Source organism: Syntrophomonas wolfei subsp. methylbutyratica (assembly GCF_001570625.1).
In the GTDB taxonomy this organism is placed as follows: domain Bacteria; phylum Bacillota; class Syntrophomonadia; order Syntrophomonadales; family Syntrophomonadaceae; genus Syntrophomonas; species Syntrophomonas methylbutyratica.
This window is the reverse complement of the sequence record NZ_BBQT01000007.1, coordinates 1-115,343: the sequence shown is the minus strand read 5'-3', so window position 1 is coordinate 115,343 and position 115,343 is coordinate 1. Positions and strand designations below refer to the sequence as shown.

Here is a 115,343-nt window from a genome sequence, read left to right as displayed (position 1 = left end):
GCTCTTTTTTTCACCACCGTATTACTAAAGAACTCGTTGAAATGGGTTATGATACCTACTATGTTGGCAACTGGTCGAGGAAATCTACTCTAGCTGATACTGGTTCTATTAAAGCTGACAAGAAAATTAACCGTTTGTGCAAAATCAACTACCCGTAGCAAAACTCATTAGCCACTTGAAGTACAAAGCTGAATTAAAAGCAATCAGATAGAAAAAGCCAATGAGGCGAGAAATACTAAAACTTGTAACTGTTGTGGTTATGTCAACCCGAAGTTAAAACCGTCAATTCGTTATTTTTAAGGATAAATGTTGTCCGAATTTATCCTCATCTGGCATGCATTGTCGTAAGGGAAACGTTGAATTGACAATCTTTCATGATAAACAGACAGAGGCAAAAGAACCGTACCCATGCTGTATATCATCTTCTATACATTCACTTCCATATCCCCCTGAATACACGGCCACTTCTAGCATATTTACGGTTGTACCACAATACGTAATTGGTTCCTATCCTACTCATAATTCGTGAAATCTTATCGGTTTTTCCCGTATCAACACAGACATAATCTCCTTCCCATACAAAAAATATAATGCTAGATAAACCACCGAATCGGGTATGAGGTGATTGGCATTGACGAAAAAAACGTTTAAGGTTAAAATTACAACATTATAACAGTGTAGGATATAATATATTACTAATAGTTATTATGCATTTCTCCGATTATGTTGGAAAGAGTGAATTATGGCTTAATTGAGAGAGGTGTTTGTGGGGCTATGTATCGTTGTGTGTCCATTTGGTAAAAGATTGGGCTCCCGACAGCAGAGCTGAGGCTATGAAGAGAGACTTCAAACAACTGTACGGCACCGCAGACTGTGTTTATGGAAGGGAGAATTTTGTTTTATGTTAGACAAATATATACAAGGATTCGCCAGTGCCAGAGAAGTGAACCTAATGCGAATAAAAGAGGCCAAGGAGAACGGTGCCAAAGTGGTAGGCATTTATTGCACTTATTGCCCCCAGGAACTAATTTTGGCGGCAGGAGCAATTCCAGTGGGGCTTTGCGGGATGAGTGAGAACCCTATAGCTGCTGCGGAGGAAACTTTGCCGCGCAATCTCTGCCCTTTAGTAAAATCCTCTTACGGATTTGCGGCCACTGATACTTGCCCATTCTTTCATTTTTCCGACTTAATCGTTGGCGAAACCACCTGCGATGGTAAAAAGAAGATGTTCGAAATTATGCAGGTTCTGAAACCGGTACATGTTATGCAGCTTCCCCACGTTAATAACACTAAGGCATCATTTGAGCTGTGGGTGGAAGAACTACGGTGTCTGAAAAAACGCCTGGAAAAAGAATTGCAGGTTACCATAAGTGACCAAGATATATGGAGGGCCGTAGAGGTTATCAACCAGGAAAAGCAGGCAATTAAAGCCATGTTCGATCTTAACCGAGCCGATCCGCCGCCTCTAAGCGGAATGGAGATGCTCACTGTTGCCTGGTCCCGCAGCTTCAGCAGCGATAAAGGAGAGATGATCGAAAACCTGAATTTAGTGGTCCGGGAGGTTGCCAATCAACCTGAGGACCGGCGAGTAAAGGCACCACGGGTGCTGTTGACCGGCTGCCCGGTGGGTCTGGGTACTGAAAAAGTTATCCGCCTGACCGAAGAACTGGGAGCTTATATCGTTGCCATGGAGAACTGTTCCGGTTACAAGACCCTGGAACTGCAGACCGATACTAATAGCGCGGACCCTATTGTGGCTCTGGCAGAAAAATATATGGCTATACCCTGTTCCTGCATGAGCCCTAATCCCTACCGGCTGAAGTTAATAGAGAACATGATCAATGAATTCCGGGTGGATGCGGTCATCGATCTAACCTGGCAGGCTTGCCATACCTATAACATTGAAGCTTTTGAAGTAGGCAAATTGGTGAAGTCCAAGGGGCTTCCATACCTACACCTGGAAAGTGACTACTCCAATTCAGATTTGGAGAGTCTCAAGGTTCGCATAGAAGCAATGCTGGAGATGGTAGAGAAATGATAGTAATAGGCATCGATATAGGTTCGGTGGCTGCTAAAGGTTATATTATCAGCAATGGCAGCCATCACCGAGCCATGATTCCTAGCGGATGGAGCCCCCGTGAGGCAGGACAGGCGTTAATCGACCAACTCCTTGATGCATCGGGATTAGAGCGAGATCAGGTAGAACGGATATATGTCACAGGTTATGGCCGGGTAGCTTTTGAGCATGCAGATAAAACTGTCACGGAGATCAAGTGCCATGCCCGGGGGGTCGCTGAACTCTATCCTGAGGTCCGCACCATCATCGATATCGGCGGCCAGGACAGTAAGGTGATCAGCACCGGGGAAAAGGGCCAGGTGTTGGATTTTGCCATGAATGACAAATGTGCTGCGGGAACCGGACGCTTCCTACAGGTTATGGCCACCGCCCTGGGGCTGGATGTCAGTGAACTGGGGGATGCTGAGGATCCTCGACAAATGCAAACAATAAGCAGTATGTGTACGGTATTTGCTGAATCGGAAATAATCGGATCGCTGGCTCGGGGTAATCCCAAAGGCGGGATTATCGCCGGGCTGCACCAATCGGTGGGAAAAAGAGTAGCGGCTATGGTCCGGCGTATGGGGATAAAGGAACAGGTAGCTTTCACCGGTGGGGTGGCAATCAACCCGGGAGTCAGGCGTGCGCTGGAGGAAGAGATCGGAACTAAAATTATTGTACCCGGAGCTTGTCAGTACACTGGTGCTCTTGGCGCAGCTTTATTGGCATTGGAAACTCTTAGACGGGATTGAAGATTACCACGGCAACTAAGTTGTTTTCGGAAAGTAATATGCGGTATAGAAGAGGAGGAATTGTAAATGGCTGATTACAAGCAAATGTGGGCCAATCTGGGTATGGACCTGGAGAAACATGACGTTCTGTGCGAGGTTTTACCTGAGGCTTTTGGAGGGGTTTACCTCACCCAGCAAGATCGTCCCAAGGGCATGGACTTCTACGATTTTGTGGTATCCGAGATTCACGGGGTCAGACCGGCAGAGATGCTTCAACATCAAAAAGAGGGCGGGAAGGTGTTCGGAACCTTCTGCGTATATGTCCCAGATGAGGTGGTCTTTGCCGCCGGCGGAATTGCAGCAGGGCTTTGCGGGGGATCACAGTTCTGGGTATCCGGCGGAGAAAAAGTTCTGCCGGCCAATACCTGTCCGCTCATTAAAGCTTCCGTAGGAGCGAGACTGGATAAAACCTGTCCCTTCTTTCTAATTCCCGACATGTACGTGGCTGAGAATACCTGCGATGGCAAGAAGAAAGCCTGGGAGATACTGGCTGGTGAAGTACCTATGCACATCATCGATATCCCGCAGATGAAACGAGACCGGGATGTTGCTGCCTTTGAAGCTGAAATAAGGGATTTCGTCGGAGTGGTAGAAAAGGTCACCGGCAAGAAGATTACCGCCGAATCTCTGGGAGAGGCCATTAAACTGATAAACAACAAGCGCAGGGCTTTGCAGCGGGTTTACAATGCCCGAAAAGCCTCACCGGTGCCTATCAGCGGTAAAGACGCTCTCCTGCTTACCCAGATCAACTTCTACGATGATCCCGCGCGGGCGGCGCAGATGGCCAATAACCTGGCTGATGAACTGGAGCAACGGATTAATAACGGAACCGGTGTTTTCCCGGCTAACACCCTGCGCATCATGATAAGCGGGACGCCAATGGCCATACCCAATTGGAAGCTGCATCATATTGTAGAGAGTCTTGGTGCGGCAGTCGTAGTCGAAGAATCATGTACCGGCACCCGCTATTTCGAAAACCTGGTTGATGAGACAGCAACTACTTTGGATGGGCAGATTCGGGCACTGGCCGAAAGATATATGAAGACTAATTGTGCTTGTTTCACGCCGAATTCCGCCAGGATAGACGATATAATCCGCCTGGCCGACGAATACAAGGTGGATGGCATAATTGATACCAATCTGCAGTTCTGCAACCTTTACTCTACTGAGAGTTACCTGATCAAACAGCTTATGACCGAGCGCAATCTACCCATAATGCACATTGAGACGGATTACAGCGAGCAGGATTTTGAACAGCTCCGGACCAGAGTAGAAGCTTTTCTGGAGATGCTGAGGAAGTAGGTTTTTAAGCTGGATAGTGGCAACTATGATTGGTATGTATTATTCCCCAATCATCATGTGGGGTTGCGTCTTAAGAAAGAACTTGACGGGCGAGACATCAAAGCCAGAATTTCTCCAACTCCGCGAGAGGCCAGTAAGAGCTGCGGTATTTCCTTGATCGTGGATGAAGGCGATCTTCCGATGATAAATCAGATCATTGCGGAAAATGATATTGAGATCCTCAAGATCGTTTCTCTAGCCAGGAAAGAGTGGAAATATCGCAGCACTTGAGCATTTAGGCTTATTAACCTCCACGCAGTTCCGTTGAACTTTTTCCTTAACCGGATTGGCCGAACAGGCGGGTGTAACCAGGGGTACTTGCTCTATTTCACCATCGTTCATGCCCTGCGTCCTTATCTAAGAGTTCTTGCAGCAACATATCAGAAGGAATTGCCGGAAGCTGAAAAAAAGACATCAGAATATTATTGAGCCAGAAAAGAGTCAAACGTATGAAAGCTGGAGTTCGCAACTCTTTTACAGAAACGACCCTTCCGGCGGTCACATCAGCCAGCCCTTTCTCAACCTCCGCATTAAATTGCTCCTCGGTAAGCATACTTACTGATAGTGGTTTGCTTGGCGGGAGCTTAAGCGTTTTTTCTCCTCATAGTCAATCAAGGCATGTTAACTGCAGTTCTTCGTCCCCAGGGAAACCATAATGTGAACTAAAACTAGAGAAACACCTTGCCGATAATAGCCCGTCTAAAGCTTCCGGAATTTATACCCAAATCAACATTTTTTCCTACATCTGCTATTGCTTCTTTAAAATGCGAAACATATAATTTGTTCTGTACAGAACGATTTTGTCCCCATGGTCAACCCAGAAAATAAATTCAGAGGTGTTCAAATTGTCGGAGAAACATGAACTGCTGGTTGAATTGCTGCGGGAAGTAAACCGGGGCGTGGGCAAATATGTAAAGAATGTACTGGCAGAACACGATATTTCTGTTCCTGCCGTGATTATATGCAAACAGCTTAAAGGCGAAGCAGGTATTACTATCAGCGAACTGGCTCGCCGAACCGGTATGGCCAAATCGCATATATCCAATATAATCCGGGAACTTGAGCAGAAAGGCTGGGTTCGGAAAAAAACAGACAGCAGCGACCATCGGGTTTTGCGTCTCTATCTCAATGAAGCGGCCAGTGCGCATCTGGAGCTGCTGAGAATAGACATCCGGCAGAATATTAATGCCCTGGTGGCCGATATTACCGAGCAAAAGGCCGAAGACCTGATTCAGGGTTTAAGAGAGATAATTGAAGCATTGGATAAAGTCCGTACAGAGGAAAACGGCTGTGAAGGCAAGAGGAGACAATAAGCAATGATTAAGCTATATCGGTTCATTAAACCATTTACAGTTTCGATACTGGCGATTCTCTTGCTGGTATTTTTACAAACCCTGGCGGAATTGTATCTGCCCACCCTGATGTCAGATATCGTTGATATCGGTATAGTCAACGGTGATACCGGCTATATCATGAAAATCGGGGGGCTGATGCTGCTCATTACTGCGCTGGGTACGGTCTGCGCGATTACGGCCAGCTTTTTATCCGCCCGAACCTCGGTTGGATTTGGCAGAATACTGCGCAGTAAAGTTTTTTCCCGGGTTGAAGACTTCTCATTGCAGGAGTTTAATGAAATCGGTACAGCTACATTGATTACCCGTACTACCAATGACATCAACCAAATACAGACCGTAACCTTCATGATATTGCGCATGATGGTCAGTGCCCCGATGATGTGTATTGGCGGTATTATCATGGCTGTTTCCAAAGACAGGCCGCTGTCTTTATGTATTGTTGTTGTTATTCCGGTAATTATTGCCCTTATCGCCATTATCATCAGTAAAGCCATGCCCCTCTTTAAACTGATGCAAATCAAACTGGATAAAATCAACCTGGTCCTGCGCGAGAATCTTACCGGCATCAGAGTAATTCGCGCTTTTAACCGTATCGAGCGGGAACAGCAGCGCTTTGCCGAGGCCAACTACGATCTCTGTCAGAATGCTATCCGGGTCAACAAATTGATGGCTTCTTTAATGCCCTCCATGATGCTGGTTATGAACTTTACTATTATCGCCATTATCTGGTTTGGCAGCATCCGCATTAATAATGGTGATATGCAGGTGGGGTCGTTAATGGCTTTTATTCAATATGCCATGCAGATTATGATGTCACTGGTCATGGTGGCTATGATGTTTATTATGCTACCCCGCGCCTCAGCTTCCGCCATAAGAATCAATGAAGTGCTGGAAACGAATCCGCAAATCAAGGACCCGGAAGAGACGCTTAGCGCTGATAAGGCCCAGGGTATTCTGGAGTTTAAAAATGTCAGCTTCAGTTTTCCGGGCGCAGAAAAGCCGGCTATCAGTAATATTTCCTTTACTGCCCGGCCTGGTGAAACAACTGCTCTCATCGGCGGCACCGGTTCCGGCAAAACATCTTTGATAAACCTTATCCCGCGTTTCTATGACGTTGACGAGGGCAGCGTTTTGGTTGACGGAGTGGATGTCAGGGAAATGTCGCAAAAAAGCCTGCGGGCCAAAATAGCCCTGGTTCCTCAAAAATCGGTTCTTTTTTCCGGCAGCATCAGTGATAACATCCGCTACGGCAAGCAAGATGCCAGTGATGAAGAAGTCCGGCGGGCGGCAGAAATATCCCAGGCCATAGAGTTTATCTCCGGCATGCCGGGCGGCTTTGATGCCGTGATTGAACAGGGGGGAAGCAATGTATCGGGGGGACAGAAACAACGCCTGTCCATTGCCCGTGCTCTGGTCAGAAGGCCGGAAATATACATTTTTGATGATAGTTTTTCCGCCCTGGATTTCAAAACCGATGCCAGGCTGCGGTTGGCACTTAAAAAAGAGACGGCTGATGCCACGGTGATTGTTATTGCTCAGCGGGTTACTACGCTTATGGACGCCGGCCAGATTATTGTTCTGGAGGATGGCCGGATAGTGGGCATGGGCACCCATAAAGAACTACTGAATTCCTGTGACGTATACCGTGAGATAGTCTATTCCCAGCTTTCCGAGGAGGAATTGGCATGAGTACAGAACGTAAAACGCAAACATCACCCATGGGTGCTCATGGTGGTGGTCCTCGCGGAGGCCCGCTGGGTCCGATGGGAAGACCGGCAGAAAAGGCTAAAGATTTTAAAGGCAGCTTCAAAAGGCTGCTGGGCTATTTAAAACCGCGCCGCTTCCGGCTGCTGGTCGTGCTTCTCTTTGCCGTCCTGAGCACTGTTTTCAGCATTGCCAGTCCTAAAATTATGGGCAAGGCCACAACCAAATTATTTGAAGGCCTTATGATGAAACTAAAACACGTGCCGGAAGCAACAGTAGATTTTAATTATATATTAAACATATTGTTTATCCTGGCCGGGCTATATATTATCAGTGCAATTTTCATGTATATCCAGCAATACATTATGGCTGGCGTCGCTCAGCAAACCGTCTACGATATGCGGCGGGATGTCAACCTGAAGCTCTCCCGGTTGCCTTTGAAATTTTTTGATTCCCGTACTCACGGTGATATCTTGAGCCGGGTCAGCAACGACATTGATAATATTGCCACTACCCTGCAGCAGAGTCTTACTCAGCTTATTACAGCTGTAGTAACCCTGCTGGGTATTCTCATTATGATGCTGGCTATAAGCCCCTGGCTTACGCTTATATTCCTGGCGGTCCTGCCCCTTTCTGCTCTGGTAACCAAAGCAGTAGCCTCCCGTTCGCAGAAATTTTTCGCCGGGCAACAAAAAGTTCTGGGGGAACTTAACGGCCATGTCGAGGAGATGTACACCGGGCATCAAATAATAAAAGCCTTTGGACGGGAAGAAGAATCCATCGCCAGGTTTAAGCAAATTAATGAGGAGCTGTATGAAGTCGGCTGGAAGGCCCAGTTTATGTCCGGCATTATTGTTCCGCTTTTGAGCCTGATCAACAATATCGGCTATGTGCTGGTCACTGTCGTGGGGGGTATCTTTGTAATCAACCGGACTATTACTATCGGTGATGTTCAGGCATTCATCCAATACTCCCGGCAGTTTACCCAGCCCATAGTACAGACCGCCAATATAGTTAACATCATTCAGTCTACTATTGCCTCGGCGGAGAGAGTTTTCGAAATCCTGGACGAGACTGAAGAAGTCGCGGATAGTGATGATGCTCAGCTTATCGCCTTCCCCCGGGGGAATGTAAATCTGCAAAACGTTAAGTTTAGATATCAGGAAAATGTTCCTCTGATCGAGGACTTGAGCATTGAAGTCAAGGCGGGGCAGACCGTCGCTGTTGTAGGGCCGACCGGAGCGGGTAAAACCACCCTGGTAAACCTGTTGATGCGTTTTTATGAAATAGACGGCGGAAAAATCACGGTCGATGGGGTTGATATCAGGGATATAAAACGGACAGCATTACGCAGCATTTTCGGGATGGTACTGCAGGATACCTGGCTTTTTAACGGCAGCATACGGGATAATATCGCCTATGGCCGTGAGGGTGCCAGCGAAGCTGAAATTATCCGGGCAGCCAAAACCGCCCATGCCGACCATTTTATCAGAACCCTGCCCGAAGGTTACAACACCATACTCAATGAAGAGGCCTCCAATATCTCGCAGGGCCAAAAACAGCTATTGACTATTGCCCGGGCGATACTGGCCGACCCGGCCATACTCATCCTGGATGAAGCTACCAGCAGTGTTGATAGCAGAACCGAGGTTTATATCCAAAAGGCCATGATTGCCCTGATGAAAAAGCGAACCAGCTTCGTTATCGCCCACAGGTTATCCACCATTCGCGATGCTGACCTGATACTGGTCATGGATAACGGCAGTGTTATTGAAAAAGGTACTCATAACGAACTCCTGGCTCAGGGCGGCTTCTATGCAGATCTCTACAAGAGCCAGTTTAGCGGCGGGAATATCGACGAGCAGGCGGTCTGAGACTCCGGCCTTACACCGGGATGTTCTTTAAAATATGATCTCAATAAGGATAGAAAAAGATGAAGCAAACTCGTTAAAAATTAGTCCGGAAACCAGTGCTTGGCTACAATTTGAAATACAGATTATCAAATTTTGCTTGAAAAAATAATATTTCCCTTGTGAAGGCTATTGCTTTCAAACTTGAGCTATGATAAACTACCTTAAAAGAATATATATCTCCGAGCTGGGGAGTCTAAGGCGCAGCTATGATTCACCAAGCCTGTAGGTGTAAACTGGAAACGGTTACGCCTTCCCGTATTGTGAAAAGGAGTAAGTATCAACTGTTCGAAATGCAGACAGATGTTGTGTGCTCTAATTCACATACATCTGTTTTATTGTTTTAACTGAATATTTGTTTCCAAGCCTTTGAACCTAAGGTTTAAAACTATGGTTCCCGGGCCGATGGGTATAGATTGGAAACAGCTATGCCTCCCCGTATTGTGGAAAGGAGACGACGAGAGCTTATTTTATATAGGTTTAAATGGTCGTGTTCTTTTCCGGGACACGACCTTCTTGTTCAAGAAGGAAAAAAGCGGGATTCGTTCTGGTTCTCCCTATAAAAAAGGTTTTGGGAAGCAAACGGGTACAGGTAGGCATAAAAGCAAAAGTCTCAATTTTAATCAGGTAATATGCTGCAAGGCTATTACATACAATCCCAATCTTTTTCTCCCCGCTTGCAAACAAGCGGGTTTTTTTTTAAAATCAACCCATGAAGGTTTAATATTTTTTCATTGTCTTGCGATAGAACCATCCATAGTTGCTTAAGTGCTGGAGAGATTTTTAAGCATCGGAAGAAACTGCTTAAGCAGTTTCAACCCACCACTGCAACGAGGCGAGGGATTAGAACCCGCCGCCTGTTTTGTGAATAGGCTACCGCTTAGCACCCTGCGGGCACCACTGATGTTCGCTTCGCTCACTATTATGGATGCGGGGGACATATTTTACCTCGCTATAGGAGAATAACTTCAAATGGCTCTATAACCTTGTTCATGAAGAATAAGGGTTTTTATACCTGGTCCAGTTTTACTTTCTAATATTATCCATGAAGGATATCGCTTATCCCCTGTATTGTTCGATTTCAGGATTGGATTTTATTAGAAGGAGGTGGGCCATTTTTTTATAAGGTTTATCCAGTTTAAAAGGAGGGAAAAGATTTGAGTACGGTTTTAAGTGAGGGAGTAATTCATGTAAGTAACGACTGCAAAGCCTGCGACCATTGTACCTTTATTTGTCCAACCGGAGCTATTTCGGGGGAACTCGGGCAAAAGCACCATATCAGTCCTAAAAAATGCATAAACTGTGGGCAATGTTTAATAAACTGCCCTTTTAATGCTATCCATGATCTGTCCAGAATTGAGGAACTGAAAAAGGCCCTGGCTGATCCCCAGAAGTTTGTAGTAGTTCAGGAGGCACCAGCAGTCAGGGTAGCTCTGGGCGAAGAATTCGGGCAAGCTGCGGGAACTAATGTAAAGAACAAAATGTATGCGTCTTTGCGTAAACTGGGCTTTGACAAGGTATATGACACCGAATTTACCGCTGACCTCACCATTATGGAGGAGGGTACAGAGCTCATTCATAGGGTTTACGGCGCTTTGGGCGTACCCGGTTTTGAAGAAGTGGGTCCTCTGCCCCAGTTTACCTCCTGTTGTCCGGCCTGGATCAAATATGCGGAGGACAACTATCCCCTGGTATTGCCTCATATTTCCTCGGCCAAATCACCCCAACAAATGTGGGGAGCAGTAGCCAAGACCTACCTGGCGGAAAAGCTTAATGTGGATCCGGCCAATATGTTCTCGGTATCAGTTATGCCTTGTACGGCCAAAAAATACGAATGTGAACGCCCTGAGTTTATTTCCAGCGGATATCAAGATGTGGATCTGGTAATAACCACCCGCGAATTGGCGCAAATGATCAAAGATGCCGGAATTGATTTCATGGCACTGCCCGATGAAGAGGCGGATCGTTTTGTGGGCCTTTCCACCGGTGCCGCTACCATATTCGGTGCCACCGGAGGGGTTATGGAAGCAGCTCTGCGTACCGCCTATGAGATCCTCAGCGGGGAAAGCCTGGGCAAGGTAGAATTTGACGCGGTCAGAGGATTAGACCCAGTTAGAGAAGCAACCGTAGAAGTCCCGGTGAAAGCTCTGGGCACAAGCTTGCCCGTCAGTGTTTGCATAGTAACCGGAACCAAGCATGTAGCCTCCGTAATTGAAGATGTCCTGGCCGGGCGCAGTAAATATCATTTCATAGAAGTTATGAATTGCCCGGGTGGCTGTATCAATGGTGGGGGCCAACCCATCCGCAGAGATACCTACTAGAAAGGAGGGCATTAATTTATGAAGTTATTCCATGAAAGCGAAGGCATCACCAGAAGACAGTTTTTTAAGGGCGCAGGTATGCTTACGGTTGCTGCTGTAATCAGCGGCGTTTTTGCCAAATTCGGCTTTGACGTCTTTGCTGCCAGCGATGATTACATTACTCAAAGAGTGGCTGGCCTCTATACCCTGGATGAGTCCATGGCGATAAGAAAGTCGCATGAAAACCCGGAAATAATCCAAATATACAAAGACTTCCTCTCCCCGGGCAAGGTGGAGTGCGTCAGCCCCAAGGCTCACCACTTGCTGCATACCAAATACGGCAAAGATATTCCCGGATTTATAGCTGAACTAAAGAATCCCCATCATGTGCCTGAAGTGGAATCGGCTGCTAATGAAGAGACCAGCACCGAAGAACCCGCAGCCTAGCTAGAAGGGAGGAAAAATAATGAGTAATGAAAATGGAAAAGTATTAAAACATGGTACCCAGACCAGAACCATGCACTGGATTCACTTGCTGGCCTTCATTATCCTGGGCTTGACTGGAGTTGGTTTTTACTGGGACATAGGCGGGATTGCCAGTATCTTCGGCGGGGAAGCCAACGCCTCTCTGGTTCATCGCTGGACCGGCGTGGTCTTCGTTGTAGGACCACTTCTCTATACCTTATTGAATTTTGACCGGTTTTCCCGTTTTATGGATACCATTTCTCATTTCAGCAAAGATGATTTTGCCTGGCTGAAGGTGATGGGGGGATACCTTCCCTTTATCAAAGCAGATGATGTTCCTCCGCAAGACAAATACAATGCGGGCCAAAAGATTCTGGGCTGGTTGATAATTATCGGTTGCCTTCTTATAATACTCACTGGCTTCCCCATGTGGTTATGGCGTCATTCTGTGCCTGCAGTATTTCTTTCTTTCTGTTATGATGTTCATTTTTGGACCGCCATGGTTCTGATATTACTGGTAGCGGGCCATTTCTTCCTGGCCGCTATTCACCCCAAATCTCGGGTTGAATTCTCCTCCATGATGCTTGATGGCTATATCGATGCAGAGATTACAGCCCATCATAACGCCAAGTGGTTTGCAGAACTAAAAGAATCATCTTAAAAGCTTCTCCTTAATATATTGTTTTAACCCGCCTGCGGGCGGGTTTTTTTTACCTCAAGTTTTTATCAAACCTTGCATTATATTTTCTTTTAAATTACCATATTCTATAGGTAATTTTGATTCCGCTGCAAAAAGTAATAATTATGCATTTGCTTGCATAAATATTCCGCTCCAGCGTCCTTAATAGCGACCGCAGGGAGCATCAGTTGTGCCCGACAGGGCGCTACGCTCGCTTTGCATATTTATGCAACCCTTATGCAACAAAAAGGGGTTTTTGCAGTAGAACCAATTTTGATTTATGAAAAGAATTACTATGGCTTTATCCTTGGGGAACGGAGGTTTTTATTATGACTTTTGATGCGGCCATAATTACCGAAAATGGTGTTACTTTTGTGATAATAATTGTAAAACCAGAAATATTGAAGCATGATTTCACCATCAACGAAGCCAGGAAGATTTTTTCCAAGTTTTTTCCCACTTTGCCCATAATTCTAATGGCACAGGAATCAGCTACCACCCCTACTTATCAAGGTAGGCAGGACTTGGTCAAGTTTCTAAACACTGTAGATTATATGCTGCTTCCCTGGAAGAGCTATACAGTAAAGGAAGGATAGATCTTTTGATTAGCTAAAACATTAAGATATAACGAGGTGAAATATGTCCCCTGCTTCTTTATGCGATCGGGTTCCTATTAACAAAACAGGCCGCGGTTTCTAATCCCCCGCCTCGTTGCAGCGCTGCGTTGAAACTGCTCTGCAGTTTCTTCCGATGCTTAAATATTTAAAAACAACTCAAGACAAGGAGAAAATATGATTTACAGACTTACTTTATTAAGAAATTTGCCGGAAGCAGAGGCCGGATTTAGTTTTTATCTGAAAGGCGGACTTGCTTCCGTAGATGGAGAAGACTGGTTTTCCTGGATTACCCGGGATAGTATTTATACCCGTATGTATCATCTTTTTTTGGAAGAGCGCCATGACTGGGTGCTGGTAGAAGACAGCAGTATTCCGGATAACAGCTATGACTTGCAAGATTGTTTCCCCGACCACCGGCTCCTTGGTTTCAAGGAAGCCCTGGACAGTCAGGGCTTTATTTATGATGAAAGTTCGTATGGTATAAATAATATCCGTTGCTGTGGTGAACAGCTTAAAATGCTGGGAGCTACCAAAGCCGACTGTATTTATTGTTCTAATTGCGGTAAAGGGGTTCAGGATGCGGTAAATTACCTGGTGTGGGGCTTAAAGGATGTCCCCCCTCCACGCACCTATCTCTATGAGTTTCGTTACGATCCTTTCAAGAAATACCTGGCAGGAATCATTAAAGACGAAAACTTGAAAAAAGACTAAAAGCTACATCAATTAGAAAAACCGGCGATTCATAACGTAATCACTCCGATTTATTTATGACTTATTTTGTCGATTCATTATTGTATCGGGCGTTTTTTTATTAACTTTTCAATATCCTCAAACTATCCTCAAACTCTTCTAAGACCTGGCTTCTGGTTGTTTTTGCAATTTTCTTTTTCATTTTCCTGGTTTTTTGGCATGCAATTTGCAACATGATAAGTGCAGAGGAATAAATCCTGTAAAAATATTATTTTCGACCCCGCAACGATTTTGCACAAGTCCTCCGTTGGATGAAAATACACAGGGTGTCAGGCCCTGGAATTAAAGGAGGTAATTTTATGAATAAGAATGATGAAAGAGTGAGAGAAGAGTGGGTCAACTCCTACCTTGACATCATGGAACAGCTTCAGGGACCTGTTATGCAACAGGAAGCCATGAACTACGAGGAAATGAACGAGGTCTTGAGGCAAAACTGTATGCAGGAGGAGGAAGTGGGAGAATACTCCATGATTGACCGCTGGGTACAGCTTTACCTGGGTTTAATGGATCTACTGCACGGGCTATTCAAGCAGCCAAGCCTGGATATTGAAGCCATTAACCAGGAGTGGATCCGCTGTTTTCAGCCAGCTGCAATCCCTGTGGGTGAACAGTTAACTGCCAAATGGGTCAACACTTACCTGGATTTTGTGGAGCAGTATCAAGGTTGGTCAGAACCAGAGAAAACTGCGGCTATCGAGGACATTAACCGGGAATGGATTCGCTGTTTCCTCCCCCAGGAAGCAGAGCAAGATGGTCAGTTGATAAAAAAATGGGAGGCCGTTTTCTTGCAGCTTAACCATGAACTGCGAGGAATAAGCGAGAAGAAAGCTGATTTCACTATCGAAGAAATCAACGATGAATGGCGTCGCCTGTTCTTGCAAGGTGAAGTTAAGGCTGTAGCCCTTAAAAAGAAGGTAGCTTAAGCTTAAGCCACTTTAGAAGAATATCAAGCATTATACAAGCCGATACTTGTTTTACTGGATACTGGCCAAGTTCTAAACCCTAGCCTGGACTTCTAATGACAGTTGCTTAACCGCAATAACATCATTGTACCCGATCAGTACATTACTGGTTGGGTACTTGTTTTTCTCAAATAATGCCTTCATCTCCTGTAGCTCTACTTGTGATATAATATGGTCGACAGGAGGATGAAATTGGATGAATTCCAAAAAAACAAGTGTTAACCCTTATTTAGTCCGATATGATACCAGTCTCCAAGATATATCCTTGATTTTTGAACAGGATGATGATATTGAATTCCTGCTGGTATGTGATGCAGAAAAGCAGATTATCGGCAGAATTTTGCCGCAAAATATTGTAGAAGCGAACGAGATCGGGCTGGCACCCGATACCCCGGTGCAGCAGGTTATACCTTTTGAGCAACAATTTATTGATTTTATCAACAATTTGCAGTTTGTATTGGGGGATTCCATGTCCAGTCTTCATTCTATGATAACAAATGAAACTGTGGCAGAATATTATTTCCGGTTGATCTGGAGGTTATGCCGAATATGGCATAAAAACGCAACGGAATGGGAAGCCTGTTTTGATTCCGTTTACAATCCGGTTATTTCTATAGATGAAGATGGGAGAATCAACCTTTTTAACCGCGCCCTGGAAAGAGTCTCTGGAATCGCTGCCTCCGAAGCCCGCGGGCAAAAAATAACCGATATCTTTAGCAACAGCAAATTGATCGAGGTCTTGACCACGGGTCAAACTCAGCCCACCCGCAAGATTCAGTATCAGGACAAGATTCTTCTCACTAACCGCACTCCCCTGTACAAGAACGGAAAGATTGCCGGGGCGGTAGCCGTCTTGCAGGATATCTCCGAACTGGAGCATATTGCCGAGCAACTGGCCCGCACTCGGGAACTTAACCGGCAACTGGATGCTATTTTCGAATCTTCTTTCGATGGTCTTTATTTAACTGATGGAGAAGGAAACACTTTGCGCCTCAACCAGGGATTTGTGCGTATAACCGGAATCAGTATGGAAGAATGCGTTGGTTCTAATATGCGTGAATTAGTTGATACCGGGGTCTTTTCCGATTCCGGCACCTTGCTGGCCCTGGAGAAACAGGAGCGAGCCACTATTACTCTGGTAGCCAGAACCGGCAAGGAGGTTCTGGTCACCAGCACACCCATTTTCGATGAGCAAGGCAATATTGCTTTTATTATTACCAATGTTCGCGATATTACCGAACTTAACGAGTTGGAGCGCAGGCTTAAACATATAGGATTGCGCGATCGTGAACTGGATACTATTCTGGATTCCTCTTTTGATGGTATTTTTATTACCGATGGTGAAGCCAACACCCTGCGCCTTAATCAGGCCTTCGAACGTATTACCGGGGTAACAGCGCAAGAGTGTGTCGGGCGCAATATGAAAGAACTGGTGGACGAAGGTTATTTCTCCGGTTCAGGAACGTTGCTAGTCCTGGAAAAGGGAGAAAGAGCCACCATTACTCTTGTGACCAGAACCGGCAAGGAGGTTCTGGTTACCAGCACACCCATTTTCGATGAGCAAGGTAATATTATGCTGGTAGTTACCAATGTTCGCGATATAACAGAATTAAATAAGCTGGAGCGGGAATTCAAAAAGATGGTAGGCCTGCGGGAGCGTGAATTGGATGCGGTTTTCGAATCCTCCTATGATGGGCTTTATATTACGGATGGCGAAGCCAATACCCTGAGGCTTAACGAGGCTTTTGAACGCATACTCGGAGTAAAAGCCGAGGAATGTATAGGTCGCAATATGAGAGAACTGGTGGCTGAAGGTGTCTACTCCCGCAGCGGCACCCTGCTGGCTTTAGAGAAACAGGATCAGGTAACTATTACTTTGCAGGCAAAAACCGGGAAAACCGCCCTGGTAACCAGTACACCCATACGCGATGAACATGGCAACATTATCCTGGTGGTAACCAATGTTCGGGACATCAGCGAGTTGAACGAACTGCAGGAGAAATTGGGACACGCTGAAGGGCTTAGCCGTTTCTTCCAGAGTGAATTGCAGGAAATGAAACTTCGTACCCAGTGTGTAATTCACTCCAGTAAAATGCGGGAATTAATCAGTATGGTAGTCCGAATAGCAGCAGTGGATTCTACTGTCCTCATACAAGGCGAATCCGGGGTGGGCAAGGAACTGGTGGCCAATACCATACACAGCAACAGCAACCGCGGAGAGCAACCGATGATAAAGATAAACTGCGGGGCTATTCCCGAAAATTTACTGGAATCTGAGCTTTTTGGCTATGAACCGGGAGCCTTTACGGGAGCCAGCAAGCAAGGCAAGGTCGGCATGTTTGAAGTGGCCGATCAAGGCATCTTGTTTCTGGATGAAATCGGTGACCTCCCTCTAGGCCTGCAGGTTAAACTGCTGAGAGTATTGCAGGATAAAGAAATTTTGCGGGTAGGAGGCACCAAACCCATAAAGGTGGATGTGCGAATAATCGCTGGCACCAATTATAATCTCAAGGAAATGGTGGAGAAAAAGCTATTCCGCAAAGACCTTTTTTATCGCTTGAATGTTATACCCATTACTGTCCCACCTCTGCGCGAGCGCCGGGAAGATATCCCTATTCTGGCCAATCATTTTCTGGATAATTTTAACCAGAAGCATGGAATGAACAAGAAGCTATCCGGCAGCATCCTGGCTTATTTCATGGAATACGACTGGCCGGGCAACGTAAGGGAGTTGGAAAACCTGGTCGAGCGCCTGGTGGTAACCAGCCTCAACCAAACTATTACCGCTCACGATCTCTCTGCCTGGTCGGAACTGAAACCCGAAAACAAATCTGATAATGAACATGGAATCGTTCGACTGCAGGATGCCTTGGAGAATACGGAAAGAAGAATACTGGAAAATGCCTTTTCGGTCTGCAAGTCTACCTATGAGGTGGCCAGAGCATTGGGTATTAGCCAGCCTACAGTAGTTAGGAAAGCGGCAAAATATGGAATAAGAGGGTAAAAGGCATCACAGCTTTTTCCCCTTGGAATGATTTTCGCTCTGTTGCCTTCATTCTTATGATAAAACTTGGATATTATTGATGATGCCGGGGCGGCAGGGTAAATCTAGCTGCCACTAGCCCCCCTGCCGCCTCAGGCTATCCCTAACCTATCTTGTTGCTCTTTCTCCAAATATTCATCTTTTGGGCTTCTTTAACCAGTTCATCCTGGAAATCAGGATGAGCTATTTTAATCAATTCTTCAGCCCGTTCCCAGGTGCTTCTGCCTTTCAATGTAGCAATACCAAATTCGGTTACCATCATATGAGTGGCAGTCCTTGGATCGGTAACTATGGCTCCAGGAGTAAGGATTGGCTTGATTCTTGATGTTACCTCACCTTTAATTTCAATAGTGGAAGGAAGACATATAAAACTCTGCCCATTCTTGGACTTGTAAGCTCCTTCAACAAAATCCAACTGCCCACCGGTTCCGCTAATATGCCTGGTGCCAACACTTTCTGCACATACCTGGCCATACAAATCAACTTCGATGCAGGCATTGATGGAAACAAAGTCGTCTATCTGGGCCACCACCCAGGGATTGTTGGTGTAATCCACCGAATAAGAAGCCAGGCCCGGGTTGTCATCTATATAGTCATATAATTCTTGACTTCCCATGGCAAAGGAATATACTTGTTTGTATTTGTCGATGCTTTTCCTGGCGCCGGTAATTTTGCCGGCCTTGGCCATTAAGAGATAGGCATCAACATACATTTCGGTGTGTACTCCCAGATCCTTTAAATCAGAAGCAGCCACCATGCTGCCGACTGCATTTGGAGTACCACCTATTCCCAGCTGAATGCAGTTGCCATCGTATAAACGTTCAATAATATGCTGAGCCATAGCAATCTCCACCGGGCTAGGTTCAGCTGAACCAATAGTCGCAATCGGCTCGTTTTTACTTTGGATAATATAGTCAACCTGCGAAATATGAAGACATTCCTGATTACCACCCAGGCATCGTGGCATCTTTTCATTTACTTCCAGAATGGTAACCCGGGCAGTTTCCATCATTGCACAACAGTTGACCGAACTCCCCCCAAAATTAAAATATCCGTGTTTATCCATAGCTGTACACTGAATAACCGCAACATTAGTAGGAACACAGTCTTTTCGGGTCATCATGGGGTTTTCGTGAAACTTCATAGGAATATAAAAAAGGTTCTTATTTATAAACTTTCGGTCATGTCCGGCAACATGCCAGCTATTCCAGGTAAAATGCTTATTGTCAGGGTCAACTTCAGCCGTAAAGTGCTGGTAAGCTCCTAGATCACAACGTATTTTAACATCTTCGAGTTCATCTTTGCGTTTGGCCAGGGCTTCATCAAAATCCCGAGCACAGTTAATCCCAAAGCCATATTCCACCCAATCACCGGATTTTACCTGTTTGGCTGCCTCATCAGCTGTTACTAACTTGCTTTTATATTCTTCTAATAACTTTTGATACATTTAACCGCCTCCTCTTGTTTCATATCTTCCACAATTTTCATGTATTCTCTTTCTATTTATAACTAGCGCGGAATTCTTAGAATTCCGCACTCATTATTAAGATCAGCTCTTTTAATCTTTCTGTATCCGAGGATTTTAGTTATCGCCCTTCCTCATTCATTTTCGTATTTATAAAACCCTGGTATTTCATCAACATCCGCAATGCACCCTGACTGTTTAATATGAGCTTTTGCTCAAATAAGCTCTTTAACAGCCATGTAGCCCGGGTCTCCCGTAATCCACTTGGATTCCGGGAGACGGGGCTAGCAATAATCGGATCGTTAATTATGGCTGCCCTATTGGGCATTATCCATCTTAATTAAATTACATAAACGCTTCTTCGGGCATGTCAATAGCGCTGGTGTCGGCAACTTTCATAGCTTTCAAGGTTCCGAAGACGCCGGGAACAACATTCATTATATAGAACTTGGCGGTGGCAATTTTGCCCTTATAGAACATGGCATCGAAGTGGTCTTCACCCAGTTCCGCGAGCTTTTTGGCAGCCAGCAGGGCCTGGTCGAGCATCAGCTTGCCGCAGATCATCATCGAAGCCGCATGCAGCATCCGGGTCGCAAAGAGCTGAACCAGTTGCGGATTGCTGGCCCTCCAGGCTTCTTTGGTGCTTAGGATTTCATTGTAAGCACTGAAGGCATCATCCATCATAGCAAATTCATCGGCGAACGCGGGATCCTTTTTCGTAGCCAGGAAATCGGCGATTTGCGCAACCCATTTCTTCATCGGCTCGCCCTTCTTCATGGTGGTCTTGCGGTTGTTGAAGTCTTGCGCCTGAATGAAGTTGGTGCCTTCCCACAGGGAGTAGATCTTGCAGTCACGAGCCAACTCAGCCGGGGCATACTCTTCGATGAAGCCGTAGCCGCCGAGGCACTGAATCGCTTGCTCGGTGCTAATCCACGCCATATCCGAAACGTAGGCCTTGCACAGCGGGATTTGGATCATGGTCATGTCATCATAGTATTCCCTCTCTGCCGGATCGGCAGCATCATGGGACAGATCCTGATAGAAATAAGTGGTGTAGAGCAGCGCCCGGCAGGCTTCCATTATAGACTTCTGGAACAACAGCATACGGCGGACGTCTTCGTGCTCGATGATCCGGACACTTGGGCCCTTCGGATCGGTGAACTTGGGGCTCTGCACGCGCATCTTGCAATAATCCAGAGCTGCGTAGTAGGCTGAGCCGATGCAGCCCTGGGCGAAGGTTCCGGTGTTCAGACGCTCTTCGTTCATCATCTGGAACATCTGCGCCATCCCTTTGCCGCGGCCGTCTACCGGTCCATCACCGATCATCCAGCCATAGCAATTGTCGTTTTCACCAAAGGATAGGGACAGGGTGGAAGAACCGTGGATTCCCATTTTGTGCTCAATACCGGTGGAGGTAACATCATTCCATGCTCCCTGGGTTCCATCTTCGTTTACCCAGAACTTGGGAACTATTAAGCAGTTAATGCCAGAGGTCCCTGGTTTTGCATCCGGGGTCTTGGCCAGCACGAGGTGGATAATGTTCGAAGCGAGGTCATGGTCACCGGAAGTAATAAAGCACTTCTGGCCTTTAATCTTGTACAGACCCGGGGTGTCGGTGGGGAAGCATTTAGTGGCAACCGCGCCGACTTCGGAACCCGCACCCGGCTCGGTCAGACCCATGGTACCGCCCCATTCACCCGAGTACATCTTGGGCAGGAAACGTTCCTTCAGCACTTCCGAGGCGTTATGCTGGATTACGGTGCAAGCACCTGCGGTCAGACACCAAAACATTACTATCCCCGGGGATGCGCCGGACTGCATTTCCAGAATCGGAGCCTCCCAGACCAGGGGCATGCGGCCTTCCGCTGAACGGTCGGAGAATTGGGGTCCAAGGCCGGCTTCGCAAACCGTATTGTAGGCATTCTTGAAGACTTCAGGAGTTATAACCGCCTGGGTGTCGCCACCGACAAACTTGCAACCGGGGTCATCGGCTTCTTTGTTAGCCGGGCAAAGCACATCACGGCAAACTTTGAAGTTAACATCGAGAAAGGCATCAATGTCATCAATGCCGTAGTAATCTTTGTAAGCATCACAGGATAAGAGCTTGTTCATGTCCAGCCATTCTTTTACCGCGAACTTAATGTCTCGCATCTGATAAAGATAATTTTCGTGAGCCAAAAATATTCCCTCCTCATTTTTTATTGGTAATGATTTTTATTACAGGGCTTCAACAATCAGGGCCGTACCCATGCCGCCACCGATGCAGAGGGTAGCCAGTCCCTTCTTGGAGCCGCGTTTTTGCATTTCATATAATAGAGTTACAAGAATTCTGGCCCCGGACGATCCAATAGGATGTCCAATAGCTATGGCGCCACCGTTGACATTGACTTTTTCCATCTTATCAGCCCAGCCCAGGTCACGAGCTACGGCTATGGATTGTGCGGCAAAAGCTTCGTTAGCTTCAATCAAATCTATATCGTCAATGGTCAGGCCGGCTTTTTCCAGAGCTTTGCGGCTGGCCGGTATCGGTCCCAATCCCATTACCGAGGGGTCCACTCCACCGGAGGCATAGCTAACTACTTTGGCCATAGGCTTGATTCCTAACTCATCGGCTTTTTCCTTGGACATTACTATAATTGCAGCCGCAGCATCATTTATTCCGGAAGCATTGCCAGCGGTTACGCTGCCGCCCTTCTTGAAAGCCGGAGCCAGCTTGGCCATAGCTTCAGGTGAGCTCTTGCGGGGATGTTCATCGGTATCAAATACGATGTCACCCTTTTTACCTTTTATAACCACGGGTACTATTTCGTCTTTGAAACGACCGGATTCAATCGCCTCTGCAGCCAGGGTCTGGCTGCGGAAACCGAAGGCATCCTGCTCTTCCCGGGTAATTCCATACATATCGTTTATATTCTCAGCGGTTATTCCCATGTGGTAGCCGTTGAAAACATCAGTTAAGCCGCCCCAAACCATTTCGTCAATCAAGTCTCCCTTGGGCATGCTCATTCTGTATCCCCAGCGGGCATTGGGCAGTATAAAGGGGGCTTTGTCCATGTTCTCGGTTCCGCCAGCCAGAATAATGTCGGCATCCCCGGCTTTAATTACCTGGGCGGCCAGGCTGACCGCTCTTAAACCAGAACCGCAAACCTTATTGATAGTAAAGGCGGTTACTTCCTTGGGGATGCCAGCATGAATCATAGACTGCCGGGCCACATTCTGTCCCAGTCCCGCCTGCAATACACAACCAAATATTACTTCATCGATCTGTTCGGGCTTGATTCCAGCCCTTTTAATCGCTTCTCCCATGACTATTGCACCTAATTGTGCAGCTCCAACATCCTTAAGGGTTCCTCCAAAGGTGCCAACCGGGGTACGGCAAGCGCCTACCAGTACAACTTCTCTCGTCATTTTAATATTTCCCCTTTCTATATATTTCTTATATACTTTTTCGGCCTTCTGCTCTCTTTAGTAGACAAAGAAACCTTCGCCGGTTTTGCGTCCCAGTTTATTGGCCCGCACCATTTTTGCCAGCAAGGGACAAGGACGATATTTGGGATCGCCAAATTCTTTGTAGAGGGTCTCCATAATCTTCAGGCAGATATCCAAACCAATCATGTCAGCCAGGGCCAGAGGTCCCATAGGATGTCCGGCGCCAAATCTCATGGAAGTATCGATATCGGCGGCATTGGCTACGCCTTCCATCAAACAATACATACCTTCATTCAGCATGGGAATCAACAGGCGGTTTACCACAAAACCAGGGGCTTCATTGATTTCTACCGGAGACTTGCCCATTTTTACGGAAAGGTCTTTTATAGCATCATAAGTAGCCTGGCTGGTGGATGCGCCCCGAATGACTTCAACCAACTTCATAGCCGGTACGGGGTTGAAGAAGTGCATGCCGATAACCTTGTCGGCTCTGCCCGTGGCGGCAGCAATCTCAGTAACACTCAAAGCTGAAGTATTGGAGGCCAGAATGCACTCGGGCTTGCAGATAGAATCCAATTCTTTAAAGATGGCTTTCTTGATATCCATAACTTCCAGCGCAGCTTCGATTACCAGATCACAGTCCGCCGCAGCACCCATGTCAACGGTTCCGGAAATTCGGCCCATAACCGCGGCTTTATCCTCAGCCGTCATTCTGCCTTTATCCACATTCTTGCTCAGCAGCTTGTCAATTCCGGCAATACCCCGGTCCACAAATTCCTGCTTGATATCGCGTACAACTACCTCGAAGCCTGCCTGCGCCGCAGTCTGCACAATGCCTGCTCCCATGGTACCTGCACCAAGCACCATTATCTTCATAGTAGTTACCTCCTAAATTCTTTATAAATAATTTGCTTGTCGCAAAACTACTTACTAATAAAATTAGCTTTTCTCTTCTCAAGAAAAGCCGTCATTCCTTCCTTCTGATCCTGTGTTGCAAAACAAAGACCAAAAGCATCCGCTTCTATACTCATAGCCCGGTCAATATCGGTCTGCATGCCTTCATTGGCCGCTGCTTTGGATAAGCGAACAGCGAGCTGACCTTTGCTTAAAATACGCCCGGCTATTTTTTTTACTTCAGGTAATAATTCTTCCGGTTGCACTACTTTATTAACCAGGCCAATGCGGAAAGCTTCATCAGCATTAATTACATCGGCTGTATACAATAATTGTTTGGCCATTCCCGGGCCAACTAACCTGGGTAGACGCTGAGTGCCGCCAAAACCAGGAGTGATTCCCAGCCCGACTTCCGGTTGCCCAAACTTGGCATTGCTGGCAGCAATGCGAAAATCGCAGCACATTGCTAATTCGCATCCGCCCCCCAGGGCAAATCCATTAACTGCTGCGATAACCGGTTTTTCCACCGCTTCTATCAAGCGAAACACCTTTTGCCCCAGAGCTCCGAATTCCCGAGCTTCCATTGCGCTCAGGTTCTGCATAAAAGCTATATCGGCACCGGCGACAAAAGACTTGTCTCCGCTTCCAGTAATAATTAACAATTCAACCGCCGGATCTTCATTAACTGCTGTAACGGCATCTTTGATTTCCAAAAGTGTGTCTTTATTAAGCGCGTTCATGGCTTTAGGCCGGTTGATGTATAGTACCGCCAGTTTCTCTTCTCTTTCCAGAATAATATTTTCGTAAGCCATTTAATTCCCCCCTTCTCTAATTATTTTCTGGTAAAGCTTTTCCTAAAGTATCATTTACTTTTTCAAGGAAAAGTATGTAGTTATACCGAACTATCCCTCCTTTTTTGCCAAATAATTTATTTAAAGTAAGTTTGCTTGTTAATCGAAATACTTAAGTGCTATATATCAAATGCCGGTAAAGCATGAAATACGATGTTAAACGATGTTATGAAAAAAAGGGGACTACTGTTCTATGATGTTACAGGGCTTAGATATTCCGTTCGCAGAAGGTTTTTATCCTTAAGCAATCCTGCCCTAAGCATCACAGAGCAGTAGTATTATAAAAAAAAATATAAGGGGGTTACAAACATGACTGTTTGCGTAACGCCCTTATACTTTTGCAATTTGCGTGCCAATTTTATTGTTTTAAGAAAATACACTAGATTTTGCCGTTATTTCGGGCTTTCTGGAGCTAAAAAGTATTAGCAGAAAGAATAGCAAGCGATACATAGGTGAATTATTGATTCAACATTGTATCGCTTTTCGCGTTATTTTACGAATATTTTATGTCCTACTTTATAGAGGAATGTACCCGTATGTTTCATCCCCCATATACTTGTTATTTTCTTTTTAGCAGCAGGCTCTCTAGTTCGTCCAGCCGCAGGTCCTTCTGCCCGGCAGCCAGCATATCGAGCAGTACCTCAATAACTGTTCTAACCGGGTAACTATCTTCAGGATAATTCTCCTCTTCCGCTTCATAGACGCAAAAATACTCGTTCTCCAGGCTCCGTATATACTCACATGCCTGGCAATCATTGCCTAGTAATGGTATTTGTTGCAGAGAACAAAAAATAAAGTTGCCCAACAATATTGGTTTATCCATTTTACTCATCCTTTTCTTCTACTTCAAGCAAGAACCCGGCCAGCTCCTCCTCAGCTGCCAAAGGTTTCAGCCTAACCCGGGCAGGGTACAAGGCATCATCCTGCCGCAAAAAAGAAAAGCTTTTACTGTACTATTCGGAACCGGGAACTTGAAACCGTAGACAGCAAAAATTAAAAAAGAAGCAGCCGTTTTTCAGCTGCTCTTGGAAACCTTAAATAGTTATTTTTTTATCAAATCATTTAAAGCTTTTAACATCGCATCAACATCAATACCGTGAGCCAATGCCCCTTGTTCAAGTGTTTCAAAAAGTGCCCCGCTGCATCCCAGGCAACCCATATTGAACTGTCCGAAAACCGGAAGGGTCTGAGGATACTTGGTCACAATTTCCTGTATTACCATGTCCTTGGTAATCAAATCTTCACCTCCAATTTTAATTAAGCAGGACTTTGCGGGATATTATTTCCCGATTTTTAAACTTGGAACCCTGCTATAATAATATCAACCCCTTTACAACAGGGGTTGATATTTTCTCATAATTATACACAGCATCCTGGCTCCATGCAATAGTAAGGCCCCGGCCAGGTGTCTGATCCATATTTACCCAGGCCACTCTAAGCTATATGGAAATCCCCAAAAAGACAGGGGATCTCCTATAAACGTACACCTTTTCTTACCCGGATACGGCTGGAAAACGGCTGCTTCCCAGTGCTAAGCTGAGCTCCTGACCAATCGCGGCATATCTCCTCTATGGCGATTTTTAAATCCAGGGCTCTCCTGCCGGTATAATGGTGGGTTCGCACCATCTCATATCCTTGTTCGGCTATTTGCAACCGTTCCTCCTCATGCTGCAAGTAGTATTCCGCCTTTTCCTCAAAATCGTATTCATTGATATCAACAAAATGTACCCCAGGCAAAAAACCCAGGTCGGCAAGTTCCTGGGATGCGGGTGCCAGAAGCAGGGTTTTACAAGCCAGAACTTCATAATACTTGGCTAGCGGATAACGAAAAATAGAGTCACAGCTAAAAAATATCTTAGCCCGGTTGATCTCCCAGGCATAGCGTGTTCCCACCAAAGCCCCGTCTTCTCCAGAGAAGTTCCGGTATCCCGGATGTTCATGATAAACAAAACCCGGTTTATCGCTCATTTTCTCCAAGATCCGGCAACGCAAGGGATAAATGCTTTCATGTACCGCTCCCAGCATCAGATAATCTATATCCCGGTTCAAAGCATAATCATAAAAAACATCAGTATTGGCATGGTGAGGAAGCCACCTGAATTTCGGCCAGAACTCCGGATACCATTCGGAAAACCTATCCCGGTAAATAGAAAATATCCCGGGGGCGTTTATCTCTCTTAACATCCTTGTACGAGCCTCAATTTGGTAATGCAGGTCATGCAATAAAACGGCCCATGGTAAGCTCAACCCCGCAAGGCCGGTGATTATGGGGGAATTGGTCTCCGCAAATTCATTAATAAAAACAAAATCCGGCTTTGCATCCAGGCTGCGAATAATTTCATTGATATCTCCCGGCCAGTGCCAGAGCTGTAGATCCACCATCTTCCCTAATTCCGTAAGCAGGTAGTGGAAATTGGGCGAGAGATAGTGGCTGAAATCTCCAGTCGTTACCAGTACTCTCATTTCTTTCACTCCTAAAAGTTGACTCTACTGAAAACTCCTTTTATCCCGTAAGGATTGCATAAATATCCTGGCTAGCGTTGCCCGGCACTCAGAGAAGACAAACGAAACGCCCTCCTTCTCGGGTTCAGGCATCTACATCTGCAGCAGGCGGTCAAGACCAATGACCTCATTAATAAAAGAATCCGTCACAATCTTCCCCGTAATTAAGCTTTCCATACCTGAACCCAGGTCTACAGCCACCTTGCCTAAATGGCGAGCAATGTACGAAGACAAAATTACGGCATTTACCCCTGCCCCTAATAAACAAAGGTCAAAATTATAGCGGGCAATCTGTTCTTTTACCCAGGGTATCTCTTCAAATTCATAGAGAGGGATGGCTGCCGCTATTTCAAAACCCAAGCGGCGTTTTAGTTTGGTATTTAATACCAGAGACACTTGTGGCGCCAGTGCTCCGATTAACAGTATTCTCCTGCCTGCCAGTATCCGCTCAAACCTTTCCTTCTGAGAGAACATAAAGACCCGGCGCAGGTGAGCTTCGAAGTAAAAACTGGGATGGATTTGATGCAGAGCAAAAACCCTTTCCGTTAAATCCCGGGCTACCGGTTCAATGGTATTGTATCCTACAATATCAGCTTTTCTCACTGCTTCTACAGCTTCATCCCGGGCTGCTACATTGGGAAAGCGAATACCCCGATGCATAAAACCTTCCCGGCTACCCTGGTTGGCTATCTCGGCCTCCCGGTGACTTAAAAATTCTTCTTCGGAGAACAGAACATACTGGGCCATTACAAAAGCCTCTGTCTGGCCGATGGAAACTACTGACAGTCCCTGCTTTTTTTCCAAAGCCAACCATATCTTATGCATTAATTGTGCTGAGTTAAGCCAGGGAGTTTGGAAAGAAACGATAGGGGCTTCTCTAATGGAATAGGGGGAAGAGCCAGGAATCAAGGATACACGGCTGCTCCTTCCCACCCTTATTCTAACTGTTGCGCTATCTCCCATCAGAATCACCTCCAAATAACTTTATTATCAAAATATGTTAAAATCCCGCAGGTGTTACTTTTTTCCTTCATAACTTCTCATGACCGCGTCCTTAATGGCAACCGCAGGGAGCATCAGTAGTACCCGCAACCCTAATAGTGACATCCGAAGGATGGAACACCAGGAGTACCCGCAGGGCGAGGGCCACAATCACCGATAAAAGTGAGTTAGTAGGCACTTGTATAGTAAGATGTAGTTTCCCAATACCCTTCTAATCACCGATGTCTGGCGACCATTCCGCCCTCCGTCTTCCGTCTTCCGCCTTCTGTCTTCCGTCTTCCGTCTTAAGACATATACTCAATAGTTTTACGCAGTCCATCTTGCAATGGATAAGAGGCCTCCCAATCCAGAAGCTTAGCGGCCTTACGCTGGTCAAAATAACTATGCATTATATCTCCCGGTCGTTCCGGTACATATACCGGCTGCAGTTGACTGCACAAAAGTGCTTCTATGCCAGCATATAGCTGGTTAATGTTTAGTTCTATTCCTGTTCCCAGGTTGAGAACTTCATTTTCTGCCCGCGTCAAAGCCTGGATATTAGCCTCAACTATATCAGCCACATAAATAAAATCCCGGCTCTGCTTTCCCTGCCCAAAAATCATGGGGGCTTCGCCTTTTAAAAGGGAAGAGAGGAAAATAGCTATTACTCCCCCCTCCCCGTCACTACGCTGCCGCGGACCATAGACATTGGCATAGCGCAGGATGGTAAATTTGAGGCCGAATAGCCCGGCATAATATTTTAGATAGATTTCCGCCAGGTATTTAGAAAGTCCATAAAAAGAAAGAGGTTTAACCGGGTGTTCTTCATCAATACCCAGGTATAAAGGCTCACCATATATGGCGGCTGAAGAAGCATAGATTATCTTTTTCACTTTGTATTGCCGGCAGTTTTCATAAAGGTTAAGCGAACCAACGACATTAACCGCAGCGTCCAGCACCGGATTTTCCCAGGAGTTGTTGACACTGACCTGAGCCGCGTGGTGTATTACCAACTCGGGTTTTTCAATCTGGAATACCAGGGCAATAGCCGGGTCACAGAGATCAAGTTGGTAAAAATAAGCCCGGGGGTTTAAGAACTCCAGTCTCCCTGTTGAGAGATTGTCGATTACTGCAACTTCGTGCCCTTCACTGATAAGCCGGTCGCATATATGAGAAGCAATGAAACCAGCACCACCGGTAAGCAAGATCTTCACATTAATTCTCCCTTTCACCTTAACAGGGGAAAAAATTAGGACTAATGCATAATATGACTAGAGAAGCACTTTACCTTTCATATAATATGCATATGCCGGCTATAGTGATAAATGTTCAGGGAGAAAGCCTGGTCGTAAGGGAATAATTCTTTGGTAGATCCAATCAATAGGAGGGGTTCGGTGGACAGCTTTATTATCTACAAGGACGATTTTGCTGAAATATCGGAAATAATCAGTCGGGTCAATTATTGTTTGCGCAACCAGCTAGGCTTCTCTCTGGTGCGGGTAGGGGATGCTGAAAATCAAGTTATGGCCCAGGGAACCATCATAGCGGAAGATAAAATTGCGGAGATATGGTGGGCAGAAGATGAAAACTGGACGGGGGTGACCTTGCCCAATTATTCAGCCCGTGATCGTTTGCTGGATGCGGTTCAGAAGGCAGATATTGTGGGAGTGCTCCATCAGGATGAGGTTTTTATATGGAAACCCCTTACAGAAGCGGTTTTCTCACACTATAAGATAAAACCCCGTCAACTCTGTTATGCCTTTATCAATACCTATTTACCCAAATCAGATCAATTTATCAGCCTGCTGCAATACTACCGCCTCTTGCTGATAGGCAAAGCGGCCAGCAGCCTGGCTTTGCTCTTGCAGGAGAGATACGGAATAGAGGTGGCCGGAACTATTTCTATAAGCAATTACTCTGAACTGGAGCGGGTAATGGAGGAAAGCAGCAAGCTTGATTTCGATCTGGCCCTTATTTCCGCTGGTTCCAATGCCGTAATATTGGCGGTAGAACTGGCGGCACAAGGCAAAGTGGCCATTGATTTAGGCCGGGGAATGCATCTAGAGTTTTGGGAGTGATTTTTTCGCTTGGTATATTTATGCAACCCTTCTGCAATTAATGGATTTTTGCAGTAAAGTGAACTTTACATCTGTAACAGCATCTCCAGGCCGATTATGTTTCCCAGCCAGGGGTCGACAAATATTTCTCCACTGATCATGGTTTCCATGCACCAGCCGATGTCAAAAGCTACTTTACCCAAATATCCGGCTATATGAGTTGCCAGGATGATGGCGTTCACGCCTGCGGCTAACAGGCAGAGGTCAAAGTCATAATGATCGAGCTGTCTCTTTACTTCCGGGATTTCTCCATAATCATAAATACTAAGCGCAGCGACCAAATCGCAGTCCAATCGGTCTTTGTATTCCTGCTGCCGCAATACTTTGAGCCGGGGGGCCAGGGAACTGATAAGCAACACCTTCCGGCCTCTTAACATAGCCTCGAACTTCTCTCTCTGCGAGAACAACAAGACTCTCCTTATATTAGCCTCGAACAAGTAGCGGGGTTGAATAGCATAAGCCTCCAGAACCCTCTCCGCCATTTCCCGGGCCGGTTCAACCAGGCTGTTATAACCCACTATATGAGCCATTCTAACTGCCTCCACTGTATCGTCCCGCGCCCGGAGATTAGGGAAAGAAATTCCCCGGTGTCCGTGTCCCCCCCGGGCACCCCGGTTAGCCACCAGGGCCTCCGGGTGATGCATAAACTCTTCCTCGGTAAGGAGGGTATATTGGGCCATAACAAAAGCTTCCGTCGCACCCAGCGAAACAATGGAACAGGGCCTTCTCTTTTCCAGGGATTTTAAGACCTCATCCATTAACTGGGAGCTGTTCAGCCACAGCGGGCTGGAATCCACCCGGGAGATATTAGCATTTTTTTCTTTACCCGGTTCCACCCTTATTCTTCTTGGCCGGTTAAAGCTTATACTCTCCATAACCCCACTCCCCTTTTCGGGTATATATCATAATTATGGGGTTTTATTAATTCTTAGTACCCTTTCAAGACAACTGCATATTTAATTCACTGGCAGATAAAGTATTATCAAGAGAGCCGTCTCCTTGAGCTGATTGCAGATTCTTGAAGGCCACGGTGAGCATCAGCTTGATACGGTTCAACTGGTTTACTTCACTGGCTCCCGGATCATAATCAACCGCTACAATATTGGCCTGCGGGTAGTTCCTTCTCAATTCCTTTATCATAGCCTTGCCGGTAACATGGTTGGGCAAACAAGCAAAGGGCTGCACACAGACAATATTGGGGACTTCGCTTTCAATCAACTCTACCATCTCTGCGGTTAAAAACCATCCTTCTCCGGTATGATGCCCTAACGAGAGAATCTTACGGGCTGATTTCGCCATATGATAGATAGACTGGGGTGCTGAAAAGCGTGCGCTCTCATCCAGGCAGCTTATCATTTCCGAGCGTTGCTTTTCCAGGTAGTTTATCATCATCCTCCCGGAAAGCTCCTGTCTCTTCTTCCCTGACAGGTACTGGTAATCGAAAATATCATCATAGGCACAATAGAGGAAAAAGTTCAACATATCCGGCACTATTACCTCCGCACCTTCCCTTTCCAAGACATTAATTATATTGTTGTTGGCTTCGGGATGATACTTGACCAGTATTTCCCCTACCACGCCTACCCGTGGTTTCACGATATCAGCTATTTCGATATGATCGAACTCCCGGACTATGCCCCGGATATTTTCGCTGAAAGCCCCTCTATCCCCCCGGGCAATCTGCTCCCGGCAACGCTTATTCCATTTACGATAGAGCATATTTGCTGAACCCGGAATTTTTTCATAGGGCCTTACCCGGTGCAACACCCGCATTAAGAGGTCCCCGTAAACCAGGCTCCAGGCCAGCTTTTGCATCAACCGGCGGTTTATTTTAAAACCCGGGTTTTTTTCCATCCCGGCCAGGTTTAAAGAAATAACTGGTATATGGCCCAGGCCGGCGTCTCTCAAAGCCTTGCGCAACAAGCCTATGTAATTGGTAGCCCGGCAGCCTCCACCGGTCTGGGAAATCATTAGCGAAGTATGCTTAAGGTCGTATTTTCCTGACTGAAGGGCCTGCAACAACTGGCCAATGACCATAATGGAGGGATAACAGGCATCATTGTTGACATATTTTAAACCCTCATCCACCGTAATCTGATCCACCTCGGGAAGCACCTCAAAATTATAGCCTTCAGCCCGCAGTGCCTCTTCAAAGAACTCGAAGTGAATAGGGGACATCTGCGGGCAGAGGATATGGTGTTTCTTCTTCATCCGGCGGGTAAACGCTATCCTGGGTGTTGCCGGGCTGATTCTGTCCGGTATAAAACCGTTCTTGTCCCTTTCCTCCAGAGCTGCCAGCAAAGAGCGTATCCTAATCCTGGCCGCCCCCAGGTTATTTACTTCATCAATTTTTAGTAAAGTATAAATCTTGCCTGACGCCTGGAGAATTTCCTGCACCTGGTCGGTAGTAATGGCATCCAGGCCACAGCCAAAGGAATTGAGCTGCACCAGTTCCAGATTTCGTTGTTCGGCCACAAAACTGGCCGCAGCATAGAGGCGCGAATGATACATCCACTGATCCACCACTCGCAGCGGTCGCTGTACTGAGCCCAGATGAGCTACAGCATCCTCGCTCAGCACCGCGATGCCGAAGGAGGTAATCATATTGGGCAGGCCATGGTTGATTTCCGGGTCTAAATGATAAGGTCTGCCGACTAATACTATTCCCCGGCCACCCGTTTGCTCCAGGTAAGCCAGAACCTCTTCCCCTTTTTTCCTGATATCCTCCTTGAAGCATTCGTCCTCCTTCCAGGCGGCCCGAACCGCCCGGGCTATTTCCCTTTTGCTAATGCCAAAATCACCTAGCTCTTCAAAAAGTCTGGTAATTAAGCGGTCCTGGTCATCATAGGGCAAAAATGGATTCATAAAACGGACATGCTTTTCTCTCAATACATCCATATTATTCTTAATAGCATCAGGATAGGAGATAACCATAGGACAATTAAAATGATTGTCGGCTTCTCCCTTTTCCGGGCGTTCCCGGCTGATACAAGGGTAAAAGATATTCTTTATTCCCTGCTTTACCAGAGCCGCAATATGGCCATGCACCAGCTTGGCCGGATAACAGGCTGACTCCGATGGTATAGTATCAATTCCCAGCTCATATATTCCCCGTGAGGACAGGGGTGACAGTTCGACCCTAAAACCCAATTGGGTAAAAAAAGTAAACCAGAAGGGGTAGTTTTCATATATATTCAAAACCCGGGGTAAACCGATAGTACCCCTTTTCGCCTGCTCCTCAGCCAATGGTTCATAATGGAAAAGTCTCTGTAATTTATAGTCGTAGAGATTGGGGATGTCCTTATTTTTCTTATTATCCAGCATTTTTTCACAGCGATTACCGGAAATAAAGCGTTTTCCATCTTGAAAGCGGTTAATAGTAAGCAGGCACTGGTTTTCACAGCCCGAGCAACGGCGGGTAGAGGTTCGGATGGAAAAGTCCAACAATTTATCCCGGTTCAAGAGGGTAGTGGCATAAGCCTTGTGGTACTTGTTGCGAGCGATAAGGGCCGCCCCGAAGGCTCCCATTAATCCTGCTATATCGGGCCGGACAACTTCCCTTCCCGTTACCAGTTCCAGGCTGCGCAGAACCGCTTCATTGTAAAAGGTTCCTCCCTGAACCACTATTTTTTCACCGAGCTCAGCGGAGTTCTTTATTTTAATAACCTTGAACAGAGCGTTTTTTATTACCGAATAGGAAAGACCGGCGGAAATATCCCCCACCGTTGCTCCCTCTTTCTGCGCCTGTTTTACCCGCGAATTCATAAATACCGTGCAGCGGGAACCCAGGTCTACCGGAGATTCGGCCCGCAGAGCCTGAACAGCAAAATCCTCCACCCCCATATTCAAGGAATGGGCAAAGGTTTCAATAAAAGAGCCGCAACCGGAAGAACAAGCTTCGTTAAGCATAATGCTCTCAATAACCCCGTTTTCAATGTGCAGGCATTTCATATCCTGCCCCCCGATATCCAGGATAAAGTTGACCCCCGGCTGAAAGAACTCGGCCGCGGTGAAATGGGCTATTGTTTCCACTTCTCCCAGATCAACCGAAAAGGCGGCTTTTATTAAGCCTTCCCCATAACCGGTAACGGCAGAAATTACAATATTGGCGCCAGCCGGTAAGCGCCGGTAGAGATCCTCCAGTATTTTTACCGTCGATTGCACCGGGCTGCCCTGGTTGCCTCCATAATAGGAATAGAGCAAATTTCCCTCATTATCAATCAAGGCCGCCTTGGTGGTGGTGGATCCCGCATCTATACCCAGGAAGCAATCACCCCGGAAATATTCCAGTTCCTGGCGGGAAGCCCGGTAGCGGGCATGCCTTTGCCGGAAAGCCTGGAGTTCCCCTTCGCTGGCAAACAAAGGCTCCAGCCTCCATATTTCCTGAGCCTGAGCCTGCTCCAAACCCGGCAGCCTTTCCAGCAATTCACTAAAATAGATTTCCGTTTCCTTCTTAGAGGCCAGTGCTGCACCTTTCGCCACAAAGAATTGGGCCTCATCCGGAAAGATAATATCCTCATCCTTAAGCTGCAGGGTTTCTTGAAATCTCTTCCTCAACTCCGGCAGAAAATACAGCGGTCCCCCCAGCAAGGCCACCCTTCCCCGGATGGATTTGCCACAGGCTAAACCGCTGATGGTCTGGTTAACTACCGATTGAAATACGGATACAGCAATATCCTCCCGAGCGGCACCTTGATTGAGCAAGGGCTGAATATCACTCTTGGCGAAGACACCACAACGGGCAGCGATGGGATAGATAACTTTATGGCGAGAGGCCAGATCGTTCAAGCCGGCCGCATCCGTTTCCAGCAAAACCGCCATCTGGTCGATAAAAGAACCTGTCCCCCCGGCGCAGGTGCCGTTCATCCTCTGTTCAAGCCCGCCGGTTAAAAAGGTGATCTTGGCATCTTCCCCACCTAATTCTATAGCGACATCGCTTTCCGGAATGAATCTTTCAATGGCCTGGTGGCAGGCTATCACCTCTTGCAAAAAACCCAGTTCCAACCACCTGGCCAGGGAGATTCCGGCCGAACCGGTAACCATCACAGTCAAAGGCCTGTTCCCCACCCGCTTATATGCATCTCTAATCAAATTGCTGATAGTAGTTTTTACCCGAGCATAGTGCCTTCTATAGCAAGCGTATACCATCCGGTCCTTATCATCCAGTATTACGACTTTTACCGTAGTTGAACCGATGTCCAATCCCATATGTAGTACCGCATTCATCTGAGCCACAACAATAGTCGTGATTCCTCCCCCCGTATGATACTTCGCGTTTTAATAAAAACCGTCTTTAAGCTGCAACGATTAACGATATAATAGCTTATAACTCAATAATAGCAAATTTGGCAGCATGGCAAAAAGTCATTTTTCAATTAGCTAGTCCTAAATATATTGAGCAAAGCACAGATAAGCTCTGCCTAATCGGCTAAGTAATACCAAAAGAGGTTTTGCCAGGCAATCAATAATAATATATGCCAAAAAGGATGGTGAAAGACAAAAGATGAAGTTTTATCCTTCAGTCAAAAAACTATTTTCTTACTGATTCGAAGCATTTTATATAAAAAAGGGCATTCCTTGAAGGAATACCCTTTTCGCATAGCATCTTCACTTTTCCAGGCGTTTTTCTTAGATGGATGCCCCTATCTGTAGCTATAATTGTTGCGGCTCTGTCTTGCCTGGAAGCATTCCCGGCAATAAACCGGTCTATCACCGCTAGGTTCAAAAGGAACAGTAGTCTGTTGCCCACAGGCTGCACATACGGTTTTGAACATGGGACGGTCTTCCCGGGAACGGGAGCGTCCGAAATCGTTGCGCTGTTGTTTGCGTGCCCTTCGGCAATCAGGGCAGCGGCCCGGTTCATTCTCGAACCCTTTTTCGGCATAAAACTCTTGTTCTGACGCAGAGAACAAAAACTCGCTACCACAGTCTTTACATACCAGATATTTGTCTTCGAACATTTCATTTCCCCTTTTCGGAAAATACTCTTGGACTTAGCTTCCCCCAAAAAGGAGATATATAAGAACAAGGCTTAATAATTGTATCCTATGGTACTTAAATTGTCAAATTCAAGCAAAAATATTTTAAAGCGCAATTGGTAAAAACACCCAGCTCCACGAGCATTTTTTGCACTTTTAAGCCACCGCATTTAGTCAGATTTCGGCTGGATCAGTTGACTATTTTTTTCTTAATTAGAGCTTCCAGTTATAAAATCGCTAATAGTAAAACAATGGAGATTACTCCCATGGCAATAAGATCTCTCTGAGCAAAATGCAACTTGTACACCCTGCTGTAAATCTGACCATCGCTAGTATAACACCTGCTTTCCATAGCCCAAGCCAGGTCGGTGGCTCTCTGCAAAGAAGCAGCTAGAAGGGGAATTAACAGTGCCATTACGGTTCGCAAGCGGATGGATAATGAGCCAGAATCAAACTGGGCCCCTCTGGATTTTTGGGCTCGAACTATATGCTCCGCCTCTTCGGTGATGGTGGGAATAAAACGCAGGGCAATGTTTATTATCATGGCAAACTGCTGTACCGGAAAACGCAAGTATTTTAATGGGGAAAGCAAGGATTCGAGCCCAGCTGAAATTTTGAGGGTAGAGGTAGTCATGGTTAAGAGACTGGCGCTCAAGAATAATATTAGCAATCGCAAAAAAGTGTTTATGCCCAGGTCGATACCCTGCCTGGTAATTACTATACTTCCCCAGCTCCAAAGGGGATCTCCCCGAGTAAGAAAAACCTGACAAATAAACGTAAGTAGGAATATAAGCTTTAATGACCGGAGACCGCGCAATACTCTGCCAACTCCTACCTCAGCAAAATATATGACTATAATAATAAAAGCCAGGTTAAACAGCAGTATCGTAATTGTCTGCCGGGGCCAGACAGCAACGACAATCACTACCAGACAGCCAATTAGTTTAGTACGCGGATCCAGGCAGTGAATGATAGAGTCCCCCATAATATATTGACCTGTAATCATCTCTCGCACCTGGCCCACTCCTCCATCACTCTGCTTATTTCCGCAGCAGCCTCTTCCAGGGTTAATATTTCGGTGTTCACCGGTAGCCCGTAAGCTGCCAGGCGATGCATTAATTTTAAATGTTCCGGAAGAATTAGATCATTCACATCCCATTGAGCCATATCTCTAAAAACCGTCTTCTTGTCTCCATAGCTCAGTAGCCTGCCCTCTTTGAGAAAAGCCAGTTTATCAGCCAGGAAAATCAAATCGTTAACATAATGAGAAACCATAACTACCGTAGCTTGCTGTTCCCGCTGCATTTTTTTGATAGCCTTTAAGATATGTTCGCTAGCAGAGGGGTCAACACCAGCGGTCGGTTCATCCAGAACCAGGATGGTCGGGCGCATGGCCAGGATACAGGCTAAAGCTACCTGACGACGGGCACCCCCACTTAATCCCAGCGGCGGTACCTTAATAACCTCCTTTGGGTTCAAGCCAACTTGAAGCAGGGCCTCCTCAACCCTGTTCTCTATCTCCCAACCCTCCAAACCCATATTCTTAAGCCCAAAAGCCAGCTCGTCAAAAACTGTACTGGCAAAAAGCTGTTGTTCGGGAAACTGAAACATCAGACCAACTTTTTTCCATAACTCATTGCGGCAGGATCTATTTGCTGTATCCTTTCCATACACTCGTACAGTGCCGCAACTAGGAGTCAACAAGCCGTTGAAATGCTGAATAAGGGTGGATTTACCCGAACCATTGGCTCCAATGATTCCAAACAACTCACCTTTATTTATAGATAGAGATACTTGATTTAAAGCTTTTTTTTCATAGGGGGTTCCCGCTAAATAGATATGGGTCAATTCCTTCGTCTCAATTACCGGCATAAGAATTCCACCATTTGCTCTAAAGTAACAATTCTGTCATCAATCGGATGCCCCTGCCGGAGCAAACTGTTGGTTAGCCTGGCGATAGGCGGGGGCTTCAAGCCAGCCAGCGCAAATCTCGGGGAGCGGAAGACCTCCGCAGGAGGACCGTCCAGGTACACAGTCCCCTGATGAAGAACGATTATCCGTTCTGCCGGAGCTACTTCTTCCATACGATGTGATATCATAATAATGCTTAGCCGTTGTTGCCGGTTCAGATCTTGCAGTGTTTTTATTAGTTCGTACCTCCCGTCCTCATCCAGCATAGAGGTCGGTTCATCCAGCACCAGGTAGGAAGGCTGCATAACCAAAACGGCAGCTACTGCCAGCCTTTGCTTCTGTCCCCCGGAAAGCATTTGGGGAGCATGATGGCGCAAATCCGCCAATCCTGATACTTCTAACGCCCAGTCAACCCTTCTGCGTACTTCGGCCGGAGATAAATTAAGATTCTCCGCAGCAAATGCCACCTCTTCCTCAACAATAGGGTTAATAATCTGGTTATCAGGATTCTGAAAAACCATTCCCACCAGCCGTCGAATCTCTTTCTTCTGAGCAAGATCAGCAGTATCCAGCCCATTTACCAGAACCTTACCCCTGCTGGGTAAAATTAGCCCATTCAACATCCGGGCCAGAGTTGTTTTTCCCGAAGCGTTTAAGCCAACCATCCCCACAAATTCACCTTGCCGGATGCTCAGGTTAACACAGTTCAATGCACTTACCGGAGGACTTCCAGCATGCTTGTATTCTTTCGTTGCATCTATTAGTTCTATCCTTCCATCCATTTTCACTACTTACCTCATTCATAACATTGTGCTGCTTATGCCAAAAATAATAGGAGGTCAAACCTCCAAATGCCGCCAAGCATAATAATGCTTTTAGCCAATGTAGCGCATTATAAGGATGAAAGTAACGAGCAGGGAAAGCAGTATTACTACATAGTCAACCCTCTGCAAATTGAGTTGTCTAAGATAAGTGCGTTGGGGGTAAGCCCTGAAAGCTCGAGCTTCCATCGCTATCGCCAATTGTTCTGCTTTCAGCATATTTCTATATACCACAGGAAAAGTCAAACGTCGATACATCACCATCTTTTTTCCCCAGGGCACCTTTTTTAAATCAACTCCCCTTAATTGTATGGCTGTAAGCACATTTTTCAATTCATCCCGAAAAAGCGGTAAAAAACGCAGGGCGGTGGATACCATAAAGGCTATTTCATAAGGAACTTTCCACTGAACCAACCCCAGGATAAAGTCCCGGGAACTAAAAGTAGTGAAAAGCATGGCAGCGGCTGTAATAACAAGCAAGCGTAAAACTACAGTGGCTCCTGCAAGAACACCTTCGATGCTTATCAGGGATACTGGTCCCAAGGCTAGAATTACCCTATCCCCTGGCGAGAAAATACTCTGTACTACAAAAAGAAAAAACATCAAGAATACAAAAGGTTTAAGGTAACCGGCAATTACCCTCAGATTAAAACTAAAAATAAATAATAGTACTAGCGTAACCAGAAGAAGCTGAAGAAGTCGAGCCGGGGTATTATAGATCAAAGCTAGACTGGAAATACATATAACCATTATCATTTTGCTTCGGGGATCTAATAGCATAGATAGCCTTCTCCCCTCTGATTGCTATCCGATTGAATTTGTCCATTTGCCAGAGCTATAATCCGTTCTGCCATCCTATCAACAAAAGCGATATCATGACTAACTAACAGTATTCCCCGCCCCAGCTCAGCTACCTTATGCAAATATTCTTCCAGAAGTCTTTTGCGGTAAGCATCCAATCCGTTAGTAGGCTCATCCAAAATTAAGTATTCAGGTTCATTGGCTAAAACAGCCGCTATGGCCAATCGCTGTTTTTCTCCCTGGCTTAAGTGTAATGGGAAGCTTTTCCGGTAAGCAGCCAGTTCAAAATAATCCAGGTAAAAGTTGACTCTTTCCTCCAATGTTGCCACATCGCAACCCTGGTTGACCAGTCCGAAAGCTATTTCTTCCGCCACACTAGCACAAAAAAGCTGCAGGTCGGGATTCTGAGAAACATAACCGATGCGACGGCCGGCTTCTGCCAACGAATATTCCGTTATATTACGCCCTTCCAGATAGATCTGCCCCTCGCTAGCTGGTAAAATCCCTAACATTAACTTGGTCAGGGTGCTTTTGCCGCTGCCATTAGGACCGACAATAGCAGTTATGCCACTCTTTTTTAAGCTCAGGTTAATCCCTATTACGGCAGGACTGGTTTTTTGAGGATAAGAAAAGCCTACCTGTCTCAGTTCTAAAAACACCACTTACTCCTCACTTTTCAGACTAACCTTCTGGTCATTAAAAAATCTTGATCCGCCAATATTTTTTCCGTTCGGTCAAAGCGGATTAATTTTCCGGCCTCAAGCACCATAAAGCGATCGGCAAAAGCAAGCGCTTCCAAATTATGCTCTACGGCAATAATAGTCTTTCCCTTATCACGCAATATTTCCAGGGTCGCAATCACCCTTTTTTTCCCCAGGCTATCTAGCTGGGACAGGACTTCATCCAGAATCAAGACCGGCGGATCCAGGGCTAAGACTGCCGCCAGAGCCACCAGATGTTTCTCCCCGCCTGACAAATAATAGGGATTGGCATGTCTTAAGGCGGCCAGCCCCAAGGTATCAATCACATTATTTACCCTCTCCTGTATCTGCTCTGGTGGCAGGCACAGGTTCTCCGGAGCAAAAGCAATCTCATCCTCCACCGCAGGTGAAAAAAGCTGGGTATCAGGGTCCTGGAAAACCATGCCTACTTCCAAAGCCAGAGCCGGTCCCCTCATTCCCCTTGTATCCTTGCCATTCAGGATTATTTTCCCGCTTATTACCCCATTACGATGGTGATGAATAAGCCCACTTATGCAAAGACACAAGGTGCTCTTGCCGCAGCCGCTCAAACCTGTAATCACTACGACTTCGCCTCGGTCTATCCGGAAGCCTATATCTCTAAGAATGAAGGGTCCACTTGCGTGGTATTGATAAGTCAGAGCCTGAACCACTACCGCTTCATTGCACGATTCCACCCCAATTAGCACCTCAGTTCCCTATTGATTAGAGCCGACATTCTGGTCCCGATTTTGAAATGTTCTTATCTGTTCCAAAATTTTGTATGCCAGCATTCCACCTAAGCCACCGGACAGAGCAGCTATACTCAAGCTCAAGACCAACGGAATTAAAGGAAGACGGAAATATACCAAATTAACCATAATAGTGCCGGTAATATTGCATAGAAGGCCTGCAAGAAAGGAACAAGGCAGGCAACAAACCCGGTGGCCAATCAAAAACAACCCCAGGTCAGCCAAAATTCCAGGCATAGTATAGGTCAGCAAACTGATAACTCCGTGAGAACCAACTATACCGGTAGCTATTACCAGGATAGCCTGCACCAGACCCATAAGGGTCATAGTACCCCTTCTCCCGGTAATGCCAAAGCCCAGAACCAGCCACATCATATAAAAGCCGCCAGCCACAGTCCCGGAGGGGATGAAGAAGGGACCGGTAATAATATGGGCCAGGGGAACAATTATCGATTTGGTGGCAATCCCCAAAGCTGCCAACAAAGCTATGATAATTAAATCATAAAGAGAAAACCTATCGAGAAATTTTTGCATAAGGCTCACGATTATTCACCCTTTGTTACCGCTATTCCCCATCTTGCTGTTTTCCGGGTATACCCTTATAATTGCTTGACATAAAACTAAATAGTCTGCTATACCTTATTAGGCGATTTTGGTGTTGCATTCTCTTTCTTGTCAATAATTAAGCAAATTACTAAAATGAGAATATTAGACTCAATTCGGAGAAAAGGAATTTACCATGAATAAAGCTAATAAAATTCTTATTGCTGTAGTACTGGCTCTGGTTCTGTTCAGCTATTGGGGTTTTTTTCCGGCTTACCGGGAAAATGTCCCATTGACAGCAGTTATTTCGGTTAACGGAGATATCGTTGTCCAGCTAAAGCTTGATGAATCCATCAGCAAACACTTTATTAAAGTTCCCGGCCCCCTGGGTACCAGTGTAGTGGAAGTAAAGCCTGGCGCTATCCGTATGAAATCTTCCCCTTGCCCGGAGCATTATTGCACGAAAACCGGTTGGATTGATCGGCCTGGGCAGGTAGTTGCCTGTATCCCTAATCGGGTTATTATTAAAATATCACCGGATAAAGAATCGCTTGACGCCATTTCACATTAAGGAGAGGAAATTCTGTTGTCCTTAAGAAAGCAAACTATTATTGCAGTTTTGTTGTCCCTGGCCATAATTCTCCACCTATTTGAAGCCCTTATTCCCATACCCTTTCCAATTCCCGGCGTTAAGTTGGGTCTGGCGAATATTATCACCTTATTGGCTTTAGTTCTGTTTGATTTCAAAACTGCATTCTTAATTGCATTTCTACGAACCATGCTTGGTTCCCTGCTAAGTGGCACTATATTTAATATAGCCTTCTTTTTGAGTTTTGCCGGGGCTATAAGCTCCACTTGTTTTATGGCTATCTTATTATTTCTGCTTCCCCCCATATTTCACCATGATGACCGTGGTTTTAGCCTCGTGGGAATCAGTATAGGTGGGGCTGCTGCTCATAATCTGGGACAATTGGCTATGGCCGCACTGCTAATTAAACACAGCGGTATTTTCTACTATCTTCCTATTATGCTGCTTTCGTCTATACCTACCGGTTTCCTTACCGGACTTATATTAAGAGAACTAATAAAATACATGAAATTATCAGGCCAGCTGGAAATTCAGCAGTGGAATCAACTTTAAATATTGCCTAAAACTTGATATCCTGTATCTTCTATAAATTCAATCTGCTCAGCCAGTTCTGTACTGCAATTAATAACTCCCGAAGCGTCTACCAATACTGCACTGGTATTGGGCATTTCCTCTATTAATTTCTTCCCTTCGCTGGAACCGAGAACAAATATAGCGGTAGAGAGCAGATCGGCATCTGTAGCCTGAGGAGCTACAATGGTACTACTGATTAGCTTTCGGGCCGGTTGACCTGTAACTGGGTCCAGAATATGATGATAACGTACTCCATCTCTGATGAAATAGCGTTCATAATCTCCGGAACTTACCACCGCCGCATCTCTAACCTCTAAAACAGCAATAATCTTATCTACATCACGAGGATCTCGAATACCGGTTCGCCAGGGTGAGCCATCTGGTTTTAAGCCCAGGGCATATATACTGCCTCCAGCGTTTATTATGGCTGACTTAATGCCTATTTGCCGGAGCTTTTGCACCGCCATATCAGTAGCATATCCTTTAGCAACGCCACCCAAATCGATTTCCATACCCTTTTCTCTTAGAAATACCGTCTTTTCTGTTTCATTGATCAAGATCCGCTTATATCCGACTAATGCTAACGCGGATTCCAATTGCGTTGCCGAGGGAACCTGATAGCGCTCCTTTCCAAAACCCCAGAGATCCATCAATGGCCCCACCGTAACATCAAAGGCTCCCTCTGATAAGCCGGCAAAATACTGGCTTCTATCGAGCATAGCCAGAGTATCGTTACTAACCTTTACCGGCTTTAAACCTGCATTCTTATTTACCCGGTAAACATCACTGAGCTCTGGATGAGGCAGGTTTTTTTCTGCAAAGCGGTTAGATAATTTATCTATCCTTTGAAATTCGGCAAAAGCCTCTGCCAAAGCCCTTTTCCCCAGTGCTGGATCAGAGGAATAAACCCGTATGGTGACCAGGGTATTCATAATGAAATTCTCCCGGCTATATTCTCGTAGATCGGACTGTTCGGGTGGGAGTGAGCTATCCTCACAGCCAAGCATACTTAAGCAAATTAATAGTAGTAAAATTACTCCCAGCCTGGTGTAAAGCTGATAAATCAATGGAAACTCTCCCATCATATAAAGATACAACTACCAGCGCCTTCATTTCTTTATCTTAACCAGACTAAAATTTGACGAAAAATCATTATCTGCCGGAGTCTTTAAAGTTAAGCCCATGTCCGGCGGAAATATTCCTTTTTCTGCAAGTTTTAACTTGCAGAGCCTGGGAGGGACAAAGCAAACAATCGTTACAACGCATACACTCTCTATGATTGGGAATCTGGTGGACGGGGATTTTGAATTTGCATGCTGCCTGGCATTGCTTACAGTCTATACACTTATCTGCATCAACCTCCAGGCGATACAAGCTAAAAGAATTAAAGCAGGAATAAATAGCACCCAGAGGGCAAAGATATCGACAAAAAGGCTTGAACATGAATAGAGCTAATATCAGTAATATTATTAGCAATAATAACTTCCACTGAAACCAGGGTCCTACAGTCGACATAAGAGATGGCCGAACCATCATAATAGGAATATGGGCTTCTAAAACCTCAACCGGGCAAAGGTACTTGCAAAAGGCCGTACTCATCCCGTAAGTCCCAAACCCGGGAAGTATAAGAACAAAAATCACCAGTACCACATACTTTAAGGATTCCAGCCGTTTAAGCCTTTCTTCCCAAGAAATCTTAGGCAAAGGTATTTTGAAAAGTAATTCCTGTATAAGACCGAAAGGGCAGAACCACCCACAGATAAACCGTCCCAGGGTTACGCCCACTAGAAGTAGAAAGCCTAAGATAAAAAAACTGTAATGGGCTGTTCCTATTCCGGCTATACTGGTTTGTAGCAAAGCTAAAGGGCATGAGAGCAGTGCCCCCGGGCAAGAACTACAATTAAGCCCCGGACAACAAATCTTTTTAAGATTCCCCAAATAAATGCTACCCTTAAAAAAGCCGATATAGTAACTATTAATCCCAATTGCGCTTATAAGCTGGACAACTCTTCTGATTTTACGCAAATAATAACCCTCCGTATTTTTGCGGCAAAGGCTAGTTCGGTTTTATTCCAGCTCTATCTCTGCCAAATAATTGGTAAAGCGCTGCCCGTATGGGTCATTCAGTATAATAATCCTCATGGTACCCTCTCTGCCACTTTTGCTTTTTAGGGCTTTGCCATTATCTGCATAAACCAGAAAAACATTGTTGCTTTCTAATACTTCCTCCATATTAAGGCCCGAAACATAGTTATCTACACCTCTAGTAATAACCCTGTTATAATTCTTAACAATAGCCGGGTCCATCTGGTTAAATACCTCGTAGAGAGCTACTCCAGTAAAATTATGTTTGCTCAGTCCGGCGGTTGAGTTTATTACCAGTTTTTTATTAACTGCTGGCAGTTTTTTCACCTCATCAATAGTTATTTCCCCAATGATATGGTCTCCAGCCTTTACCCTGATTCTGCCTTCTTCCAGTTTTTCTCCTTGCAAGTTAAAATAGCTGAATAAAATGATTGCAAACAGAAGAATGATTATTATAATAAACACTGGCTTATTGGATATTCTATATTGGGGTAGCGTAACAATTTCTTTCGGGTGCTTATTCATTTTGGCTCTATCCTCCGTATGATTCCGGTTATCTGCCCATTTCCAGGAGAAGCTTAGACTACTCACTTTCGGTAATAAAACCCTCTACATTAAGTGGTACCGCTTCAGCTTCGCTTCCCAGTACCAGTTCCCTATAAGCACCCATAGCCGCATTGACACCATTTAGCACTGCCTGGGTAGTAACGGTAGCACTGGTAATCTGTATGATCTCATTGGGGGCTTTGGCCTCCAATACAGCTTTTTCCAGGTAAATATCCACACTCTTGCCTTTAAAACGATCGGTAAACCACGTCTCCGCCAGCCATTCCCCCCATCCCGGTGTTTCATCCTGTTGCAGCACCTTAATACCAGCAATTTCGTCCTTTTCCCCATCAATTGCTACCATGATGTTGATTGGTGCCCGGTAGCCAATCGGACTGACCAGAAACACATAGTTTTCTTGCTCTTCATCGGCAACTACTTTGAACATCTTGTCAATGGCCGGAAATTTCCGCGCTGTTTCATCTTGGATCTCGATTGTCTCCACTTGTTTATCGCTTACGGAAGTAGATAATAATTGGTTTAGAATCGTAAGCTGCTGCTTGGGTATGGTTTTTTCTCGGGAACATCCTGTTATTCCCCAACACCCAATAATAATGGCAACTAAAACTATATAAGCTATCGCCCGTTTAAGCATAGTTCAACTCCTCAGTATTAAGCATTGATTCCACTGCAAAAAGTTATAAATATTCAAGATTGCATGAATATACCGCTCGCAGTCTACGCATGGGTAACACCTGCGGCTTGTCTCGCGCAGGGTCAGCATTGATTATTTTATTGAGCGGATACATAGAAGATTATCTACCGCCTGTAATCCTGTCCCTTCCTGCCATAAAACCAGGTAATTGCCATCATCCTCAATATGCAACAGGCCTTGGGACAAATCCTTACCGCTTACCGTGACACTCTCCCCATCCATACCAACTAATTCAAACTCTTTTTCTTCTATACCTTTCAGCTGAACTTCTTCCAAGATATCCTTCAGTACTATCCCCTTTATACCGCTAAAATCTTTTTCTCCCATAAGTTCTGCCATTTGCTCGGGGAATATTGCCGCATCAGCATTGGTGGAAAACCAAGCAATATGTTTTACGTTCATTCCCAGTTTGATATTGGGGCAAATATTCATAGGCGCACCTTCACCCGCTACCTTTATATAATAGTGCTTATTAACCATACTTAAAGCTTCGCTTTTGGTAAAGCCATCAGCTGACTTCATGGTAAAAAAGGCCCTGCCTTCCACCTGGTCAAAGCGGGAAAATATCTGGGCCAGTTCGATAGCATTATCTTTGCTTCCGTAGTATTCATAAGGATACGGTTCTATTCCCTGGGCCAGATTATTGAATATCCATACGGAAGTAATATCTTTTTTGGGTATGTCCTTATACAATATAATTTTGTCTACCATACGCACCCAGTATGGGCCGAATTCGTCAATAATACATAAGCGTGCTGGACGCATATTCTTAGGCAATTCCAATTGTTCATCAATGGCCAGGGCTAAAATCATCTCTCTATTGTTTATTATTTCCGGGGTTACCAGACAGTAATAGCCGTCCGTACCAATAATACCAAACCCCTTGAAATCCTTAACATCAATCCCTGCATGAGCCATAACATCACTAAAGTCAGGGCCTGCTGCGTGAAACTCTTCCATTTCTCCGGTTGCCCGTTGAAAACTACACTTGCTCTCTTTCTGAGGAAGTTGGCGCATCTCAGCTACTGTAATATCTTTGCTCTCTTCTATATCCCCCTCAATAATAATCTTTTGCTGTTCATACTCCTGATTACCGCTGCTCTTGCTACTTATAACCTGCTTTTCAGCACATCCTGTTAAAATAATACAAAATAAAAGTGCTATTAAGAAAAAATAGCTGGTTTTATTTAATTTCATTTAAACCCTCCCTTAATCTGCAATTAAGCATAATTTCCCCTATACTCCGCCAAAGTTTAACTAGTATCCTTCCACATCATAGGCAAAACTTGCTATCTGACTGTCGTTTTTTCCATATCCAACGGCAATAGCTTTGATGGTAACAGATTGCTTCACTACAAGCGGTTTATTTAATTCCGGTTGATAGTAAGTAGTACTGGGGTTATAAAGCAAGCTCTTCTCACTGGGGGAGCTTCCATCAGCGGTATAATATATCTTCACTTGATCCTGTTCACTATGATGCAAAACGATTTCCGTTCCAGGCTTTATCCTCCCCGGTGCCGGTGTAGCCCGGACCGTGCTCCATTGGCCAGGCGGCGAGGTTAACACTTCAATGACTGCCACATCTTTAACACAGACCTGGGCTTGCACATCATTTAATCCCTTTTGACCAAGAAGCAGGGTGAGCTTGCCGCCGGAGGCCTTGCTCAAATCCTTGCTTCCTTCTCGATGTTCCCAAGCCAGTATGGCTGGAACCTCCTGTGCCTCTTCCTCGCTACCTTCCATCAGCTTCGGATAGTAAAAGCGCTTCTCCTCCAGTTGTTGCCGGGTAAATACTGCAAAATACCCATCCACTGCCTGGAAACTTATCGTTTGCGCCTCATCCTTAATCCCCGCTTTTTTTAAAAGGTAGGATAGCTCAATCCCTCTGCCAAGCATATATTTTTTGCTCGGCCAGTTGTTTACTATTGAGTAGCATTGGCTGGTCTGAGCTTCCTCCATGTCCTTCAGTTCAGCCAGGGTAAAACGGCTAGGAGCCTTTACGCCATTTCCGCTTATGGTTAGGAAACCCGGTGTAATATCAGGCTTTTCAATTTTACCTCCACTCTCTGGTTTTTGCCCTTGACATGCTGCCAAAATATTTAGGCTGAGGAATAATAAGGCAAATATCAGTACCTTTCTTGTTTTGATTTGTCCCTTCATCAAGAACTTGCCATCTCCTCACTATTGCCACCAAGTACGTAAATTCAAACCAATACTAAAATATTTACTATTTAATCTGATAACGGTATTCAGCCATATCGCTGTCATACTTACCAAAACCCTTAACCACAACCTTGATGCAGGTATCCTGGTTTATAACTATAGGTTGGTTCAATTCTGGTTGATATGTACTAGGATTATAGAGTGTAGCATTTTCGCCCGGCATAGAACCATCAAGGGTATAGTACATCTTTACCTTTCCCATATGCTTATGTTGCAGTTTTACGCTATCCCCCTTCTTAATGTTCCCCGCCGGGGGATAAACAGTGGCTGCTTCCCATTTTCCCGGGTCATCTACAGTTACATGAATCTCACTAACCGCTTTTACAAAGCTATGCTGATTCTGTTCATTCACATAAGCCTGCGGCATGATCAGACATAGTCTATCCGCCCTGGCTTCACTTAATTGCTCACTATCTTCCATATATTCATAGGCGATTATTGGTTCTGCCAATTCCGCCCTGCTTGCTTCTCTTTCCCTAACCCCGGGGAAATAGAATCTTTTCGTTTCCAGCAACTGTTCCCGGGTATATGAACACTCATAGCCATCTTCACCCTTAACCAGGATGCATTTAGCCTCATCCTTAATTCCGGCAGCTTTTAGTATCTCCGATATTTTTACTCCCCTGGCTACCAATATCTTTTCATTGGGCCAGTTATTGATTAGTGAATAGCGATGTTCAAAATGAGCATTCGGCAATTCCAGCATCTGGCTTAAGGACATACGGCTTTCTTTCATAAGTCCGTTTCCGGTAAAATATACGACCTCCTCACGGGTAGTATTGCCAGCTTGCCCCGAGGGGGTATGCCCACCGCTACTGCAGCCGAATATAGAAAGAATGCAGCCAATTATAATCATCCCCAGTATAATACCAACTGCTTGGAAAAAGCTTTTTTGTTTCATCACTTACCTCTTCCTGTAAAACTAATTTAAACTGAAGAATACTCGAGTCATTATTTTAAAGTCAATGCATTTACAATTACTGTAACCGCCTCGGCTCTAGTAGCACTTCCCTGGGGGCGGATAGTATTGTCGGGATATCCCTTCATAATCCCGCTTTGGTTAGCAGCAAGCACCGCTTCTTTAGCCCATTCCGAAATGCTGGCGCTGTCAGCAAAGTGCATTGCTTCAGCTTTCAGCAGAAGTTTAGATGCCTTGCTAATCATTACTGCCATCTGCTCGCGAGTTATCAGCTTGTCTGGACCAAAATTTTCAGCATCATAACCACTTACTACGCTGCTGGCTGTTGCCTGTGAAATATATTCTTTAGCCCAGTGTTGCTCACTATCCGCGAAAACCTTGCCGCCCTGCTTTTGCAAATTAAAAGCTTTGACCAGCATAGTGGCAAATTCAGCTCTAGTTATGGTGTTATCAGGCCTAAAGCTACCATCCGGATAACCACCGGCAATACCAGAAGCTATGAGTTCATTAATATTCTTTTGCGCCCAGTGATTCTGAACATCAGTTAGAGTAGCCTTTGGTTCTGATTGGAGCGGCTTTTCTAAGGCTTGATCTGGATAATTTGTCTCTTCATTTGGTGCAACTATGCTAGTTTCACTTGCCGGCTTGCTGACTGGAACTGTATAGGTAAAAGCAGCTACATCGCTATTCTCCTTGCCGGGACCAATAGTTATGGCTTTAATAGTGGTATTTTCATTTATAGGGCCTATAGGGTGATTATAAGTGCCAAGAATATCTGCCCGGGCTGACCACCAACGTTTAGCAATCCAATTGTAGATGGGGCTATTCAAGTTGGGGGTACTGCCATCAGTTGTGTAATATATCTTATCATCATCCATGCGGGCTGTACTTAAGGCTATCATGGTTCCTGCAGAAACCTCCCCACTGCCGGGGTTGGCCTGGGGACTGTCCCATTTTGGCACTTCACTTGTTAGTACTTCAATTTTATTTAAATATTTTACAAAGGCATTCCCGGTTTGCTCTGTAACTGCCCGCTGCCCCATCATTAGTACCAGGGTGTTTAAATCACTCATATAATTAGGATTATTGCTGCCCTCAACGCTTATTAGAGCGATAATAGGTTCTACTAGTTCTGCACCTTGGGAAGAGCCGACTATGTTTCCTTCACCATCGCGGTTTTGATTATCATTAAAATGCGGGAAATAATAGCGCTTGTCTTCTAATAATTCCTTTACCGTAAGCGTCATTGTATAGCCATCCTGCGAAGTAAATTTAAGTAATCGGGCATCGTCTTTTATCCCAACCAACGAAAGTAGTTCACTTAAGTGAACCCCTTTTCCAACATACCATTTCTTGCTGGGCCAAGTATTGATTGAACTATAAACCTGCTGATATTGCGGCATCTCTTCAAGCTGAGCCCGGGTAAAGGTAGTCGGATTCTTGACTCCATCTCCACAAATCTCGAGTGAGTTTGATGGAGCTGCCAGAACAGCGGAAGTTCCTAGACATTCGAATAAGACAAATAACAACAGTAGTGCTAAAAGACTTATTAGGGAATGATAAACAGCTTTATTCTTAATTACCTGCATAATTATACTCTCCTTCCATAAATAATTTCCTAAATTTCAGCTTCTTGCTAACATTTACTCCGTAAGCAGAAAGAGTTTTCCGGTATGCGGGTCTTTATAAACTGTACCCATCTTTTCATATAGTTGCCCCTTTCCCTCAGATTTGGTTAAGTCCTCCCGGATATCGGTATTTTCCGTTACTTCCTGGCCCTTTTGGACATCGATGCGATTTCCTGGCTGAACCAGATCAACATTCCAGCGGATAACTAGAGACAGCATTAAGCCGCAGGCAAAAACCAGCATAGCATCAACAATATTTATAGCACCTTCCAAGGGACTTACCTCTTCATTCAAAGTTCTATATCTTCTCCTTCTCCTCAAACCTTCATTCACGTTCCAGCACCTCCAACAGGCTTTCCATTAACGCTTCCAGACCAGCCAAGTAATCTTCATACCACCTTTTGCGGAGTTGGGATATGGCATATGCCACACCAGCAGCAGCCAGTCCAGTAACGGTAGCATCAAAGGCAATCAGTAGTGAATCTGCCAGAGTTTTGGTATCACCCTGGCCAAGGGCAATGAGACCTGGTCCCAGTGGGATAAGGGTTGCCATCAAACCAAACATGGGACCAAGGCGGGCTACCAGATCGGTTCGGGAAGTTATACGAGCATAATACAGTTCCTCATCACTAAGCAAACGACGGGCCAGGGCCTGGCGGGAAACGCCGGGCAAATCATTATATTTCAGGAGCTCGCTTAAAGCTGCTTTTTGTCGCCTTAGCAAACTACTATTCATGATCTCATCTCTAATCCCCTCAAAGTCTTTTTCCTTGAAGGCATTCAATAATTCTGGAATGTTAACTTTGCTCCGGCGGCGTTCACCCAGGGCTTCTACCAGTAAGCTACCCATTTCAATAATAACCAGGGCTACAAATAATAATAAAATAATAAGGGTCGGTACCAGCAAGCCATAGGCTATGATATGCATGGATCCTTTGAGGGGTATTAAAAACGATTCGGTCATCCGGCTACCTCCTTCGTATATTCGATGTATTTATTTATGGCACCAAAAATAAATAAGCTTAAGTAAACTAGCAGGATATAGATGCTCCATATTTTTGTTTCCATCTGCAACTGCAATGCAACCGTATCCACTTTTAGCTCATATATTTGCCCTCCTGGATCTTGGGGCTGGACAGCAATATCAGTTCCAGCAGTATCATCCTTCTTGGCCAGGTACTCCCAATTAGCGTCTGTTGTAGCTGCTATTGGGGGCTCCGGGGTATCACTACTACTGTCCACACTGGCTGCAATACGCTCCTTTTCTGGCTGGTAGAGCGGATCATCTTGTGGGACCGGCAATACCTCCGGGTTCTGTTGCGTTCCCACCTGGCTCTCAGAGTTGCTGCTCTGGGGAGGAAGACTTGGACTGCTTACTCCCGCACTGGCATTAACCATACAGCTAGCCGTAAATCTGCCATCTTTTGTTTTTGCAGTGATGGTAGCCGTCCCTTGACCAACAACTGTTACCCAACCATGGTTATCAACTGCAGCTACCCGAGTGTCGCTTGAGCTCCAGATTAAACCCTGCTCAGTATTATTATCTGAATCAAGTATTGCTGTTAACTCAATGACACTGTCAATTTTAAGATTAACCAGCTTCTCATCGAGACTAAGCCCAGAGGGCGAAGCTGACTTTACCGGAGCATCCTCATCCTTTAAGCCAGGTTGATAGGTAAAGGTAACCACATCACTGTCCTCTTTACCAGGGCCAATGGTTATGGCCTTAATAATGGTATCCTTTTTAATCTCTATCGGCTTATTAATCTCGTTTAAACTATCCGGGCGTTGGCTCCACCATCGACTGGCGCTCCAGTTAAATATAGGGCTGTTTATAGTTGGGGTGCTTCCGTCCGTAGTATAATAAATCTTGTCAGTATCATTACGCTTATTGCTCAATTCAATTAAGGTTCCTTCAGCTACCTTTCCACTGCCTATATTGGCCCTGGGTGCATCCCATTTTGACGGTTTAGAAGTCAGCACCTCGATTTTGCTTATGTATTTTAGAAATATACTATTGGTCTGCTCGCTTACTGCCCGTTGTCCACATACCAACAATAGCGCATCCATATCATTCATATCAGCGGGATTCTTACTACTCTCAGCACTTAAAAGGGCCAGAATAGGCTGCACTTCAACCGCATCCCTTGGAGAACCCGGTATGGTTCCATCGTTTACACTATTATCCTGGAAATAGGGGAAATAATAGCGCTTGTCCTTGAGCAATTCTTTCACTGTCAGCGTAACTGAATAACCATCACTAGAAGTAAATACAATTAATTGGGCATTTTCTTTTAAACCCGCTAAAGCTAGTAAATCCTTTAGTTTGACCCCCTGGGCTACATAGAGTTTCTTGCTGGGCCAGGTATTAATAGTACTGTAGACATGCTGATATTGCTCCATTTCCTGCAAATCACTTAAGGTTAAGCTCAGCGGATTTGCTACTCCATCTCCAGTGATTTCAAGCCCGGATGCTGCTTCAGCGGGGCTTAACAGAGGGAGCAGGTTAAATGATATAGATAACAATAGTAAAGCAAAACCCATTACGAAAAATTGGTAGAAACACTTATTCTTAATGGCTGGCGTTGACACCTCCCCCTTTAACAATAACGGTAACCGCTTCGGCTCTGGTAGCAAAGTCCTGAGGCCGGAAGGTATTATCCGGATATCCCTTCATTATTTCTTTTTCAGCCATTATTGCAACAGCAGCCCGAGCCCATACGGAAATGCGGGCCTGATCACTAAAGGGAATTAACTCAAACCCGGAATTTAGCTCAGATATACGGGAAATTATCACTGCCATCTGCTCGCGAGTAATAGGATCGTCCGGGCCAAAGCTCGCAGCATTATAACCGCTTATCAGTCCATAAGCTGCCGCTATAGCAATATAATCTTTGGCCCAGTGTGATTCGGTATCAGCAAATACCTCGGAACCCTTGTTTTGCAATTTCAGGGTTTTGACCAACACCGTAGTAAACTCCGCTCGGCTAATAGTTTTATCGGGTTGAAAACTACCGTCTGGATATCCGGCTATAGCCCCTGCCGCCACTAGTTTTTCAATATCCTTTTGCGCCCAATGTCCTTGGATATCACTTAGTTTTACCATCGGTATCACTATATCTGCTTTCTTCTGTTCTTCCTTTTTGCCCTTGTCAGCCACCATAACGGCAAATTTGGTAAAGTGATCCACCTCTAACTCTATAGAATTAGCGGATATAGTTCCACCAATTTTTTGCCATTGTGATTTCGATTCATCATAGTAGTATATAGCTGGATTTTCCTTGCTTTCTAGTTTACTGGAATCAAAACTGAGCTTTACAAGCACCTTCTTGGCAAAGCTATAGCTATTCTGACCGCCCACACTAAACTCATATACTCCTCCGAGCAGTTTTAAACCAGCGGGTACAGAGGGAGGGTTAATTACTCTTTCTATCTTCACTTCCACCGCCCCGCTCTCTTTCAGAGCATAGGCTGGTATTCTAATACTAGCCTCAGTACCCAAATTAACTACACCACCATTACTGGGTATAACTTTTCCAATCGTTTCTATATCAGCTTTCTTCAGCTTGTAGGAGAAGGTGACTACATCACTATCCATCTTGCCAGGACCGATCGTTATTGCCTTGATAGTTGTGTCGCGGGTAATTTCTATGGGATGATTTATTGTGTCCAATACATCTGCCCGGCTTGATTGCCAGCGGCTGGCTATGGGATTATACATCAAGCTGTCTATAGTGGGCGAACTTCCGTCAGTGGTATAGTAAATCTTATCATCATCCATGATGGCACTGCTTAATCTAACTCTGGTCCCAAGACTTACCTCTCCACTGCTGGGATCGGCCTGTGGATTATCCCACTTCGATGGACTAGTATTAATAACCTCAATCTTATTTATTTTCTTTACAAACAACTGCGCATTTTGTTCGTGCACTGCACGCTGTCCGATCATTAACAAGAGGGAATCAACCTCACTCATATAAGCAGGATTATCAGTACCCTCCGCACTTCTCAAGGCGATAATTGCATCTACCGCCCGCGCTCCGTTGGCAGACCCACGGATATGTCCCTGGCTGCTATCCCCATCCATAAACTGGGGAAAAACATAGCGCTGCTCCTGTATTAGTTCTCTGGTGGTAAGTAGTATGCTATAACCATCAACAGAAGAGAATCTAATCATTCCAGCCGTATCTCTTAACCCCGCTTCATTAAGTAAATCTTTTAATAAAGGGCCTTCTCCTATATACCATTTCTTACTAGGCCAGGTGTTTATAGCACTGAAAACTACTTGACTTTTATTCTTGGCTAACAAATCATCCTGGGTAAGCTTAAGCTCATTTCTTACTCCACTTCCGCTAATGGTAAGGATAACCTCTCCCACCGGTTTGGCAGCATCGCCTGCTTTTACTTTGAACTTTCCCAGGATAGTAGCTGGCAGGCCTCCCCCTTCCAGGATGATGTTATAGCTGCCTACCTCGGCTTTGGCATTAAGGGTAAAGCTGCTTTCGAACTGGCCGGCCGTTACCTGGAGCTCCAGGGGTCCATAAATGCTCTCTCCCCGAGGATTCTTCACCTGAATCCTAACACTATTCCAAGGAGCATTTACCGTTCCCTTGACAGTAATTTGCTGTCCTTGTTGAAACTCCTGGCCATCATGAGGGCTGTTCAGCGTTACCGTGGCTAATATATTCTGTGTTGTAGCAGCGTCCTCGTAACCAGTAGCTTTTATTTCTATGTTATATTCTTTGGCACTGCTAAATAAATCCCCGGCAATGGTGATTTTCCCGGGGAGATCCAACGAATATTGTCCGGGGGTTAGCGCCACACCATCAAGCTTTATCTCATTAATAGCCAAGCGCCAGTCAGCATCATCAATAAAGTTAAGTTGGACAGGCTGTCCCACTATTTTACCTGCAACATCGGGAACTAACCTAGGTGCAGACTTGAGGGTCTTATTTATTGTATAGCTTTCGATCAACCCGCCATCAGCTCTTTTGGCCGTCAGGGTTAAAGATTTACCCTCTATATCAATCAGCTGGTAGTTACTGCCACTGTCTTCCCGGGCAATATAGGGAAAACCTTGACCGGGAATATAGGTCTTGGCCCCGGCATTGCCCATTACATATATAATTCCGTATCTTCCCAGATCACTTTGTATCTCTCCTTGGAAAATAGGATGAGTTCTCATATACTGATGCTGATGTCCTACAAAAACCATATCCACCCGGTTCTGCTCTAGTATAGGCACCCAGTTGGCAATTATCGACTGGTCAATCCCTTTATAGTCAGGAGAGGCTGGATAAGCTGGATGATGAAAAAGCGCAAATTTCCAAGTCTGCTTACTATTTTGCAGATCCGTATGCAACCATTGTTTGGCTTTTTCATTACGGTTATTATTGCTGTTAAGAACCACGAAATGAGCATTTCCATAATCAAAGGAGTAGAATTCCTGTTCCAGCCCTGCCGGGCCATCATCTGGCAAGGCAAAAAAGTTCTTATACATAGTACCATCGTGATTCCCCAGAGTCGGCATCAAGGGAATACGCGAAAAAACTCCGCTTGCAGCGTCAAGAAATTCTCCCCACTCCATTTCATCAGCATCATTATTGGTTAAATCTCCTCCTAAAAGGGAAAAGCGCAAACGGGGGTTCTCCTGATATAATGCATTCAACATCCTCCCCCAGCCAAGATATCCTGATTGCACATCGCCCATATACAGAAAGGAAAATTTATCTGTATCATCCGCCGTTGAAAAAAAGTAAGGTTCGGTCCAGCAGCCTTCCTTGCCCAGCCGGTAAATATAATCTGTATCCGGTGTCAAATGACGGATGTTTATTGAATAGCGGTAATATCTGCTATCAAATTTGGTCGCTTCTGCCTCTACTTGTTGGGCGGAATCAAAACTGCCATTAAAACTGCTTTTTGCCTGGAATTGCAGCTGCCCCAGTGAATCGTCTGCCCCCAACCAGGTAATGGTCTGTGAGGTGAGTGGATCACTAGTCCAGCTTAATATGATTTGCTCCGGCTTGGCCACTTCTTCAGCCAGGGCCGCTGGAGAAAATAGACAGCAAAAAGAAAGGAGCAAAAATATAGCCAGTACTATGCTGCCCCCCGTTGTCGACGAGATATTTCCTAATTTGTTATGAAATCCCCTTTTCATATTCTATACCTCTCCCATATTTAGTATCTTGATATTGTTTTTAAAGGTAGTGATAATATCGTTCCTACTGCCATATAAGCGGATTGGAATCATGGGTATTGCTTAAATCATCCAAAAGGTAAACCTTGACCAGATCTCCAGGCATTACATTAAACCCGGCCTGTGCTGTCTTAAGCAAATCAAAATCAGCTCTTGTGCTATTAATATTTATCTGCCTGCCCTTCCTCCAATGGGTAAAAACAACGGTTTCTTCCCCCTGGTGAGCAGTTATGGGTGTAATGTTAACCGTAAAGTATTTTAAGCCACTTATGCCACTATTAACGGTCATAGTCGGAACACCATCCGCCGTAGTTTGCACAGTATAGGTATTTTGAGCTACAGGTGTAAGAATGTATTGCGGCGGTTTTGGGTTAGAAACCTGATAATTGAATGTGACTATATCACTATCAAACTTGCCAAAGCCTATAGCTACCGCCTTTATAACCGTATCCTCGTTTATCTCAATAGCTTGGTTAATTGTCGCCAGTTGATCAGAGTGATTGTTCCACCATCTTTTTTTAATCCAGTTATACATCGGGCTTCTAAAGGTTGGATCGCTACCATCGATGGTATAGTAAATGCTGTCACCATCCATATCCGGAGTAGTGAGTTCCACCTTGCTTCCTGCTATGACACTGCCAGCAGCCGGTGTTGCAACGGGGTTTTCCCATTTGGCGGGACTGGCGGTAGATACCTCAATTGTCATTACCTTTTTCACATGAGCATGATTCGTTTGCTCACTAACCCACCTCTGCCCCATCATCAAAACAGGTGCATTTATGCTATTAATATTGTTAAAGTTATCCCCTTCTGCACTTGCCAGGGCCAGGATCGTATCCACCCTGACTGCTCCCTCTGGCGATCCCGTTATGTAACCGGCGTAGGCATGATTATCCTTCAACCCGGGATAATAATAACGAGTATCATCCAGCAGTTCCTTCCGAGTATAGGTCACTTTGAAGCCATCTGTAGCGGTAACAATGATTAAACTAGCTTCGTCTTTAATCCCGGCCAGGTTTAACAGCTCAGCTAATTTTACTCCTCTGGCTACCAGAAGTTTCTTGGTAGGATAAGTACTAATCGTAGAGTATTTTGCCTCCAGCTGGCTCATAGCCTCTAATTGTACCTGGGTAAAAGTAGTCGGGGTGCTAACCCCATCTCCAGTGACTGTTAGCGATATTTCTTCTGCCCCAACTACTTCAGGCATTAGCAGAACACTGGATAGGATAATAAGGGCCAGAGACAAAGCGATAGCAGATAATGTTTTCCAGGTTCTTTCTCTTGTCGTCATTAACGGAAGCACTTCCTTTCACCAAAAAAATCCTTTTGCAATAAGTCCAAGCGTTATGCTAGGGCACTTCTACCCCATCCGGCTTAGGGAAAAACCCCGGTTTGGAAGCCGCGTCCAGTATGAAGCAAAAAAAACAGCAGAAAGCAACCGCCCATAAAAAAATCCCCCGGACGGTAATAGTACTTTCTGCAGTAATCTTCTCTTAACCTCTCCCAATCCCATTCTCAAAGTAAGTTCTCCCCAAGCAAGCTTATCTCTCTATACTATATGCAATGCAGTTAGAACAAGGGGTGTTGAAACTGCTCCGCAGTTTCTTCCGATTCTTAAATACTAGAATCCGTTCTATGATATCTCTGGCTTGATTTGGCCGTAATCCCCTGTGCACATGGATATTCCAACTGTGCACCTTATCAGCATAATCCCTCCTATCTTTTTTCTAAATAATATTCGATTCGCTTTACTCTTTTCCATCTTATTCTATGGAAAACATCTCTTTTCAAAGTGATCTCCATAGAGGCCTTCTAAGGTTTTGAAGGGTTCGGTTTTTCAAGTAACAATATTGCTTTTAACGCCGCAATGTATAATAAAACGGCTGCAAAAAACAAAATACCTGGCAAAAAGGTTTACCAGGTTTGGTTTTATATTAAGCGCAGAAATATACAAGCACAGGGTTAATTAGTAATGGAATTAACCTGCTATGTAAGCGCATTTGATTTCTCCTTTCCACCATGGGAGGCCCGGCCGTTTCCCGCCGTACCCTACAGGCCTGAAACCCTTAGTGTTATTACCAGGTTTTCAGGCTCGGAGTATATTTAGTTTTATTTAAGTAGCACTATTAAGCTCATTCGTCATGTTTATGAAATATCCTGCATTTATTTGCATATATTTCTATACTAATTCTAGTAGACTATTTCTTTAAATAATAAACCAGAAAAAGCTCTCTTTCCATCCTACCTCGCTTCGTGCCTTCCCCGGATATGACTTCCTCAGTGTAGTGTCCAAGAAAGATCAAGCCTTCCCAAAAACATTTCTATTGTCGGGTTTTGCAGCAATAGTTCCAGCGAATTTTAAGACTTTAACACTGATTGCTAGCCTACATCCAACATATAAAGTTCCAGCATTCGGGCACTATCATAAAGCAAATCAATAAGATGTACACAGCCTTGACCGGCTCCCAGCAGCCGGGCCAGCTCTTTCTTGGGCTTTCCCGCCAGCGTATGCCCGATAACATTGGCCAGTTGCCCTGTTGACTCCCGGCAAACCTCGTCAGGCACCCGGGGCATATCCGCCCAGGCCTGGCTGAGCTTCATATCCTGATCCAGCTCCAGGCAAGCTGCCATATGGTGGAATGAATCTATTATGCTGCCATTTATCCGATAAGTCCCATTATCCTCCCGGAAAAGCTGCTGGGTTTTGCAGCGGTCAAAAAGCCTTGTCTCCCGGCTGAACGCTCCGATAAAATCACCCCAGGATACCTTGACCCGTTCCAGGTGGCTGTAATAGCGGCAGGAACCACGATAAAATTCCTCCCAGGCCCGGGTATATTGAGCCGCATCATTATAACCCCTCTCCCGGTAGAGGAATGACTCAGCCTGTACTACTGCTATCACCGTATCATTGACCAGGGAGCGCTCCAGTTCATCCTCGACACTTCGCAGGGCCTGCCGCAGTTCCGGCCCGCTGCCCAGGTAAGCCTTCACCCCTTTTAGAGCCTGGAGCTCTTCCCGGCTATCCGCCATCATCCCCGGTCGCCCCAGGCGCAGCAGCCAGGCTTCCTTTATATCCAGGCTCTCTGCCTCTATCCGCAGTACTATTTCCCGTTCCATCCGTGTATCCAGGTAAGTGGTCCTGGCTATTATGAACTTTTCATCTAACCGCTCCACAAAACTGTGCCAGAAACGCTGAAAAAGAAATTCCACCCATCATCCCTCCTTTGGAAACTTACAGCCTATTCTATCACAAACCGGAATAATTTCTCCTCTTCAAGCGGGACAAGGGAAGCAGGACAAGGGGACGTTTCGTTTGTCTCATGAGAAGCAGGACAAGGGGACGTTTCGAGACCACTGAAAAAGTATCATAAATATCATCCTGAGGAGCTGCAGGCGACGAAGGATCTCTTTTGGAAGTCCGTAATATTGGGACTTTAGCTAACGAGATTCTTCGCTATCGCTCAGAATGACACGCAAAAGAGCACTTTTTCAGCAGTCTCGGACGTTTCGTTTGTCTCATGAGTATTACTAACAACTATGGCAAGTGCCGTACCCCCATTAAATCCATGAAATCCTCTTCGCTGATAAAGGGGAAATATTGTTCCAGCCTGTTCCCTGCCAGGCAGCGGCTTATGGCCTCCCGGCGGTAGGGCAAGCCGGAAAGGGAGCGGCAAAGCTCATCAATATCCCCCGGGGAAAAGAAGTCTCCAAAAATACGGGCTTCTCTGATTACTCCCGCTTGTACTTCCAGGAAAATATCGACTTTTCCCCAGTCAAAACGGCGGCTGCGCTTGATATTATAGGCCGGAGAATGACCAAAATTCCATTCCCAGCTGCAGTATTTCTCCAACCGCAGTTTTTCCACTGCCCGTATATCATCCAGCTTTAGTTCATATTCTCCATCCAGTCCATAGTATTCCCGCACCATCTCCCGGAGTAACTCCTTGAATTCCTTAAGGCTGAACGGAGCAGTCAAGTGCTCAGCTATATTAGTTACCCGGCTCCTCACCGATTTAACCCCGTGGGAGCTGATTTTATCCTCAGCTACCGCCAGAGCCTGTTCCATATTCTCCAGATTGACCTCAAAGAGAAGGGTTCCATGGTGTAAAACCCGCTCCCGCTGGCGAAATTGAGCATTGCCAGAGAATTTCCTGCCATCGATGGTCAAATCGTTGCGCCCGGTAAAAGAAGCAGTAATACCCATTCGTTCCAGAGCCTTTATCACCGGCACGGTATAGCGGGCAAAATCCAGTTCCCGCTCCGCTTGCTCCAGGATAAAAGTAAAGTTAAGGTTGCCCAGGTCATGGTAGACCGCTCCACCACCGGAAAGGCGGCGTACCACGGCAATACCTTTTTCCCGAGTAAATTCCATATTTATCTCTTCCCGGGTATTCTGGTTGCGCCCCACCACCACTACCGGGATATCCTGCCAGAGCATAAAAAGCGGCCCCAGATCCTGCCGCTGCATAAACAAGTATTCTTCCAGGGCTAGGTTGAAATAGGGATCACAGGAATCGTTCTTCACATAAAGCACGAACAAATCTCTCCCTTTAGCAGATTTATTTGCGGGGTGGTTTCAGGTGGATAGCCCGTCCCTGGGCATCCAGGAGGGCTTCGTAGAGGGTTTCTCCCAAGGTAGGATGGGGATGAACCGTATGCAGGGCCTCTTCGACTTTCAAACCCAGATTGACCAGCAGGCTGGCCTCCAGAATCAAATCACTGGCATGAGGGCCCATAATATGCACACCCAAAATAGTATCGTCTGGGCCGCAGATTACCTTGATCAAGCCCTCGCTTTCCCCCATAGCCACAGCCTTGCCATTGGCCGCAAACTGGAATTTGCCTGTTCTGCAATCAATACCTCGGGTTGCCGCTTCTTCCTGGGTCAGGCCCACCGCCGCTATCTCCGGGAAAGTAAAAATACAGTGCGGAATCGCCTCATAGTCTAATCGGCTATCCATCCCCGCCATCCTTTCCACCGCTGCCCGGCCTTCTTCCGAGGCAACGTGGGCCAGCATGGGAGGACCGATTACATCTCCTATGGCATAAATCCCTCCTACACTGCTCTCGTAATCCTGATTAACTTTAATGAAGCCCTGCTCCGTCTTCACTCCCAGTTTATCCAAATTGAGACCGGCAGTTGCCGGGGAGCGGCCTACCGCCAGCAGGACCAGTTCAGCTTCATATTGCATATTTCCCTTCTTGTCGCTGGCAGTAACCAGCAGGTGAGCATCCTGCGTATTAATGCTTTCGACTTTTGCTCCAGTCTTTATCTCTATCCCCTGTCGTTTAAAGAGAACACTCATCCGCCGCGCTATTTCCTGATCCAGAAAAGCCAGAGGGCGAGGAAGGGATTCCAATACTGTCACCTGGCTGCCGAAGGCCTGGAAGATGCAGGCAAATTCCATGCCGATGACTCCCCCTCCAATGATGAGGAGGCGGCTTGGTATTTCGCTTCTTTCCAGCAATTCTTCACAGGTTAAAACCCCGGGTAAAGCAGCTCCCGGTAAAGCAGCGGGACGAATGCTCTCTGAACCGGTGGCAATAAGCAGGCGCTCTGCCCTTATACTCTCCTCCCCAACCCTGACCCGGCCAGGTTCCTCTACTACGGCCTCGCCTCTGATTACTTCCACTCCATGGGCTTGCAGGAGAGCGGCCACTCCGCCGGCCATCTGCTCCACTACCGCATCTTTGCGGGCGCGGGTTCCGGCCATATCCAAACGAGCCGAGTCCGCATCCAGCTGTATGCAAAATTCGTCCAGTCTCTGCAGGCTGCGCATTATTTCGGCATGGCGGTAATACGTCTTGGTGGGGATGCAACCCCGGTTCAGGCAGGTTCCGCCCAGCTTATCCTTTTCCACCAGGGCTGCCTTCATTCCCAGTTGACGGGCACGAATAGCAGCCACATATCCCCCGGGGCCGCCTCCTATGACCAGCAAATCTTTCATTTTTATTAGTAATTCCTTTCTGATTTTACTGCAAAAAATTATTATTATTTATTGGCTTGCATAAATATACCGCTCGCAGTCTTCGCATGGGCAACACCTGCGGCTTGTCTCGCGGCTCAAGGGGTACCGCGCTAATCTCCCGTCCATGGGAGATAGCGCTCTCGCGACGTCCTGTCGCTCGCCCCCTTTCGCCTGCTCGCCTTCGCCGGGTGTTGCATCCATGCTTCGCCAACGCTCGCTTTGTATATTTATGCAACCCTTATGCAACAAAAGGTTTTTTGCAGCGGAGTCGTTTCTCGAATGCTCAAGTTCGGACGGGGCTATTCGGCTCCTCATCCCGGCCAGCGCAGGATCGGCTGACGGGCAGCCCGAACCTCATCCACCCGCTTGATTACCGTGCTGTGCGGGGCTTGATGCAAAATATCCGGGTTCTCCCGGGCTTCACGAGCGATCTCCCGCAGAGCGGCGATAAACTCATCCAAACGCTCCCGGCTCTCCGTCTCCACCGGCTCAATCATCAAGGCTTCCTTGACAATTAGAGGGAAATAAACGGTGGGAGGGTGAAAACCATAATCCATCAAGCGCTTGGCTATATCCAGGGTGCTGACCCCGTTTTCCGCCAGTTGTTTTTGCCCGCTGGCTACAAATTCATGTTTGCATAAACGCTTGAAGGCTATGTGATAATCCTCCTGCAAATGATGGCGGAGGTAATTGGCATTAAGAACGGCCAGCTCGCAAGCTTCCCGCAAGCCCGGCCCACCCAGAGCCATCATATAAGCATAGGCTTTAACAATAACCCCAAAGTTGCCGTAAAAGCTTCTCACTTTCCCTATCGATAAGGGGCGGTCATAGTCCAGACAATAGCCCTCTTCCTTCTTTTCCACCAGCGGACGGGGCAGAAAATCGCTCAGGAATTCCTTGACCCCAACCGGCCCGGAGCCCGGTCCTCCGCCACCATGGGGAGTAGCAAAGGTTTTGTGCAGGTTGAAATGCAATACATCAAAACCCATATCGCCTGGCCGGGCTACCCCTACTATGCCATTAAGGTTGGCCCCGTCATAATAGAGCAATCCGCCGCCGGCGTGAACAACTGCGGCTATTTCCTCAATCTCCTTTTCAAACAAGCCCAGGGTATTGGGATTGGTTAGCATCAGAGCAGCAACTTCACTGCTCATACAGGCCTTGAGATCCTGCAGATCCACCAGACCTTCCTCATTGGATTTAACCTCAACTACTTCAAAACCCAGTACATGGGCGGTAGCCGGGTTGGTTCCATGAGCCGAGTCCGGTACCAGTATTTTGCTCCGAGCCAAGTCCTGGCGATGCCGGTGATAGGCCTTGATTATCATCAGACCGGTCAACTCACCGTGAGCACCAGCGGCCGGTTGCAGGGTAAAGCGATCCATACCCCCTATTTCACAGCATAGTTTTTCCGCCCGGTAAAGCAATTCCAGGGCACCTTGCACGCTTTCCTCCACCTGGTAGGGATGCAGGAAGGCAAATCCAGGCAGACGGGCCGCCCACTCATTGATTTTGGGATTGTATTTCATGGTGCAGGAACCCAAAGGGTAAAAGCCATTGTCTACCCCATAGGCTCGTTGCGATAGTTCCACATAGTGGCGAACTACCTCCACTTCGCTCAGTTCAGGCAGCAAAGGAGCTTCAGCACGCAAGAATTCGCGGTTGATTTCCGCAGCGGGCTCGATTTCCGCTACATCACAGGGCGGAAGGGAAAAACCGCCTCCACCGGCTACGCTCCGGGCAAAAATTACTTTGCTCATCTGCTTATTCCCCTCCTATCAAAACTGCCAGCCGGTCAATCTCGGCTCGGGTTCTCTTTTCCGTAAAGGCCAGGAGCAAAGCTCCGGGCAGTTCATAACCCCCGATGATGCCCTGTTCCAGCAAGAGCCGGTTAATCCGGGCCGGGTCGTCTACTTTTACGGCAAATTCATTAAAAAAGGCCTGCGGGTATTTCAAAGACAGGCCGCAACTTTCCATCTGCCGCCGGGCATAAACCGCCAGCTGGTGACAGCGAACCGCTATATCCACCAATCCCTGACGTCCGACCAGGCTTAAATAAATACTGGCCGCCAGAGCATTTAAAGCTTCATTGGAACAGATATTGGAACTGGCTTGCTCGCGCCGGATATGCTGCTCCCGTGCCTGCAGGGTCAGCACATAGCAGGTCTCTCCATTGCTGTCCACGCTCTGGCCGACCAGACGCCCCGGCATTTTCCGCATATACTTCTTGGAACAGGCCATAAAGCCCAGGTAAGGACCGCCAAAACTCAAAGGATTGCCCAGCGGCTGTCCTTCCCCTACCACGATATCCGCCCCCCATTCCCCCGGAGACTTTAGAAGACCCAGGGAGATAGGATTGACCACCATGATTAAGAGGGCTTTGGCGGCGTGAACCGCCTTTTCCCAGGCAGCTATTTCCTCTATACAACCGAAGAAATTGGGCTGTTGTATAACCAGACAGGCGCTATCCTGCTTTAATAGAGCCAGGGTAGTTTCCTTATCTATTATGCCCTCCCGTTCCGGTGCCATAATTATCTCCATCTTGCCCGAAACCGCATAGCTTTTTACTACTTCCAGGTATTCCGGATGCAGGGTGGCGGGAAGTATCACTTTGCGCCTTCGGCTGCCTTCGCAGGCCATCTGGCAGGCTTCGGCCAGAGCGCTGGCTCCGTCATAAAGAGAGGCATTGGCCACATCCATGCCGGTCAAGGCGCAGATCATGGTCTGGTATTCAAATATAGCCTGCAGTATGCCCTGGCTTATTTCTGGCTGGTATGGGGTGTAGGCGGTATAGAATTCGGAACGGAGCAAGAGTTGATCCAAGGCAGCCGGGATATAGTGGTCATAAGCCCCGGCCCCAAGAAAGCAGGGATAATCATCCAGATTCATGTTCTTGCCGGCCAGTTCCTTAAGATGGCGGCCCAATTCTATTTCCGTAAGTCCCGGACCCAGCTCCAGATCCCGTCCCAGCTTGAGCCTGTCCGGTATATCGGCAAAAAGTTCCGCCTTGTTTTTCATCCCGATACTGAAAAGCATTTCCTCCACTTCGGTAGGAGAGTGGGGGCTATACCTCATTCTATTCTCCCCCCTGCTCTTTCTGGCACAGCTCTTCATAGGCAGCAGCCGAAAGCAGGCTGTCCACATCCCCTGGATTATTCATGGCCACAACTACAATGTAATTGGCATAAGGGTCTTCGTTAATCAACTGGGGAGCATCCTCCAGTTCCTCATTAATAGCCACAACAGTGCCGCCTACCGGGCTATAGATAGTCGAGGCGGCTTTTACCGACTCGATAACCCCCAGCTGCCCTCCGGCCTCCAGTTCATCATCCGGCTCCGGCATTTCCACAAAAACTATGTCTCCCAGTTCATGCTGGGCATAGTCGCTAATACCGATCCAGGCCTGGTCTCCTTCTACTCTTACCCATTCGTGGCTTGGAGAATAATACAAATCTGCTGGTATTTTCACTTCCATCCCTCCATAATATTCCTTTATTAAGTACCCCTCTGACAAGGGGATGTTTTTTGACGGTTTTGCCGGATATAAAGCTGATTCACTACGATAAAATTAAGAACTCCATTCTTTATGAAGCCTGGGTTTTTTTCCGGTAAAAAGCCCCGGTTACAATCTGGGCTTTAACTGGTTTATTGCGGATCATAACTTCAACTTCCGCCCCTGGTTGGTAGTATTCCCGATCTACCAGAGCCAGAGCCAGGTTTTTTTCCAGGCTGGGAGCCAGGCCGCCGCTGCTTAGCTGGCCAATTACTTTACCCTCCTGGCAAACTTCGTAATGAGAGCGAGGTATACCCCTCTCCAGCATCAATAGCTCCGCCTGCACCCGCGGGGGCTGGCTTTCTTTTTGCCGCAGCAGGGCCTCCCGGCCAATAAAATCACCGCAATCAAACTTCACAAAAATACCCAGGCGGGCTTCCAGCGGGCTGATATCCGGACCCAGTTCCTGCCCGTAGAGGGGCAGTTTGGCTTCAAAGCGCAGGCTGTCACGAGCCCCCAGGCCAATGGGGGCAATATCCTCCCCGCCGGCCGCCAGAATAGCTTCCCAGACATCTATCGCATCCGCTGGAGACAGGTAGATTTCAAAACCATCCTCGCCGGTATAGCCTGTACGAGAAATAATAGCTGTTTTCCCCGCTATTTCCACATTAGACTGAAACCAATAATATTTAATGCTACGCAAATCTAAATCCGTCAGTTTCTGCAGAATCTGTTCGGCCAAAGGCCCTTGAATCGCCATTTGGGCATAATCATCCGAAAGGTTTTTAATTTCCACGCCGGGAAAAGCATTTTTCTTGATCCACTCAAAATCTTTATCGGTGTTAGCGGCATTCACCACCAGAATATAATGCTCGGTCGTATACTTGTAAACCAAAAGGTCATCTACTACGCCCCCGTCAGGATAGCACATTATATTATACTGCACCTGTCCCGGCGCTATTTTTTTGATATCGTTGCTCAGCAGGTATTGCAAAAAAGCTTCGGCCTTTTCACCACGGACTTCTATTTCCCCCATATGCGATACATCAAAAAGACCCGCCTTCTTCCGCACCGTGTGATGTTCTTTAATGATACTCTCGTACTGGATGGGCAATTCCCACCCGCCGAAATCCACCATACGACCATTATACTTCTGGTGCGCGGGAAAAAGGGCTGTCCTTTTCAAATTCAATGTTCCAACCTCCTTGTAGTTTCATCATATTAAAGTTTAACTACAAATGAAAACTACAGCAAGTAAAAAGATGAATAAAGCAGAATATAGGTAAAAAAAACTGCTGGGCCTGACGATAATATAGCAAAAAATCCGCTTTTTTCATAAAAAAACGGCCTATCTTTATAAGCCGTATATGCTGTAATTGCTCACCTTTTTTCTTAATTATCCATACCCTTTACTCCAGCAGTTCATAATGCATGGAATCACCATAACTGTTGCCCCAAGTGAATCCCGCCGGCTTAAAAGCCTTTCCCCAGAGTATCAAATTGGGGTCGTTGGCTTCCTGTTCGGGATCAACATAGCGGAAATGATTGGGGGCATTGATATCTATGGCTATACCCCAGGAATGCCTGCTCAAACCTTTGGCCGGGTTCCAGTTTACATGCCGAGGCACAAATGTTCCGTCCATGGTTTTAACCAGGCTCAAGAGGGGAACCTCTTTACCGTTTATCCAGGCCTTGCCATTTTTTATATAGTTAAAAGCCTGGATAAAATTATCCTGGGCTTCCTTATGCACCTGAACCTCCCGGTTTAAGCCCGGTAATGTTATGGTAACTATGTTTTCCGCTATCCACCGGGGGTCGATTTCTATCCTGCCGCCACTTATGTCTTTATAGCGAAACTGGCCAAATGAGCCCTGCACTTTGCTTAGTTGGGGGTATGAGGAATCTGCATAATTACCTGCCGCAACTTTACCTGCCTGGTAATCTTCGGAATTATCCACAGCTTTGCTCACCTGCGGATACTGGGACTTACCGGTGGAAGCCTCCGCTGCTTTACCCATCCGGGAATTTTGCTTATTGCCCGCAGCACTGCTCCCCGCTCTCGAAACCTCTATCCTGTCATTGCTTATTTTCTGAACCATATCCTCTTTCTTGTTGCTGTCATTGCTTGTTTTATTAGCCATGGCCTCCTTCTTGTCAACAGGCAAATCAACCTTTTTGTCATTGACTGAATCAACCGAAGCATCCTTAGGCTTCTCCGCTATTAGCTTTTTTCCCTCCTGGGCTCCGTCCCCGCTTGTCATTCCTTCCCTATGTAGCTGATTTCCTTCTTTATGTATCTGAATCGTACCCACCGTAGATTTGGCTGACCTATATTCCGGAATAATAAGAAAGGCCGTTAATAATGTCAGTGCCACCATTACAAATATCCAAGAAAATTTCTTATTCATAATATCCTCCAAGAATAATTACCTTTGACCGGCCTCATTTGCTAGCAGCAACACCTCCTACTCCCAATAATGTATTTTTCTCACTTATTTCATTACAATTGTATTGATAAGTAGGAAATATCGTCAAAGGTAATATGTGCCATGTTATTCAGTGCAGCGCCAGTATCCAGTTACCCTTCTACGGTTAACCTTCTCCATGCGGTGAATTGGAATGGAACCGGAAACAGGTGGGATCTGCTTAAAATGGATATTAGTATATTACGGGGTCTAAGATCAAATATATGATTGATTCTACTGCAAAAAGTTATTAATATTCATTGGCTTGTATAAATATACCGCTCGCAGTCTTCGCATGGGCAACACCTAAGTTTTGCTGCTTAAGAAGGCAGTCATTGACTATTGGGGAATATGCATATTAAACTAATAGCTAACCAAACATAATACAAAATAGGAAGGTATTCCGCAAAGGAGGTATAAAGATGGAAATTAAGGAGAAAAAAGATTACCCCCAGGGCAAACTCAAGCTGGACACTGCCATAGAATACCAGACCGCAGCAGTGGTTAGCAAGACCTTGATTAATCGTCCCAGTGGAACCATTACTTTATTTGCTTTTGATGAAGGGCAGGGTTTAAGCGAACATACCGCCCCATTTGATGCCGTAGTACAGGTTGTTGATGGTGAGGCTGAAATCATTATTTCCGGTGAAAGCCACATTTTAACCAGCGGGGAAACCATTATTATGCCTGCCGGTGAGCCTCATGCCTTAAAAGCCGTAAAGTGCTTTAAAATGCTTTTGACCATGATTAAATCCTAAAAATTAAACCAGGCCATCTAACTTCTATTTACTTCTTTTTCATATCGAATTGCAGGGGATGCCCATAATTCTCCATAAGCAGATATCTGTTGCAGGCATAATAAATGAGCACCATTGCTTCCCTTGACATAAGCAATGGTGCTCCCTTTAATGTCGCCCGGCTTTCCTAGTTAACGGTAAAACTCATTTGGTAGCCGCTCTTTAATGGCTCCCCATCGGTCGTTGCAATATCGGGGTTAATATAAATGACATAGGTTTGGCCAGACTGGTAATCCTGTGCCGGGTATATGACAGCCCAGAGGCCATCATTCTCTGGTAGTACTTCTTGAATCCCTACCTGACTATTATCTGTTGTGTTCATTACCTTGATTTGCTCTTTTAATGTGTTAGGATTTGCGGGTTTGTTAAAAACAACCTTCCATTTTTTATCGGGGTCGCATGTTTTCGGATCTAGCACTTTATAAATACTAACTTGCAGCGATTTGTTGGCAACATTGCTCCCATAGCCAGCTACTACTGTTAAGGTCCCATCAGCAACTTGAGGAATCTTAAATGTATAACTATAATTACCACCGGCATTCGATTTAACCGCATCAAAAAACACTATATTTCCCAAAGAATCAACAATTTTAATACTTACCCACTGATTCGGATCAGCGCTGCCGGATGCAGTTATACTATCTCCTATTAATGCACTGCTATTACTTAAATTTAAACTGACGGAAGCGCCCAGGGCAAGCCCGGGAAATATAGATAATATTAGCAGAGCGGCAACAATAAAGGCAATTCTTTTCTTGGCCATCAATATCACCTCTTAATCATATCTCCGACTTCATGATTACACAAAAATGCATAATCAAAATGATTCTTTTAATCTTTCAACAGATAAAAGGACTTCTTGAGAAAAGCATTTAAAACAAAAATCGTCTTGCTGATTTATCTTATATATAGCCCCCCTCGCTACAAAGTCACGCACAATCAAGTTTGTTTAAAATAAGCTAAAACTTAAAGCAATATCACTTATCCGAGCAATAAGCGAAAAAATCCGGATGTTTTCAACATAGCACTGCAACGAGACGGGGAATAAGAACCCGCCGCCTGTTTTGTTAATAGGAACCCGACTGCTTAAAGAAGCGGGAGACATATTTCATCTCGTTATAAATTTTAGCCAAATTGGCTATACAAAGCATCGACCCCAGTTTACACCACTCTAGCCTGCTGATCAATATTCGTCTCCATCTGCCTGCACCTTACCTTCACGCAACGGTTTGCTCCGCATGTAGACGTGCTGGTGACCAAAAAATTAGCAAAAGCCCCAAAAAAGAACATTGACAAAATTATCTTAGCTTTTGTCAATGTTCAGAGTAATTTGCTTTTAAACAGTGATTAGCTAATCAACCTTGTATATAAGTACATAAGCAGTGGTAAAATTACCTATTCTAAGAGTCGCAGGATCGGGTATTGTATTTATATTGCGGATGGTTACATTGTCCAGGGCACTAAGAGTTAGTGTCGTTGAAGCCGTTAAAGATTGACCGGCGGAATTAAATTCTGATTTAACTACACCATTAACCACTATTCCCCAATGCTGAGGATTATTCTGGGTTGTATAAACGGAAAATGTTATATTGTAAGTACCGTCAAGAGTAACGCGAATCCCAGCCGTACCAGGGGTGTGGTTTATGCCGTTTAAAGGGCCGTTATTGCTAAATGTTATATTTGAGCCAACTGCTACGGTTTGGGTGTTTAGCTGAAATACATAACCCCAAGAAGCCACACTTTCAGCAGGCAGGTCCTGAAGAACCGGCAGATTCTCGGAGCGGCCCTTCTTAATTGTCCTGGCACCAGCGGTAGTTTTTGGCCCTCTGGGACTTTTCGGCCCAGTACGGACCTGACGATAGCGGACATTGGGGGGAGCAAGTAATCCATTATTAATATCCATTTCATCACCCTTTTAAAATATTTACTTACCTAATATATGATTTGTGCAGATAAAGTGTTAACGGTGCCAGGCACTTAAGTTGTTAAGTTATTGAAGCTGCCCCTGCAGGCATTACTGATGCTCCCCGGTACTTAGTATTAATTTTTGTCCCTATAACTACAGGGTAAGCTTGGTCTTGCCGGGTCACTTTTAAGGATACTGCGCAAAAATATAAATATGCCGCACCTATTCTTCAACGCTGCTTGTACCTGCGGGTATGGGCGATAAGAAAAGGAAGGGATAAGGGGTGAGAGAACGCAAGAGAGCATCATGAGAAAGGCTTTAATTAAACAATAGGTTCAACACACTGCGGGTCGTCATTTTTCGGCTGTTTACCCGGTTGGATACCGGATAGGCAATTGCGTTCCAGTACAACCGGCATAATCTGGGTAGGTCATTCCGCCATCCTCCCTTCTCCTGCAGGAGGCAGATTATTTAACGCATTCACTATGACGCTTACTGCTTCGGCTCGATTAGCATTGGCCTTGGGCCGGAAGCTGTTGTCGGGATAACCGCTGATAATATTCTTGCTGCTGGCGGCAGCTACTGCAGCCTGGGCCCAATCTTCAATCTGGGCACTGTCGATGAAGGTTTTGCCTTCCCCAGCCGGGAGCTTAGCCGCTTTACTGATCATTACAGCCATCTGTTCACGAGTAATCGCGTCATCGGGACAAAAACTGCCGGCATCATAACCACTGGTCATGCCATAAGCAGCAGCAGTGCTTATACTTTCTTTAGCCCAGTGCTGAGTAGTGTCGTTAAATACTTGCCCGCTCCTGCTTTCCAATTTAAAGGCTTTAACCACTGCGGTGACAAATTCCGCCCGGGTAATGCCTTTATCCGCTTGGAAGGTAGCATCCGGGTATCCGCTTATAACCCCGGCATTTACCAGTTTGATAATATTGGCCTGAGCCCAGTGCCCGGCAATGTCGCTCAATATGGGTTTAGGCAAGGGGACTTCAGGCGCTTTCTTTTCGAGGATAATGGGTTTTTGACTCTTTTTACTGAGCAAGATCGCAAATTTGCTGAAATGCCCTACTTCGCCGCTTACCTTTCCGGAGGCCATATCTGCTTTTACCTGCTCCAGGCTGGTCCACTGCTGATTACACCAGCAGTAGATACCGACATCATGTTTTTCTTGCTCAACTTCGGAGGGGTCAAAAAGCAAGGTTATGGTGACTGGCTTTCGGAACTTATTATCCTTATCGCTGGTAATTTCGTAAACTTCCCCTAATAGTTTAAAACCGCTGGAAATAGCGGGAATATCCTGCGTGATTTTTTTGATAGTTACTTTGATGTCGCTTTCCAGGGAATTGGTCGGAAAATTCAAGACAGCACCGGCAGTCTTGACAATGCCGCCACGGATACCAATGGTTTGGGTTCTGGCAATTTGCTCAAATGGAATAATTATAAATTCATCAGCAATCTTTTTAGGAGGAATTACCGGGGTGTCGGTCAAGGGTATGTAGGCTATAAATTTAGTTAAGTGTTTGGTCCAGATTACCAGGTCTTTTCCGAAGTCGACCGCAGCATCCTGCATTTTCTCCCTTTCAAAGAGGGCGGCTACTGTTTCCGCAGCATCATCGCCGGTAAGAGCTTTAAGTGAAGCCGGTTTACTGATTTTCCGCAGATTTCCTGCCTGGTCAATAAACCCGGCTGACTTTGAGGCTTGTCCTTTAAGAAGCAGTCTTACCGGTTTGCTAAAGTTTATAATATTACTGTCGGAGCCTACTTCAATCACCAGCCCAATCGTTTTTATTCCCGGTGCCTTGACCGTAGAACCAGGTTTTACTTGAGGCAGATTAATAATATCAGAACCTGTTATCAGGGTGGCTTCAGGAATACTCAAAATTGCCTGGCTCGATTCAATTATTACCGGTGGCAAGGGCATATTCTGCGCAACCTTCATACTACTGTTAATAATTCCTTCCGGCATAGTTATTTTTAATGGAATATCTGGAGTTACGCTAATGTTTGAATTATCAGCAGCAGTTTTAGCCTGGAAAATGCTTACCGTATAAGTGATAGTCTTATTGCCAACAGTAATGGTCAGGGTCTGCCGGCTTGCCGGTTTAGAGCTATCAAACCCGCTGATATTGACCATAGTGATATTCTCCACCTTGGAGCTGCCGTCACTGTAATGCCCGGTTACCTCCAACCCGCTAATATCCAATGGCTCATCAACGCTGTAGAGCAGTTTGGCGGCTGTTTTGCTGATTTCAATGCTCTTAAGAGTTACTGGCCCCGGTAAAGGAAAAACTATCTGCTGCAGGCCGGCATCCTGGTAGCCGGTGGCTTTAATTACTATACTATAGCTGCCGGCTGCGGAAAATATACTGCCGTCAATAGTAATCTTACCGGCTTCGGTTGTGCTGTAATTGCTGCTTTTCACTGCATTTCCGTCTACCTTAATCTCGCTAATGGCCTTGCGCCAACTTTCATCATCGCTAAAAGTTATGGTCATAGAGTTACCGATAATATTTTGGCTGCTATCTGCTATCAAAGTGGGTGGAATATGGGGATCGGAAGCGGAGGCTTCCAATACTTCCTGTTCAACGCTGGATTCATTAAAACCCGAGGTGACTTTAACCGTATAGGTTCCTGCTGCAGAAAACACAGTTGGAGCAATGGTTATTTTGCCGGGGGTAAGCGTGTATTGTCCCTTGCCCAGCGGTGTATCTCCTATACTTACCGCAGCAATACCATTTTGCCAGGCTATGTTCTCAGCAAAGGTTATATCTATGGGAGTGCCGACCCGGTTGGCGCTTGTGTCAGGATTTAAGGCAATTGGCAGCAACCTCCCAGTTACTTCCATTTTATAAGTCCATTTGAGATAATCCATGGTAATACATTCGCCGGGATTTTTTTGCCCGTAGCATAGCCTCAGTGTAGTCTCGCCATCCATCAAATCAAAACGCGGCTCGAGATATACTGGTTTTCCGGGATCGGAGCCAATGGCTCGGGCTTGAAAGGATACTATCCCCAGCATGGGTCTAAGCAGAATTTTCCCTTTCCTGGTAAAAGGGTCGGAACCATCTTTCCAATAACCGAATACAGCTGAATTTGAAGGGTTTTCTAAATCTTCATCCCAGTATTCATCCCAACATTCCTGTATTTGGGGAAAATAATAACGTTCCGAATCCAGCAGCACACTTGCCTGCAATACTTTACCAAAATTGGGAGGGTAACCATCTGTATCAAAATCGGTGGTGCGGAATTTAAAACTGCTTATGCTGCCCATATCCAGTTTAAGGCTTTCCAAAAAATCAATCAGGTCAATGCCCCTGGCCGCCGTAAAAACCGGGGCGGGAAGACTGTCAATGGAGCTGTAGGCTCTCTCAACCTGGGGCATTTGCTCCAATTCCGGAATCGTATAGTTAAGCAGTTCAATCTTATTATCCTTGTTCGCCGGATCTACCAGCCAAACCTCAAAATGATCGGCGGGATCACTCTCTTCGGTCTTGGCATAAGCCAGACCTGGATGGGATATCAGCAGCATACTGAGGAACACAAATAAAGCCAGCAGGCAGGTAATTGATTTCCTGCTGCGAGTCTTTAATCCCCAATTCATCAAATTCATAACTTGAAACTCCTTGTCTTTCTAAGTAAGGTCTACCAAGCAGTTATGGCTTAGTAAGAAAAGTGAGGAATGAGGGGTCAGGTGCTACTAAGAGCCTGACCCCTTTAAAACTAGTTTATGGCTTTGATAATAACGCTTACTGCTTCAGTCCGCTTAGCATTGGCCTTGGGTCGGAAGCTGTTGTCGGGATAACCGCTGATAATGTTCTTGCTGCTGGCAGCAGCTACAGCGGCTTGAGCCCAATCAGCAATCTGAGCACTGTCACTAAATGATTTGCCTTGCGCTGCAGGGAGGTTAGCCGCTTTACTAATCATTACAGCCATCTGCTCGCGGGTTATGAGATCATCGGGACCGAAGCTGTCGGCGCTGTAACCGCTTACTATGCCGTGGGCCGCAGCGGTGCTTATGCTGTCTTTGGCCCAGTGCTGAGCTGTGTCAGCAAAGGTCTGGCCACTCCTGGCTTCTAATTTAAAGGCTTGGATCAGTATAGTGGCAAATTCCGCCCGCATAATGCTGCTATCCGGTTTAAAGCTGCCATCAGGATAGCCGCTTACCGCCCCCAGAGCCACCAGTTCATATATGGGTTTTTCTGCCCAATGCCCGGTGATGTCTTTCAAGGTTGCTTTAACCGGAGCGATTACATCTTTGGCCGGTTCTTTTTCCTTCTCCCGCTCCCGGGCCAGGACGGCAAATTTGCTAAAGTGTTTTACTTCACCGCTGATTTTGCCTGCCGTGCTATCAACTTTTACTTGCTCCAGAATAACCCACTGGCTATTGTTCCAGGTATAGAGGCCAATTCCGTATTTGTCTTTATCCGCCTGGTTCCAGTCAAAAGGCAGGGTAATAGTAACCGGCTTGGCAAATGTAGTGTTTCTGTCACTACTGATTTCATATGCTTCGCCCAGCAATTTGAATCCGCTTGCAATAGCCGGAACCGAGCTGGCATTCAGTTTGTTGATGCTTACCTTGATGTCGCTGCTTACCGCATTGGCGGGGAAACTCACTCTGACTCCTGCTTCCTCTATAGTCCCACCGCCGCTGCCAACAGTATTACCGGTCGGGCTGACAAAGCCGCCGCCACCGCCACCGCCACCCCCGGATACCGGTATCGCCAGTAGCTGAGTAGCAACATTACTTTCGTAACCGGCTACGACGGTCAGAGTTCCAGAAGAAATTTGGGGAACTTTGAATGTGCAGCTATAATTCCCGCTTAAATTGGGTTTAACTGCATCATAAAACACTATGCTCTTTGTACTATCAAGTAATTTAATGCTTACCCATTCATCCGGGTTAGAACTGCCAGATGCAGTTATACTATCTCCTACCGCAGCGCTACTCTTACTTATATTCAAAGTGACCTGAGGAGCACCCAGGGCCAACCCGGTGAGCATCGACAGTATAAGCAAAGCGGCAAGGATAATAGCTATTCTTTTCTTAACCATTAATATATCACCTCATAGTTTTCAATTAAGATACATAACCGGTGTCAGCTTCATCTAATATGCCGCAGGATTACTATCCCTCTACCATGCAGGATAGCTATCCTGTACGGTAGCGTTTGATATAGCCGACCGCCCGGAAAACACAGGCGGTCGATTTATTCTTCATAAACTATGGACTAGTGGAAAATTACCGGATTGTTACTCTCATCATTGCTCAGGCGATCAACAATATAGACCTTGATGACATCGCCCGGCTGTACATTGAATCCAGCCATGGCAGTGTTGGCTACATCAAAGTCAGCCATGATAGCATTGAGTTCCAGTTCGCTTTCGTTCCGCCAGTGGGTGAATATAACGGTTTCATTACCTGCATGGGATATAACCGGCTCCACGGAGACCGCAAAATACTTCTGTCCGCTTTGCCCCTGATTAACGGTCAAAGTCGGGATGCCGTCAGCAGTTGCGCCAATGATATAAACAGCATCTTTTGCTGGAGTTAACTTATACAGCGGGTTGGCAGCTACGGTTACGGTACAGCTAGCGGTGAAACTGCCGTCATCGGTAGTAGCGGTTATTACCGCCTGTCCTGCACCAACGGCCGTTACTTTACCCGTATTGTCAACTATGGCCACTGCCTCTTTATCAGAGGTCCAGGTGACAGTCTGTTTGCTGGCGTTAGCTGGGGTAAGTAACGCGGTCAACTGCTCACTGTGGTTTAAAACCAGGGTAGTCGCAGTTTTATTGAGTGTAACTCCGGTTACCGGAATGTTAATGGTTGCCGTGGTAGTGATATCAATTTCACTCACCCATTTCACCATGCGGGAAATGGTGCGTTCCTCCGAGGAAGTCTGCCCCATCATTAAGCGCATGGTGTAAGTATTATCTAGCTGACTGATATCACCGGCAAAGTTCTCAGCGGCTTTGGTGGATATGATAGTATCGACCTGCACCCTTTCTCCCACTGCCGGATAGAAATAACGTTCATTAAAGAGCTCATTCTGTGGGTCGGCAAAGGTTACGTAATAGCCATCAGCAGCTCTTACGGTCATGCTAGCTATATTAGCACTGTTTAACGAGGCATACTGGGACAGGATCGCGGCCAGGGGCGCTCCCAGGCCGGTGAAGTAGTTCATTTGGCCGTCTTTGTAATGGGAAAAGTATCTGATTTCATTATTGGGATTTAAGGCGTTGATTTGCTTGGCAGTAACAGTTATTGGATTGCCGTTATCAACCTTGATGCTTAGGGCAGTGCTTTCATAATCCTTATTGATAATCTGAATTACGGTGGCATCACTGTAGTCGGTGGCTTTGACAGTTATGGTATAGGTGTTTGCCGTTGCGAAAACACCGGCGGCAATGGTTATTTTGCCGGCTTCCTTAGTGTAGTGGCTGCTTTCCAGCACAGTGTCGCCCACCTTGATTTCAGTGATGGCGTTGCGCCAGGCTTCGTTGTCTGTGAAGGTGATGTCGATGGGTTTGCCCACCTTGTTGTAGCTGCTATCGGCGGTCAGAGCCGGGGCAGCCGGCCTGTCCGGCAAGACTATATCCATCCGGTTGACCCAACGGCCAAACCTGCTGTTGGTGATTACATTATTAGTAATATCATTGGCAGTCTGCCCGAAGCAGAAGCGGAATGTGGTGGAGCCTTCGTCACTTGGACCGACCATCGCATGGTTCAAGTCGGTGAGAAAACGATCCTGGTACGAATAGATGGCAAAAATGGGCTCTACTTCAATCGGGTTAGCATCGGAGCCGGGGCCAGTTACTCCATTTTCTTTATCCCATTTATTTACCAATTCAGGATAGTAGTAACGAGTGGCAGCATAAAGGTAATCGTAGGTATAAGAGGTAGACCAGTTATCAGTAGCATAGAGTCTAATACTCTTCAAAGTACTGGGGCTGATGGTTACATTGGCATTGTATTTTTGATTGATATCGGCCACCAGTGCGTTCAAGGTAACCCCCCTGGCAATAGTTATATTAGGGGCCGGCATGGAGTCTATCGATGAATAATAACCTGCATAACCGGTGGTGAGTGCTTCCATCTCAGCTATGGTATAGCTGTGTACGGGAATGATTTCCCCATTGTCATTAATATTAACGACAAACTCCGTTGCAGCGGGGCTGGTGTCGGTCTTGGCCTGCGCCGTACCGGGACTACCCAACCCTATTATACTGAGTAACATGATTAAGGCCACCAGGCAGGCAATGGATTTCCTGCCGCGAGGCTTTAATCCCCAATTCATCAAATGCATATTTTCAAACCCTCCCTATGTTTCAGAATAAGGTCTATGGTCAGCGTATATAAATATTTATTATTTTCTGTTTACAGACACTGACGGACAACAATTGAATGAAATCATTATCTCCTCCCCTCAAGCTCATTCCGGAAGAAACAAGCTCCAACCGAAGTATGCCCGGGATAAATGTAGATGCAGCGATATCAGTGGCGAGCGATAGCCAGGATTATTGTCAGCCGTGTTTTATTCATCCGTAAGCATAAACATTTTCCCGGTGGCAGGGTCTTTGTAAACTGTGCCCATTTTTTGGTAGAGTTGACCTTCTCCCTCGCTCTCTACCAGGTCGCTGCGGATATCGGCGTCATCCACCACTTCTTCACCCTGGGTGACATTGACACGTTCTCCGAACTGGGCCAGGTCAACGTTCCAGCGGATAACCAGGGCCAGCATCAACCCGCAGGCAAATACCAGCATGGCATCCACAATATTAATAGCACCTTCGAGGGGGCTAACCTCTTCATCCAGTGTTTTCAGCCTTCTCCTACTCCGTAATCCCCGGTTCACCGGCCAACACCTCCAACAAGCTTTCCATCAGGGCCTCCAGAGAACTCAAGTAATCCTCATACCACCTTTTGCGTAGCCGGGAGATGGCAAAGGCAACGGCAGCAGCGGCCAAACCGGTTACGGTAGCGTCAAAGGCGGTCAGCAGGCAGTCGGCCAGGGTCTTGGTATCACCCTGACCGAGGGCTATCAGCCCTGGCCCCAGTGGAATTAAGGTAGCCATTAAACCCAGCATGGGTCCCAGACGAGCTACTACATCGGTACGGTTGGTTATTTTGAAATAATGGAGTTCCTCATTGCTCAACAGGCGGCGAGCCAATGCCTGCAGGGAAACAGCAGGTAAACCGCCGTGCTGTAGCAACTCATGCAATGCTGCCTTTTGGCGACGGAACAAGCTGCTTTTGTCAATTTCAGCAATAATTCCCTGGGTGTCTTTGCCCTGAAAAGACTCCAGCAACTCGGGCAGCTTGGTTTTTTCTCTACGCCGTTCGGTAAATATTTCTACCAATAATCCCCCCAGCTCAACCACCATAAAAGCTGCCAACAGCAGCAAAATAATAATAGTTGGCGCCAGTAAACCGTAAGAAACCGTGTGCATAGTTTCCCGAAGTGGATCTAGTACTGCAAATATCACAGGGCTACCTCCTTCTTAAATTCACTGTATTTTCTGCCTGCACCCAGGAGAAAAAGGACTAAGGCTGCTGCCGCGGTTGGCATATTTACATTGCCATACTCACTATGCGGCTGGAGAGGTACAACATCGGCAGACATTTGGTAGATTCTGCCCGGTAATCTGGAGACGACGGCACTGCCTTTTTGAGCCAGGCGCTGTTGAGCATCTGCCCCTGCCTGTTCCTCTTCATTGCTCACAGCACTGCCTCCGACTCCCCCCTCCGGATTGCCGCTCACCTGGCCGGGGCCATTTATAATGCAACCGGCAGTATACCCGCCTATGACCGTAGTTACGGTAATGACAGCCGTACCTGGAGCAATAACTGATACCCGTCCGCTGGCATCTACGGTAGCTGCCGCAGGGTTGCTGGAACTCCAGGTGACTCTTTTGTCGGCGGCGTCAGAGGGACCTACCGTGGCTTCCAAGTGAACGCTGCTGCCAACCCTGGCATTGATGGTATTCTGATTAAGTGAGACCTCGCTGGGTGGTTTGCCAATCAGCATTACCGAGATTTCACGGATCCATTTGGCTGAGCGCATAGCCGTATTGGTACGGGTGTCAGTCTGGCCAAAAACTAACCTGAAGCCGTTGCTCTCATCCATCTGGGTGAAGTCGGGGGTGGTGGCAAAGCGTTTCCAGTAGTCCCGAACGGCTATAATGGGTTCTACCGCTACAGCATCTTTCTCAGCTCCAGGCAGAGCTTTTTCTTCATCGTAATCCCAATGAGTAGGTAAATTAGGAAAATAGTAACGTTCGGTATCCAGTAAAAATGATTTGGATAAGCTCTGATACCAGCCCTTATTAACATCAGTGGTGTAAAAATATAGTTTGTCTATAGAGTTAATATCAATAGCACAGCTTTCCAAAATATCTACCAGCTTTACTCCCTGGGCCGAATCCAGGACTACTGCCGGCATACTGTCAATAAAGGTATAGGCCTGGTACAGATCAGCCATAGCTTCCAATTCGCTGAAAGTAAAAACCTTCAGGGTATTGTACGGAGTGCCGAAATAGCCCACCTTAACAGTCAGCGTTTCTGATGGGGTTCCATCTCGGGTGGGGGAAAAGCTGGTATGGCTAACCGTACCCATACCGGGGAGCAGTTTGACGGTCCTAATCTCTTCATCCCACTCCAGTTTTGCTCCCATGGCTTCGGCTACCGATACCAGGGGGACATAAACCCGGCCATCAATATTACACACAGGCGCGTCCAGGGATAATTCCTGCCCGTTCATTTTGGCCTGGTCGCTGTCTACCCGCAGGCGAATAGTATCCCGGTTCTTCGTCAAAGTAATGGTTTGCTGCTCGGCATCCCAGACCACCTTGCCCTGCAAAGTATCAGCCAGGGTGGATATGGGCACTAAAACCCAACCATCTCTGGTAACCGGCGGGGGCTCAGTCATGATTAACTGGTTATTGGCATCAATGATATAAAGCGAGGTTTCCTCCGCCTGTACTATCGGGGGCGTGAGCAGGCTGCAGCCGGATAAAATCAATACTGCCAACGCAAATATGTATATTGTCGTCAAAGCTTTATTTTGGCAAAAGCTGAGTCTACCGCTATTCATTTTAGTAAGAAAATAGTTTTTGAGGCTGAAGGATGAAGTTGTCAACAACCCCGTCCCCTTGTCAACCCTGTTCATATGACTCTCCTCACCGGTGTTTTAATACGAAAATAGGCATCGATAACGAAGTTATCGGGTAAATTATTTCGACTTGTCCCTACTTGAGAGATAAATAGGGCACAAACATGGCATCACAGGTGAATTCCTGGGCAGCACTCCTCGGGCTGCCGGTAATAATGACTTTACCTGCCCAATTCTTTACGATTTCCTGCAGATACTGGTCAGTAATCGCCATGGCAGATATAGTTGCCTCGGCCTCATCACCATATAGTTCACTGTTGCTTGCGATATCCTGAAAACGTACTATTAACAGGTCATAGTCCTGCTCCAGCTTGTCCAGGGTTATGGCATAAAGCTCCTTATCGGCGGTTTTATTGGCATTTTTGTCTGTCACTTCTGCTTCCATTTCACTTTTTAACAGCTTTGGACCGGCGTGCAACAGCAAGGCCTGCTTTTGCCATTGCCTGGCAAGCGCAATTAATGAGGGCATTTTTAAGTCCCGCTGCTTTTCACTGACAACCCCGTTCTCCTCCGGTGCTGCTCCGGTTATCATGGCCGCCAGCCACACATTGCTTTCCAGCGGATATACCCCGACTGCCTTTACGGCTGGAGCTGCCTTTTTCAGAAAGGGCATTTGCCCTCTTTCCAGCGCATCTTTATACAAGCTGTAAGTCAACCCATCTAAAACCAGCACCAGCACTTTCTCGCCATTCTCGAGATAGTGCCGGGCATCATAGTAGATATCCATGATACTGGCGGCCGGGGGATTTACTATGACCCCTTTTATTTTTTCCAGCTGGCGGCGCTCATCAAAGTCCAGGTAATTGATATAGTTGTCTTTCACTTCGAAATAACCCCGGTTTTCCAGGAAGCGCTGTTCCCCATTAGCCCCCATTACCAGCATCTTTTCTCCATCCGGAACCGGAGTTAAATCAGCCAGGCGAAATACTTTCCTTTGGGTATAGACCGAAGTGCTATAGGTTTTTCCCTGCTTTTCTATAGCCGCCTGGCCTTCCGCATAGGGGTACTCCAGCAGGGTGCGGGTATATAGCTGACCGGGAGTGACCCGAACCAGTTCCTTTTCTGAATTAATAAGTGTTAAGCCATTAGGAGAACTGCCATCTGAAACTACTACGATTTCTTTCAGCATTTTGGCATTGCTGTTAACCGGGTGATTAAGGTTGATTGCTTCCCAGCCATTTTGGGCCGTAAAAGCAATATAGGATTTCTCCAGCCCTTCTGCCGGAAATGAGGAAGTAAAGCCATCACTGCCGACTAAATATATCTGCTTCGGCGCAGCTACAGGTTGGGCCGCTGTGATAATATCCATTAGCTTAATAGCTTGATACTCATGTCCGTCATAGCTTATATGCTGCAGTTTTCCCAACTGTTCCGGATCTTCCAGCTTTACCACCCGGGCAACATCGCCCACCACTTTTAAGGGGGGTATATAGCCGGGAGTTGGCTGCAAAAAACTGCCAGCCAGGCCCCCCAAAACAAAACCCAAGAAGCCCAGGCCAATAGCCGGTAGCCAATTTCTTCTGTTCACCGCTTTATCTCCCTCTCCCTGTAGCGCGAAGCAAATGAAACCCTCGTTCTCTAATGCCGGTATCTAATCAGGGGTTTTGGCCCTTGGGGTATCAGGGGTTCATACACTCCATCGAGAGCAGATTTTCCAGGCTTTTATCTGTTGCTCCCGGGCAAGCAAATACCAGCGTCCCCTGATCATTTTGATAAATCAAACCGCTTCCCAGTTCGTTAACTGCCAATTCCAGGCTTTCCGCATTAAGACTGTTGAACTTGTATTTTGCGGCTCGGCTGAGACCGGTCTGTTTGATAAGGTCTGATAAGGCTATTCCGCTCTGCCCCTCCAGTGTTTGCAGGGATAATACTTTTTGCCCCTGGGAATAGGCTAAAAAACTGGTCTCACCGTAATTGATAAAGAGTAGATCCCGCACATGCATACCCTGGGGTAAGTGAGGGGCCAAGAATTTTGGCGCTTCCTGGCCGCTGATTTTGATATAAGCACCCAGAAAATTAGCCGGGGTTTCGTTCTTATATAAACCATCACCGGCTTTGATAAATATATTTTTCGGCTTATCGCCTCCGGCATAGGTTTCGACCAAATCCTTGGTTTTAATGGCCTTATCGCTGCTATCGAAATACTGGTAATCCTCTTGCGGCAGGGCCTTTACGGCTGTTTCCAGGAATACTACCTTTTTAATCGCTGTTCGTTTAGCCCCGGTTTCCAGGTCAATCCTATCCAGCATCCTGACCCAGTACATGGCTCGCTCGCCCGGTATTACTACCCGGAGCGGTTCATTTTCAGCATCCAGGGCTTTGTTATCAATCTGGTAAGCCAGTATAATGTCACGGTTTTTTAAAACATCCGGGGGAACCGCAACGGAATAAGCATCCCGAGCGGTAAAGCGAATAGTACTGTAGTCTTTTACCGACTTCCCCTTTTGCTGTAATACATCTTCCAGCAAACATCCGGTAGCTTTAATCTTAACGGTTTCGCCATTGGCACGGGTGGACTGGGCTTTTTTGGCAACCGCAGGCAGCTTCTTTAATTCTCCCACCGTAATTTTATAATCACTATCCTGCAGACCGGTTATAAGGATTTCTTGCCCATCATTGGCAGCAGCCGTTTTGCCAGTAACTTCTGTTTCTTCCGCGCAAGCAATCAGGCTGAATATCATACTCAGAACCAGCCCCAGCAAAACCAGGTTCCTTATCCAGCTTCGCATTTTAACAACGGCCCCCATTCTCTACTCCAGTTCTAGGCTCACCAGGAAGTTGGTAAAGCGCTGGCCAAATTCATCACGGACAATGATAATGCGCATGCTGCCGTCTTGCCCCGTTTTGCTCTTCAAGGGCTTGCCGGCGTCGGCATAAGCGATATAGACATTATCCGGCTGCAATACTTCGCTCATCTCCAAACCGGAGGTATAATTATCGATACCCCGGGTTATTATCCGGGTATACCGGGAGCTTAGCCCGGGGTCAACACTAGCGAGAACCTGCCCCAGCTCAATACAGGTGAATTGGTGTTCGCTCCTGCCGCTAGACGAGTTAATTGCCATCTTCTTCTCCACTGCCGGCAGTTGCTGCAGCTCAGCCAGAGTCAGGACAGCCAGGCGAGTGTCATCGGCTTTAATTAACAACTGCCCTTCCTGCAGATTATCCTGGTTGCGGTTTAAGCCGGAGAATACAGCAATTACCGCTACCAACAGTAAGATTCCCGCAATTAACAGCTTCTTTGATTTATTATTCTCAATGGTTTCCCGCATGGTTTTACCTTAATGCATCCTTTACTTCAGGTTTAAAGCATTTACAATAACTGCTGCCGCCTCAGCCCGGTTCGCTTTACTGCCGGGTTTAAAGGTGTTATCCGGATAACCCTTAATAATCTGCTTGTTTACCGCTGTAGCAACGGCCTCCCTGGCCCAAGCGGCAATGTTGCTGCTATCGGCAAATTGATTTTCTGCTGCTATCGGAGTGAGTTGGGCCGCTTTCACCACTATGACCGCCATCTGTTCACGGGTGACGGGGTCATTGGGACCAAAGCTGCTATCATTGTAACCACCGACAATTCCTGCAGCAGTCGCCGTGGCGATATAATCTTGCGCCCAGTGCCCGCTGGTATCGGTAAAGACTATGCCACCGGGGTTAATGAGGTTAAAGGCTTTTACCACTACAGTGATAAATTCAGCCCGGGTAATAGTGGCATCAGGCTGGAAGGTACCATCCGGATATCCTTTAATAGCTCCACGGGCGACCAGGTCTTTAATCCGCTCCGCCGCCCAATGATTGCTTATATCGTTTAAGGAACTGATTGGCAATGCTTTTGCGGCTTCAACAGGCGGCTTCTTTTCGCTTTCGGCAACCTGCGGAGTGTTTGATGGGGTGATATTAGCGGCAGAGGTTGGCGCCGCTGTTACCTGGAAGGTCTGCTTGCAGCCCAGGCTCGATCCCGGTACCGGTCCCGCCTCAATGGTATACATGCCGGATACGGCATCTGCCTCCAGGGTATATTCCTCAGTAAAGCTGCCGTCCTTGGCTTCAAGGTCGAACACAGTATATATGCTATGCCCGTCAGGATCAGTAATGGTCAATGAAAGTGATGACAGTTTTTCCACTGTGCCCCGGATTTCCACCTTATCTCCTGCCTGGTAGCTGGCGTTTGCCGCCGGCGAACTCAAGGCTACTCGGGGAGCAATTGAGCCCCCGCCCCCGGCTCTCAGCTTACCAAACACTTCAATCTTGTAAATCCACCTTACAAAGTTCATGGTGATGCACTCTTCAGGACTGGCCTGACCCAAGCACAACCTGAGGCAGGTAGAGCCATCCAGATTGTTCCGATCAGGCGCGGGCAGGAATCGGCCCTGAGAGGAGGTTATGGCCAACATGGGTTTAACCGGAGCAGCTCCCTCGCTCGCCCTCTGAACATCGGGATATATATAGGTCTCCCCATCAACCCCGTCGCTATCCCAGCATTCAACTATCTTGGGATAATAATAACCGGTTCTATCCAGCAAGATATTCCGGTCCAGTTTCTTGACCACATTATCAGTAGCATAAAATCTTATGTAACTTATGGAATTTATATCAATACCCTGGCTGGTCAAAAAATTTTCCAGATCCAGCCCCCGGCCATAGGTAAATACCGGTGCCGGCATTCGGTCAATTGAAGAATACTCCCGCTCCACCTGGGGCATGTTTTTAAGCTGGTCAATAGTATATTGGGCTAATTCAAAAGCAACTCCGTTATCGTTGAGTACTACTGTAAGTGAGCTTGCCGGATCACAAGATTCAGTTTTGGCTGCAGCCCAATCACAGTTGACCATCCCCATAAAGCTAAACAGAACAATAAAAATCACCAGCAAAATGCCCCTGATTTTTACATCAGGTTTAAATCCCAATCCCATCGACTGCACTCTTCCTCTACCTCCTGTATTAATACTCCTGTTTTAATGGTTAAAGAATAAAAATTCACCCCACCTTCCTGTTTCTCCAGCCTGATTAAGCCTGCACTCCCCAGAAATAAAGCTGTCAATAACCTGCCCCTCAGCGTTCCGGGCAGTCAATCTAAACCTATACCCCTGGATGCTTGCAAGCTGCTAGTTGCTAATATTAGCCTCCCACTGAGCAATATTTCCCGGCTATACTTATGACTTATCACCCAAACAAACAGAAGCTGTATTGATTCACGAAGTATCGTGAAAAATGTCCCAATTGTTAAGCATAAACTAACATAATCTATCATTACATGACACTACTCTAATTGCAATATTCTATAATGTCAACCATACTTTTCCTATGGGTTTGTTTCCTGAATTGCTAAAAACCCGGTTTTCTGGTTATTTCGGCTGTATACAGCTCTATTTTTCAGGACACATGGTTCTCATTGAGCGGACCGGTGGCTCAATTAGGGGCGGAATACCCATATCTGGACATAAGCCATCATAACTTAACTATTGTGAATTACTGTCAACTGTCCTGATTCTCCATGGCTGGAGCAAAAATATCCATTTTTCAACGCTACTTGTACCTGCGGGTAGGGGAGATAAGAAAAGCAAGGGATAAGGGGTGAGGTAACGCATGAAAGCATAGTGAGAAAGGCTCAGTTAATCGATAGGCTCAATACATTATAGTGTGCTTTCATCTGTTGATTCGTTTTAGGACAAAGAAAACGCTCCGCCACTTCATCCAATTGCACAGCAAGGGTATAACGGCCGCACATAGTATTCCTCCCAGTTTAATCTTTTTGCAAAATACCTATATGGCAGATACTTTAACATAAAAAGAGCGTTGCCGCGGACCGTCAAATTCGCAAAAATAGATCCCCTGCCAGGTTCCCAGCAATAAGCGGCCAGCAGTTACCGGAATAGTTTGCGATAGGCCTATGGTGCTGGCTTTTAAATGAGCTGCGGAATTGCCCTCCCTATGGCGATAAGCCGAGTGCTTCCAGGGGAATAGTTCATCCAATCTCATTAGAATATCCTGAACGACAGTTGGATCAGCATTTTCGTTGATAGTAATAGCTGCGGTGGTATGCGGGCAGTAAACCAGTACCATCCCTTCCCGTACTCCTTCTTGCTCGACCACATTCTGAACCTGAGCAGTAATATCAATCATTTGCTCGTGCTGCCCTGTCGTTAGCTTAAGCTGATGCAGCATATACAGCCCTCCTCTCAATAAGCTCCCCTCTCTTCGACAGTCAAAACTTGCCATTTAAACTGTAGCCTTGCCTCTGGGGGTCAATTTGATGTTCTTTGCCTGGGCCAGACGGACCAGTTCCACAAGCTCCTGCTCCGATTCCGGCTGCACGATGCCCTCAGGAATAGCATCACCTACCAGGGGTGGGTAGGGCTAAGCCATCGTAATTAACATCTTTTCTAGTTTTCGGTTCCGCCCACTGATTGCTTTGATAAAACCCATCGCAATATTGGGATAAAGACTGCACAATCTATGCATATCTTTTCCATCGATAATTAGAAGAGTTGCTTCGCTTAGAATGATTTGGGCAGTAAGTGAAGAAGCAGACTGGTCAAATACACTGCTATCTCCAAGTGTTTCGCCTGTTCCCCGTACTGCAATGGTGGCATTAACTCCTGTGCCGGCAGAGTGAGCGCTTAGTTCGATATGACCATCTATAATAACATATAAGTTGGAGTTGGCTTGCCCTTCCTGTACAAGCACGGTACCTTCATCGTAAATTTCTAAACTGGCTGCCCGAGCCAGGAGGCCTAGTTCTTCTAGCTGCAAGTAAGAAAAAAGCTCCACACTCTTTAATAGCATTACTTTGTCCAATAAACTTAGCATTTCACGATCCTTCATAGTATTTCCCCCTTTCAGCCTCGATAGCGCCGCTGTGCTTATTTCACTGAACCAATAGTCATCTAATGATTGAGCCTTTTTTAACTTAGCCTTTACAATGTCTGCACTCGGTTTAGGAATAGTTGCCGGCGAAACCATGGCCTCCAACATAGCCCTGGCTAATCTGCGATCAACCAATCCTTCAGATAACGCCTCCAGTGATATTTCTCTAAGCTCTATATCTTCATCCTGGCTGGCAGTTCTAACTCTAGAAACTACCAGGGGATCATAAATGCTTCCCAGTACTGCCCAGCAACCCTCTATCTGCAGTGAATATATTTCCTGGTAGCGAAGGAAGGCTACATTAGCCAAATCAGCATAATTTAAGCTCTTAATAAGTGACGGTACTTCTTTAAATACGGCTAATTGTTCCAAACGTTGCAGGCAGCTATCTATTAATAATCTGCTGTGTCGATCTTCCCTATTGAACGCTGATAATGCTTTGATTATGCCCAACCAGGAACGCAGGTCGCTTTGTTTATTAATTTCATCCAGCAGAATCGGCACTGCATCTTCTCCCATGTCAATAAGCGCTTGGTCGGCTACTTTATGAAAGTCGCGGTCTCCTTTGGAATATATGTCTATAATTCTGGGTATAGAGTTGCAGATTTGTAGTTTGCCTAAAGCTTCACAAGCGGCTGTTCTTAACTGGGGGCTGCTATCCAGCATGCTTATTAATCGCGGTGAGAATTCGTCCAGACCTGCTGAACTTATGGCTTGGCAAATAGTTGCAGCTGAAGTTTCACCCTTATCTAAGCAGCGTTTCACGGCATCGATTACTTTTGGGTAGTTTATCGCTTGTTCCAAACTGCAAATTGCTGCAACAGCATGGGCTACTACCAAAGAGTCAGAATCATTAAGTGCTTGATATAATTGATGCCGATCTAGATTTAGGGCTGGCCACAAGTCTATGGCTGCAGCTCGGACTTCAGGTTCTTCATCCATGCAACATGCCATTATTGACTCCTGGTGATAAGATGTATTGTCTAGTCGCAAACAATATTTTAGAGCACTTCTGCGTACATCAGCACAAGAATCGTTTAGTAAATCGCCAAGCCTCGGTTCTAAAGCATGAGAATCCAACTGCTCTGCAATTCCTAATGCCAGGATTCGTTTTCGATCGTCGGGATGATGCAGAAAGGAAAACAACTGGGTTAAAAACGTCGATGGTACATAGCGGCCTAAAAAAGCTGCCCCATTTTCGCTTAAATCCTTAACCCCATTGCCAATGGATCGTAGCAATTCGTTAAGATACATGCCTCTAGTTTTCCAAGCAACAAAAGCAGCTATTATGGCCAAGATCAGGGCAGATACCAACATTGACTGCATAGTGATTATCCCCGCAGAGTAGAGACCTGAAACCGCTGCCCCACCTATCATGCCACCAAGAATTATTAAGGCTTCAACTAAAAAACGAATGCCATCTCTACCCGAGGGAGGAATTACCTTGAATAATAATTGGTAGGAGGGTTCACCTAAAACATTTACCATTATTTTGGTTATCAGATAGCTTATAAACACTGCGCCCAGTGCCCAGGGCCCAGAGGTAAAGATAATTGTAATTATAAAGCTGCAAGCTAACCCGGCAACTACCAGCAATAAGACATTGCCTACCCCGAGCAGCGACATGATCCGGCTTAGAAAGCCCAGCTCAATGACCACGGCAACAACGTTGGATATGGCTAAAAATATGGCCAGGAATCCAGCTAATTGAGCCTCATCGTTATAAGCAATCCTGGCGACGGTATTGAATTGGTAGTCCATTAAAAAGTATAAGGTCATAATTAAGGTCAGCAAGGACAGCATGCCCAGCAAAAACCGCGAGCGATATATACTAACAATACTGTTTTTTAAGTTTGGGGGTTCTTCAACTGTGAGTGCTTTCAAGGGGGAAATGTAGTATTCAATAGTCTGAAATAAATAATAACCTCCGCCCAATAGAAACAAAGACCAGAAAAGATAGATGATTTCTACTCCGATGGGTGTCAGTAATTTGCCAATAACACCTGCTGCAATGCAGCCTATAGTGGATGCGCCAGCCATTAAGGGAAACAATCTTTTGGCTTGCTGAGTGGAACAAACATCCAAAGCAATTAACCAAATTAGAGGGGTAAGCTGGAAAAAGACCACCATTGAAGTAACTAATAATATAGGATAGAAAACTGGCCAAAGCGAAAAAGCAGAGAACTTGGATAAAACTAAAACTAATCCATTTAGCAATACTATTCCTGCCATCATGCCATAAGTAAGGCGAAGAAAACGAGAGCGATCCATGCGGCCCGATAAGTCAGCAATTAATAATGACAGCAGCAAAAGGCCAGCCGCTTCCAATACATACATTAAAGGCAGATATTCCACACCATATCGAACATTAAAAATAGCAGTAGATGAACTAATACCTAGAACTTCACCCACACCCAAGGAGAAAAACACGGGAATCATTAATCGTAGTCGATGGGTATCATCAGGTCGGACTAACAACTGTTTTCCAAGTGCAAACAACTAATTTACCTCCGTTAATTGAAAGGGTGGCGTTATGTTCTTGCTACAGCTTTTATATTTGGTTGGGATCATGATTTTTAATATAAGCTAAAATTTTCTGTCCCATTTCAGTATGAACTTTAATAAAATCGTAATCAATTACTTGATTGTTCAGATACTGGAGTATAAGTTGATCACATCCTTCTGAACCGGGCATTATTCCACTAAAAAAGAATCCCAGGTTTTCGAACTCTTCGGTCAGGATAGCAGTGTAAGGGCTAGTCAAAGGTAGCTTTAAGTAAATGGTTTCTAGTCTCTCCAGACAGAGCCCTCTTAGCATTCGATTAACCTCATGGACAACATTTTTGCCATATGTCTTTACCGTAACAAATGCAATAATACTAGGATCATCATATTTAAGCTCCAAGACAGCATCCTCTTCCAGCAAATCCAAAGAAGAGCCGATCGGCAGAATCTTAGCTTCTACGCCCAGACTATGGTATATTTGTTGGATAATATCAGCATGCTGTGCCGGAGGATATATTTGTATAGCATGTTTCGCGTTCAGATAGGTAAAAAGGATGGTTTCACTCTCACGCTGTCCTGCTCCTTCTTTTAGGGCTTTAAAATCAAATGGCAAGTCCCCGGATATGAGAATGGCAGTATCGCTAAATCCCCATTTGGAAGCTACTCTTTGCGAATAAGGATGGGTAGTTACTGACCAGGTGTATAAACCAGTCAGTCCATTGTTTTGTGCCCACTCGATGACGGCTGCTCCCAGGTCGTTTAGACATCCCGCTCCACGGTATTTTGGATTTACGAAGGCATCATCCACAACCGGCACATGAGGGTCGTCGCCTTGGAAGATCAGAGCCACATGTCCGATTATTTCGTTATTCTCACTGCTTGCCACCAAAGAAACCATCTTGCCCTCTTCATTAAGTTGTCTTAATAGTTCTGGATAATAAATATAATCACTAGAATAAGAATAGCCATAGGACATATACGCACATCTAGAAACATTTACGGCTTGCTCCGGTTTCATAAGATGAATCTGATAGACAGGTACTTCATCTGCTTGTTTATGACTATCTGGCTGAGGTAAATCCATCACGTCACGCATTCTGATGCCTGAGTACTTAACCAAGCGAGTTTCTTTGCCAGCTTTACCCAAGTTCACAAAGGAAACTTCATCCATAAATCGATACATCAAGTGCAATCCCAGACCCCGAGTATCTTCGGCTTCTGTTCTATCCTTTTGTGCCAAACTGGTAAGTTCTTCCGGATCAAAAGGCATGCCCTGTTCTCTGATTAAAATCTGCATTCCTAGAGCTGTCTGTTGAAATATGATATTAAAACTAGCCAGTTCTCCTTCCGCAAAGGCGTGGTTAATTACATTAACCACTGCTTCCTCTACTCCCAATACAACTTCATTAGTACTTTTTTCATCCAAACCAATAATACGTGCAAAAGCAGCGGTACTATCCTGTATCAGAGGAATATAGCGCAAATTATTGGGAATTGTAATACAAATATCTTGATACTTTCCCATCTTAGTTTCCCTCCCTGCCGAAAAGATTCATGTATATTTATGGTTTTTATATAGGCGGCTACGATAGATGGCGGCTGTAATAGATAAGGTACCGCAAATTGAGCAAATTCGAAAAATGTCCATAAAGGTATAGGACATGGATGCAGCACTTGGTAAGATATAGTTGACAAAAACAATCTGCAAGCGCATAATTCCAGAACATTTTGGATTTATTCGCCTTATCTTTCCATAATCCTCCTTGTTAAGCATCCCGCCAATTGTTTCCAGAAGTAAAAAAGGATTATCTAATACTAATATTGTTCCCGGCAGTAAAGCTGAATTATTTTTTGATGGTGGTTTGTTGCAGCTTATAGGATGGTCAATCCTCGGCTTTTTAGTAACAGTTATTACGTTTGGAATATGTTTTCCTTGGGCCTTATGTATGGTATATGGATGGAAGGTAAACCATACAGTCATTGAAGGTAGGAGATTAATGTTCACCGGTAGGGCAATAAGTCTATTCGGGAACTGGATATTATGGTTTTTATTAACCATAATTACACTTGGAATTTACGGTTTTTGGGTAGGAATCGCTTTAGAAAAATGGAGAGTAAAAAATACACAATTTGCAGATTAACCTGATGATCGTCTTTGGAAACTAAGGTGCATCATGTTTGTCTGTACCAGCTGCCGCAAGTCGCAGCGATGACTCCATGTCCGACCTGCCGGAGGATTGTCTTCTAAGATAAGGGAAGAATGCTACTGGGAATTGGATTGCTGGGGGCTATATGGGCAAAGTACGCCCCTGCACTCGTGATTGTTGGGCGAAAAGAAACAACAGATATCTACCGGTAATTCCATATTGACCGCAAGGTGTTCTCGCGTGAACTCAACAGCCACTTTTGCCGCCGTGAAACAATTCCTCTTACAGCATCTCGGCCCGCCGAGAGCGCTTATTCGCCGCAATACCTTGGAAGTTATCAGATTGGACAGACTCCATTCCCGTTCGCTCAACGGCGTTGCCCCGGTCGCAATACTGATAAACATCCCCGTACTTATAGCCGCCCCGCAACATCCCCAGAATCCACAGGCACCTCCGGGAACCTGTTTTGCACGACGTTCTATTTCGTTCAGGGCTTTATTCAGATCCAATTGTCCTCCACTGTTATGATAGGCAGCAAGAAGTGCTGCACCTGCGAGAATATGGTGTTCCGGCCCATGCATATGGATGAATGGCTTTGCCATCAGCTTTTGCATGATTTCGATGGGATTTTTAGAATCGGTCGTCCGGCATACTTCAAGGATAATCTTGGCACCGCTCTTGCTATGGCACTCATCGCAGATATAATGCCCATTAATACAGCGGACATTGTTTAAATGCTTTTTGTGGCAAATCACGCATTCCATTTCTTCCGCTGCGTCGAGGTATTCCAACTTACCATCACATATCAGACAGTCATTCAGATGTCCATTCATCGTTCAGCCTCCAATTCATAAATTAGCCACATCATCTCGACACAACGTTCTTCATTTTGTATGCTATTTTATTGTCTTCGCACCACTCTTTGGCGATTTTCATAAATGCTGAAAAACGATAGTCATACCACTCTTTTTCGAGCCCAAAACGAATCAGCGTATCTTTGAACCGCCGGAATGCTCCCCTGCCGTTTAGTCTTTATATTTTAATTTTTTTAAGTTCATCAATAAATGCCGGTCTTTTTTTAAACTGTATTTGTAAATTATTAAGCGTTTGTGTCCATTTATCTTCATCTTTTAGATATTCCAGATAAATTGTTTTAACCTTGGTGAGGTATCTTACCGCTTCCTTATAGGTATTTCGATTACCGTTTGCAATTCTGCTATATGCCTTTTGGTAGTAATAGTTAATGATTTCTTGCGGATAATCCTTTTCAAGCTTTTCCGCAAATGAATCAAAATCGGAAAAAATGCTATACCCCCATTGGTTCTTTGGCGGCGAAATTATCATATTTATTACAGCGTCTTTCATGCCTTTATCAAGACAAATATTCATATAATCTTGAATACTCTTATCATGAGCTTCATTAATAATCTGCGGTTCAATTTTTTCCCAGTCCGATTCGGATAGAAAACTCTTTATTCTTTTGTAGTCTTCAAAATAATTTTTGCGCTTGGTATGCTTATAAGCTTTTAAGAGCTTTTCCTTGGCTTTTTCATAGTTACGGTTCTGATAATACATAAACAGCTTGTCAAATACATATTTCACGTCATTTTTTCTTTTCAAGCATATTTGGGCAATTGATTCAAGAGCATTATCGTCCTGAACCTCGGAATAATAGTCAATAAGATAATCATAAAGCTCGGTAAGTCTTCCTTCCCCTTTTTCAATACCCTTTTGTGCCGTTTCAATTGCCAGTTCCGTTTCTTGTTTGTCAATATAATATTGAACCAAGTCCCAGTAATCCGATCCATAATGGAGATTTTTTAATCTTACCTCCAGATATTTAGAATCATCATGCAAATAGTTTTTGTAAATACTAATAGCAAGTCCCTTGTTCCAATTCGAAGGTTTGTTGCCAAGTTTTTTTACGAGATACTCCCATTCCTCTTTCTCTTGGCACAATTGAAAACACAATTCCATCAGACTATCGTCAAAACCGGAATTTCCTTCATCATATTCAATAAATACCGCATCCATTAATTTACGCTTGGATTCGAAAGTAATTTTAGCCTCATCTATCAAATCCCATATTTTTTCAAGCCATTCATAAGCCTCTTCTTCGTCTTCCTCAGGTCCCCCGCCGTAGCTGTTAAACTCTGAAATAATATTTTGGGCATTATTCCAGTATTCAAATAACAATTCATCATGAATTTTTTGAGTTTTACTATTTTTCTTTGGATTTACAGTATTTTGAGGCTTACGATAATTATCAAGCCATTCCAAAACATGTAAACGTGATTGTTCTCCTCTCTGGACGAGATCCATGATTATTTCTATTAATTCATCAGACTTCAAACTTTCTAACTGTTCTTTAATTGAAAAGTCACTCATAATAATCTCCCCGTCGTTAATTTTGTTAGAAGAAGATCAATAATTTATCCGCTGAAGAAATTAAGCCATGCTTTTATATAAGGATAATATCTGGCGGTTTTGTAACTCCACCCGAACGGCTTAATAAACTACTCTTCCCCACTGCGATAAAGATGCCCCAGGATATTAGCATCCGCACAGGCCTGTTTAAATTTCATGAGACAGTTCCTCAATTAATTGGTCAATATCCACCTCATCAGTGGCAGAAACTGCATGAGGCGTAAAACCCTGTTCCTCCGCGGTTACTCCAACTACTGCCAGGATTTGCTGCAAAATCGGGTAAGATACCAATCCATTTTCATAATTGCCTCCAGGCAGCGCAGATAGCGGGTAGGGACCCAGACCTCACCTTTGCAACTATTACCCTTAAGATAATACCTACTGCTGTAAGAAGCCTCCCATATATGCACCACTTCTTTAACTTAAGGACAACTCTCGGGCATATTCAAATGAAATAAACTGCCCATTAGTCGTTTGCCGATAGGCAGTTTCCCGATGAGAATATTGCGAAATCTTTTTTGCACTCCATCCCTTAAAATTATTTGCCACTGTCTCCAGTACATCTAATTCATCATTTGAAAAAACGTCAGCCGAAAGATCAGCCAGGGCGCCGATTTGGGTTCCGTATTCGTCTTCAACCAGAGTAATATATACATCATCCAAACTTCCGTATAAATAATCGTACCAGAGGGGAACTGGTCCATAGATATTATGTTTATAACACAGGCCGGTTAGTGCCTGCCGCTCACTTCGCTTATAGCAAAGCATATCAACATACCATAGCAATTTGTTCATCCCGGTTTCGTAAACACGATCCCCCGATTTTAAGAAAAACAGAATAACCTGCACCATTTTTTCCAGGTTAAAAGGAACAAAACCATTATATATGTCAGGTTGCCTACGATAAGCCTGCCTTAAATGCTGTGAGCGTTCATGCAACTCATCACCGGCAAGTTTGGCATTTAATCCCTCCAAAGCGCTTACCACCTTGTTACAAGCTACCGGAGACAGCCTTTCCTGCTTTTCTTTAAAGTAACGGAAAAAGACATACGGATCCTTCAGGCTTAACAAAGTATTACTATGGGCACGATCAGGAATTTGCCCCTTTAAATAACGCAGGATAGTAACTTCACCCCATCCCAGTATAACCGCCAGGGGTTTGGCGCCAATGTTATACTGCCTTAGAATTTCCTCAATCTCTTGAACTGTGATAATTCCATTATGCCGGCGGTAAGTATAATCCATACGGTCCAGGTTGGCATCGTTCAGGGCAGGTATATAAACCTTGGACCCGCACTGCCTGCAGTAGGCATTTTCAACTTTACATTTTACCGGTGTTCCCTTAATAGTATGGATTTCCTCTTCTTTTTTAATGGCTACTTTATTGGTTTGGTCACACAGGTAGCAATAAACCTTATTCATATCCAGGTTGCCTCCTTAATGCTTCCTGCCTAATCTTCATACTCATTTTCATGAAAGGATACACAAATCACTCTGGACCGAAACTCCCCATCCGCCATGTTGCCACCCCATCTAACCTTATATTAACACGGCAGAAAATCTTCTTCAAGAAAAAAGTATCTTTTGATACTATTATTCCCTGCCGGTTAGTTTTGATACTCTTTTTTATCTCCCGATATAATACATAATAAACTTAAGCCCAATTACCTATCCAACTTATCACAGAATCTTTCTACATGTTTGCCTATATAACTTCCCTGCTTTACTGTATACATTGGTGGCTGGATTAAAAATCTTCCCACTCACCCAAAATTTCTTCGTTATTTCTTGCCAGCTTGGCCTACCTGGATTGTCCCATATTGGATTGAAAAGTGGAGGAGGGTGATTATGTCATGAAACCATGTTCGGATGGGCTAAAGAATCGGAATTACACCCCGTGCTTAAAAGCGCGATTCTGCATTACGAAATCGATACTATCCACCCGTTTGCGGACGGCAACGGTCGCATGGGTCGACTGTGGCAGACACTACTCCTTGCCAAATGGAACGATATTTTCGCTTGGATACCGATGGAGTCGGTGCTTTATCAGAATAGGCCGGGATACTATCAGGCGATTGAGAATGCCCGCCAAGCGAACGACTCTGGTGTGTTTATTGAGTTTACGCTTTCCTCGCTATACGACATCATTGCGGCATAAGAAAAGCACCAAGTTAGGCACGAAGAAAAGCACCAAGTCCAGTTGAGCGACACACAGATTGAAGTGCTGAAAGCACTTGAAGATATAGCTCTGTCACGCAAAGATATCTTTGCGGCAATCGGAATGAACGGCGATTCACGTTCGTTCAAACGCCATATCGAGCCGCTCCTGGCAGACGGCTTCATAGAGATGACCGTGCCGGATAAGCCGAACAGCAGGCTGCAAAAGTACCGGTTAACTGACAGCGGCAAGGCGTTCATCGGCGATAACGGGAAATAACGGAGGACAGATATATTGTCAGAAACAATAACATCAAGGCTTGAGGAGCGGTTCTCTCTGGGTGCATTTTGCACACCCCTGATGCACACCCCCTTCAAATGTTCAACGATTACCACAGCCAACATCGCTCAAAAAACCTAATGATAAAAGCCGCTCCGCGAAATCGCAGGAACGGCTATATTTCCGCATTTTAAGGCAAAATAAAAACCACCCGCCGATAAAACTCTTTCTATCAATAGATGGTAGTTATTATGGTGTCGGAGGGGGGACTTGAACCCCCACCCAGTTACGGATACGCCCCTCAAACGTACGTGTCTGCCCGTTCCACCACTCCGACATTTAAACAATCCAGGGTTTTTCTTTCGAGAAAAGTCTCCCCGACAACGGGTATTATACAATAGGATTCGCCTTAAGTCAATTGCTCCGCAGGACTGCCCGGCAGCGAATCCAGGAAGCAATCAGACCTTCTTTTTTACTGCATCTCCCCCCTGGTTTACCCCGGGTTTGAAAAGTTCTACCTGGTACCAGTCTATCATTTCCATAGCATCAATAGTAAGGGAATCCACATCTTTACCCAGAAGTTTGGCCGCTTTCTTTTGGAAAAGCCACAGACAAGGGGCATCGTCTACAACGATTTGCTCTGCCTTACGCAGCAAAGCGTTCCTTTCTTTCTCATTAGTTGCGGCCCGGGATGACTCCAAAATCTTATTCACCTGGGGGTTATTGTAGCCGGAGAAATTGCTGTTTCCTATCTGAGAGGAGTGATACAGGCTATAGAGAAAGCTGTCGGCATGGGGATAATCGGCTTTCCAGCCCAGGCGGAAAAAACTCATATTCATACTGGACATTTGTTTGCGATAATAGTTCCAATCCAGGGCCTGGGTTTGAACGGTGATGCCCAGCTGGGCAAGCTGCGCGGCAACAGCTTCAGCTATCATCTTATGGGCTTCGCCGCTATTATAGGTTAAGAGCAAGGGGGGTAAATCATGGCCACCCGGGTAGCCGGCTTCTTCCAGTAGTTCTTTGGCTTTTTCCGGCTTGTAGCTATAACCCTGCATCTCTTCGCTGTAGCCTGGAATCCTTGTAGGGATAGCCCCTTTAGCGGGAAGGCAACTGCCCCCGAATACTTCATCGTTAATCTTCTTCCGATCAATGGCATAATTAAGGGCCCGGCGCAAGTAATAATTGCCGGCAAAAGGTTTTTTGTTCAGGTTAAAAACCAGGGAATAAGTCTCCAGGATAGGTTTTTCGATATATAAGCCCTTATACTCAGAAGCTTTTCTTATTTTCTTTATTTCTTCCAGGGGTACCGTGTCCAGGAAATCTAATTTTCCTGACTTATAGTCATCCATAGCCTGCTGTTCATCGGGGAAAACTTGTACATTTATGCCCGCCAGGTGGGGATTTCCCCGGTAATATTTCTCATTTTTAATCAGGAAAAATTTCTTATTTTCCTTATTTTCTTGAAAAATGAAAGGGCCCGTACCTGCCAGCGGATCATTATTATCCTCACTGTCAAAAACCCAGAAAAGCGGGTGGCCCAGAGAATAAATGAATACTCTGTTCGGCTGGAGCAAGGTGATTTTCAAAGTATGCTCGTTTAAGACCTTAATTCCGTAAATATCTATATTTTTGCCCTGCAAACGTTCCGCACAGCCAGCTATAGGCAGGAAAAGGCTTACATTGGACCAATCCTTGAGGCTGCCAAGATTCCTCTCCCATGACGCCTTAACATCGGCAGCAGTCAGCTTTTTCCCATTATGAAACTGCACATCTCCTCGGAGATAAAGGGTAAGCGATTTGCCATCGCTGGAATACTTCCACTTCCTGGCCAAAGCCGGTTTAATCTCACCCTTCTCTTCATCAAAACAGAGCAGGCCTTCATAGATAGCGGAAGCCAGTAAGCTCTCGGGGTGATTGCTCAGTTTGGCTGGCTCGATGCTGTTGATTTCACCTACCAGTCCAAGATGGAAAGGACGAGTGTCCAGGCTGGCGGTGTAGACCGCTACCTGACGCCAATGTATAATGGAAGCCAAAGCTACTATTAAGCCACAGAAAACAATAAACAGGACTATTCTCTTGCACCGGATAATCAAAGCAAATGCCCTCCTTATTTTAACTCTCTTCTAGGACATTTATATTTAAGGCAAATGGATAAAATTCCTTAATTCCTTGATTATGGTATAGAAATAGCCCCGTATTAAGGTGGCATCAATAATCAATTGTTCTACTGGTAAATGGCCCGGTAGGCTTCATAATTTTTCAAAACAATCTTGACATAATTCCTGGTTTCTTCAAATGGTATTTTATCAAGTTTCCCCGTATCACCATCCCAAATTCCCTGTACTTGCCACTCCTTTACCTTTCCCCTGCCTGCATTATAGGCGGCGATAACCAGGGGAAGTTCGCCTTCGAACTCCTGGTTAAGGCTGTTTAGATACCAGCAGCCAAAGCTGATATTTAAAGCAGGCTCATTCAGTTGCTCCGCTTCAAATCCACTAATGCCTTTCTGTTCAGCTATCCAGGCAGCGGTTTTGGGCATTATCTGCATCAAGCCACGAGCGCCTACCGGTGACCGGGCCGTAGGCTGGTATTTGCTTTCGGCGCGAATTATGGCGAAAACCAGATAGGGATCCACCTGGTTATCATAAGCGGTAGCGAATACTATATCCCGGTGGGGCTGCGGGTAGAAATAACTTATCCATTGGGGAAAGGTTAAAACCACTAACAGAAAGAGCAGGATAGAAACCCACAGGCTAATAGAAAAGCGCTTTTTCTTTTTTTTGTTCAAAAATAACCCACCCCCCAGGTAGTATAATACATTTTATTTGTAGATCAGCTTAAATATTGTTGAAATATCTGGTGGCCTTTGCTATTGTTTCCTCTATGCTGCCGCAATTGTCAATAACTAGATCAGCTCGCCGGGCTTTTTCATCCAAGGGCATCTGGGAGTCTATACGGCTTATCGCATCACTCCGGTCAATAGCATCTCGAGCCATAAGCCGTTTTATCTGCGTCTCGCGATCCACCCAGACCACCCAGACCTGGTCAAATAATCTTTCCATGCGGGTTTCATAGAGCAGGGGGATTTCCATTACCACAATAGCAGCAGGCTGCTCTTGCTCAATTTGGGCCAGCTTTAATCTAATCTCCTGCATAATAGAAGGGTGGGTAAGCTGGTTGAGCAACTGAAGTTTTTGTGGATCTTCGAACACTATCCCGCCCAGTTCTTTGCGGTTTATTGTCCCATCTGCATTCACTATCTCTTTTCCAAAAGCATTTATCAAATCATAATAGGCAGTTTTACCTGGTTCAATAACCTGGTGGCCTATTTCGTCCGCACTAAGCAAGACTGCTCCCATTTCTTGCAGGGCCCTGGCCACCATACTCTTACCGCTGGCAATACCACCTGTTAGGCCTATCGTTTTCATATTTTTCAAGCTCCGTTCTGCTACATAATTTCGAGAATTCCCAGGCTTATCAGCATAAGGCCGGGTATCAAGGAGGAGATTAGCTGCCAGCGCTCAGCCTTTATCTTAATTCCCAATTGCAACCCACAATTTACTAGTATAAATTTTAACACACCCACAGCCAGGGCTGTTAATAGAATATTGAAACCGGCCAGGGCTACTCCGATACCTGCCCCCAGTGCATCCATAGCCAGAGCCAGCCCGAGAAAAAAAGCTTCCCGGGTGCTGATCTCACCGGATAAATCAAAATCAGCCCGGGCTGGTTCTTTTAGTATATGTATGATTATGCCCAAAGGCTTGATGTTCAGGCTAAAAAGGGGCTCTTCGCCTATCTCATCCATACTCTCTATTCTATCCCGACAGGCAGAGAGCAAAAAGTAAACTCCGATTAGCATCAGCATTATCGCTCCCAGACGACCGGCAAAGTCAGGAGGAAATATGGTGGCAAGCCCCTTTCCACATAACATGGAAAAGCTGACGGCCAGAGCTGAAGCCAGAGCTATAACCAGCAGTGAAAGCAGGGGAACCTTAATTTTCTTTAATCCATAGGCCATCCCGGCAAAAAACCCGTCACTGCTCACCGCCAGGGCAAACAAGAGAATATGAAAATACTCCACCAGAGGCCACTCCTATCCCGCATCATAGTTATATAGCTACAATATGGATAGAAGTATGAATATGTTACCCGGGTGCTGGGTCGCTGCCTCTCCCCTGTATATATCATAGGGACGGTCCTGCTGATATATAATAAAGATTAGTAAGGACGCAAACCCTTCGGATACTCCCGTGTTCCACCCTGTGGGTGTCACTATTAAGATTGCATCAAGAATACCTTAGAATTCCCCCTTTTTTCATAGCTGGCAATGTCCTTTGGCCATGACGGGTTAGTAAGAAACGTGTGAGGGGTAAGGGTTAAGGTTTATCCTATTCCACCTTTCGGTTCTAACTGACTTTTCAGGAATGATTGCAGGCGTGGAGCATTGAAGGCAAAAATATATCAGCACAACCGTCCCCGTGATATATTTGACGGGTTGGTCAATGCTGGCATTTCTCGCAGTAATGGCTGCTTCTGCCGCCAATTCTGGTTCTTTTCAGGGGCTGGCCGCAATTGGGGCAGGCTTGATTAAAACGGCCATAAACCTGCAGGTGGTTTTGGAACTCCCCCGGTTGTCGCTTGCCGTCTCGGTAATCGCGAAAAGTGGTGCCGCGATATTTAATGCTCTTGGTCAAAACTTCCTTGATGCCACAGCACAAGCCTTCAATCTCCCGCACAGAAAGGGATGCAGCTTGGCGGTCAGGCCGAATCCCCGCCATAAACAGGGCTTCATCGGCATAGATGTTGCCCAGGCCGGAGATAAGGTTCTGATTAAGAAGCAGGTTCTTTATGGCAGTTTGGCGCCCTTGCAAAACCTGTTCCAGGTAGGGGGGGCAAAACTCCTCGCTCAAAGGCTCCTTTCCCAGCCGGGAAAAGAAGCTGTCAATATCCTTAAGCAGCCATAGCCCTCCGAAACGACGAGCATCCTGGTACAAAAGCTTAAGCCGCTTATCCAAATGGATTATCACATGCACATGCGGTTCCAGAATCGTATTTTCTTCCTCTTGTATATAAAGCCTGCCGCTCATACCCAGGTGGAAAACCAGGAACAGGCCGTTGTTCACAGCCAGGATAAGATACTTGCCCCGGCGGGACGCTTCTTCTATGCTCTGCCCGGCAAGCTCTTTTAAAGCATAGTCCTGGCAGCGCAATATATCCTCACGCCGGAGTTCTAGTTCTTTGATTCTAAGCGGTAGAATTTCCTGCAGGTTATTCTTGATCGTTTCAACCTCCGGTAATTCAGGCATAATACCACCTCTTTCCCTCCACCCGTTCTCCGATAACCGTCTTCCGCCCTCCGCTATTCCATCTCATACCAGTTGGGGCCGGTCTTAAGGGATACTTCCAAGGGTACTTTCAAACTGCAGGCGTTCTCCATACAGTCCCGTAAGAGCCCGCTTACTTCTTCCAGTTCCGTCCGGGGCAGTTCCAGAACCAGTTCGTCATGAACCTGCAATAGCAAGCGGGCCTGAAGCCGGCGCTTTCTTATCTCTTCATCCACCTTGATCATAGCCAGTTTGATTATATCAGCGGAAGTTCCCTGCACCGGGGTATTAAGAGCCATACGGCGGCCAAAGGCCTGCACCATCTTATTCCTGGCATTGAGTTCGGGCAAGTAGCGGCGGCGCTTCAACAAGGTCTCGACATAGCCGTGGCGGCGTCCAAACTCCACTATATCTTCCATATATTTTTTCACGCCGGGATAGCTGTTTAGGTAATTGTCGATATATTTACGGGCTTCTTTACGACTGACCCCGGTATCCCGGGCCAGGCCAAAATCACTGATACCGTATATAATGCCGAAATTAACTGCCTTGGCCCTTCTCCTCAGCTCGCTATCCACCCATTCCACCGGCACATGAAAGATTTCCACCGCTGTCCGCGTGTGAATATCCACCCCGCTTTTAAAGGCTTCAATCAATCGCTCGTCCCCGCTGATATGGGCCAGGGAGCGCAGGTCAATCTGGGAATAGTCCGCCGCCATAATAAGCCAATCCGGCCCCGGAGCCACGAAGGCCTGGCGAATCCGGCGTCCTTCTTCCATTCTAATAGGGATGTTCTGCAGGTTGGGCTCCACGCTGGACAGGCGTCCGGTTGCGGTCTGGGCTTGTTTAAATATGGTATGTACCCGGCCAGTTTCCGGGTGTATCAACTCCTGCAGGGCATCGGCATAGGTGGATTTTATTTTGCTGAGCTGGCGATAATTTAAAATATGAGCTATTATCTCGTGCTCCTGATAAAGTTCCTCCAGTACTTCCGCCCCGGTAGAATATCCGGTTTTGCCCTTCTTTATTACCCTAAGACCCAAATCCTCAAAAAGCACTTTACCCAACTGTTTGGGTGAATTAATGTTAAAACTGCTTCCCGCCAGCTCGAAAATCCGTTCCTCATGGACGGCTATCCCGCTGGCCAGTTCCTCAGAAATCCGGGTCAGCGTACTCCGCTCCACCTTCACCCCGCAAAATTCCATCCGGGCCAGTACTTCCGACATGGGCATTTCCACCTGTTGCAAAAGCTCCCGCAATTCCTCCGTGACTTGCTCCTCCAGCTGGAAATAGAGTTCCTTTATCCTGCTAACCAATGCCGCCAGGTTATTTTCCGCTATGTTGAGCTGCAGGTGCTTCTTAAGGCAGGCATCCAGTTCATCGCCCTCAAAAGCCGGATCATCTACATAGGCCAGCAGCATGGTATCCCCCGCAACTCCGCCAAGTTCAATTCCGTGTCTCAGCAAAAGAACCTGGACGAATTTGGCATTATGCAGATACTTCTTAATCGCTGCAGATTCCAGTAAAGTTTTGAGCCACTGCAGTTTATAGTCATCCCCAGCTTCCAGTTTTAGCTGGTAAACCCGCTCGCCGTATTCCAGGAAAACGCCCTGCAGACTGGCCCACATAGGATGATGGTAATTGCTCTGGAAATACAGGGCCACGCTCTCCCCTTGCTTTATTTCTTCCAGTAAAGCCGTCACATCTTCTTCTCTTTCCAAGAACAGCACTTCTATCTCCTGCTTTACCGGGGCCATTCCCTTTTTTAGCTCTTTCTCCTGCAGGATTTTTAGGAAATTATTGAATTCCAGGCTGCGATATAGCTCCAGCAATTCCGGGTAATGGGGTTCCCGCATTACATAGTCCTCGATCGGAAAATCCAGATCCATATCGCGGTTAATGGTGGCCAGCTGCCGGCTGAGAAAAGCCTGCTCCCGGTTTTGCTCCAGCTTTTCCACCAGCTTCTTGCCTTTGACCTGCGGCAAATTCTCATAGAGATTCTCCAGGCTGGCAAATTCCTGCACTAGCTTTATAGCAGTCTTCGGGCCTACCCCGGGAACCCCGGGGATGTTATCGGAAGCATCCCCCATAAGGCCCTTTATTTCCGCCATCTTTTCTGGTTCTACTCCCCACTTGTCTTTGACCCCCTGGGGATCGTAGAGTTCCATTTCGCTTATGCCTTTTTTAGTCAGCAAAACATCAACCTGCTCCGAAACCAGCTGCAGGGCATCACCGTCACCGGTTAGAATGACGGTCTTTAACCCTTGTTCTTCCGCCTTTTTGCTCAAAGTGCCGATGATATCGTCGGCTTCATAACCCTGCATCTCCAGGTACTCGATATTCAAAGCCGCCAGAACATCTCGCAGCAGCTGGAATTGCCCCCCCAGTTCCTCCGGAGGAGCCGAACGATTGGCCTTGTATTCGCTATACAGCTCGTTGCGGAAAGTACTGCGGTCTTTATCGAAAGCTACGGCAATATGGGTGGGCTGAATCTCAGCCAGCACCCGGTTGAACATGGTCAGGAAACCGTATACCCCATTGGTGTAAACCCCGGCGGAATTATGCAGCAGCGGCAGAGCATAAAAAGCCCGGTACAACAGACTGTTTCCATCTATTAGCATAAATTTATCAGCCATAAATACCCCATCCTTATCGTTATTCTACCCGAGCGTCTATTCCTCCCCCTTACCGCTCGTTCCTTATATTTTATAATAACATTCTTTCCCCCCAAGAAAAAAAGTATTGGAATTCCCAATACTTCCCATAACCTTTTAATCTCATAATCAATATCATGACTCTACTGCAAAACCCTTTTTGTTGCATAAGGGTTGCATAAATATACAAAGCCTGACTCGGAACGACACGGAGGTCGTTCCCTACACACTCTTCGGTCGCTTTTAATGTAGCTGAGCGGTATATTTATGCACGCTAATGCATATTTATGACTTTTTGCAGTGACATCATATCATAAGCTCTCGCAGCTTGAATCCAATCATTGCCGACACTTTAAAATTAAACTGTACCCGCCCCAATCATTTTTCTTGAATTATCAAAATGTCTAAGTTAACTTTAGTTCCTTCCGGTTTATTTTCTTCCTTAATACTTTCAATATCTTTGCTATCTTCTCCCTTTTCGGAATTGAAGAGCATTTTATCATCTGGCGCAGAAGCCGCTTTTTCTTTAGCTAATTCCTCTTTTCTGTCTTCTCCGGCTTCCTCATTATTTTCTATTTTAACCATGCTTAATTTCTCATTATCGGAAAATTCGCTTTTCTCCGGCAGCAGGGGTTTTTCATCCAGATCAGAAGCTTGAAGCGCTTCATCCTGTCCACTTGCTTCTGTAAGATCCGCAACATCAAGCTTCCTCCCAATCGCTTCCAACTCCATTAGAAGCTGAGGGACTTCTTGCGGTTCCACTTCCAGGACCACCCTTCGCGCCTCACTGCTGCCATAAGACCCGGATGTCATACTGTACTTGATTTCCCGCTCATCGGCAATCCCTATTACCTGAGCCAGGGCCGTTGACAGTTCTTTCACCATTATATGGCTAGAATAGCTATCATCTCCAGCAGTCTTGAGTTCCACTTCTTCCCGGGTATTTTCCGCCCCTACCCCCACACTCACTTTGGCACTGGGATTAGAAGCGATCTTAGCTTCCGGTTCAGCGGCTTCTCGGCTGCTATTATCCTCTTCCTTATTCCATTTTTGAAAACGCTCTATTATATCCTCGATAGCTATTCGGGGTTTTTTCTGTTCCTTTTTATCCTGCCAGGACACAAGAAAATCTCCAATAGATAGATAGCTGCTGGCATATATACCTGACGCCAGGGCTAATCCCGCCAATACTGCCGCAATCCATCCGGTCTTTTTGGGCCGCTCAATAGTAGTAGCACTAAATATCTTGTTTTTGTTTTCCCGCAGTCGTTTTTGAACAACGGTGGAGAAATCATCCGGGGGCAGCGGTGACTCCAATTGCTGCATAATGCCACGAAGAAGCCGGTAACCATCCAGCTCTTTACGGCAGTCTGCACATTGAGCAAGGTGGGCTTCCAGTGCTTTTGTTTCTTTCTCACTTGTCATTTCGTCAATGTAGGCTGAAAGCAGCTCACTAACCTGCTCACATTTCATGGCTCTTTTCCTCCCGGTTTTTAGACGAGATGGCTAGGGCAAAAGTTCCCTCTCTACCCATTGTTTCCTTAAAATACTTCTGGCCCTGCTAAGACGCGACTTGACCGTGCCCACCGAACAATTCAAGACATAAGCGATTTGTTCATAACTCAAGTCCATACTATCCCTGAGGATTATTACCGCTTTATGTTCAGGTTTCATCTGGTCTAAAAGGCCTTGTATGTATTGTGATAATTCTTTCTGTTCATATACCCGATCAACCGGGGGCGAAGGGTCCACTATTTCCCTCTCAACTTCAATACCACGACTGGTAACAGCTGCTTCGTCCAGCGAGAGAGGAACAATCCTTCTCTTCCGGCGCCTGAGTTCATCCAGGCAAACATTAGTGGTAATTCGAAATATCCAGGTGCCAAAACTGGAATTTCCCTTAAAAGTCTTTAAGGAACGAAAGGCTTTTAGAAAAACTTCCTGAGACATATCATACGCATCATCTTCATTCCCCATGTACCTGAAGCTTAAAGCATAAACCTTATTTTGATATTGCAGAACCAATTTTTCAAAAGCCTGAGTGTCACCCTCCATACTTTTCTTCACCAGTTCTTGTTCTGATTGCATAAGGTATTTCTCCTTAAAAAAGTTGGAAATAGGCTAAAATTCTTATTCTCATAAAATCAATACTATAAAGTTTTCGCCATCTTTTATAAAATTCCTTTTGTTATTCCCCTGCCTTGTTATGACAAGAGGTGAAGCTTTTACCTGCCGTCTGCCAAAGGCTGACAGAAGCACAAATAAAAAGGGGACTCATTTTTACCCCTTTTCTTCTCCCCATTACTCCTCCTTTTTCCAAAAAACACTATCCCCCGGTTTTTATCAATCTTGACAAGGCTAAAAGAGGCTACTATAATTATCTTTGCATTGGAATTTAAAATACCAGCCAGAGTGGCGGAATTGGCAGACGCACTGCACTCAAAATCCAGTGCGCGAAAGCCCCTTTTCGACCGGTTGGCGGCTCCCGAACCCGCGTGGTTGCTGGGTTCTTGATAATTGAATAGTCTTTATGGTTTTTCATATCCCTCCATCATATCCCTCCAAATTCCAAAAGCGGATTCGGGAGAGGGAAATTGAAATAAATTTGCCGATGTGGCGGAATTGGCAGACGCACCGCACTCAAAATCCAGTGCGTGAAAAGCCTTTTTTGACCGGTCGGCGGCTCCCAAACCCGCATGGTTGCTGGGTTCTTGAAAATTGAATAGTCTTTATGGTTTTTCATATCCCTCCACCATATCCCTCCAAATTCCAGAGATGGATTATGGAGAGGGAAATTGAAATAAACTTGCCGATGTGGCGGAATTGGCAGACGCACCGCACTCAAAATGCGGCGGATAACCTCCATGCCGGTTCGACTCCGGCCATCGGCACCAGAATTAATCGCTCTTAAAGCCGCGCTACAAGCGGATTTGAGGGCTTTTTTCTTTTCTGGCGGCACCTATCGTTTCCGCCTGGTATACCTTCACACGAACCATTTTAGTGCATATTTGCAATGCTCTCATCCCCCTTCTGGCCTGACATTCCACCCGATTTGGAGGGATGTCAGGAAGGGTATACGCCGATGATGGCGTTGGCCGAAGCAACCTTGGAGCTGAAATCCAGGTGGGTGTATATGTTCGAGGTGGTGGAAATATCACTGTGCCCCAACCACTCCTGGATCTCCTTCAGGCTGACTCCGTTGGCGTACAACAAACTGGCGCAGCTATGCCTCAAATCGTGAAAACGAATTTTTTTAAGGCCGTGGTTTTTCAGCGTAAGCGCGAAATTCTGGGTGACATAGCCCGGCTTGACCCGCTCTCCCAGCTCGTTCACGTAAATGTAGCCAAAATACTCCCGGCAATAGTCTTTCCCGCATACTTTTTGATCGCGCTCCTGCTCTTCCTTTAGCTGCCGGAGAAGCTTTTCAAAGGGCTCTACCAGCGGCAAGGTGCGGTGGCTCGACTTGGTTTTGGCACGGTCCTTTTCCACGATGATGGCTTTTCCGTCCACCCTTACCTCGGTTACGGTGTGCTTGATGGTCAGCGTCTTTTTTTCAAAGTTGATCGCGTTCCATTTCAGCCCTACGATCTCGCTGCGGCGCAGCCCGTAAAACGCGCCCAGGATAACGGCCAGCTCTATCGGTTTGTTTTTCACCACGGCAAACAGGGCTTCCAGTTCCCCGGCATCGTAAATGCTGCCTACGAATTTTGTGGTCTTGGGCCGCTCGATCCGGTCGGCGGGATTAAAGGCGATTAGGCCCACCTTGTAAGCGTACTGCAACGCCTTGCGAATATTGGCGTGGCGATGGATCACCGTGCTGGCGCTTAAGCCTTTCTCGTTCAGTTCGTACTGGTAATAGTCCTGTATGTGCTTGGGCGTAACATCCTTCAGCGCAAGCTTGAACTCCTTAAAATAAGGAATAATGCAGCTCTTAATGCACATAGCATAAGAGAATCGATCCACAAAATTCGAATACAATGAAGTTAACAAGGCGGGCCTAGCCTGGTATTTATTGCATATAGATTTTCCCTTCATCCCCGTCTACAACCACGTTCTGCCCGTCTTTAATAAGGCTCATGGCCCCAAGTACATTCAAAACGGCAGGTATTCCATACTCTCGAGCGACAATAGCCCCATGAGATCCAATTCCTCCCGGTTCTACAACTATGGCTGAAGCTCGCAAAAATAGAGGTGTCCAGCCCGGATCGGTGGTTGGTGCTACCAGAACGTCACCCCCGTTTTCATCGCTTAGTACTTGTTTCTCAGAGGAGCCCGGGGAAGCGATCAATTTTGTTCCACCATCGGGGCGGGCCATGGTTTGATTTTCTTTCCGGCCCATTCTCCGCTCCAATATTTCCAGTTTTGTATCCAGGCAATATTCATCCGGCTCGACAGCGCCGCTGACCACGCTTTCCCCCAGGCCGAAATTGGCGTTAACAAGCACTACATCTTCCCGGCCGCTGCGCGGATCGCAGGTAAAGCCGACCCCTGCCGCCACGGCTTCTACTAATTCCAGGATTACAACCGCCTGAAATACCTCATCATCCCCAACCTTCATTTTACGCCGGTAGGCAACCGCCCGGGGAGTCCAAAGGGAAGCATAGCATTCTTTGACAGCCAATATGATATTATCGGTACCCCGGACATTTAAGAATGAATCATGCATACCGGCAAAAGAGGCCCGGGCCGAATCCTCGCAGGTGGCGGAAGAACGGACCGCCAGCGGCTTGGATAGGATGCCCATGCCTTTTAGTTGGGCGATCAATTCTTCCTGGATATACAAAGGGAATAATCCCGTTATGATTTTCTCTCTTAGCCTAAAGAGTTCTTCTTCAATCTCTTGCTCTGCGATGTTGGAGAAAGAGACCTTTGCCGAAATCTTAGCTATGGCCCCAGACAGATTATTTTCTTTAATAAAAGCCCGGTAGGCATCAGCGCTCAGAACACCGCCAGCGGAATAGTAAAACCATAACGCTCCAGCCGGGCCAGATTCCAGCCCTTCCCCCCAACGGCTTCTACTCCAGCGGTAAAGGCTTCTGACCAGTTAAAGAAAAATCCTTTCTCACCCATACCTTTTCCCCCTCCGCTAACGGTTTGATCTTTTATTATCAGGAATCGCAAGATTTACTACAGTATTTCCACGTACCCACGAGTGCCGTTCACCCGGATTCTTTGCCCGTCTTCAATCAACCTGGTGGCGTTTTCCACCCCGGCAACCGCCGGCAGTCCGTACTCGCGGGCAATGGTGGACCCATGGCTCATCAACCCGCCCACCTCCGTCACCAGACCCCTGACGGATAGAAACAGCGGTGTCCAACTGGGATCGGTGAAGGTGGTTACCAGGATATCACCGTCTTCCAGGTTGGCATCCTCCATCCTTAAAACTATGCGGGCAGGCCCCTCGATGACGCCTGAGGATACGGGCGCGCCCACCAGGGCCTGCGGAGGAATATCGACGGCCTCGTACTCGCCGAAGATGACCTCGCCCTCCGATGTCATCACCCGCGGCGGCGTCATCTTCTCGAAGGCTGCGTACTCCTCTTTTCTAGCGGCGATAATGCTATAATCAAGGTGGCCGGAATGGACGGCATCCCGGAACTCCTCGAACGATAAGTAGTAGACATCCTCCCGGTTCTGAATTACGCCCTTTTGCACGAGGACGGCAGCCTCTCTCATCAAAGCCTCTTTAAAGACCTGCCAGCGTCTGATTATAAAATACTTGGGGTATTCCCGGTAGCCGATAAAATTGTGCAAAATACTAATCTTCTTCCTGGTTTTCTTGGCTTTCCGTTTGCCTCCGGGCAATCGCTCCAGGCGGGCCAGGAGATCCCGCTCCTTCTGCTCCGCTTCCAGCCGTCCCTGTTCGACCCTGGTCTTATGCGCACCAGGCTGGAGATTCTTGACGTTGCTAAGAATTGCCGGTACCAGGGCGGTCGGCTGCTCGCTCCAGCGTGGCCTGGTAATGTCGATTTCGCCGGGGCAGCGCATGCCGTATTGCTCCAGGAACGCCTGAATGGAGTCGCGGACCACACCACCACCGGGCAGCCCATCAAAGCCCTCAAAAAAGGTGTTATCATCAGCCTGTTCCAGATAGGCAATCACCGCCGGATATGGGCGGACGACATCCGCCACATCCAGGAGCGCCAGGCCCATTTCGGAAGTGATGTTGTGGGGCGCGGATCGGGAAAGCGCGTCGCCCTCCTTCACATCGCCCAACCACTTGGCCATGTTCTTGTTGAGCCATTTCAACGCCTGCTGGCCGGCCATGAACACTGCGAAGTTTTCCGGATCGGAACTGAGCGCCTGAAATTCTTTTTGCTCCTGCAAGATCAGGTCAAACAGTTCGTCGCCGGATACACTGGCGATCTTTTCTTGCAGGCTACGGATCAGGGCATCGCTGCGCCCGATCTCTTTGGGAACGCGCGCTGCATCATTGGCCCGGGAAGTCTTGACGATATGAAACAATAGGGGCAAAGCCCCTTTGACCATAGCGTTGTTGCCCGGCAGTTTGCGCGGCAGAGTTTTCAGGAAATCCTTCCTCTCCATAACTTTGAACATGGCGTTCTCCATCAGGATATCCCCATCGCCTCTCATAGAAACCATAGTCTTTCGTCCGATAGCCGAGGACAACATGGCGGAGATATCCATGAATATCCTCCCACCGGCCTGGGGCATCGGATTGTCACTCAGTAACTGGAAGAAAGAGATGCCCAACGGTTTGATGGCATCCGTCATCATCTGCTGGTGGCCCATAGACGCGAACACATGGTTCTTCCCATCGCTTACCTCCGGAACCGGGTACAGGGTGGTGATCGGGCGGCTCTGAACAATATAGAACTTGTCACCGGAGAGACACCATTCAATATCCTGGGGGCAGGCAAAATAGGTCTCGATCTTTCTGCCGATCTGCTCCAGTCGCAAAACCTGTTCATCGGTCAGCGTCTGGATATGCTGCTGCTCAGGTTCGATGCCCCGCGTTTCTGTTCCGCCTTCCTCCAGGGCGTAAATACCCAACTTTTTATGAGCTACCACTTTATCGGTTATCCGGGCGTCGCGCACCGTAAAAAGATCGGCGTTGACCAGGCCGGAGACCAGAGCCTCGCCGAGCCCGAAGCAGGAGTTGATGGACAACACTTTCCGGTTGGACGTAGCCGGATCAGCCGTGAACATGACACCCGAGGCCTCGGGGAAAACCATCCGCTGAATGATCACGGACAGGTAGACCTGACGGTGGTCGAACCCGTTTCGCAGGCGGTAGATCACGGCCCGGTCGGTAAACAGTGAAGCCCAGCACTTTTTGACGCTCTGCAGGATCGCCTCCCGGCCTTTGACATTCAAATACGTATCCTGCTGGCCGGCAAAAGAGGCGTAGGGCAGGTCTTCGGCCGTGGCGCTGGAACGCACGGCATAGGCGTTCTCCGCCCCCAGGGCGTCGAGATGCCGAACTATCTCGGACTCGATCTCTTTCGCTATCTCGCTCGCTTCGATGACGCCGCGGATCCGAGCGCTGATTTCCGAAATTTGGGTCCGGCCTTCCGCCTTGAGAATCGCTAGCTGAGAGACTAATGCCGTGAATTCCTCATTATGCTTGATGGCTGTTCGATAGGCTTAGGTGGTGATACAGAAACCATCCGGGACATTTATTCCCTCGATCCCGAACAGCTGCCCCAGGTTCCAGCCCTTTCCGCCGACGAGACCTGGCTTTGACTCATTGATTTCCTGAAAATTAAACAGATACCGATTCATCCATACACGCCCCCCTCATACCGCCAGCCGGAACAGTAAAGCCATAACGCTCCAGCGGGCGAGGTTCCAGCCCTTACCCCCGACAGCTTCCACTCCAGAAGTAAAAGTTACCGGCTAGCTATTGAAATATCTTTTCCCCACCATATCTCTTCCCCCTTACTTAAATGCTCGCTGCTTTATGTTTAGGAGTCATGCAGCTCGTTTTTTACCCCGTTGAGAAAACAGTCTACATTATTCTCTATGCTTTCATTTATTGATATTAATTCCGGGTGGTTCACCCATAGAAGGGCCGAAAGAAAGTGGCTGACTTCCAGTCCACCTACAACAAAAGGATGCCAATCCGGCCTGATTTCACCGGATTCTATACCCAGCTTAAATATATGTTCCATAACGGTTGAAAAACCGCTGCTTACGTTCCGGTCTAAATGCTTTATAGCGTGCACCCATTGGGACATCTTATAAATAAAGTGCCGCTCAAACAAGTCATTACTCAAGTCTATATGCATCCATTCCAGTGTTTTTTGCAGGGCAGCGATCAGCCGTGTCCGGGTATCGGGCAATTTGTCCAAATATTCCAACATTGCTGGCGTTTGTTCCCGTATCATACTCTGAATATGTTCGTAGATAATGGCTTCCTTTTCAGGGAAATGGTTAAAAACGGTACCTTTGGCGACATCCGCTTCCATGGCGATTTGGTCTACGGTAGTCTTATCAAAACCCTGCCGTTTGAATAAATCCATGGCCACCGCCAAGATTTTCTTTCTTGTCTCTTCCTTTTTCCTTTCCGTCCTGCTCTTTTTGTTTGCCTCCATGCCTTCACCCCTATGCCAAGTTTACTCTTGTATCGAGTACATTACTAATCTTAGTTTATTTTACGTTAATCAACATAATTGTGCAAGGAAAATGTATTTTTGCCGTCATTCTTTCTAAGCAGGGACATTATACCCCCGAACATGGCAGCTGGCTAAATATCGCCGGGATAGACTTGAGTGTTCCTTCAAAGCAGGGCTTAAATCGCAGAATTAATAACTCAACTTTCGTAGCAGAAATTGCTGAACAACCTCTGGATATATAGGGGTTGTGACGTAATCCAGAACATCACTTGACATGAAACAATTTTAGCTAGTTCTTTGGGAACATAATCAAGCAACATCATGCAGTAATACATTAACTGCCTTAAGGCTGTTGCATAGTCTAAATCTTGTATCTCTTCG

General features: G+C 46.1%; 97 protein-coding genes, 2 tRNA genes, 1 pseudogene and 3 riboswitches. Of the genes and pseudogenes, 21 read left to right on the top strand and 79 right to left on the bottom strand.

Going from position 1 to position 115,343, the window contains the following annotated elements:
• Positions 1-901: 901 nt before the first annotated feature.
• The 14 genes from AWB54_RS07440 to AWB54_RS07370 all read left to right on the top strand — a co-directional run bounded on the left by AWB54_RS07440 (position 902) and on the right by AWB54_RS07370 (position 17,934).
• The gene (locus AWB54_RS07440; protein WP_061213977.1) at positions 902-2,038 is read left to right on the top strand and encodes a double-cubane-cluster-containing anaerobic reductase; all 1,137 of its coding nucleotides are present in this window, start codon (positions 902-904) and stop codon (positions 2,036-2,038) included.
• Positions 2,035-2,808, top strand: coding sequence for an acyl-CoA dehydratase activase (locus AWB54_RS07435; RefSeq protein ID WP_061213976.1), 774 nt, complete (start codon positions 2,035-2,037; stop codon positions 2,806-2,808). Before AWB54_RS07440 ends, AWB54_RS07435 begins: the two co-directional genes overlap by 4 nt.
• 66 nt (positions 2,809-2,874) lie before the next feature.
• On the top strand, positions 2,875-4,149 hold the full coding sequence (locus AWB54_RS07430) for a double-cubane-cluster-containing anaerobic reductase (RefSeq protein WP_061213975.1): 1,275 nt from the start codon (positions 2,875-2,877) through the stop codon (positions 4,147-4,149).
• A gap of 9 nt (positions 4,150-4,158) precedes the next feature.
• Positions 4,159-4,419, top strand: coding sequence for a DUF3343 domain-containing protein (locus AWB54_RS07425; protein WP_061213974.1), 261 nt, complete (start codon positions 4,159-4,161; stop codon positions 4,417-4,419).
• A 614-nt stretch (positions 4,420-5,033) separates the two neighbouring features.
• The gene (locus AWB54_RS07415; protein ID WP_061213973.1) at positions 5,034-5,501 is read left to right on the top strand and encodes a MarR family winged helix-turn-helix transcriptional regulator; all 468 of its coding nucleotides are present in this window, start codon (positions 5,034-5,036) and stop codon (positions 5,499-5,501) included.
• 3 nt (positions 5,502-5,504) lie between these two features.
• Positions 5,505-7,232, top strand: coding sequence for an ABC transporter ATP-binding protein (locus AWB54_RS07410; protein ID WP_061213972.1), 1,728 nt, complete (start codon positions 5,505-5,507; stop codon positions 7,230-7,232).
• On the top strand, positions 7,229-9,121 hold the full coding sequence (locus AWB54_RS07405) for an ABC transporter ATP-binding protein (protein WP_061213971.1): 1,893 nt from the start codon (positions 7,229-7,231) through the stop codon (positions 9,119-9,121). The genes AWB54_RS07410 and AWB54_RS07405 overlap by 4 nt, the downstream gene beginning before the upstream one ends.
• 204 nt (positions 9,122-9,325) lie before the next feature.
• A riboswitch (molybdenum cofactor riboswitch) is annotated at positions 9,326-9,445 on the top strand.
• A gap of 59 nt (positions 9,446-9,504) precedes the next feature.
• A riboswitch (molybdenum cofactor riboswitch) is annotated at positions 9,505-9,627 on the top strand.
• 687 nt (positions 9,628-10,314) lie between these two features.
• Complete coding sequence (locus AWB54_RS07400) at positions 10,315-11,478, top strand: [FeFe] hydrogenase, group A (protein ID WP_061213970.1); 1,164 nt, start codon at positions 10,315-10,317, stop codon at positions 11,476-11,478.
• Positions 11,479-11,496: 18 nt separating this feature from the next.
• Complete coding sequence (locus AWB54_RS16585) at positions 11,497-11,904, top strand: iron hydrogenase small subunit (RefSeq protein ID WP_061213969.1); 408 nt, start codon at positions 11,497-11,499, stop codon at positions 11,902-11,904.
• Positions 11,905-11,923: 19 nt separating this feature from the next.
• Positions 11,924-12,583, top strand: a complete 660-nt coding sequence (locus AWB54_RS07390; RefSeq protein ID WP_061213968.1) for a formate dehydrogenase subunit gamma — start codon at positions 11,924-11,926, stop codon at positions 12,581-12,583.
• A 347-nt stretch (positions 12,584-12,930) separates the two neighbouring features.
• Positions 12,931-13,197, top strand: coding sequence for a hypothetical protein (locus AWB54_RS07385; RefSeq protein WP_061213967.1), 267 nt, complete (start codon positions 12,931-12,933; stop codon positions 13,195-13,197).
• 195 nt (positions 13,198-13,392) lie between these two features.
• On the top strand, positions 13,393-13,929 hold the full coding sequence (locus AWB54_RS07380; protein WP_061213966.1) for a hypothetical protein: 537 nt from the start codon (positions 13,393-13,395) through the stop codon (positions 13,927-13,929).
• Positions 13,930-14,267: 338 nt separating this feature from the next.
• A complete protein-coding gene (locus AWB54_RS07375) occupies positions 14,268-14,891 on the top strand; it encodes a hypothetical protein (RefSeq protein WP_061213965.1) in 624 nt (207 codons plus the stop codon).
• 235 nt (positions 14,892-15,126) lie between these two features.
• A complete protein-coding gene (locus tag AWB54_RS07370; protein ID WP_061213964.1) occupies positions 15,127-17,934 on the top strand; it encodes a sigma 54-interacting transcriptional regulator in 2,808 nt (935 codons plus the stop codon).
• A 142-nt stretch (positions 17,935-18,076) separates the two neighbouring features.
• Here AWB54_RS07370 and AWB54_RS07365 read toward each other — a convergent pair whose 3' ends face one another.
• The 10 genes from AWB54_RS07365 to AWB54_RS07320 form a co-directional block, all read right to left on the bottom strand.
• Positions 18,077-19,420, bottom strand: a complete 1,344-nt coding sequence (locus AWB54_RS07365) for an acetyl-CoA hydrolase/transferase family protein (protein WP_061213963.1) — start codon at positions 19,418-19,420, stop codon at positions 18,077-18,079.
• 363 nt (positions 19,421-19,783) lie between these two features.
• Positions 19,784-21,616, bottom strand: coding sequence for an acyl-CoA dehydrogenase (locus AWB54_RS07360; protein ID WP_061213962.1), 1,833 nt, complete (start codon positions 21,614-21,616; stop codon positions 19,784-19,786).
• A gap of 39 nt (positions 21,617-21,655) precedes the next feature.
• Positions 21,656-22,846 (bottom strand): acetyl-CoA C-acetyltransferase, encoded by a 1,191-nt coding sequence (locus tag AWB54_RS07355; protein ID WP_061213961.1) that lies wholly within the window; start codon positions 22,844-22,846, stop codon positions 21,656-21,658.
• Between the two features lie 57 nt (positions 22,847-22,903).
• Positions 22,904-23,743, bottom strand: coding sequence for a 3-hydroxybutyryl-CoA dehydrogenase (locus AWB54_RS07350; protein ID WP_061213960.1), 840 nt, complete (start codon positions 23,741-23,743; stop codon positions 22,904-22,906).
• A gap of 47 nt (positions 23,744-23,790) precedes the next feature.
• Positions 23,791-24,573, bottom strand: coding sequence for a short-chain-enoyl-CoA hydratase (locus AWB54_RS07345; RefSeq protein ID WP_061213959.1), 783 nt, complete (start codon positions 24,571-24,573; stop codon positions 23,791-23,793).
• A 598-nt stretch (positions 24,574-25,171) separates the two neighbouring features.
• Entirely contained in the window at positions 25,172-25,435 is a 264-nt protein-coding gene (locus AWB54_RS07340; RefSeq protein WP_061213958.1) for a hypothetical protein, read from the bottom strand.
• 219 nt (positions 25,436-25,654) lie between these two features.
• A complete protein-coding gene (locus AWB54_RS07335) occupies positions 25,655-25,849 on the bottom strand; it encodes a DUF1858 domain-containing protein (RefSeq protein ID WP_011641329.1) in 195 nt (64 codons plus the stop codon).
• Positions 25,850-26,085: 236 nt separating this feature from the next.
• Positions 26,086-27,075 (bottom strand): glycosyltransferase, encoded by a 990-nt coding sequence (locus AWB54_RS07330; RefSeq protein ID WP_061213957.1) that lies wholly within the window; start codon positions 27,073-27,075, stop codon positions 26,086-26,088.
• Positions 27,076-27,207: 132 nt separating this feature from the next.
• On the bottom strand, positions 27,208-28,077 hold the full coding sequence (locus tag AWB54_RS07325) for a GT-D fold domain-containing glycosyltransferase (RefSeq protein WP_061213956.1): 870 nt from the start codon (positions 28,075-28,077) through the stop codon (positions 27,208-27,210).
• Between the two features lie 323 nt (positions 28,078-28,400).
• Positions 28,401-29,309 (bottom strand): NAD-dependent epimerase/dehydratase family protein, encoded by a 909-nt coding sequence (locus AWB54_RS07320; protein ID WP_061213955.1) that lies wholly within the window; start codon positions 29,307-29,309, stop codon positions 28,401-28,403.
• Positions 29,310-29,489: 180 nt separating this feature from the next.
• Here AWB54_RS07320 and AWB54_RS07315 point away from each other — a divergent pair, with 180 nt between their 5' ends.
• Positions 29,490-30,173, top strand: coding sequence for a GT-D fold domain-containing protein (locus AWB54_RS07315; RefSeq protein WP_061213954.1), 684 nt, complete (start codon positions 29,490-29,492; stop codon positions 30,171-30,173).
• Positions 30,174-30,238: 65 nt separating this feature from the next.
• On the opposite strand, the gene AWB54_RS07310 is transcribed toward AWB54_RS07315, so the two are convergent.
• From AWB54_RS07310 to AWB54_RS07265, 10 genes are all read right to left on the bottom strand, one after another.
• Positions 30,239-31,087: a GT-D fold domain-containing glycosyltransferase gene (locus tag AWB54_RS07310; RefSeq protein WP_061213953.1), complete on the bottom strand. Its 849-nt coding sequence runs from the start codon at positions 31,085-31,087 to the stop codon at positions 30,239-30,241.
• Between the two features lie 64 nt (positions 31,088-31,151).
• Positions 31,152-35,438 carry a 2-hydroxyacyl-CoA dehydratase gene (locus AWB54_RS07305; RefSeq protein ID WP_061213952.1) on the bottom strand — a complete coding sequence of 1,429 codons (4,287 nt, stop codon included), beginning with the start codon at positions 35,436-35,438 and terminating at the stop codon, positions 31,152-31,154.
• Positions 35,439-35,854: 416 nt separating this feature from the next.
• Entirely contained in the window at positions 35,855-36,172 is a 318-nt protein-coding gene (locus tag AWB54_RS07300) for a zinc-ribbon domain containing protein (protein ID WP_082736076.1), read from the bottom strand.
• 244 nt (positions 36,173-36,416) lie between these two features.
• Positions 36,417-37,196 (bottom strand): energy-coupling factor transporter transmembrane component T family protein, encoded by a 780-nt coding sequence (locus AWB54_RS07295; protein ID WP_061213950.1) that lies wholly within the window; start codon positions 37,194-37,196, stop codon positions 36,417-36,419.
• Positions 37,193-38,062: an ATP-binding cassette domain-containing protein gene (locus AWB54_RS07290; RefSeq protein ID WP_061213949.1), complete on the bottom strand. Its 870-nt coding sequence runs from the start codon at positions 38,060-38,062 to the stop codon at positions 37,193-37,195. The genes AWB54_RS07295 and AWB54_RS07290 overlap by 4 nt, the downstream gene beginning before the upstream one ends.
• Entirely contained in the window at positions 38,053-38,883 is an 831-nt protein-coding gene (locus AWB54_RS07285; protein ID WP_061213990.1) for an ATP-binding cassette domain-containing protein, read from the bottom strand. Before AWB54_RS07285 ends, AWB54_RS07290 begins: the two co-directional genes overlap by 10 nt.
• A 93-nt stretch (positions 38,884-38,976) precedes the next feature.
• Entirely contained in the window at positions 38,977-39,702 is a 726-nt protein-coding gene (locus AWB54_RS07280; RefSeq protein WP_061213948.1) for an energy-coupling factor transporter transmembrane component T family protein, read from the bottom strand.
• Positions 39,693-40,382 (bottom strand): energy-coupling factor ABC transporter ATP-binding protein, encoded by a 690-nt coding sequence (locus AWB54_RS07275; protein WP_082736075.1) that lies wholly within the window; start codon positions 40,380-40,382, stop codon positions 39,693-39,695. Before AWB54_RS07275 ends, AWB54_RS07280 begins: the two co-directional genes overlap by 10 nt.
• Positions 40,383-40,399: 17 nt before the next feature.
• Positions 40,400-41,140 carry an energy-coupling factor ABC transporter ATP-binding protein gene (locus tag AWB54_RS07270; RefSeq protein ID WP_061213989.1) on the bottom strand — a complete coding sequence of 247 codons (741 nt, stop codon included), beginning with the start codon at positions 41,138-41,140 and terminating at the stop codon, positions 40,400-40,402.
• Positions 41,141-41,161: 21 nt separating this feature from the next.
• Positions 41,162-41,728: an ECF transporter S component gene (locus AWB54_RS07265; protein ID WP_235811125.1), complete on the bottom strand. Its 567-nt coding sequence runs from the start codon at positions 41,726-41,728 to the stop codon at positions 41,162-41,164.
• A gap of 205 nt (positions 41,729-41,933) precedes the next feature.
• On the opposite strand from AWB54_RS07265, the gene AWB54_RS07260 reads away from it, so the two are divergent.
• On the top strand, positions 41,934-42,308 hold the full coding sequence (locus tag AWB54_RS07260; protein ID WP_061213945.1) for a NusG domain II-containing protein: 375 nt from the start codon (positions 41,934-41,936) through the stop codon (positions 42,306-42,308).
• A 15-nt stretch (positions 42,309-42,323) separates the two neighbouring features.
• Positions 42,324-42,878: a Gx transporter family protein gene (locus AWB54_RS07255; RefSeq protein ID WP_061213944.1), complete on the top strand. Its 555-nt coding sequence runs from the start codon at positions 42,324-42,326 to the stop codon at positions 42,876-42,878.
• On the opposite strand, the gene AWB54_RS07250 is transcribed toward AWB54_RS07255, so the two are convergent.
• The 21 genes from AWB54_RS07250 to AWB54_RS07150 all read right to left on the bottom strand — a co-directional run bounded on the left by AWB54_RS07250 (position 42,875) and on the right by AWB54_RS07150 (position 69,081).
• A complete protein-coding gene (locus AWB54_RS07250; protein WP_061213943.1) occupies positions 42,875-43,966 on the bottom strand; it encodes an FAD:protein FMN transferase in 1,092 nt (363 codons plus the stop codon). The genes AWB54_RS07255 and AWB54_RS07250 overlap by 4 nt on opposite strands.
• Positions 43,967-44,051: 85 nt before the next feature.
• On the bottom strand, positions 44,052-44,756 hold the full coding sequence (locus AWB54_RS07245) for a 4Fe-4S binding protein (protein ID WP_268873639.1): 705 nt from the start codon (positions 44,754-44,756) through the stop codon (positions 44,052-44,054).
• A gap of 210 nt (positions 44,757-44,966) precedes the next feature.
• Positions 44,967-45,509 (bottom strand): molybdopterin-dependent oxidoreductase, encoded by a 543-nt coding sequence (locus tag AWB54_RS07240; RefSeq protein WP_061213941.1) that lies wholly within the window; start codon positions 45,507-45,509, stop codon positions 44,967-44,969.
• A 58-nt stretch (positions 45,510-45,567) separates the two neighbouring features.
• The gene (locus AWB54_RS07235) at positions 45,568-46,185 is read right to left on the bottom strand and encodes an FMN-binding protein (RefSeq protein ID WP_061213940.1); all 618 of its coding nucleotides are present in this window, start codon (positions 46,183-46,185) and stop codon (positions 45,568-45,570) included.
• Between the two features lie 132 nt (positions 46,186-46,317).
• The gene (locus AWB54_RS07230; RefSeq protein ID WP_061213939.1) at positions 46,318-47,442 is read right to left on the bottom strand and encodes a hypothetical protein; all 1,125 of its coding nucleotides are present in this window, start codon (positions 47,440-47,442) and stop codon (positions 46,318-46,320) included.
• A 60-nt stretch (positions 47,443-47,502) separates the two neighbouring features.
• Positions 47,503-48,405: an FN3 associated domain-containing protein gene (locus AWB54_RS07225; protein ID WP_061213938.1), complete on the bottom strand. Its 903-nt coding sequence runs from the start codon at positions 48,403-48,405 to the stop codon at positions 47,503-47,505.
• A gap of 67 nt (positions 48,406-48,472) precedes the next feature.
• Positions 48,473-49,369 (bottom strand): FN3 associated domain-containing protein, encoded by an 897-nt coding sequence (locus AWB54_RS07220; RefSeq protein WP_061213937.1) that lies wholly within the window; start codon positions 49,367-49,369, stop codon positions 48,473-48,475.
• Between the two features lie 50 nt (positions 49,370-49,419).
• Positions 49,420-50,976, bottom strand: coding sequence for an S-layer homology domain-containing protein (locus AWB54_RS07215; protein WP_061213936.1), 1,557 nt, complete (start codon positions 50,974-50,976; stop codon positions 49,420-49,422).
• A gap of 54 nt (positions 50,977-51,030) precedes the next feature.
• The gene (locus AWB54_RS07210; protein ID WP_061213935.1) at positions 51,031-51,348 is read right to left on the bottom strand and encodes a DUF2149 domain-containing protein; all 318 of its coding nucleotides are present in this window, start codon (positions 51,346-51,348) and stop codon (positions 51,031-51,033) included.
• Positions 51,341-51,979: a MotA/TolQ/ExbB proton channel family protein gene (locus AWB54_RS07205; RefSeq protein ID WP_061213934.1), complete on the bottom strand. Its 639-nt coding sequence runs from the start codon at positions 51,977-51,979 to the stop codon at positions 51,341-51,343. Before AWB54_RS07205 ends, AWB54_RS07210 begins: the two co-directional genes overlap by 8 nt.
• Positions 51,976-53,607, bottom strand: coding sequence for an FN3 associated domain-containing protein (locus tag AWB54_RS16275; protein ID WP_061213933.1), 1,632 nt, complete (start codon positions 53,605-53,607; stop codon positions 51,976-51,978). Before AWB54_RS16275 ends, AWB54_RS07205 begins: the two co-directional genes overlap by 4 nt.
• Positions 53,588-57,172, bottom strand: a complete 3,585-nt coding sequence (locus tag AWB54_RS07195) for an S-layer homology domain-containing protein (RefSeq protein ID WP_061213932.1) — start codon at positions 57,170-57,172, stop codon at positions 53,588-53,590. Before AWB54_RS07195 ends, AWB54_RS16275 begins: the two co-directional genes overlap by 20 nt.
• Before the next feature lie 64 nt (positions 57,173-57,236).
• On the bottom strand, positions 57,237-58,502 hold the full coding sequence (locus tag AWB54_RS07190; protein WP_061213931.1) for a chitobiase/beta-hexosaminidase C-terminal domain-containing protein: 1,266 nt from the start codon (positions 58,500-58,502) through the stop codon (positions 57,237-57,239).
• A 700-nt stretch (positions 58,503-59,202) separates the two neighbouring features.
• Positions 59,203-59,321: riboswitch (molybdenum cofactor riboswitch) on the bottom strand.
• A gap of 269 nt (positions 59,322-59,590) precedes the next feature.
• Positions 59,591-60,421, bottom strand: a complete 831-nt coding sequence (locus AWB54_RS07185) for a DUF2889 domain-containing protein (protein ID WP_061213930.1) — start codon at positions 60,419-60,421, stop codon at positions 59,591-59,593.
• A 325-nt stretch (positions 60,422-60,746) separates the two neighbouring features.
• Positions 60,747-61,745: a lipoate--protein ligase gene (locus AWB54_RS07180; RefSeq protein WP_061213929.1), complete on the bottom strand. Its 999-nt coding sequence runs from the start codon at positions 61,743-61,745 to the stop codon at positions 60,747-60,749.
• A 25-nt stretch (positions 61,746-61,770) separates the two neighbouring features.
• Positions 61,771-63,159, bottom strand: a complete 1,389-nt coding sequence (lpdA, locus tag AWB54_RS07175; protein ID WP_061213928.1) for a dihydrolipoyl dehydrogenase — start codon at positions 63,157-63,159, stop codon at positions 61,771-61,773.
• Positions 63,160-63,491: 332 nt separating this feature from the next.
• Positions 63,492-64,940: an aminomethyl-transferring glycine dehydrogenase subunit GcvPB gene (gene gcvPB / locus AWB54_RS07170; RefSeq protein ID WP_061213927.1), complete on the bottom strand. Its 1,449-nt coding sequence runs from the start codon at positions 64,938-64,940 to the stop codon at positions 63,492-63,494.
• Between the two features lie 4 nt (positions 64,941-64,944).
• Positions 64,945-66,255: an aminomethyl-transferring glycine dehydrogenase subunit GcvPA gene (gcvPA, locus tag AWB54_RS07165; protein WP_061213926.1), complete on the bottom strand. Its 1,311-nt coding sequence runs from the start codon at positions 66,253-66,255 to the stop codon at positions 64,945-64,947.
• A 1-nt stretch (position 66,256) separates the two neighbouring features.
• Positions 66,257-66,649: a glycine cleavage system protein GcvH gene (gene gcvH, locus AWB54_RS07160; RefSeq protein ID WP_061213925.1), complete on the bottom strand. Its 393-nt coding sequence runs from the start codon at positions 66,647-66,649 to the stop codon at positions 66,257-66,259.
• A gap of 115 nt (positions 66,650-66,764) precedes the next feature.
• A complete protein-coding gene (gene gcvT / locus AWB54_RS07155) occupies positions 66,765-67,865 on the bottom strand; it encodes a glycine cleavage system aminomethyltransferase GcvT (protein ID WP_082736074.1) in 1,101 nt (366 codons plus the stop codon).
• Positions 67,866-68,082: 217 nt separating this feature from the next.
• A complete protein-coding gene (locus tag AWB54_RS07150) occupies positions 68,083-69,081 on the bottom strand; it encodes a M15 family metallopeptidase (RefSeq protein ID WP_061213924.1) in 999 nt (332 codons plus the stop codon).
• Between the two features lie 479 nt (positions 69,082-69,560).
• Between AWB54_RS07150 and AWB54_RS07145 the strand changes: the two genes are divergently transcribed.
• Positions 69,561-69,896 (top strand): cupin domain-containing protein, encoded by a 336-nt coding sequence (locus AWB54_RS07145; RefSeq protein WP_061213923.1) that lies wholly within the window; start codon positions 69,561-69,563, stop codon positions 69,894-69,896.
• 166 nt (positions 69,897-70,062) lie between these two features.
• Here the strand turns inward: AWB54_RS07145 and AWB54_RS07140 are convergent, their stop codons facing one another.
• From AWB54_RS07140 to AWB54_RS07050, 22 genes are all read right to left on the bottom strand, one after another.
• Positions 70,063-70,698 carry an Ig-like domain-containing protein gene (locus AWB54_RS07140; RefSeq protein ID WP_061213922.1) on the bottom strand — a complete coding sequence of 212 codons (636 nt, stop codon included), beginning with the start codon at positions 70,696-70,698 and terminating at the stop codon, positions 70,063-70,065.
• A 588-nt stretch (positions 70,699-71,286) separates the two neighbouring features.
• Positions 71,287-71,838 carry a hypothetical protein gene (locus AWB54_RS07135; protein ID WP_061213921.1) on the bottom strand — a complete coding sequence of 184 codons (552 nt, stop codon included), beginning with the start codon at positions 71,836-71,838 and terminating at the stop codon, positions 71,287-71,289.
• Positions 71,839-72,271: 433 nt separating this feature from the next.
• A complete protein-coding gene (locus tag AWB54_RS07130; protein ID WP_061213920.1) occupies positions 72,272-75,457 on the bottom strand; it encodes a hemoblobin-interacting domain-containing protein in 3,186 nt (1,061 codons plus the stop codon).
• A gap of 110 nt (positions 75,458-75,567) precedes the next feature.
• A complete protein-coding gene (locus AWB54_RS07125) occupies positions 75,568-76,899 on the bottom strand; it encodes an S-layer homology domain-containing protein (protein ID WP_061213919.1) in 1,332 nt (443 codons plus the stop codon).
• A 176-nt stretch (positions 76,900-77,075) separates the two neighbouring features.
• Positions 77,076-79,154, bottom strand: coding sequence for a hemoblobin-interacting domain-containing protein (locus AWB54_RS07120; protein ID WP_061213918.1), 2,079 nt, complete (start codon positions 79,152-79,154; stop codon positions 77,076-77,078).
• A 228-nt stretch (positions 79,155-79,382) separates the two neighbouring features.
• Positions 79,383-79,703, bottom strand: a complete 321-nt coding sequence (locus tag AWB54_RS07115; protein WP_061213917.1) for a DUF2149 domain-containing protein — start codon at positions 79,701-79,703, stop codon at positions 79,383-79,385.
• Complete coding sequence (locus tag AWB54_RS07110) at positions 79,681-80,334, bottom strand: MotA/TolQ/ExbB proton channel family protein (RefSeq protein WP_235811120.1); 654 nt, start codon at positions 80,332-80,334, stop codon at positions 79,681-79,683. The genes AWB54_RS07115 and AWB54_RS07110 overlap by 23 nt, the downstream gene beginning before the upstream one ends.
• Entirely contained in the window at positions 80,331-82,016 is a 1,686-nt protein-coding gene (locus AWB54_RS07105) for a copper amine oxidase N-terminal domain-containing protein (RefSeq protein WP_061213916.1), read from the bottom strand. The genes AWB54_RS07110 and AWB54_RS07105 overlap by 4 nt, the downstream gene beginning before the upstream one ends.
• Positions 82,017-82,095: 79 nt before the next feature.
• Positions 82,096-83,547 carry an alkaline phosphatase family protein gene (locus AWB54_RS07100; RefSeq protein WP_061213915.1) on the bottom strand — a complete coding sequence of 484 codons (1,452 nt, stop codon included), beginning with the start codon at positions 83,545-83,547 and terminating at the stop codon, positions 82,096-82,098.
• A 91-nt stretch (positions 83,548-83,638) separates the two neighbouring features.
• Entirely contained in the window at positions 83,639-84,748 is a 1,110-nt protein-coding gene (locus AWB54_RS07095; RefSeq protein ID WP_160328922.1) for a molybdopterin-dependent oxidoreductase, read from the bottom strand.
• A 21-nt stretch (positions 84,749-84,769) separates the two neighbouring features.
• Positions 84,770-85,291, bottom strand: coding sequence for a molybdopterin-dependent oxidoreductase (locus AWB54_RS07090; protein WP_061213913.1), 522 nt, complete (start codon positions 85,289-85,291; stop codon positions 84,770-84,772).
• A 21-nt stretch (positions 85,292-85,312) separates the two neighbouring features.
• The gene (locus AWB54_RS07085; protein ID WP_061213912.1) at positions 85,313-86,929 is read right to left on the bottom strand and encodes an S-layer homology domain-containing protein; all 1,617 of its coding nucleotides are present in this window, start codon (positions 86,927-86,929) and stop codon (positions 85,313-85,315) included.
• Positions 86,902-87,057 (bottom strand): hypothetical protein, encoded by a 156-nt coding sequence (locus AWB54_RS15900; protein WP_160328921.1) that lies wholly within the window; start codon positions 87,055-87,057, stop codon positions 86,902-86,904. Before AWB54_RS15900 ends, AWB54_RS07085 begins: the two co-directional genes overlap by 28 nt.
• 567 nt (positions 87,058-87,624) lie before the next feature.
• Complete coding sequence (locus AWB54_RS16270) at positions 87,625-87,744, bottom strand: SOS response-associated peptidase (protein ID WP_160328920.1); 120 nt, start codon at positions 87,742-87,744, stop codon at positions 87,625-87,627.
• A 35-nt stretch (positions 87,745-87,779) separates the two neighbouring features.
• Complete coding sequence (locus AWB54_RS07080) at positions 87,780-88,181, bottom strand: secondary thiamine-phosphate synthase enzyme YjbQ (protein WP_061213911.1); 402 nt, start codon at positions 88,179-88,181, stop codon at positions 87,780-87,782.
• A 54-nt stretch (positions 88,182-88,235) separates the two neighbouring features.
• Positions 88,236-88,331, bottom strand: a complete 96-nt coding sequence (locus AWB54_RS16670; protein ID WP_160328919.1) for an FAD-binding protein — start codon at positions 88,329-88,331, stop codon at positions 88,236-88,238.
• A gap of 42 nt (positions 88,332-88,373) precedes the next feature.
• Positions 88,374-91,382: a cyclic nucleotide-binding domain-containing protein gene (locus AWB54_RS07075; protein ID WP_082736073.1), complete on the bottom strand. Its 3,009-nt coding sequence runs from the start codon at positions 91,380-91,382 to the stop codon at positions 88,374-88,376.
• Positions 91,383-91,434: 52 nt separating this feature from the next.
• Positions 91,435-92,913: a GNAT family N-acetyltransferase gene (locus AWB54_RS07070; RefSeq protein ID WP_061213909.1), complete on the bottom strand. Its 1,479-nt coding sequence runs from the start codon at positions 92,911-92,913 to the stop codon at positions 91,435-91,437.
• Between the two features lie 738 nt (positions 92,914-93,651).
• Positions 93,652-94,368 (bottom strand): DUF5714 domain-containing protein, encoded by a 717-nt coding sequence (locus AWB54_RS07060; protein WP_061213908.1) that lies wholly within the window; start codon positions 94,366-94,368, stop codon positions 93,652-93,654.
• A gap of 199 nt (positions 94,369-94,567) precedes the next feature.
• Positions 94,568-95,923: a tetratricopeptide repeat protein gene (locus tag AWB54_RS07055; RefSeq protein WP_061213907.1), complete on the bottom strand. Its 1,356-nt coding sequence runs from the start codon at positions 95,921-95,923 to the stop codon at positions 94,568-94,570.
• Between the two features lie 186 nt (positions 95,924-96,109).
• Positions 96,110-96,253, bottom strand: a complete 144-nt coding sequence (locus AWB54_RS15890) for a hypothetical protein (protein WP_160328918.1) — start codon at positions 96,251-96,253, stop codon at positions 96,110-96,112.
• Between the two features lie 126 nt (positions 96,254-96,379).
• A complete protein-coding gene (locus AWB54_RS07050) occupies positions 96,380-97,384 on the bottom strand; it encodes a type II TA system antitoxin MqsA family protein (protein ID WP_061213906.1) in 1,005 nt (334 codons plus the stop codon).
• Between the two features lie 439 nt (positions 97,385-97,823).
• Here AWB54_RS07050 and AWB54_RS16145 point away from each other — a divergent pair, with 439 nt between their 5' ends.
• Together AWB54_RS16145 and AWB54_RS16140 are read left to right on the top strand one after the other, a co-directional pair.
• The gene (locus AWB54_RS16145; RefSeq protein WP_268873638.1) at positions 97,824-98,120 is read left to right on the top strand and encodes a Fic family protein; all 297 of its coding nucleotides are present in this window, start codon (positions 97,824-97,826) and stop codon (positions 98,118-98,120) included.
• A 42-nt stretch (positions 98,121-98,162) separates the two neighbouring features.
• On the top strand, positions 98,163-98,399 hold the full coding sequence (locus tag AWB54_RS16140) for a Fic family protein (protein WP_061213905.1): 237 nt from the start codon (positions 98,163-98,165) through the stop codon (positions 98,397-98,399).
• Positions 98,400-98,651: 252 nt separating this feature from the next.
• Here the strand turns inward: AWB54_RS16140 and AWB54_RS07035 are convergent.
• The 10 genes from AWB54_RS07035 to AWB54_RS06990 all read right to left on the bottom strand — a co-directional run bounded on the left by AWB54_RS07035 (position 98,652) and on the right by AWB54_RS06990 (position 109,126).
• A tRNA-Leu gene (locus AWB54_RS07035) sits at positions 98,652-98,736 on the bottom strand.
• A gap of 121 nt (positions 98,737-98,857) precedes the next feature.
• Complete coding sequence (locus AWB54_RS07030; RefSeq protein WP_061213904.1) at positions 98,858-100,495, bottom strand: ABC transporter substrate-binding protein; 1,638 nt, start codon at positions 100,493-100,495, stop codon at positions 98,858-98,860.
• A 131-nt stretch (positions 100,496-100,626) separates the two neighbouring features.
• Entirely contained in the window at positions 100,627-101,190 is a 564-nt protein-coding gene (locus AWB54_RS07025) for a lytic transglycosylase domain-containing protein (protein WP_061213903.1), read from the bottom strand.
• Positions 101,191-101,239: 49 nt separating this feature from the next.
• The gene (gene coaE / locus AWB54_RS07020) at positions 101,240-101,830 is read right to left on the bottom strand and encodes a dephospho-CoA kinase (RefSeq protein WP_061213985.1); all 591 of its coding nucleotides are present in this window, start codon (positions 101,828-101,830) and stop codon (positions 101,240-101,242) included.
• Between the two features lie 20 nt (positions 101,831-101,850).
• Positions 101,851-102,486, bottom strand: coding sequence for a sporulation membrane protein YtaF (gene ytaF, locus AWB54_RS07015; protein ID WP_061213902.1), 636 nt, complete (start codon positions 102,484-102,486; stop codon positions 101,851-101,853).
• Positions 102,487-102,904: 418 nt separating this feature from the next.
• Positions 102,905-103,711 carry a bifunctional DNA-formamidopyrimidine glycosylase/DNA-(apurinic or apyrimidinic site) lyase gene (gene mutM, locus AWB54_RS07010; RefSeq protein ID WP_061213901.1) on the bottom strand — a complete coding sequence of 269 codons (807 nt, stop codon included), beginning with the start codon at positions 103,709-103,711 and terminating at the stop codon, positions 102,905-102,907.
• A gap of 53 nt (positions 103,712-103,764) precedes the next feature.
• Positions 103,765-106,365: a DNA polymerase I gene (gene polA, locus AWB54_RS07005; protein WP_061213900.1), complete on the bottom strand. Its 2,601-nt coding sequence runs from the start codon at positions 106,363-106,365 to the stop codon at positions 103,765-103,767.
• Between the two features lie 396 nt (positions 106,366-106,761).
• On the bottom strand, positions 106,762-107,856 hold the full coding sequence (locus AWB54_RS07000) for an anti-sigma factor family protein (protein ID WP_061213899.1): 1,095 nt from the start codon (positions 107,854-107,856) through the stop codon (positions 106,762-106,764).
• A 33-nt stretch (positions 107,857-107,889) separates the two neighbouring features.
• Complete coding sequence (locus AWB54_RS06995) at positions 107,890-108,471, bottom strand: RNA polymerase sigma factor (protein WP_061213898.1); 582 nt, start codon at positions 108,469-108,471, stop codon at positions 107,890-107,892.
• A 463-nt stretch (positions 108,472-108,934) separates the two neighbouring features.
• The gene (locus tag AWB54_RS06990) at positions 108,935-109,126 is read right to left on the bottom strand and encodes a hypothetical protein (protein WP_061213897.1); all 192 of its coding nucleotides are present in this window, start codon (positions 109,124-109,126) and stop codon (positions 108,935-108,937) included.
• Between the two features lie 65 nt (positions 109,127-109,191).
• On the opposite strand from AWB54_RS06990, the gene AWB54_RS06985 reads away from it, so the two are divergent.
• Positions 109,192-109,277: transfer RNA gene (locus AWB54_RS06985), tRNA-Leu, on the top strand.
• A gap of 169 nt (positions 109,278-109,446) precedes the next feature.
• Here AWB54_RS06985 and AWB54_RS06980 read toward each other — a convergent pair.
• From AWB54_RS06980 to AWB54_RS16160, 6 genes and pseudogenes are all read right to left on the bottom strand, one after another.
• Positions 109,447-110,325, bottom strand: a complete 879-nt coding sequence (locus AWB54_RS06980) for a tyrosine-type recombinase/integrase (protein ID WP_368664465.1) — start codon at positions 110,323-110,325, stop codon at positions 109,447-109,449.
• Positions 110,326-110,392: 67 nt separating this feature from the next.
• Positions 110,393-111,271 (bottom strand): PEP/pyruvate-binding domain-containing protein, encoded by an 879-nt coding sequence (locus tag AWB54_RS06975; protein ID WP_368664466.1) that lies wholly within the window; start codon positions 111,269-111,271, stop codon positions 110,393-110,395.
• Between the two features lie 50 nt (positions 111,272-111,321).
• Entirely contained in the window at positions 111,322-111,453 is a 132-nt protein-coding gene (locus AWB54_RS16260) for a PEP/pyruvate-binding domain-containing protein (RefSeq protein WP_235811119.1), read from the bottom strand.
• 57 nt (positions 111,454-111,510) lie between these two features.
• Positions 111,511-114,129: pseudogene (ppsA, locus tag AWB54_RS06970) on the bottom strand (phosphoenolpyruvate synthase).
• 182 nt (positions 114,130-114,311) lie between these two features.
• A complete protein-coding gene (locus tag AWB54_RS06965) occupies positions 114,312-114,941 on the bottom strand; it encodes a TetR/AcrR family transcriptional regulator (RefSeq protein ID WP_061213895.1) in 630 nt (209 codons plus the stop codon).
• 218 nt (positions 114,942-115,159) lie between these two features.
• The coding region (locus tag AWB54_RS16160; RefSeq protein WP_394326491.1) for a hypothetical protein at positions 115,160-115,343 on the bottom strand (184 nt) is incomplete at its 5' end.

Excerpts from the sequence above, each read along its gene's own strand:
- AWB54_RS06980 (WP_368664465.1), bottom strand. The coding sequence starts at position 110,325 with ATGTGCATTAAGAGCTGCATTATTCCTTATTTTAAGGAGTTCAAGCTT.
- AWB54_RS07120 (WP_061213918.1), bottom strand. The coding sequence starts at position 79,154 with ATGCATTTGATGAATTGGGGATTAAAGCCTCGCGGCAGGAAATCCATT.
- AWB54_RS07090 (WP_061213913.1), bottom strand. The coding sequence starts at position 85,291 with ATGCGGGAAACCATTGAGAATAATAAATCAAAGAAGCTGTTAATTGCG.
- AWB54_RS07410 (WP_061213972.1), top strand. The coding sequence starts at position 5,505 with ATGATTAAGCTATATCGGTTCATTAAACCATTTACAGTTTCGATACTG.
- AWB54_RS07105 (WP_061213916.1), bottom strand. The coding sequence starts at position 82,016 with ATGAACAGGGTTGACAAGGGGACGGGGTTGTTGACAACTTCATCCTTC.
- gcvPA (WP_061213926.1), bottom strand. The coding sequence starts at position 66,255 with ATGAGGTATAGCCCCCACTCTCCTACCGAAGTGGAGGAAATGCTTTTC.
- AWB54_RS07285 (WP_061213990.1), bottom strand. The coding sequence starts at position 38,883 with ATGGATGGAAGGATAGAACTAATAGATGCAACGAAAGAATACAAGCAT.
- AWB54_RS16270 (WP_160328920.1), bottom strand. The coding sequence starts at position 87,744 with ATGTGCGGCCGTTATACCCTTGCTGTGCAATTGGATGAAGTGGCGGAG.
- AWB54_RS07240 (WP_061213941.1), bottom strand. The coding sequence starts at position 45,509 with ATGAATAAGCACCCGAAAGAAATTGTTACGCTACCCCAATATAGAATA.
- AWB54_RS07310 (WP_061213953.1), bottom strand. The coding sequence starts at position 31,087 with ATGGAGAGTATAAGCTTTAACCGGCCAAGAAGAATAAGGGTGGAACCG.
- lpdA (WP_061213928.1), bottom strand. The coding sequence starts at position 63,159 with ATGAAAGATTTGCTGGTCATAGGAGGCGGCCCCGGGGGATATGTGGCT.
- gcvPB (WP_061213927.1), bottom strand. The coding sequence starts at position 64,940 with ATGAGCAAAGTAATTTTTGCCCGGAGCGTAGCCGGTGGAGGCGGTTTT.
- AWB54_RS07385 (WP_061213967.1), top strand. The coding sequence starts at position 12,931 with ATGACTTTTGATGCGGCCATAATTACCGAAAATGGTGTTACTTTTGTG.
- AWB54_RS07295 (WP_061213950.1), bottom strand. The coding sequence starts at position 37,196 with ATGATTACAGGTCAATATATTATGGGGGACTCTATCATTCACTGCCTG.
- AWB54_RS07365 (WP_061213963.1), bottom strand. The coding sequence starts at position 19,420 with ATGTATCAAAAGTTATTAGAAGAATATAAAAGCAAGTTAGTAACAGCT.
- AWB54_RS07230 (WP_061213939.1), bottom strand. The coding sequence starts at position 47,442 with ATGAAATTAAATAAAACCAGCTATTTTTTCTTAATAGCACTTTTATTT.
- AWB54_RS06965 (WP_061213895.1), bottom strand. The coding sequence starts at position 114,941 with ATGGAGGCAAACAAAAAGAGCAGGACGGAAAGGAAAAAGGAAGAGACA.
- AWB54_RS07150 (WP_061213924.1), bottom strand. The coding sequence starts at position 69,081 with ATGAATAAGAAATTTTCTTGGATATTTGTAATGGTGGCACTGACATTA.
- AWB54_RS07080 (WP_061213911.1), bottom strand. The coding sequence starts at position 88,181 with ATGCTGCATCAGCTTAAGCTAACGACAGGGCAGCACGAGCAAATGATT.
- AWB54_RS07205 (WP_061213934.1), bottom strand. The coding sequence starts at position 51,979 with ATGACCGAATCGTTTTTAATACCCCTCAAAGGATCCATGCATATCATA.
- AWB54_RS07355 (WP_061213961.1), bottom strand. The coding sequence starts at position 22,846 with ATGACGAGAGAAGTTGTACTGGTAGGCGCTTGCCGTACCCCGGTTGGC.
- AWB54_RS07220 (WP_061213937.1), bottom strand. The coding sequence starts at position 49,369 with ATGAAACAAAAAAGCTTTTTCCAAGCAGTTGGTATTATACTGGGGATG.
- AWB54_RS07130 (WP_061213920.1), bottom strand. The coding sequence starts at position 75,457 with ATGAATTTGATGAATTGGGGATTAAAGACTCGCAGCAGGAAATCAATT.
- AWB54_RS07375 (WP_061213965.1), top strand. The coding sequence starts at position 14,268 with ATGAATAAGAATGATGAAAGAGTGAGAGAAGAGTGGGTCAACTCCTAC.
- AWB54_RS07190 (WP_061213931.1), bottom strand. The coding sequence starts at position 58,502 with ATGACGACAAGAGAAAGAACCTGGAAAACATTATCTGCTATCGCTTTG.
- AWB54_RS07345 (WP_061213959.1), bottom strand. The coding sequence starts at position 24,573 with ATGGCTTACGAAAATATTATTCTGGAAAGAGAAGAGAAACTGGCGGTA.
- AWB54_RS07085 (WP_061213912.1), bottom strand. The coding sequence starts at position 86,929 with ATGGGATTGGGATTTAAACCTGATGTAAAAATCAGGGGCATTTTGCTG.
- AWB54_RS07300 (WP_082736076.1), bottom strand. The coding sequence starts at position 36,172 with ATGTTCGAAGACAAATATCTGGTATGTAAAGACTGTGGTAGCGAGTTT.
- AWB54_RS07265 (WP_235811125.1), bottom strand. The coding sequence starts at position 41,728 with ATGCAAAAATTTCTCGATAGGTTTTCTCTTTATGATTTAATTATCATA.
- AWB54_RS07280 (WP_061213948.1), bottom strand. The coding sequence starts at position 39,702 with ATGCTATTAGATCCCCGAAGCAAAATGATAATGGTTATATGTATTTCC.
- AWB54_RS07440 (WP_061213977.1), top strand. The coding sequence starts at position 902 with ATGTTAGACAAATATATACAAGGATTCGCCAGTGCCAGAGAAGTGAAC.
- AWB54_RS07070 (WP_061213909.1), bottom strand. The coding sequence starts at position 92,913 with ATGGGAAAGTATCAAGATATTTGTATTACAATTCCCAATAATTTGCGC.
- mutM (WP_061213901.1), bottom strand. The coding sequence starts at position 103,711 with ATGCCTGAATTACCGGAGGTTGAAACGATCAAGAATAACCTGCAGGAA.
- AWB54_RS07430 (WP_061213975.1), top strand. The coding sequence starts at position 2,875 with ATGGCTGATTACAAGCAAATGTGGGCCAATCTGGGTATGGACCTGGAG.
- AWB54_RS07195 (WP_061213932.1), bottom strand. The coding sequence starts at position 57,172 with ATGAAAAGGGGATTTCATAACAAATTAGGAAATATCTCGTCGACAACG.
- AWB54_RS07215 (WP_061213936.1), bottom strand. The coding sequence starts at position 50,976 with ATGCAGGTAATTAAGAATAAAGCTGTTTATCATTCCCTAATAAGTCTT.
- AWB54_RS07135 (WP_061213921.1), bottom strand. The coding sequence starts at position 71,838 with ATGGATATTAATAATGGATTACTTGCTCCCCCCAATGTCCGCTATCGT.
- AWB54_RS07405 (WP_061213971.1), top strand. The coding sequence starts at position 7,229 with ATGAGTACAGAACGTAAAACGCAAACATCACCCATGGGTGCTCATGGT.
- AWB54_RS07145 (WP_061213923.1), top strand. The coding sequence starts at position 69,561 with ATGGAAATTAAGGAGAAAAAAGATTACCCCCAGGGCAAACTCAAGCTG.
- AWB54_RS07390 (WP_061213968.1), top strand. The coding sequence starts at position 11,924 with ATGAGTAATGAAAATGGAAAAGTATTAAAACATGGTACCCAGACCAGA.
- AWB54_RS07380 (WP_061213966.1), top strand. The coding sequence starts at position 13,393 with ATGATTTACAGACTTACTTTATTAAGAAATTTGCCGGAAGCAGAGGCC.
- AWB54_RS07050 (WP_061213906.1), bottom strand. The coding sequence starts at position 97,384 with ATGAATAAGGTTTATTGCTACCTGTGTGACCAAACCAATAAAGTAGCC.
- AWB54_RS07260 (WP_061213945.1), top strand. The coding sequence starts at position 41,934 with ATGAATAAAGCTAATAAAATTCTTATTGCTGTAGTACTGGCTCTGGTT.
- AWB54_RS07000 (WP_061213899.1), bottom strand. The coding sequence starts at position 107,856 with ATGAAATGTGAGCAGGTTAGTGAGCTGCTTTCAGCCTACATTGACGAA.
- AWB54_RS07225 (WP_061213938.1), bottom strand. The coding sequence starts at position 48,405 with ATGAAGGGACAAATCAAAACAAGAAAGGTACTGATATTTGCCTTATTA.
- AWB54_RS07055 (WP_061213907.1), bottom strand. The coding sequence starts at position 95,923 with ATGAGTGACTTTTCAATTAAAGAACAGTTAGAAAGTTTGAAGTCTGAT.
- AWB54_RS07125 (WP_061213919.1), bottom strand. The coding sequence starts at position 76,899 with ATGGTTAAGAAAAGAATAGCTATTATCCTTGCCGCTTTGCTTATACTG.
- AWB54_RS16260 (WP_235811119.1), bottom strand. The coding sequence starts at position 111,453 with ATGGGTGAGAAAGGATTTTTCTTTAACTGGTCAGAAGCCTTTACCGCT.
- polA (WP_061213900.1), bottom strand. The coding sequence starts at position 106,365 with ATGGCTGATAAATTTATGCTAATAGATGGAAACAGTCTGTTGTACCGG.
- AWB54_RS16145 (WP_268873638.1), top strand. The coding sequence starts at position 97,824 with ATGTTCGGATGGGCTAAAGAATCGGAATTACACCCCGTGCTTAAAAGC.
- AWB54_RS16585 (WP_061213969.1), top strand. The coding sequence starts at position 11,497 with ATGAAGTTATTCCATGAAAGCGAAGGCATCACCAGAAGACAGTTTTTT.
- AWB54_RS07140 (WP_061213922.1), bottom strand. The coding sequence starts at position 70,698 with ATGGCCAAGAAAAGAATTGCCTTTATTGTTGCCGCTCTGCTAATATTA.
- AWB54_RS07340 (WP_061213958.1), bottom strand. The coding sequence starts at position 25,435 with ATGGATAAACCAATATTGTTGGGCAACTTTATTTTTTGTTCTCTGCAA.
- AWB54_RS07330 (WP_061213957.1), bottom strand. The coding sequence starts at position 27,075 with ATGAGAGTACTGGTAACGACTGGAGATTTCAGCCACTATCTCTCGCCC.
- AWB54_RS07290 (WP_061213949.1), bottom strand. The coding sequence starts at position 38,062 with ATGCCGGTAATTGAGACGAAGGAATTGACCCATATCTATTTAGCGGGA.
- AWB54_RS07350 (WP_061213960.1), bottom strand. The coding sequence starts at position 23,743 with ATGAAGATAATGGTGCTTGGTGCAGGTACCATGGGAGCAGGCATTGTG.
- AWB54_RS06990 (WP_061213897.1), bottom strand. The coding sequence starts at position 109,126 with ATGAAAAACCATAAAGACTATTCAATTTTCAAGAACCCAGCAACCATG.
- AWB54_RS06995 (WP_061213898.1), bottom strand. The coding sequence starts at position 108,471 with ATGCAATCAGAACAAGAACTGGTGAAGAAAAGTATGGAGGGTGACACT.
- AWB54_RS07305 (WP_061213952.1), bottom strand. The coding sequence starts at position 35,438 with ATGAATGCGGTACTACATATGGGATTGGACATCGGTTCAACTACGGTA.
- AWB54_RS07435 (WP_061213976.1), top strand. The coding sequence starts at position 2,035 with ATGATAGTAATAGGCATCGATATAGGTTCGGTGGCTGCTAAAGGTTAT.
- AWB54_RS07060 (WP_061213908.1), bottom strand. The coding sequence starts at position 94,368 with ATGAATGGACATCTGAATGACTGTCTGATATGTGATGGTAAGTTGGAA.
- AWB54_RS07235 (WP_061213940.1), bottom strand. The coding sequence starts at position 46,185 with ATGCTTAAACGGGCGATAGCTTATATAGTTTTAGTTGCCATTATTATT.
- AWB54_RS07095 (WP_160328922.1), bottom strand. The coding sequence starts at position 84,748 with ATGCGAAGCTGGATAAGGAACCTGGTTTTGCTGGGGCTGGTTCTGAGT.
- AWB54_RS07325 (WP_061213956.1), bottom strand. The coding sequence starts at position 28,077 with ATGGGAGATAGCGCAACAGTTAGAATAAGGGTGGGAAGGAGCAGCCGT.
- coaE (WP_061213985.1), bottom strand. The coding sequence starts at position 101,830 with ATGAAAACGATAGGCCTAACAGGTGGTATTGCCAGCGGTAAGAGTATG.
- AWB54_RS07370 (WP_061213964.1), top strand. The coding sequence starts at position 15,127 with ATGAATTCCAAAAAAACAAGTGTTAACCCTTATTTAGTCCGATATGAT.